The organism is Methylobacillus sp. DLP286, from assembly GCF_056636515.1.
This window is the reverse complement of record NZ_CM153145.1, coordinates 685970-797781: the sequence shown is the minus strand read 5'-3', so window position 1 is coordinate 797781 and position 111812 is coordinate 685970. Positions and strand designations below refer to the sequence as shown.

The following is a 111812-nucleotide window of genomic DNA, read 5'->3' as shown; positions in this document are numbered from 1 at the left end:
GCGGCCAGCAGATGGACCTGCTTGGTTATTCTGGCGACCTTGAGAAGTCAGGGAAGCTGATGGCGACGCTGGACAACATCAATAATCGGTATGGCAGCGGTACGTTGCGGCTGGCTTCCGAGGGCGTCAGCCGGTCGTGGGAGATGCGCCGGGCGATGAAGAGCCCAAACTACCTCAACGACTGGAATGATTTGATTGTGGTGAATTCAAAACGAGCCATGGCACCTTAAAAGTGTGCGTTTATCAACATTGGTGCTTTTAATCAAACAGTGCAGTAAAGGATGACCTGTCCGGCTAACCAAGCAATCGTCAGCAAAATGACAAACCATTCAAATATACCTAGCGTTCTCCGCATGATTTCATCATCCCAAACATAGTTTTATCTGTTTGCCCAGATTTATCAGCAGTTTGTAGGCAATATTCATACCTATGCCCAATAGATAATAGGGAGTAACTCCTGAGGCGCTTATGAAGAGCTTCAGTTGCTAGGCCATGCGTAATATTTACGCAACAAAAGTGCTCATGTTGCACATCAGTGACTTATGGGCGCTTTTAGCACGACTCCCATAGGGTTATCCACAGAAAATGTGCATTGCTCAGAATAAGCCGCTGGCTGCCAAGGGATCGAAGTTACAGATCACGAGCTCCTGGCTGGTTTGTGGGGTGTTATGCGTATTGGCTACGCTGTACTTGATGCCGAGCTGCTCTCCATCCAGGATAGTCAGCCCGTCATAGGCCTCTCTGATCGCCGGATGATCGTTGAGGCTGACCATGACCTTGCCCTTGCACCGCTTCATGAAGGCGGCCATGTCGGTGTATTCCTGATAAGGAAAATCGACGCCGTAGCCTTCGGTTTCCCAATAGGGGGGGTCGCAATAGAAGAAGGTATGCTGTCGGTCGTAGCGCTCCATGCAGGCAAGCCAGTGCAGGTGCTCGACGTTGGTGCCGCCGGCAAGGCGAAGATGGGCAGCGCTGAGGCTTTCTTCGATGCGCAGCAGGTTGACCATCGGCGCCGTGGTAGCCGTACCGTAGTTCTGGCCGTCGACCTTGCCGGCGAAAGCGTGGTGCTGGAGATAGTAGAACCTTGCAGCGCGCTGGATATCGGTCAGTGTTTCAGGCCGCGTCATCTTGCTCCACTCGAACACCTGGCGCGAGCTGATCGCCCATTTGAATTGCCGCACGAATTCTTCCAGGTGATGGGCGAGCACACGATAGAGGCTCACCAGGTCGCCATTGATGTCGTTCAGCACTTCGACAGGGGAGGGGTGCTTCAGGAAGTAAAGCGCGGCGCCTCCGCAAAAGACCTCGACGTAACATTCGTGTTGGGGGAACAGGGGCAAGAGCTTATCGGCCAGGCGGCGTTTACCGCCCAGCCAAGGGATTACTGGAAGTGCCTGCATGATGGCTGCGATCTCCAATGTCAGACGCTCCAGGGCGTTCATGTTTGGCGCTCGCGGCACTCAGGATATTCAGGTACCCACACCGTGGGCATTTGATTTCAAGCTGGGTGAATAAGCCCATTCCTAGCTTCTTGTTGCACACACAACGGATTTCTCGCATATGACCTCTGTGTTACACTCGCCCCCGCTCGACGTCGGGCAAGGGAGCCTTGGCAGATATGCACAGGTCACTTCTGTGTGTTGATGTGGCCCTGACCATGTTCCTGCATGGCCAGGGTCGCTCTCTCTCTTGGTTACTTGTACTTCCTAAAGCCTACCAGCCTATTGGCATACAACGCCCGAGGGAAGCCTTTGTGGGTCTTCCAGCCGATATTGATGGATAGGTGGCGTTGCCCGTAAAGCGGGACTTGTGCTTCCAGCTGAAAACTATTGCTGCGCGTGGTCAGTAACCACCATAAGCCATGATCCTTCATGCCATGCTCGCGCTTGGCTTCCTCGCTTAACAGATCCCGGCCCAGCAGGTTATAGAGGAACCCATAGCCGCAATTGCGCCAGAGCCACATGACGCGGCAATACCAGCGGAACCAGGCCTTGCTGTCATAATCGGCCTGTGTGGCGACGCGCGCGAATTCGAACCAGTGATCTTCGTTGTAAGCACCGTACCACCACTCATCTACCGCGTTATCGTGGGTTTGAAACCACATCAGCGGCCGTACGAGGTAGTCCCGCGGCATGAGCAGGGTGGCATTGCCCTGGCGCTTGACTCGGTCGGTCCTGTCTTCAGTGCGTATAAACAGGGCCACGACAGGTGCAAGGATGTAGCACATCAGCTCGATCAGCAGGCTTGGAAGCAAGAATACAAGCCAGATCACGCCTATTTTTAACGCTTTAAACATTGATTGCTCCTATTAAAATCGCGGCTTTTGCCAATGAAAATCCGCCGTCCCAAGACCCTGACTCTTTCCGAAGCCATCGACCGCTACCTCAAAGAGGTTTCCCCTCACAAGAAGGGCCTGGCTACAGAACACAGCCTTGCTCGCCGCTGGAAAAGCACGCGTTTGGCTGGCCGTCCCGTCAATCGCATTCGCAACACCGACCTGATCGCGCTGCGGGATGAGTGGCTGGAGACTCTGGCCCCGGCTACGGTGGTGCGACGGCTGGCGTTTATCAGCCATGTGTATACGGTACTGCGCAAGGATTGGGGATGGACCGAGCTGGCCAACCCGGTGGAGCTTGTGCGACGGCCGACCGTGGCCGATGCGCGAGACCGGCGCTTGTATACCAACATCCGCCTTCGCGGGGTATCGCAGACGGAGTGCCCGCGTAACGAGTTGGACTGGCTGATGCGCCACACGCAATCCGCCGAGCTGCCCATCATCATGACCCTGGCCGCCGAGACGGCCATGCGGAGATCGGAAATATGCCGCCTGCAGCGGCAATACGTGTGGCTGCGCAACAATTCCGTTTTCCTGCCGGACACCAAGAACGGCAGCTCCCGCGTGGTGCCGTTATCGCCCTGGGCATACGATACCTTGCGCAAGCACCTGGCTGGCAAGACTGCCACGCGCGGGCCGGTATTCAGTATGTCGCCCGATGCGGCGAGCCGGGCATTTGCCCGTGCCCGTAAGCGCGCCAGGCGTGCTTATGAAGCCGTATGCACCAAGCACGGCCGTCGGCCGCATCCTGACTATTTCCGCGACCTGCGGCTGCATGACCTGCGGCATGAGGCGACGTCGACGCTGGCGCCGATCTTCGGGGTGCATGAGCTGGCGGCCATCACGGGACATCGTGACACGCGGATGGTGATGCGCTACTACCACCCGACCGGGCGCGAGCTGGCGCTCAAGATTGCCAAGAGCACACACGGCCGGTCGCAGATCAGCCGCATCAGGGCAATGCAGCAGGTTCAACCGTCTCTCCCTCGATCTCTACCCCATCCGTCACCACAGGCTCTGTCGTCAGCCAGTCCGGGATAGGCCCACCTCCGTCATAAATTACCTGATCGCCGCCGACCTCGACCGTGGCGCCGATCTGATACTGCACGCCTGTACCGACCAGATACAGGGTATCGCTGCGGTGATCTTCAACGACCGTCCATACGCCATCAATACGGCGCACCACATAGCCTGCTGGGGCTTCTGGCGGCTCATCTTCGTACGCACCAAATGGGACGTTGTATTCACCTGGTTGCATGGCCAGCTCGTTTGCGGTAGCTGGGTAGAGTAAAAATCCGGCAATATCGGTCTGCCAGACAGGTATGGTGTTCATGCAAATCTCCTTTGGTTGGGGGAAGTAACACTGCAAATGTCAGAGCGCTCGGATCGCGGCAGATCGATGACATTAGAACCCACTCGCATGGGATTTTTAACCAATATACTTATGGTGCTGGCTCTTCTGCTGGCCCTCAGCATACTGGCTCGCGCTCCGGGGTGCTCTCCACGCCGACGGATACCACAGGAGGCGCTGAAACGCGGCCGCGCAATACAGCGTTTTACCCACGCATCCATGCCTAGCCTGGCTCTACACATGCAGGCGAGGGTACATGCCGACATTCCGGGCGCGCGTCTCGACGGACGTACGAGCAACCCGGCTGGCGTCAAAATTGAGCGAGGTTGTATTCGCCGAGACGGTGGTTTGAGGGCGTGCTCTGTTGACAGTGTCTTCGAGGCCAAAGACGCCATCCGTAGGCCCAGTATCAAATCGCAGCATGTCACTAGTAGCACGGCCAGTGAGGTTCTGCAGGGCGTCGAGCTGCCGCCCGCCCAGCGTCCTGACATTTGCAGTGTCAAGGTCAGGTGCACCAGCCGCCAAGCGGATGAATTGATTGCGAAGATCGGGCAAACGGAAGTTGCTGCCGTCGACATCGACGAACCAGTGAGCTCCTAGATTGGCAGCCCATACCGCCTGACTGACTACAAGGCCATTTTCCTGCGCGTAAGCCCACAGGCGCGCGTAGGCAGCCTTGTTTACCACGCCGCCTACTGCGTCGACTTCGTAGGGCATCGGGGTCAGCGTATGGCCTGCTATTGGTGCACCGCACAGTGGCGAGCGGTAGCCTTCGTAAAAGGCCGTCTCCACCCATGTCCAGACCTCGCTTGCCTCGATGACGATGATAGGGCCGAGGTCCTGCGTTGGCAGGTTGTTGATGGACCGGCCTGTCACTCCCGGCACGATGGCGGCATTGATCAACGCCTGTATCTGCGGCTCCAGTAGGTATTGCGGATGAGGATTGTCAGCTTCTTCATGGGTGTCCAGCCGCACACCCAGCGCTTCAGCCAAGTTCTTAAGGAACAGGGTGCGAGAGGCGAGCTGTTTGGCCTGGCGGTTGGCGATTGCTTCCTCGCCGTCGCCGCCCAAGGCGTCGTCGGTTTGTTCGATTTGGTAGATTCCCTCAATCCAGAGGTCTTGTTCGGGTAGGTTTGCCATGTGATTCCTCTAAATGTTGATGACGCCGTAGGTGTAGCTGCCGTCGAATTGCACGGTGCCGTCGTAGCGCCAGGCCGCTTGCTGGTAATCCAGCTTGGTCAGGTGGCAGCAGTTGCGCTTGACGGTGTTGATGGCCAGGAGCAAGGCCTGGGCATTGGCATTGCTGATCGGGCGCTGCAGGATGACTTTGAAGGTTGCCCATTGGGTAGGGCCACCGTAGCTGCGGTGGCCGTTGTATTTATTTTTGCCGTCATAGCGGAAATAGCTGGAGCGTTCGACCAATATGGCGTCAGGCTGGCCGTGGATGGACAGGATGCGCTTGATGGAAGAGGGCGTGCCCTTGTGCTCGTGGATATGGATAGACTCGTTGATGGCCTGGCGCTTGCGTTCTTCTGACCAGATTGAGTCCCAATCGTCGACCGACACAGCCCAGGCCAGCCATGGCAACATGACTTCCGGACAGGTGCTGCCATTCCAGAGATCGGGAATGACAGGCGAGTGCATGAAGCGCAGGGTGGTTTTCTCCAGGTTGCGCTCCAGCGGGGTAGTATTGTTGGGCAGCAGGCTCAATCTGCCACCTGGATAGTCGTGATGTTGATGCCGGTGCAATAGGCGGCCTGCAGTTTGCTGACAACCACCTGGTTATCGATCAGCTCAGGGCCGACGACGGTGATATTGGCGTGCTGAACGCCGGGCTGGTGCGCGGCTTTATCCAGGGCTGACATGCTGATGTTTTCATCCAGGATATGTGCCGCCTGGGTATATGCCTGCAAGGCAGCCTCGGCATTGGATTCAACCAATGAGTTGTCAGGGCCGGCGTATATGAACAGCTCGACATCCAGGCTGTAGGGGATGATTTCCGCTGCATGCACCACAACCTCTTCGGACAGCGGGCGGATTTCATCGGTGTTGAGTGCGTTGAAGACGGTATCCAGCAGCTCCTGGCTGGGTACGCCCGAGTCCAGGCGGGAGAGGATAGTCACAACCGTGGTGCCCGGTTGCGGAGTGGTAGCCGTGGCTGATTTCACCTGGCCGGAGGCGGTGCGCGCATGGAATATGTATGCCTCGGTCGGGCCTGCGGTGGAATAGCTCTCTGGCTTGAGCGCTACGCGGTTGCGGAAGTCGGTGTCTGATTCCAGCTGTTCCTCGATCGGCGGGATGGCATCCGGGTCGGCCTCAACGATGACAAGCCGGGTTTCGCCGCGGTAGTAGGTGAAGGCGATGTGGTCGAGGTTGCTGCCTGCGGCTTTTGCCAGCAGCAAGGCGCGCGCTTCGTCGTTGTAGCGCGAGCGCAGCAGCAGCTCACGGTATGAAAGCAGCTCGATGAACTTGACCAGCGGCTCCGACTCGAGCGTCAGTGTCTGGGCGATATCGGCTTGGCTGATTGAGGGGTAAAGGCCGACCAGGAAATCCTTGTTGGCTTGAATGATGTCTTCAAGGTCCAGCGTTTCGATAATATCTGGGTCCGGCAGTTCGGCGAGGTTGATGGCGGTTGTCAACGCAGACCTCCGATTGGGATGTTGAGGGTGAGGGTGTTGCCCGCTTGTGGGCCGTCCTTGCGGATAGACTCCATCGCAATTTCGAAGCGGCCCTTGTTTTCCGTGTCGATATAGGTGGCTACGTTCCTGATTTCGATGCGTGGCTCCCATTGGGCCAGCGCCATGACGGTGGCCGCCTTGAGGCGCAGCATGTTGGCCTCATGGCCCGGATGGTCGATAAGCTCGGGCAACAGCGAGCCATAGTTCCTGCGCGCAATGCGGGTGCCAATCCGGGTGTTCAGGATGTCCCGGCAGGATTGCCAGATGTGGTCGATGCCGGTGAGGGTTTTCCCGGTGGCCGAATTCATGCCGGTGTAGCTCATTGGTTGGGCGCTCCAGTATTGCCACCGCCTGGCTCGACGCCGCCATGCGTATGTCCCTTGAGGCTGACGCCATCGGCAATGACATCGCCGGTAATCACTGCCGTGCCTTCATCGCCACCCTCGCCGCGCATGCCGTTGGTGTAGGTCAACAGATCGTTGACGGTGAGCTTGCCGTTGACGATGACTTGCGGGCAATCGATGGTAATGGTGCCGGAGGCCTGCACATGCACAGTTGCCACAGCGGTGATGTCGAGATGGCTGGTGGCATGGTCGTACATGACCCTTGCACCATCGGGGAAGGTGACGACATGCTGGTTTGCGTCTTGGCTGGGGGCAGGGCTCACATCGGCATACAAACCGACCAGGACAATGCCCGCGGCGAGTTCGCCGCTCGGAGAGAATACGATGCATTGCTCGCCGATATCAGGGGCCGACCAGGAGCGGGTGTTGCCAGCCCGGTTCGTGATCCACGGCAACCAGCTTGTTTTCAGGTTGCCGGTCTGCACGCGGCAACGCGCATTCTGGAGGTCCAGATCGCTAACGGTGCCGGTGCGGATGATGTTGGCGAGTTGACGGGATAGCTCTGCATAATTCATGCAGCCACTATAACGAGGCAGTTTGCAGCGCTGGTGTGCGGCTTGTTCTGAAACTCGCGCTTAGAACATGATTATTTCGACAGGTGGGTGATAACGGTGTCCTGGACCATTTCGATGTCATCGGCAGTAAAGCCCATCAGTCGGCGGCTAGGATACTTGGCAAAAACCTGCCGGCGCGCATTCACACGGTCGCGAAGGCCGAGCTGGTGAACCCTGGCAATTTGCTCTGTACGCCCGGTGAATAACACCGTTGCAGTGCTGTCGGTCGCCATGGTCTTGAGGTGTTTGGTGGTGCGCATCTTGCTGAACATGGTACGCCGGATCCTGCTGCGCTTTTTTCTGGCTTGGGGCTTGCGGGGCTCGAACGGCGAGCCGTCCGGGTTGCGCTGGGAGGCGATGCGTTTGGCCTGGCTCTGCCGGAGTTTGCTGGCAAGCTCCCGCGCCAGCCGGCGCCTTCTGGTAGGCGCGAGGCTTTCAATCAAGCCCTGGAACGGTGCGTTGATTCGGTCTAACGGATCGCTCATGGGGGGCACGTGCCGGAAGATACTTCGATTGGTCCGGTGAATGCAGCCCAATCGATGGGGCCGGGGACATCATCAATAGATGGCTCGCCGCAATGATATGTCTTAATTGCTTCATCCTGCAGGCGAGTGACGACGTTTTCGGTAAGCTCGATCGATACCTGGATATCGGCGGTTTGATTGGTAAGTATTTCTGCTTCAAATGCAATTTTTCCGTTGGGCTCGCCGGTCAGGATGTCGGGCTGGTTTGCGCGCAGCCAGATAATGAGCGGGACCATCAGTTGATCGGCATGGCCGTTGAAATCCAGCAGTACCAGGATGAGCCTGTAGTGATAGACAAACGAGGGGTTGCCGCCTTTGGTGCTGACCAGCTGGCCGGACTCAATGAAGGTCAGGAAGTCGTCCGGACGGTTGCGCAGAGTGGGGACTTTATCCTGCAGGAAGTGACGTAGCGATTGAGGCTTGTTCATTGTGTCTTAAGGCGTTGTTGGCAGTTGTAGACCATATCGACCTGGCTTGCGCATTCATGCCAGGCCTTTTCGGCGTTATCTAGGGCTTTGCGCAGCTCGCCGTTGCTCCTGGCCTTGTTCGCTGGCAGGGTGCAGCGGGTCACGTCCGGACAGCCATTGTTCATAATCTTCGGCGCCGGTAAATGCCGGGTGCTGTTGCAGGCCGACAACGTCGTCAGGAAGAGGAGTATTGCTCCATAGCTTGAGGGCTTCATTTTCATCCTCCAGGCGGGCGATGGTTTGGTCCCGGTCCGCCATGCTGGCATTGACCTGGGTGATTCTCTGGCGAAGCTGGGTTTGAGCGCGCTGATTGTTCTGGTTGAGCTCGTTCAAGGCGTTGAGGCCTTGTTGCATGGCGTTGATGGTTTGCAGTGCTTCGTCGCGCTCGTAGGTGAGGGTTGCCTGTTCTGCCTTGAGCGCTTTTATGTAGAGGCCGGAGCCTGCCAGCGCAGCAACCATGACCGCCCCGATGATGAGCTGGTTCATGCGGCGGCCTTTTCGCCCAGGCTGGCATAGCGCTCATAGGCACGGGCTAGCTTGACGTCGTAGAGGTTGGCCTTGTAGTTGGGGCCATTGTAGATACGGGCGAATTCTGCCCATTTCTTGCCCTTCAGCGCCTTGTGCAAGGCCGGATCGGTTTCGATGAAGCGGCAGAAGGCGAAGAATTGTTCATCCTCGCTGGCTTTCATTTTGGCGACGAAATCATGAATGCTGCTGTAGCCCAGGCGCTGCCAATGGAAGCCCATGATCTGGAAGGCGCCCCAGCTGCAGGACTCGAGTGCGGCTTCAATGTCCACGTGCTGGGCGGATGCAAGGCGCATGTATTCGGCGCTCCCTCCCTTGTAACCGCCTGGACGGGCATTAACCATGGGGTTCTTGGCGGCGATGGCGTCCGCATCCTTGCCTTTCGCCTCGAGCTGGCGGTACATGATGTGGCGTTCGTACAGGATGACGGGGCGGCCATCTTCCAGGAAGCCGGCGCCGCGGCTCTCGACCTCGTTGACGGCCAGGATGGATTCGACGGCTACATTGAGACTTTTTGCCGCGGCCTGGATTTCAGACATGGTCAGGTAGCGCGGGTCCTTCTCGCGCTTGATCAGTGTCTGCAAGGTCTTGGGACCGGCAATGCCGTCGACCACAAGGCGCATGCGCGCCTGGTAATGCTTGACTGCGGTTTCCGTGTCTTCGTCGAACAGGGCATCTTGCTTGAGCTTGTATCCCTCGATCGAGAGTAGGTGTTCTAGCTGGCTGACAAGATCGCCGGTGGAGCCTATGCGCAAGTTCATTTCGGGTCGACTTTCGAGAAGAATTTCCAGGTGGCCCATCTTTCCATGAGGAAAATGGCGCGGCTGCCGAGGTGGCCGCTGATGCCGACCAGGGCCGCGGTGATGAGCGGGTTGATGTTTGCCGCTTCTGCCAGCCAGAAGGTCAGGATGCCGGCAAAGCCAGAGGTGACGATCTCGCCGATGAATTCCGCAATGTTGCAAGCGCGTGCCTCACCCTGGCGGACCTTGTTGATGAAATTGACGATGCCGCCCCATGCAGCCAGCGCGACTATCCAGGCGTAGGTGATCATGGTGTAGGTTGATGGGTCTTTATCAGGCATGGCTTTGCTTCTCTCGAAGTTCATAGTCATCTCGGCAGTTGGTGTCGCAGAAACGGGCAGGGGAAGGCACCCCTTCTTCACAGTTGTGGCATTGGCCCGTGTACTCCAGCTCTGGCTTGCGGAACTTGAGGGAAAGCTCACGGGCCTTGGCTTCCAGCTCGCTCGCGGTGTCGTAGATATCCATGCTCAATCCCACAGTTGAATCGTTTGTTTCGGTTGTTCGGAGGCTGCGTCTGGTAGCTCCACCATGGTGCCCAGGGGTAATTCCAGGGGCTGGAAGGCCAGGCCCTGGTTTGCCAATAAGACTTGCTCGACCATGCCCTCGGTACGGCCGTAATATCTCCAGCAGAGGCTGTCGATGGTATCGCCCTGCAGGGCCATGACTTTCATACGAGCTCTACCACAGTGCGTGGCTTGCCCTGGATTTCGCTGATGGCCCAATAGGCATCGCGGCGCAATTCGTCTATGGTGGGTTCGCTGTCGTCTGCGCGCTGGTTGCCGGCATTGGTGGCGTCATACCCTTTGTAGCGCTCGTGGAGCGTGGCGGCGGCCAGGCAATAGACCGCCCGGATATAGCGGTGGTAATACTTGCTGTTGCCGTCCACCTTTTCAGCGGGGATATCTTCCAGGAGGAGGTGTCCTGCGGCGCGTTGCGTCGCTTTCCAGGCGGCTAGTTGCTCGTTGACGCTGATGACGGCTTCGATGAGTTCATTGCGTAGCCGCTCTGGGGTAATGGTGCCATCCAGGCGCATGGCAATGCGGCAGGCAGATGGACTGATCGCCGGGAAGAATCCATCTCCGGCGATCTCGATTCCATCCTGCTGTGTGCTGCCTGTGGCGCTGAATGACATGGTGGTATAGGGGCTCCTGGTTTGATGGTGGGGAAGGTGAAGCGGGTGAGAAAGGGAGACAAACTACCCGGTTCACCTTCCGCCATCAGCTGCGGGACACGCTCGTTTAGGCCGATGCTTGGGCCAAGTTCTTGACAGTGCTCTGAAGCCTTTCAATATCTTTAATTACGCCGACTTTCGGGTTTAATTGATAAGCACGTTGGAAATTCTCAAGTGCTTTATTAAAACCCTCTTTTTTATCGTTGATTTCGATAGAATTTTTGCTGGTGAGATCAAACAAGCCAAGGCCAATGGCTTTGAAGAGTTTTGCGCGAACCTGGTCGGGCATATCCGACTTTTCAGTGAGTTCGGCGATTTTGTTGAGGCTGTCGATATCGATGCCTGACTCGCGCTGCTTCAGCGATAGATCGGCTGACTCTTCCACCAATACAACAGGGAGTTGGCGCTGATATTGATCAGGGAGGCTGAGGTTGTGCTTAATCGCATATTCCGCCAGCGGCAAGGCTGCCTTGATGTCACCGGTATCGATCAGCCAGACCAGAATGGTGGTCAGTACGATGTCCTGAGCGCCGCTATCGCCCTCGATCACGCCAGCGATCCAGTCGGCATATTGGCCTACCATTTCCGCCTTGCGTTTGGCCTTGAGCTCCTGGGACTGGATGGTCTTGAGGGTACGGCGATCCTCAGCCAGCCGCGACAGTAGGAGCTCGTACTCAGAGGCATTCTCGCGGGGGCGTTCTGCCTCTTGTGCTGGGTTGCTACCACGCGCAGCGATTGTGCGCAGGTAATGGCGGCGGGCTGGGCTTGTCATAGAGTCTATTTCCTTATGCGGCTAAGGTGATGTTTTCGGCCAATGCACTCAGGCCGTAATCTTCCACCACGTACGCATCGTTGCTCGACTCGTAGTTTTCAATACGGTCACGCTTGGCGTTATCGACGATGGTGCGGCGGCGTGCGCCTTCCTGGTAGTAGATGCTCAGGTTGTCGAATCGGGTCACCAGAATGGCATCTTCAGGGAAGAAGGGCACGGTAACCGCTTGCAGGCCACCGACACGCTTCTGGCTCATGACGACTTGGGCGGCCAGCTGCTCGGTTGGAGGCTGGGTGTTATTGACCAGCGGGAAGTACTTGTCAGCCATCAAACCACGGCCAAGGATGCAGACCAGATCGGAATCGTTGCGGTACCAAGGATCGATCAGGTTGTTGACCATGTCGAACACCAGGGCGTCGAGGTTCTTGAATTCCTCGTTTGCACCAATCTCGATGACGCCAGAGGCTGCCACTACTTCGGTCATGACGCGCTCAGGGGCGTTATCACGTAACTTTTGCAGCCAGCCCTTGTTTACATCCTGCAGCAACGGGTTATTCGCCTTGTTGCTGGTTGCTGCGCGGCTGGTACCGTTGAAGCCGATCATGATGCGATCGAGCGCCTGGCGCTTGAGAATGACATCGCGGATGCGCGTCTGGAAATCGGCAAATTTGGCCCAGGCATCCAGCAGAGCATAGCGGATGTGGGTGTCGAAATTGGTTTGGGTGCAGATGTAACCCTGTGCGTCCATGACGGTGACGTCAGTTGTCAGGCGGTCTTGTAGTTCTGTGTTGGTCGTGCCTGCGATAGGGCTACCGACACCAAGGCCGAGTTTTTCGCCTTGCTGTTCCGTGACGCCAATGATGTTGACCCGACCCAGGAATTCAGCGGTGTCCTGCATCTTGGTTTCCAGCTTTTGCTGGACCGATGGGTCGACAGCGAATTTCTTTTCGGCTGTGGGCACGCCGCTCAATGCCGCGATCTGTGTCAGATACGCGTTGAAGAGTTCTCGTGTTTCGTTACGCATGTTTTTTCCTCAGTTTATGGCGGGTTGGCGTGGGTCTCAGCAGTCGGTCTTGGCGATGTCGCCGCCGCCCGTAGCGGTTGGTCGGGTTGGTTGTGCAGGCGGCTTGGGTTCTTGGCTCAGTTTGCTGGCCAGGGCGTTGAAATCCTCTGTGACCTTTTTTAGATCAGCTTCCAGCTTGGTGACCTTGTCGCCCATTCCGACAAGCGATGCGAATTTTTCCAGCAGAGTCTTCTGGCTATCGGCAACCGTGGTGATGGCCTCGCTGAATTGCTTGAGATCTTGCTGGTTCCCAGCCTGGGTGACGCCTAACAGCTCCTTGACGCGATTGAGCAGCTTCAAGCCCAGGCCGTCATCGGTTTTGGTGGTTTCTGCCTCGATTTCGATGGGAGTTTCAATCGCTTCGGAGAATAGGTTTTCGGGCTGCAACTTGCGACTGCTGAACAGCTTGAGAGCTTCGGTGCCGAGCGAGGCTGGGCTATCTGTTACGCCAAGGCCGGCCAAGTAAGCCTCGCCAGAGCCTGCAAAATTGGGCTGGATTTCGATGGAGCTATAGATTTTCTGGCGAGCCTTGTTGATGCCGACCATTTCTTCGGTGACGTCCAGCTTGGCGAACAGGGCTAGCTTCTTCTTGCCGTCAATCTCGATTTCGGCTGAGTGTGTTTCCAGTACGTCACCGTAGGCGCGGAATTGGCTGTCAGGCAGGATGCCGCGGATATGCTCAAGCCAGATACGGGCGCCATACTTGGTGCGGTCATAGTTCCGCCCCATTTGCTCGATTTCCTCGCGCTTGATGGTGCGCCCATCGATGGTTTGACCTTCAACGGCAACTCGAACTGGTTTGGTAACTGGCATTGTTGACCTCGTGGCTTGTTGATGAGCACTGGCTGTGCTGTAAATGAGGACATGATCAATACATGGGATAGCGAATTCAACGCTGGCTTGTTCTAAGCGCGAGTTTCAGAACATAAGGACAGGGCTTGGGCATAAACGCTCTTGCACAATGCCCTGCATGTCACAAGTGATCGATATCAATCCGCGTATCCAGGCCAGGCTCATGTACTGGCAGGGATACCGTATTTCGCATATTTCTCGGGTGCTGGGCGAGAAGGTGCCTACGCTGCACAGTTGGAAGCAGCGGGATAAGTGGGATGAAACCTCACCTCTGGAGCGTGTGGAGGCGTCGATCGAGTCCAGGTTGATCCAGCTCACCTTGAAGGACCAGAAAGAGGGTAAGGACTTCAAGGAAATAGACTTGCTGATGCGTCAGATGGAACGTGCCAGCCGCGTGCGCAAGCACGAGAAGACGGGTAATGAGGCGGACCTGAACCCAAACGTGGCCAACCGCAACAAGGGGCCTCGCAAGGCTCCCAGCAAGAATGCGATTACGGAAGAGCAGGAAAGTCGGCTGATTACGAGTTTCAAGGATGGGCTATTTGATTATCAGCGCACCTGGTACCGCGCCGGCTTCAAGGAACGGATCCGTAATATCCTCAAAAGTCGCCAGATCGGCGCCACTTGGTATTTCGCCCGCGAAGCATTCATCGATGCCCTGACGACTGGCCGCAACCAGATTTTTCTCTCAGCCAGTAAGGCCCAGGCGCATGTGTTCAAGCAGTACATCATCCAGTTTGCGCGGGATACGGCAGATGTCGAGCTGAAGGGCGACCCGATCGTACTGCCCAATGGGGCCACGTTGTATTTCCTCGGCACCAACTCCAAGACAGCGCAGAGCTACCACGGCAATCTCTATGTGGATGAGTACTTCTGGATAAACAATTTCCAGGAGCTGCGCAAGACCGCTTCTGGCATGGCGGCGCACAAGCATTGGCGCCAGACTTATTTCAGCACACCGTCTACGCTGAGTCATCAGGCCTATCCATTCTGGGATGGTTCGCTGTTCAACAAGGGCAGGCCAGAGGCTGAACAGGCCAAGTTCGATGTTACGCACGATGCGCTGGCGAAGGGCCTGCATTGCGGCGACGGCCAATACCGTCAAATCGTCACGCTGCTAGATGCGATGGAGGGCGGCTGCAACCTGTTCGACCTCGACCAAATACAGAGGGAATATAGCCCGGATGAATTTCGCAATCTTTTCATGGCGATGTTCATTGACGACAGCGAGAGCGTGTTTTCCCTGGCTGCGATGCAGAGTTGCATGGTGGACAGCTGGGCGGAGTGGGATGACTTCAAGCCGTTTGCGATCCGGCCTCTGGCTTATAAGGAGGTGTGGGTCGGCTATGACCCAGCCTTGACCGGGGATAACGCCGGGGTTGTGGTGGTGGCGCCGCCGGAAGTCCCTGGCGGCAAATTCCGGGTGCTTGAGCGACATCAGTGGAAGGGCAAGGATTTCGAGGCGCAGGCCCAGGCCATCAAGAAAATATGCGAATCGTACAACGTCACCTATATCGGGATTGATATCACCGGCATCGGGTATGGCGTGTATGAGCTGGTCACCAAGTTCCACCCCAATGTGCGGTCGTTCTCCTATAACCCGGAAGTCAAATCGCACTTGGTAATGAAGGCTCAGAACGTGATCAACAAGGGACGGCTGGAGTTTGATGCCGACTGGAAGGATCTCGCCCAGGCTTTCATGGCCATCAAGAAAACCATTACCCCAGGCGGCAGGCAGGTCACTTTCACTGCCGGGCGATCCAAGGCTGTCAGCCATGCTGATATCGCCTGGGCTCTCATGCACGCGCTCGCCAATGAGCCATTGGACGGTGCAAGTTCAACCAGTAGCAGCATTATGGAGATGTCAGAATGAGTAAAGCCAGAGTCAAGACCAGGGACAACAAGCCAGCACAGGCCGAGGTGTTCACCTTTGGCGATCCGATTCCCGTGTTGGATAAACGCGAGATTATTGAATATCTGGAGTGTGTGCCATTCGCCAAATGGTACGAGCCGCCGATATCCCTGGATGGGCTGGCACGCTCGTTCCGATCCAGTGTGCATCATGCCAGTCCGCTGCTGCTGAAGCGCAACCTTTTGGTTCGGGCGTATATTCCCAACAAGTACCTGAGCAAGGCGGACTTCAGCCGCTATGCGCTGGAATATATGATCTTCGGCAATGCCTATGCCCAGGCCATCGAAAACAGGCTGGGCGATCTGTTGCGGCTCGAGATACCGCTCGCCAAGTACATGCGACGTGGTAAGCAGCTCGACCAATTTTTCTTTGTCACTGGATACAAAAATGAGGTCGAGCTCGAGCGCGGATCGGTGTTCCATTTGATGGAGCCTGATATCAACCAGGAGGTGTACGGCTTGCCAGAATACATCCCAGCCCTGAATTCAGCCTGGCTCAACGAGGATGCGACCTTGTTCCGCCGCAAATACTATCGGAATGGCAGCCATGCTGGCTTCATTCTCTACATGACCGACGCGGCGCAAAAGGAAGAAGACATCAACGCTTTACGGGAGGCGATGAAGAACTCCAAGGGGCCAGGCAATTTCCGTAACTTGTTCATGTATGCTCCAAACGGGAAAAAGGATGGCATCCAACTCATCCCGGTCAGTGAGGTGGCCGCCAAGGATGAGTTTTTCAACATCAAGAACGTGACGCGTGACGACCAACTGGCGATGCACCGCACGCCGCCACAATTGGTTGGCGTGGTACCGTCCAACAGTGGAGGCTTCGGGGACATCGAGAAGGCATTCACGGTCTTTGCAGTGGCTGAGATCGAACCTTTAATGGAGCGCCTGCAAGAGATAAACGACTGGCTTGGGCTTCCTGTTATCCAGTTCAACAAGCCATCGATAGGGTTGAATCCAGAGCCTGCCATGCCCTTGTGATAATCACTATCATTTGCATCAATCACGATCCACCGACCAGGTGGATTTTTTTTGCCTGTCGCGACCCCGCGCGCGCCGTCGTGACCCCGCCGCGCCTGCGCGCTTGATGCCTTAAAAAATATGCACGTGCATGACCCTGATGAAAAGCCGGGCGAGTAGTGGGCTTGCGGAGATGGTCGGGAGAGTTCTTTTATGCAGACTTATGCGCGCTACTTATGCAATTCATACGAAAGACTTTTTCGGAGGGAATCTCATTAAAAAAAGAGTTGGCCTCGGGAAACATGTAACATCTGTAACCTGGAGATTTTTTATTATGTAACATGCTGAATAAATTGAATAATTTAGGTTACAAAAAAACGTAATTTTATGTAACCTCAAATGTAATATTTTTCTATGTTATTGATTGTTAATAATTTAATTTTTATAAAATATTACTTTTCTAAGTGTAATCTGGTTACGTTGAGATTACATAAAAGTTACGTTTTCCTGATTTGGCTTAGAGCCAGTACTGACGCGGCTTTTCGAAGTTTTTTCCTTAACAGGTTACAGATGTTACATGTTTCCCGAGGCCAACTTTTTTTTGTGAATGACAACCAGACAAAGTACTTCCGGAGGGGATGTTGCGTATATGCCGAAATAAATTTTGAGGTGGGTAAGGGGTGGGGTAATCAATAATTCGAACTCATAATTATCTATTTAGATCATATAGATAAGTAGCCAATGTGAATGTCACCGCTTCCGCCAGTTTCCTTTATATGTTTTCAGGCTCTACCCCATTATCGGGGGATACGCACTCACTAGACTCGGTTAATCACACCGTTCCAACCGCACTGAGCCAAGACCCGCATGCGGTAATTTTCAAAGTTCCTGCCTGTATTGAGTTCAGAGGGGAATGCCGGTGCTACGGCGATGAAGGCGAACGGCTGGATGTATCAGAGAGTGCTTGCCGGTCTGGTATCGAGCACCGTTGGGCTGGTCGCGGCATGCCTGTGCAGCCGCCGACGACGAGGAACGAGGAGGAGAAGGTGTAACAGGCTTGCCCGGTAACCGCATTTGTAAAACAATCCGGGCATGATGATCCTCGTAACAGGCTTAGTTGTTATCGCCGTTTGCTTCCTGCTGTGGCGTTTATTGTTAAATCCGGGTGCTGATCAGCGCCCGTCTTCGTTTCTAGACTTTCAAATGCAGCGTCTTGTCACTGCTTGTCGTGGTGACAAGGAAAAAGCCCGTAGACTGGTCGAATATGAGCGCAAGCTCAATCCAAACCTTCGCACAGGTGTTGCCATTCAGAATGCTATTGATCGTTTGGAGAAAGACCGCGGTTGATTGCGGGGGTATGGGGGCCGCTTTAGGCTCCCATGTAGACTGACGGCATTTCCAGCGCTCTGAGGCGTTTTCCCGCGTGAATTGATATCCCAGTACCAAGCTGGCCGTTATAACGCGCCCTGTAGACAATAAAAAAGCCCCGTTTGGGGCTTTTGTGTTTTTGCGGCCGCAAGATCTCGCTGCCGGATCCTACAGAAACTTTACGTGCCAGTTACACGTAAAGTATCGCTCATTTTTGAGCAAACGGCGTTTGGCCCTCCTGATCCATCTACGCATTACTTCGTATAATGTGGCGTAAAGTCAATAACGGCGGGGGTTTCAAGAGTGTTTCCAGCTGCGTACGCGGTGCCGTAGGAACCTGTGAAGCCCGGCAACACTAGCACCAAACTTATCCACAACACCGCCATCGAAAAAAAACGCTTAAAATACAAAGCCTTATTTTCATTTTTAGCGTTTTTTGCTTCAACTTGAGCAATGATGCTTGATGGACTTTCCCCTAGAATTTCGGCGATCCTAAAGCAAACATACACGTCGGGGTGTTCCCTTCCTTTTCTGTAGCTTGTTAGTCTTGCTTGCCTGATATCCAATTCTTTAGCTAAGGCGTAATCGCTTGATACACCTAGCTTTTCCTTGCATTTATCTAGCATTTCTACAGTTTCCATCATTAGCTCCTGTTTCATCCTCACATAATACTTCGAATTTCCGTATTGACAACGTTCGATTTTTAGAATTATGCTTCTCCTACTTCGAATTTCCGAAGCACCTACAGAGGAAACCAAAATGCGAGTACATGCGATAGGCGTATCAAGATCATCAGGCAAGGCCCGCGACACTGGCAATAACTACGACATTGCTGAGTTGTATTACCTGCGCCCGATTGACCAAGTCCAGAACAACAACCGGACAGTGGTAGGGGCAGGGCAGCAACAAGGCACCCTGAATGTATCCCCGGATGCTTTTTCCAAGTTCTTATCCATCACTTTTCCCCGGTCAGGTCTTTTCCTTGACCTGACGATTGAGAACATCCCAGGCCGCTTTGGTCGTGGCATGGATTCTCAAGTCGTCGATTTCAAGATTGTCGAGTCCTCAAAGGCTGCCTAAATGTCTGGCGCGTTCTGCGACTGGCTGAGTTGCTATCAAAACCACGGCGGGGGCGGGCTTCCCGTCCTCAACGATGGTTGCGTAGCTCAGTTTGAGGCTGATGCAGTCAAGCAATTCATAGACCCGGAAACCGGCGAATTGCGGACGATCTTCGATACGTCCGCGATCGAGTGGACAACCGACCGTCACTTCAATTACGAGGGAAGCTACGGGACAAAAGTGAGGATTAAATGCGATGGGCATCGAGTCAGTTTTGACGGGAATATTGGCCGTTGGGGCCGCCCCGATAACGTGTTTGGTTTTAGCGTCCTGGCTTGTATTGACCGGGCTAATGCAATTCTCGACATCATGGGCCTCCCTCCGTTCACACATGAACGGAACATTCCAACGAGAGGCGATGCTTACATTGCAAACGGCTGCGTCATTACGCGGGTCGATCTCACCAAAAACTATGCAGCAGGTTCCCCAAAGAACGCTGCGCGACTCATCCATTATTTCGCCGGACAAGACTCTGGACGCCGTGCCAATGCCAAGCAGTACGGCGAAAACGGTGTGACCTGGGGCGAAGGCTCCAAGTATTGGTACGGCAAGATGTACGTCAAGGCCGACTCGCTCGGCGATGACGTATCAGATGAGGTTAAAGAATGGGTGCGCGAACAAGGGATAGTGCGCCATGAAATCAGTTTGAAATCCCGCTATCTGACACAAAACGGCCTTAGACACATTAACGACTGGAAGCACAACCATTGGGTTGTGTGGGACGAAGAGCTAAACGAGGTGCCGACCATGGAAAATGTCGTATACAACAGATTTTCAGACGTACTCAAGCGCGGGCAGGCAGTCCGCACCCCTCTGGAAGAAATCCCCGGCAATATCGGCAGGATTGCGCGTGATTGGCGCTCTGGTGTTGATGTGTGGGGTGATACCAATTATGCCGAAAGAACCCGCCGTAACTGGCGTAAACAGCTATTGCAATACGGCATAGACATCAAGCAGCCCAGCGCCGCAACCCGCCTCAATATCCGCTTTGAAGTGATTGAGCTTCAACAAGCCCAGGCCCCGGAATGGTACTGGCAGCAACAGTTCAAAAAGCCTGAGTTAAGAGCGGCTTGATGTATTACCACCCGAATTTCTGCCCTCCGTGGCCCAAACCGATCAACCCAAAAGGGGAGAGCGCTGCCAGTCGCACACTGGTAACTATTGGAGATTCAAAAATGAAACCTTTCAATGCTGCTAAAAAGTATGGCCGTCAGGCTTCCGTGGCTGTTGGCGCTGTTGTTGCCACTGCTTCCATGTCCGCAATGGCAGAAGTGCCAACCGCTGTGACAACCGCCATCAGTACCGCCGTTGAAGATGTGGGCACGATTGGCGGTCTGATCTTGGCCGTGATTGTCGGTATCGCTGCCTTCGCCTGGATGCGTAAGCCCTTGCACTAAAATGGCCTATCTCCACAACAATCTGTGTTTTGGAGAAGTGGAGCAGCTATATCAACATATGGCTGCTTCATGTCCCGTTAGCACTACCGATGGCAAAGCCATTACCTGCACACCAACGCAAACCGGTTATTCCATCATCACAAGCGATGGCGCGTTTAGTCGCCAGATCGACGTCACCCCGCCCCTGATTGAATGCACTCCCCAATATGCCGATGCCATGCAACTAGCGTGGCTCTGCATTGGTGTCATCATTGCCGCTTGGTGTATGTCCATTCTCAAAAGGCCAATCAGATAATGCCCATTGACCTCTACGCCCAAGCCATTGTTGCTACCCTCATTATCGCCGCCTTGGTACTGACAAAATGAAACTCCTAGCCCTGATTCCCTTGCTCCTGATCGGGGCAACTGCTCAGGCTGCCACCATTGAAATCGGCACGCCGCAATATATCCGCCCGGTCGGGGACCAGCTCTACTATTTCCCAGCCGATGAACGCGCACCGCCTCGGCCCGCTTGGCCCGGTATGGAAAACAACGCCCGCGACATCAATGCACCGACCACAAAAGGCCGTGTTCCTATCACGGTTAATCAGAAAACCCCGGTCAGCTTGAATAAGCTGGCAGGTCCTGCACTCAACCTGGCTAAACGTGTTGGGCCGTTGGGGCTAGGTCTCACTGCTGCGGGTCTACTATGTGAGTATTCCGATATCTGCTCTGGTCCGTCTGATCCTGACGATCCAGCTTCCGCACCCACTTGGACATTGACCGATCCTGCCAGCAAGCCCATGCCCTACATCCGGTTTGCTACCAACACCCAAAACGGCCGCTATCCCTACCGGGAGTTCTCGACCTACACGGAGGCCTGTGATTTTATGGCGCCGCTGACTGCGACAAGCAATGGGTTCGTCATGGTATCTATCCAAAGCTGCACATTGTCGAATAATCAAGTATTAATGACGATTCTAGACACTAAGGGCAATACTCAAGGCATATTTGGCCCTGCCACTCGTATTTGGAACTGCCCGGCTACTCACACCCTGAACGGCGCGACCTGCCAGCCAAACAACCCTGATAGGCGTTTGCCAATCCCGCCCAATGAATGGCCTGGCCCTGATGACGTGCCTGAACTCAATACGCCGGACATCATCCCTGATCTGATTGATGGTGGTGAGCCTATCCCGGTGGAAACGCCTGAAATCGACCCTAAGACCGTGCCTAGCCCTGCCGGCTCTACCACTGAAACGATACGGAATGGGGCAGGGGAGCCAATCGGCACTAAGACTACAGATACAACGGTTACGGTCACGCCTGCCGGCCCTACCACGGTCAATATCACTGAAACCACCACCATCACGGAAACCAACATCACCAACAATACGACCACCACTACCGTGCAGGATACGACCCTGCCAAACGATGAAGATCAAAGCGAGAAGCCTAAAGAAGACCAGGACATAGAAATCGATAATGTCCAAGACAAGGATTTAGATCGTTTCGAAGTGCCTGATACCTTCGATTATGAATCTTGGGGCGGTGGCTCTTGTCCCGGTGATCCTGCTGTTTCCGTCCTGGGTAAATCTGTGACGATACCCGTTCATACCGTTTGCGATGGCCTCACCATGTTGCGGCCAGTCGTTCTCATCATCGCTTTCCTAGCTGCTGCTTACATCATTTCGGGAGCGCTGCGCACATGAAATTCCTGCTTGGAACGTTCTTCACAGAATCTGCCGGGGCCATTGCCAAGCGAATGCTGGCCGGCGCCGGTGTCGGTGTCATATCCTATATCGGCATTGCAACGGCCATGGAACGGGCGATCTCCTTTGCCCAGTCGTCCTATGCTGGTTTAACTGGCTATATTGCGGCTTTCGCTGGCCTTGGTGGAGTAGGGGAGGCCTTTGGTATTGTTGCGGGCGCTCTGGCCTTCCGCGTGACTGTCTTGAGCATGTCCAAGATCGGTGTCATTCCTAAATGATTACCCTGATCACCGGCCAGCCGGGCAACGGCAAGACCTCGCATGTGGTGTGGCATTACATTAGGCCAGAGGTGGAAAAACGCGTGGTGTACTACTGCGGTATCCCCAAACTGACATTGCCAGCCATCCAGATCACCAGAAAAGAGCTAGAGCGCTGGCATGAGCTCGAACCCAAGAAAAACCCCGATGATGAAGATGAAATCCAGCTCTTGAAGCATTTTGAAGAGGGCGCATTGATTGTGGTCGACGAGGTGCAAAAGTCGTGGAAGCCAGCAGGCACGACGATGGAACCCTACATAGAATATCTATGTGAACATCGACATCATGGTTTGGATTTCGTCATCATGACGCAATACCCGCATTTGATTCATAAGACCGTCCGGGCGCTGGTCACTAAGCACATCCATATCCGTAGCACGTGGAAAGGCCGCACGCTCAACGAGTGGCCCGAATGGCAGGAAAATCCCTCCACCAAGTCCGCCATTTCAACAGCGACTATCAGCAAATACACCATTCCTGCCGGGTCGTTTGAGTTGTACGAGTCTGCCAGCCTGCATACCAAGGTCAAACACAGAACGCCGTGGATGTTTAAGGTGTTTGTGGCCATGCTCATCATTATTCCGATCTTGGGCTATAGCGCCGTTAGTCGGGTCATGGGCAAGATGGGTATATTTAAGCAGGAAGAAGCAGTCGAAGTCGTTCAGGAACAGCAGGCACCAGTCATTACCCAAACCGTGACCGCGATGACAGCGGAACAGGTCGAGGCGGAAAAAGCCAAGCTGCAAGAGCAGGGACAAGAGGGCGTGCAGCCCGATCAGGAAACGGTAATAGTGACCAAATCTCTGCGCCTAGTCGACTCCACGGTTGCTTGGCCTGTTGTGGCCGCCTGTGTCGAATTCCGGGGTGAATGCCGTTGCTATGGCGATGAGGGCGAAAGGCTGGATGTGTCAGAGAGTGCTTGCCGGTCTGGTATTGAACACCGTTGGGCTGGGCGTGGTATGCCTGCGGAGGCGACAACGAGGAGGCACGACGAGGCGGAGACATAGCAGGCTTGCCCGGAAACCGTATTTATAGAACAATCCGGGCATGATGATCCTCGTAACAGGCTTAGTCGTTATCGCCGTTTGCTTCATACTGTGGCATTTATTGTTAAATCCGGGTGCTGATCAGCGCCCGTCTTCGTTTCTAGACTTCCAAATGCAGCGCCTTGTCACTGCTTGCCGTGGTGACAAGGAAAAAGCCCGCCGACTGATCGAATACGAGCGCAAGCTCAATCCGAACCTTCGCACAGGTGTTGCCATTCAAAATGCTATTGATCGTTTGGAAAAAGACCGCAGTTGATTGCGGGGGTATGGGGGCCGCCTGAGGCCACCATGTAGACTGACGGCATTTACAGCGCTTAGAGGCATTTTTCCGCGTGAATTGATATCTCAGTACCAAGTCGACCGTTTTAACGCGCCCTGTAGACAAGAAAAAAGCCCCTATTGGGGCTTTTGATTTTAAATTTTGAAATTAAAGATCTAGTCCAGGAATTGGAAAAATTTCTTCATGTACATTCCCTTTGTCATCGAACCATTGAGCAAGCACTGCATTATCTTCCTCATAAATGTCTTTGACTGTCATCTTAGGGCCGCCGCTTTTTAATACAACAACCGCCCCGATTGCAATATCTGCCATAAGTACGTTCCTTGTTTTTTTACGGAAGCTCAACAATAGACTTATTACATATCAACTGCAAGATTTTAACTTTACGTGCCAGTTACACGTAAAGTATCGGCAAAAAATTGCCATTTTCATCCTTGAGAGGAGACGCCGCATACGCATCCTTAATTTCGTATAATGTGTGTTATGTAAAATCAATGGGCAAGTCATTATCATCGACCTGGCTGAAATCAAACCTCATTTGAGGGCTTGGATTAGACATGACCTCTTCCAAACGCCTGCCGCTAACGATGCTCAGTTCGCAATAGTACCGGCACACTGCATTCACTAGTTCCTGTTCATATCCCATTTCTACCAGCCTCAGCTTTTCCTTGAATACATATCTGTAGTATCGACGGCGTTTTACTTTCGAGTGCCGCTCAACACGAATCACCCAATATAAGTGCCTTAATTTGGTAGCCCAATCCGGGACATCAACATAATGTGACTGTTTTGGCTGATAACTCATTTCTACGAGCGATTTTTTTCTTGTTGTTGATACCTTACCCTTAAGACGTCTTTTTAAATGCGTCTGAAAAGGCCTATATATGGCTTGTTTTAAGGAATGGTTATAAACAGCCTAAATGTAGGCTATATGTAACCATTTCCGATTGACCAGGGAATTTTTCCCGGTCAGAATTGCATTTGAACGTCCGCGATGTGTGAAAATACATCTCCGATTTGTCTGATGCTGGATGTTCCCTCAATCTCCTAAGCGCAGACGTTTAGGAGATTTTTTTATTTATAAAGCTTCAAGCTGGCATTGGTGAAAAAGATAACTTCAAATTTCTCGCCCCCGATAGCCATAGCAACGTTCGATCCCTGGATTGCATGATTTGAGCCGGGAAGTCTTCGAGGCCGTGCAACATGGCGATGTCGAAGGCGTCCTTGATCATTTCCGTGATGTTTTGGGAGCCTAGCCAGTGCTGGGTTATCTCGGGCTTTGGAGCGCCCTTACTTGACCAGTAGCGCTTGCTGGAGTGTTCGTGCATATCGAAGCATTTATCCAGGTACTTTGTGAGGTAGCACGCGAGCTTAGCGCTTTTCCAAGTGCCTTTGGGTTGTCCAAAGCGTTTTCTGGGGCCGACGACATCAACTTGCCCCATGACATCCTTGCCAGTAGCCCCTAGGCAGCCTAGGACTTTATACCAGCAGGTGCGCATGTATTTGATGTCCTGACGGCCTTGGACGGCTAGATGCAAGTGCCAGGCACCGCGATCCTGACGTTCCCTAGCTGCAACATATTTCCAGTCTGGATACCTGGCGAGCATTAAGCGCCTGAATTGGTCGAAATCGCGTTTCAATTGCTCGGTGTCTTGCATGTTGTCACGGTAGGTCAATGTCACCAGGTGATCGGCCTTGAGGCGATGCACTAGCCACCTGATGCTTTGCTTGGCTCTACGAATGGCGCGGGTTTTGTTTTCTTCATCCTTACGCGCCCTTTCTTCCTCTGGCAGTTCTGGCTTGAGTGATTCGGGCAATGGAGCTTTTCTCAGGCCATGGGAGCGGCTACGAGCCAGTTCCAGCATATGATTTACGGGTTTTACTGTTACTTCAATGACTTCCGGGAATTTACGGACAGTCATTTTAAAGCTTGCATCTATTCCATGTGCTACACTATTCAGCATGTCGAGTCAGTTCCTTCAAGATGGTGATTCGGCAGGGCTAGACGGTTGCACCCGGACTAGCCCATTTTTTTTTGTCTACTACTTCCCTACCCTTTACTTCTTGTGCCCTATTCCTCGGGCGTTTCCCTCTTCTTTTCCGTTATGTGTCCGTAAGATGAATCTAGGCGCGCTGCCGCGCGCTACCGCGTGCGGTCAGCGCACCTTGACTCTCAGCAAGCGGACTGCATGTCCTCGTGCCGGACGACGGCACGACCCTAAAGGGCAAGGGACAGCATGCAGCCGGGGTAACGCCTGGGTTCCGCTTCGCTACAGCCCTCTCGGGCCTCAAATCGCCCAGGTGACGAAATTGATAGGCCATGGTCTGCATTACAACCGTTGAACCTGCATGACTAGCAGGATGTCGCTTTTCTCATCCGAATCAGTGTTGGCGTTGAACAGGCGAGGCAGGAAGCCCAAGCCCTGACGCTGTTTGCTTACCCTGGATTCATTCAGGCCGCCGAGCAGGATCAATTCCCCGTCCCTGGTGTTCACTACCGTCTTGATTTCACGTTTTAGCAGGGTTGGCGACTGATTCACGCCTGTTGTTGTGGGTTGGAAGCTGGATATTTGTTGCGTGATGTCCAGCTCAATCGTTTCAGCGAGGATTTTAGGCGTGATTTCAAGAATGACGCCTGACGGCCTATAGATGATGGACTGGACCGGGTTACCGTTGTTAGTTTGCGTGGTCGAGCTAATCGTCGGCGTTTCCGTGCCCACGCTAAACCGGGAGTTCTTGCCATTCTTGACCCGCAGCGATGGTGCACTCACTTGCTTGAAGCGGTTATCCGAATCAAACGCGGAAATCAGGACTTCGATATTAGGAAGGGACAATTTGAGCTGGTTGGATTGAGTAGCGCCATTGTCGACCGTGATGCCTAGCCTGGAATTAAGCAGGCTAACCGCTGCCGAGATAGCGTTCACATCGCGCACGGTGTTGGTGACTTCATAGATATAGGCTTTGACGACGACTTCATTGGACGGGCGATCCAGTTCAGCCAGGATGGTTTGCAGCATGTCCTGCTTGTTTTCATCGGCACGATAGAAGACGACATCATCGGTAATGGCCTGGACTTCGGCACCGGCAAACTTGAGCAGCTCCCCTATTTCCCTCTGGTCCCGGTATTGAGGCCGGTAGGAGTAAACGGGCAGGTCAGAGGGCAGCGCGGCTTGTGGCTGTTCCTGGATAGGCTGTTCATGGTCGATTGACGCGGGCTGAATGTCGCCTGGCAGCGCTTGAGGCGTGGCAGCGTATGCCTGATTTCGAGTCAGATATAGATACTCCGAGCGCTCCTGCAAGGTGATACCGTTTTGTTCCAGGACGTCAGCCACCAGGGATTGGAGCTTGTCTTCTTTCGCGGCCTTGATCGATACGGTAATGGTGCGGCCATCGGTCAGCACATCGGGCGACAGGATGTAGTTTTTCTTGATGATGCCCTTTAGGACGGTTTGGGCAAATTCCGGGATGGTGACGGCCGCGAATTCGAGATTGACTTCGGCTTGGGCCAAGAACGGGAATGTGAGAATTAGGATTCCGAGGGCTTTTTGTACCATGATTGACCGACCTTATAATAAGTGCCGGTAGCGTCTTTCCTGGACTCCCAGGACTCGAGCACTAATCCGGCTTTTGTGGTGATGATGAAATGGTCGCCCAGGTCCATCAAGCCCTTAATTTCCTCGATAGAGGCAGCAGGCACAGTGGCGATGGTTTGAGGCTTGACGTTGTTTGCGTGGCTGATCCAAGAGAACAAGGCAAACACGGCGATGGACACACCGGCAAAGGCATTGATGGCATATGACCAGCGTTGATAAAAGGACATATAGCGCCCTTTGAGATGCCAGGGGCTTAAAACGGTAAAAGCGCCTGTGACTTGCGCTTGATATTCCTTGACCTGGCGCTTGCCTGACTGATCGATGATGTAGCCTTGCAGCGTGAGGTCCCGTTCAGCCTCATCCGTAAATACCTGGTCAGTGTTATAGGCATCATAAAGCTTGTTGCCGCGATACCACCAAGTATCAACCTTTGGGGAGTAGTCTTGCTTGCCGTACCTGACAATGCCCATATGAATTTGAGGCAATCTACCTTTCAGGCCGAGCAAGCGAAGGAAAGGGCCAAGAAATGGGATGCTGAGTCTATCAGTGCGCTTGCAGACAACTTTATGCTCAATGAGCGCCCTTCTCGCCTGGGCGTCTATGGACTCGATGTCCTGAGTGATGAAGAGCGTATGCCAATGGTTTTTGCGGACATGGCGCAGGTATTTGATTACCTGATCCCTGGCTTTGCCTTGCCACTCTCGGGAGTTAAGAAAAACGGCGAGCTCATCGAGTGCGACGAGGCCAAACGTGCTTTCATCGCGGCTTGCTGATGCCATACCAAGAGCCCAAAGATCATCGCTACTAGGAAAATCCGGAAGTCTGACATGCGTTGCCCTTGAATTTGGAGGAAGGAAGTTTTCCGGGTAAATGTCCATGTTGGTTGCTACTGGCAGACCAGCCGCGAGGAAGTCCATGATCTTTCCCGTAGAAATAATGGACTTCCCTGCACCCAAATCCCCTGTCAATGTCCAATTCGCCATGGCTAGAAGTGCATTGTGGCCTGGGTGAAATCACGGCTTAAATGCTTGTGCCAGTCATAGACTCGCTTCGTTATCAGCACAGTGACGTAGAAGGAAATGAAAGCAGGCGTTGAGGGCGGCAGGAACGCCAAACCAAAGGCAACGCCGGTTGGCGTGATTGGACGCAATAGAGTAATGCCGGTATAAGCCATTGCCAGGAATGCCGTGAAAAGGCCCAAGACAAAGGAAACATAGCCGAGGAAATAGGCGCTTTTGCGAAGGCCGCGAACAATAAACCAAGTTACGACCTTTTCAACAATGGAAGCAAGACCAACAAAGAGCCAGTGCATCACGCGCCCCCCTCTGGACGTTCAACGAGAAGATTAAAGACACCTATTGCTGTCATGACGAACAAGGCAAAGGCTATTGCAGGATGCAAAAATGGTTGAGCATCGCAGATGCTAATTTCATAGTTATGGTCGAACAGTTCAAAACTTAAATTGCAATTGGCTGATTCACCTTCAGTTGCCAATGTCCATGGCGATGCCGGGAGGATTTTTTCTGTATAAAGCTGCAATAAGCCGGAATCGTTAACCATGCCGCGCATAATGTCGCCCAGGTCATCGAATAAGCCATCCTGGGTTGCGTTAAATGATTCGGCGAGACCCTGCCCTGCTAATTGTGGATCGGCATTTTCACCATTTATTGCATCACTGATGTCTTTGGTAATGTCGCGAAGATTGGAGAGCGTGACTTCGGTTGCGCAGTGGGCGCAATCGCCAGTACCGGAACCAGTACCACCCGAAATAGGGGTTGTGCCGGTTTGGTCACCTGTTCCAGGATAGGTCGCTGTTGATTGGCCGGTGACAGAAGCACCAGAACCAGAGCCAGAACCAGCAGAAATTGTAGTAACTTGTTGTCCCGTAGTGCTGTTTGAATAATTTGGGACTGTATGTGTAACAGTGGCAGCGCCAGTGCTGCTATTGAGTTCAATGGTGACTTTTTCACCTGTTGCAGCGTCGGTGTAACTAATTCTATTTGGCGCTTCTTGGACTAAAGCCGGGTTATTGTCAGCAGGATTTTGCATAGGATCACGCTGGAAGGTATTGCCGACGCGCTGAATTTCATCTTTTGCTTTTTCTGGCTTTTTAACGTCGCCAGGTGACTGAAGATTACAAGTTTGAGTGCCCGTATAACCAGAAGGACAAGCAGGAATTTTATCTACAGTGCCACCAGGAAAAGAACCGGGCTCAACACCATATTGATTCGGGACAAAATCGACTTCGGAAACCGTCAGAGTAACGGCGCATCGACCGGCGCCATTGTCCGCATAGCTCGTGGTTAAAGTGTATTTGCAAACGCCATAGTTTTGACATTCAGCGCGGGTTGTTGTTGGAGCAGGACAGACAAGCTCAAGAGGAGCGGTTGAAGGAGGCGTTTTATCGTCAGTCCAACCAGGAGGTACAGTTAATGGCTTATCCGGATCAATCTGTACTGTAATTGGCTTAGATGCCAAAGGAGAAGTCGGGTTGTTTTCCGTCGCAGCAAAGGTGATTAAACCGATTATTGCCGCATGACCAGCCGCGCTCAGTGCAAAGGGAACAGTTCCGCCAGCAGCTTCAACAAGTAGAGCAATTCCAGCTAATGGCAAAAAAGCCTTTGCCGCCACCGGGACAACGAGAGCAGCGATCGTGGTTGCAACAATGATGGATTTTTTGAAGGTTTTCATAGGAAAAAGCCGGGTTTCCCCGGCTCCTCGTGATTACTTCACGCCAGCCTTGCCGAGGCCCTTCTTTGCAGCGCTCAGAATGAACCAGCCAATGGAAACGCCAGCCACAACGGGAATGAACTTGACCGCAATATCGGTCACAGTATCGATAGCGTCAGTACCGATACCGTCGAGAGCGTCAGCAGGCAGCAGGCTCGCAGCGCTGGCGATTTCCGGCATGGTAAAAGAGACAATAGCAACAGAGGCCATCAGGGTTTTAAACAAAGCAGATGCTTTCATGATTAACTCCTTGTGAAATTTTGAAAGAAAGAAATAGCGCTCCCCAGCATGAAACCAAGGATGTAGCTCGCGCCGAAGCTGACGAAGAACCACTTCATAAATATTGCGATCGTCACTTCGCAATTCCTTTACCCGCGCCAACTCCATAGCTGAATCCAAACAAGGCAGCAAAGAGAACGGCGCAGAGAATAATGATGTCATCACCACCGAGGCTTGATAGCTTGGTAGTGGGCGTGACGGTTTCGAGAGGCGGTTGAACTATGCCTGTACCGTCACCAGTGATAACGGCATTGGCAGGGGTTGGTGTGTAATCGGTGTCGCAAGAATGAAGTTTTAAATGCCTTACCCCCGGGGCAATAGAAAGAGCCGAAGAAGTACCAGAGTATGAAATATTAAAACTGACGTAACCCGTAGATGGATTAAAAGTAATATTCGCAGGCCAATAAAACCAGGAGTTTGTAGAATCATTGAAATAACCATTTAACCCGGTAAATGCGTTTATCACCTGCTGAGAAGTGGTATAGCAATTTCCGAGTACAGACCAACCGGCAGCCATGTCTATACAGCCTTCAGCTTGTAAGTGTACTCAACATCGCGCTTGAGCCAATAAGGGAGGCCCTCAAAGGTGCGAGATGAGTAGGACTTGGAGTAGCCAGCTTCGCTTAACAGGCGTTTACGGGCGGCTTGGGTGAGATTGTTCCAAATAGCTGACATTGACTTCCCCCTGGAGAATGGGGAGCAGCGCTCCCCTACCCTTTTACTTGCCTGGAGCAACAGGAACCAGCTTAGTGATGCCACCGCCGAGTTCCATGGTCTGGTTATTAACACGTGGCTCGAATTGCGCCATGTAGCGACCTGGGGCTGGACGCTCAGAACCACTTGGAAGAACTGTACGGAAAATTTGACGGTCTTCTCCGATTTCTAGAACACCCTGGATTCGCACCATTTTGTATGGATTGCCGGAAGCTTTAGCAACGCCTTCAATGAGTTCAGAGGCTGTAACGTGGACTGGAATTTGAGACATTGTGATTCCCTTTCTGGAATAGTCATTTAATTAATGTATGAAATTTCATACATGAGCAAGAGTATATGAAAATTCTTATATTGTAAAGAAATTTCATATATATGATCATTCATACACCTGACAGGGAAATACAAAATGAAAACAGTGCTTTTAATCGCAACAGGGATATTGCTAGGCGGGCTGATGTTGGACTCAGCATTGATATTGAAACGGTATGGAAAAACCGATTTCATCGGGAATATGTTTGCTGGACGGGATTATTTAAAAGGAATGGGAAGCCTAGGAGAGCTTCCAGCTAAACAAGTAAATGGAAAGGTGCAGTTTGTGATGGTCAAAGGCCAGGACACGGCAATCTGCAAGAGGAAATACAAAACAGACGTGATTACTAATGAGGTAGCACGTTGCACAGTAGATCACTGGGAACCTAAAAAATGAACACTTACGCTTTGGTAGAACTTGGAAAAAAGAAACAGATGATTGCTAGCGATAGAGCTTTTGCAATCAAGATTGGCGTTACCAGTCAAAACATTTCAGATTGGAAAGCGGGACGAGCCACCCCCAACGCAACAAAATTCTTAAAACTTGCAGTTGCAGCAGGAATGAATATTGAAGAGGCTTTGGAATACGCAGAATCAATGGAAAAAAGTAAATTTGTGAAAGAAGCAGGATTTACTTCAATAGGAATGCTTGGAGCACTAGGGACAATTTCAGGCCTGACATTACTGGCAACGTCATCTATCCCCTCTCAAGCCTTATTTGGCGCGGCTTTTATAGGTCAAGTGTGTGTGTTATGTTAAATTGGATGGCAAAATTACTCCTATCCCTGTAGCGGAATTCAAAGCTCATTTGAACATTAGGCCTATCCATTACAGCTGACGACGCTTGGCACCTTTAGGACGCTCAACTCGTAACATCCAATACCAAAGGTGAAGTTTGTCGCTAACCCAGTCTGGCCGATGATGGACACCTTGATTGTGGAATCCATGCACTCTTGTTGCTTTTCTTGAAATCGACTGAAATACCAGTTTATAGGACGCGGTTTAATCGCTTGGTGAATATCTAAGGCGGGATTCTCGCGTAATTTTCGCAGAACATTGATGATATCTAGTCTACATGGGGGCTTAAAGCAGCCCCCATACCCCTGCATCATTATCTTAATATTGATTCACTTAAAATGATTCTGCGGATACTGCGTTTGTCATCAAAGGGTGAATCGGCCAGTCTTTTATAGACAGTTTGTTGCCTCAGAAAAGTATTGCCGTTCGTAGTTTACTGGGGAAAGGTTCGCGGCGTGACTATGCCGACGAATCGGGTTGTAGAACATTTCGATGTAGTCAAAGATATCCTGGCGTGCCAGCTCCCTGGTGGGATAAATTCTGCGCCTGTAATGCTAGTTGTGTTATCGGCCAGCTTCCCTGCTTCCGATGTCTGATTGGCTTTCTTTATAAAAGCGGCACGTAGGCTTAGCACACTTCGGTAAACAATGGCAATGCAGTGTAGAGGTGCCTTCTAGCAAGATCGAAGGTTGGAGATTTCATCGAGCTTGCTTTTCCTACATTCATATCAGCGTTTTCTTCTTCAACGATATTGGAACGCATCCCTATCATGAGACTGGAATTTTTATTTCATAGAATCATAGAAGGGGAAACATTATGAATGCTAGTTTTTTCGATAAGATCGTGATCAATCAGGAAGTGCATTTTAAAGCGTTGGAAGATGGTAATACATACCATTTCATTTTATCCAAGCCAGCGTTGGAAACCTGTGCAGCCTTGCTCAAAATCGATATTAAGGAAGATCTGAAGAAGCTCGAAGTATTTGAGGAGTTTGAACATGAGATTCACGCCAAGGTAAGCGAAATCCTGGCAAGCCAGGATTCGCACAAGAAGACTAGCGAAAGCAATCCCATCAGTATCAAGCAGCTTTAGTCATTAACCGCTTCCACGCCCTATTTTTCTTTCTCATTTAAGCTGCTGCGGCCTCTAGGCTGCGGATATGCATGTTGGTCGTTGGCAATGCAAAATCAACGCCCAGTTTCTTGAATTCGTTGATCATGTATAGATTGATTGCCTGCTGCGTATCCATATATAAGTTGAAGTCGCTGGAATCCACGAAGTAGACCACTTCGAAATCCAAGGAGCTTGTTCCAAATCCTTTGAGGTGGGCCCGGTCAAACCTAGTGCGATCAGATGTTTCTATTGCGGATTTCACTATGTCAGGTATCTTGGCAAGAGTGGTTGCAGGCGTGTCGTATGTAACGCCGAACTTGAATTCCACCCGGCGTTGCGACATGCGTTTGTAATTGTGGATAATGTTTTTCAGGAGTTCGGTGTTGCTGCATACGATCTGCTCGCCGCTGATGCTCCTGATGTGCGTAGTTTTCAGCCCTATCCTTTCAATGCTGCCGGCTACTTCGCCGAATACGACGAAGTCCCCTATCACGAAAGGTTTGTCCAGGCCGATGGCCAGCGATGCGAATAAGTCGCTCAGAATATTCTGCACGGCCAATGCCACTGCAACGCCGCCTACGCCCAAGCTGGCGATGAATGCAGTGATGTTGACGCCCACATTGGAGAGGATGGCCAATATCACGATCGACCAGATGGCGACTTTCAATATCCAGCTGAGCATGGAGGTGATCACCGGATTAGGGACCTGGCCATCTTTTTCCAATAATTGCACACTTGACCAGATGGTGATGCTCTTGCTTATCCATAATGCGATCTGGATACCGATCACAAAGAAGGTCAAATGACTCAGTCGAGTCTCCCATCTTTCCGGAAGTTCCAAGAACTGCAGCGCAATCAGCAATGCAAATAATGCCAAGGTGATTTTTTGGGTGCTGCCAAGCACTTCGGCAATCGTGTTGTTGAATTTATGTTCGGTGCCGGCGGAAACTTTCGACAATTTATTGATGGCGATGCGCCATAAGGTGTGCAGTATGAAATAAGCTGAGATTGCAATGATGATCAATGTAATCCATTGATATAAAGACAGTCCAATAAAGGTAGTAACTTCCAAAAATTCCTGCATCCAATTTCCTCCATAGCTTTATTTTTACGGAGGAAAATTCAATGCTGATTCCCTACCCTGCCCTTGAATTTTCACTCCAACCGACAAGCCTAAGGGATTTACTTAATGACTCAATCAGAGAATTCTAATTTTTCTGTCGGACATCATTAACAATTAGGAGAGGAAGGACCGGAATTTAGCAGTATTGGCTGCATTTAACATTTTCACTTGGATTGGGTATTCATTACATTAAATTACAGTTGTTATTTTTTGGAAATATTTTTTGAAACTTAATGGCTAGAATTGATACCAACAGGGGAAAACTTCCTTAGATGATCGAACAGCTGAATGTCTTTCATCTCCATATAAATTCGCTAAAAGGAACTATCGAGTGGATAGCTACAGAGATTTTTTCCTTTATCCGGGATGGTTGCTGGTCGGCTTTTTAACAGTCTCCTGTAGTCAAGATAGTACGCAATCGAATCCTGCTTCGTCGCCTCCTGAGGTAGCGCAGGCAAATTACCCCCATAACAATTCAACCTCACCCGCTTGGCTGGAAGCTAATGAAGACGGTCAATGGGCCATGCCGGCAAAAAACTACGCCAGCACCCGCTACAGCGGCCTGGAGCAGATCAACCGCGATAATGTGAAGAACTTGAAGCTGGCCTGGACATTCTCGACCGGCCTCACGCCGGGACATGAAGCGGCACCGGTATTCGTGAACGATACCTTGTATGTGGTCACGCCTTACCCGAATACGGTGTATGCGCTATCGCTCGACGGCAGCAAGAAATGGGAGTACAAGCCCGACACGCACCAGGAATCGCAAGGCATGGCATGCTGCGACGTGGTGAACCGCGGCCTGGTCCATGCGGACGGCAAGCTGTTCTTCAATACGCTGGACAACCATGCCATCGCCCTTGAAGCGGCCACGGGCAAGGAGCTATGGAAAACCAAGGTCGGCGACCTCAAGCGCGGAGAGACCATGACGATGGCGCCGTTGGTGGTCAAGGGGAAAATGCTGGTCGGCAACAGCGGCGGCGAGATGGGAGTGCGCGGCTGGCTGAAGGCACTGGACACTGAAACGGGCGAGCTGCTCTGGACAGCCTACAGCACCGGCCCGGACAAGGAAGTATTGATTGGCGAGGATTTCAGGCCGTTTTACCCGCAGGACCAAGGCAAGGACCTTGGGGCCAACAGCTGGCCGCCGGAAATGTGGAAAATCGGCGGCGGAACGGTATGGGGCTGGCTCTCGTACGACCCGGAGCTGGACCTGGTCTATTACGGCACCGGCAATCCCGGCCCCTGGAACCCGGATTTCCGGCCTGGCGACAACAAGTGGACATTGACGGTGTTCGCGCGCCGCCCGGACGACGGCAGCGCAATCTGGGCCTACCAGGTAGAACCTCATGACCTGTATGACTACGACGGCGTCAACGAAAGCCTGCTGCTCGACCTGCCCGTCAACGGCGAACAGCGCAAGGTACTGGTCAGGCCGGAGCGCAACGGCCATGTATACGTGATGGACCGCGCCAGCGGCGAGGTGCTGTCCGCCAACACCTATGTGCCGGTCAACGTGACCGAGGGGGTAGACCTCAAGACCGGGCAAATGCGCAAGGTGAAGGACAAACAGCCCGGCACCAACCGGACGGTACACAACATCTGTCCTGCGGCCCCAGGTGGCAAGGATTGGCAGCCTTCAGCCTATTCGCCCAGGACCGGGCTTATCTACATGCCGCATAACAACCTTTGCATGGATATGCATGGTACGCAGGCCAACTATATTGCCGGAACGCCCTATGTCGGCTCCGACGTGAAGATGTTCGCCGGGCCGGGCGGGCACCGCGGCGTCTATACCGCTTGGGACCCAGTTGCCGGCCACAAGGTATGGAGCATCAAGGAGGACTTCCCAGTCTGGAGCGGCACGGTGGCGACCGCCGGGGATATCGTGTTCTACGGCACCATGGACCGCTGGTTCAAGGCCCTGGATGCCAAAACCGGCAAGCTGCTGTGGAAATACCGCGTCGGCTCCGGCATCGTCGGACAGCCGGTCACCTTTCAGGACAAGGACGGCAAGCAGTACGTCGCCATCTTCTCGGGCGTGGGCGGCTGGTCCGGCGCTATTGTCTCCGGCGGCCTTGATGCACGCGACGGCACGGCGGCCCTGGGGTTTGCTAATGCCATGAAAGACCTGCCGAAACATACCGACAAGGGAGGGCAATTGTATGTTTTCTCCCTTTAGCAAATCTGCCGCAGCGCTTTCTTTGCCTGTAGCAGCGCTCTCCCTGCTGTTACTGAGCGGCTGCGAGGACCAGGCCGCCCTGCGCAATGCGGAAAACCCGCCCTCGCCTCCTGTCAACAGAGTAGCGGAATTCGGCCCCGGCACCGAGGATGCGGTCCTCAAGCCGCACCCCTACATGGACAACCGCCATGCGATCAACGAGGGCAAGCGGCTCTATGGTTGGTTCAACTGCGCCGGCTGCCATGCCAACGGCGGTGGCGGCATGGGTCCGCCCCTTATCGACAAGCACTGGATATACGGCAGCGAGCCTGCGCAGATATTCGCTTCCATCATGGAGGGCCGCCCGAACGGCATGCCGGCGTTTCACGGCAAAATCCCCGAGCAGGAGGCATGGAAGATCGTCGCCTATGTGCGCTCGCTAGGCGGCCTGGACAAGGACCTGCCGGCCGGCGCCAGCAGCAGGCCGTTGCAGGACGAGGCGGAATCAGACCTGCGCGAGGGCGAGACTCCATGAGCCCGCCTCAGGAGAAATGCTTACCGCGAAAATCCCTGCCGCCTGGCATTGCTGCGGCAGGCATCTGGCTCATATGCGCCTGTTCCTCGACATATGCGAGCCAATCCGCCCTGCAGCCCGGAGGCCCGCTGGCCAAGGCCATCGCCGACTTGTTCTGGGGCATGGTGGCGATCGGCGGCATCATCCTGCTCATCGTGTTGGCCATGCTGGCCGTGGCGTTGCTGAGGGCAAGGAATAAAGCCGAGCCTAAGCCCTTGACCTTCACGCAAAGCCGCAACCTGGTCTTCGTCTCGGGCGTGGTGATCCCGGCCCTGATATTGACCGTCTTCGTGATTTCCAGCGCCGCGGTCAACCGCGAGATCGTCGCCCCCATGCCCGAGCACGCCTTGACCATCCAGGTCACGGGGCACCAATGGTGGTGGGAGGTGGATTACCTCGACACGGAAGGCAACCATGTCGCCAAGACGGCCAACGAGATTCGCATTCCCGTCGGCAAGCCCGTGCGCATCGCGCTCGAGGCCAGCGACGTCATCCATAGCTTCTGGATTCCGCAATTGAACGGCAAGACGGACATGGTGCCGGGCAAGCGCAACCTGACCTGGGTCAAGGCCGACCGGCCAGGCAGCTATCGCGGCCAGTGCACCGAGTTCTGCGGCAAGCAGCATGCCAAGATGGCCTTCACCGTGGATGCCGTGCCTGAAGAGGAGTTCGATGCATGGCTGCAGCGGCAGGCGCAGCCTGCGCGCGAGCCTGCCACCGAGAACGAATCCCAGGGCAGGCAGGTGTTCCTGCGCTCAAGCTGCGCCATGTGCCACGCGATCCGCGGCACCAGCGCCCTCGCCAGCGTCGCGCCGGACCTGACGCATATCGGCTCGCGCAAGACCCTGGCGGCGGGCACGCTGGAGAACATGCCTGGGACATTGTCTTCGTGGATACTCTCGCCGCAGAGCTTCAAGCCCGGCAGCCATATGCCGGCGACCGTGCTTGCGGGAGAGGACCTAGGCAACCTTGTCGAATACTTGCTCAGCCTGGAGTAGCGGAATGACCGATTCAGCATCCATCCAACACGACGAGGAAGCGCGGCAGCTGGAACGCACCTGGGCCTCCCCGCCCGGGTTCTTCGCCTGGTTCACTCATGTCAACCAGACCAATATCGGCATGCGCTTCATCGTCACCGGGTTCGTCTTCTTCATCCTGGGCGTGATATTGGCGCTGCTGATGCGCTTGCAGCTTGCGGTGCCCGAGAACGACTTCATGGACCCGGAAACCTATAACCAGGTGTTCTCCATGCACGGCATCACCATGATGTTCCTGTTCGCGATCCCGGTCATGGAAGGCTTCGCGGTCTACATCATCCCGCTCATGCTCGGCACGCGCGACATGACGTTCCCTAGGCTCAACGCCTTCGGCTACTACATCTACCTCATCGCCGGCGTCATGATGTATGTCGCGCTGTTGCTGAAGATCGCGCCCGACGCGGGCTGGTTCAGCTATCCCCCGCTTGCCGGCGCCGGCTTTTCTCCCGGCCTGGGACTGGATTTCTACACCACGGTGATCACCTTCATGGAAATCTCTGCGCTGGTGGCCGCAATCGAGCTCATCGCCACCATCTTCAAGTGCAAGGTGCCCGGCATGTCGCTCAACCGCATGCCGATCTTCGTCTGGGCCATGCTGGTGATGTCCTTCATGATCGTGTTCGCCCTGCCGCCGCTGGTGATCGCGAGCCTGATGCTCGCGCTGGACCGCATGGCCGGCATGCATTTCTTCACCGCGGCCTCGGGCGATCCTATCCTATGGCAGCACCTGTTCTGGTTCTTCGGCCACCCTGAGGTTTACATCATCTTCATCCCGGCGCTGGGCATGGTCTCCAGCATCATCATCACCTTCACGCAACGGCCCATCTTCGGCTACATCCCCATCGTGCTCTCGATCGTCGCCATCGGCTTCATCGGCTTCGGGCTCTGGGTGCACCACATGTTCACGGCGGGGCTGCCCCAACTCGGCTCCAATTTCTTCACGGCTTCCAGCGCCATGATCGCCATCCCGAGCGGCGTGCAGATCTTCTGCTGGATCGCTACGCTATGGGGCAGCAAGCCCAAGCTCGCGACGCCCTTGCTGCACGTGCTGGGCTTTTTCCTCATCTTCATCATCGGCGGGCTCAGCGGCGTGATGGTGGCCTCGGTACCATTCGACATGCAGGCGCACGACACCTATTTCGTCGTCGCCCACTTCCACTACGTGCTGATCGGCGGCGCGGTGTTTCCATTGCTGGGCGGGCTGTATTACTGGTATCCCAAGTTCACCGGCCGCATGATGAGCGAGCGCCTCGGCAAGATCGCGTTCTGGGTGACCTTCGCCGGCTTCAACCTGACCTTCTTCCCGATGCACAAGCTCGGGCTGGACGGCATGCCCCGGCGCGTCTACACCTATCTCGACGGCCTAGGCTGGAACGAGGCCAACTTCTTTATCAGCATCAGCTCCACGGTGCTTGCGCTGGGTTTCCTGTTGACCCTGGTCAATGCGCTAGCCAGCCTCAAGCGCGGCAAGGTGGCCGGGGACAACCCCTGGAACGCGGATACGCTGGAATGGGCCACCAGCTCCCCTCCCCCCTCGTACAATTTCCGCCACATTAGGACGGTGGACAGCCGCTACCCGTTATGGTCCGGCACCGGCGGCCTGGAGCAGAACCCGGTGGTCACCGGCATCCGCAGCGACCGGCGCGAAATCCTGCTCACCTCCATCCTCGAATCGCACCCGGAAGCGCGGCAGCCGCTGCCTGGCCCATCGCCCTGGCCTTTCTGGCTCGCAGTCGCCACCGCCCTCACCTTTGCCGGCCTGATGGTACATATGGCCATCCCCCTGTTGGGCTTTCTGCTTTGCTTCATTGCCATTACCGGCTGGATATGGCCTAAACAACTGGGAGCGGCAAAATGAGCCTGCATGCCGATATCGACGCCAGCAAACTGCCGGATTACAGCTATGAATTCAGGTCGCCCCTGTGGTGGGGCATCGTCGGACTCATGACGGTGGAAGGCACGGTAGTCGCCACCCTGATCGCGAGCTTCTTCTATCTGCAGGGCAACCATGCCGCCTGGCCGCCCGCAGGCACCAGCCCGCCGGAACTGCTGTTGCCTACCTTGTCCACCGTGGTCCTGCTCGCCAGCATGGTGCCGGTCTACCTTACCGACAAGGCCTTCAAGTGCGGCGACGCCAAGCCGCTGGCATGGATGCCGCTGGCGAGCATCGCCCTGGCGCTGGTGTTCCTCGGCATCAAGGCCTATGAATATGCCAGCCATGTCGATTTCCGCTGGGACACCCATGCCTACGGCTCGATAGTCTGGCTCATGATCGGATTTCATAGCGCCCACGTAATTGCAGTGATTTTCAAGACGTTGGTAATCGTCTACTTGGCGCGCAGGCGTTACTTCACGCCGGAAAAAAGGATTGCCGTCACCGTGAACGGGCTCTATTGGTATTTCGTCGCGGCGGCATGGATACCGCTTTACCTGACCATTTACCTGGGCTCCCGTATCTGGAGCTGAGGCGTTGACCGACCAAAGGAATCATCAGCATGCGCGACCCGATCAAAATCGCGGAACACAATCCCAGCTTTGCACTCGCACTGCTCTGGATATGCATTCTGGCGGGCCCTATCAGCTGGAGCCTGCAGTTGAGCGTGGCTTATCCCATTCTCGACTGGTCCTGCCGGGAAGAGCAATTGATCCCCGTGCATGCCGCGACCATTGCGGCCTTCCTGTTCAGCGCCGCCAGCGCCTACCTGAGCTGGCACAGCTTGCAGCTGCACAAGACCCTGGCCCGCATCAACGAGAATCCGCAATCGCACAAGCGCGGCAGCGAGAGTGAAAGCGAGATGCCGCCGCGGCAGTTCATGGCATTGGCAGGCTTCATGCTCAGCCTGTTCTTCCTGCTGGTGATCGTGATCCAGTGGCTGCCCGTCCTGGTGCTGGACCCGTGCATATGAAGCGGCTTGCCGCCTTCATTGCCTGCCTGCATGCCGCACAGGCCTGGGCCCACCCGATTGGCGGCCGCCACCACGCCAACCCCTGGCTGGAACTGCTGCAAGATTATTGGGTGGCGCTCCCGGTCGGACTGGCGCTTGTACTCTATCTCGCCGGGCTCTACCGCTTGACGCGCAAGGCAGGCAGGCCGACCAGTTATACGCCCATGCGCGTCAAGGCGTTCCTGCTTGCCTGGGCCTCGCTCGTGGCCGCCTTGTTTTCCCCCGTGGATACCTTGGGCAATGCCTATTTCTCCATGCACATGGTGCAGCATGAGTTGTTGATGATTATCGCCGCGCCGCTTTTCGTCATCGCCCGCCCCCTTTCGATGTGGGCATGGGCTTTCCCCCGCGCAGCGGCAAAAGTCGGCAAGGTGACCTCCGGCGCCAGTTTTTCGCGCTTCTGGCGAACACTGACCAATCCGCTCACCGCCTGGACGGTACATGCAGGCGTGCTGTGGGGGTGGCACGTGCCGGAACTGTTCGAGACCGCGCTGCATTACCCGCTGGTACATGACCTGCAGCACCTCAGCTTCTTTTTCTCCGCCTTGCTGTTCTGGTGGTCGCTCATGCGCCTGAGCAACACGCGCAGCCCTGCCGTATCGGGCCTGGTGTCGCTGTTCACCACCGCATTGCACACCGCCTTGCTCGGCGCGCTGCTGACCTTCTCGAGCCGGGTCTGGTACCACAGCTACATCATTCCCGCAGGCAGCCTGGAACTGGCCTTGCAGGACCAGCAGCTGGGCGGGCTCATCATGTGGGTTCCGGGCGGCCTTGCCTATCTGGCGGTGGCGCTGGCGATCTGCTATCGCCTGCTCAGCACGGAAAGCAGGAGCCGGCCTGCAACAAAACAGGCCGGCGGATGACTGACAGTTAGTTTTGAATCAGGGAAATTAAGCAGCACGCTCCACTCTTTACCAACCACAAAGGAGAACCATCATGCACGTCACAATAGAACAAGCCAGGAACATTATCGAGCAGGCCACGCGCAAGGCCGAGGCTATCGGTGTGAAAAGCTGTATCGCCGTGCTGGACTCGGGCGCCAACCTCAAGGCGTTCTCGCGCATGGACGACGCCTGGGTAGGCAGCATAGACGTCGCGGTCAAGAAGGCCAAGACCGCCTGCTTTTTCGCCATGCCTTCCGGTGAAATCGGCAAGTTGTCGCAGCCGGGCCAGCCCCTATACGGCATAGAGCACTCCAACGAAGGCCTCATCACCTTTCCGGGCGGTTTGCCCATCGTGGATGACGAAGGCGTGTTGGTGGGCGCAATAGGCGTCAGCGGCGATACGGTGGAAAACGACCACATCGTAGCCAAGGCCGGCGCCGAGGCGGCAGGCAGCTGCGACCTGCCCAAGCATCCCTGGCGCACATAAACGAATGCCCGCAGGCTCAGTCAGAGAGCCTGCGGGCATTTACTCATGCTTCGATTCAATCCGCTGGACGGGCTAACGGCCCTCCTGTCTGTTTCGCGGCTGCTCTGTCGAAGTATGGTTACGCTGGTCATGGCGGGAGGGTTTTACATTGGGGTCCGCCTGTTGATCGGTCGCGTTTTCAATGGCCTTCTGCTTACCATCTCTCGATGCTTTTTCATCCTGGTTGCGAGGCGTATTGGCATCGTCCAGCGCGCGGGGATTGATTTCTTCCGCCGCATAGGCGCTGGACAGGCCAAGACCGAGGCTCAGGGCGGCAATGCATAATATGGATTTCACTGGTCTGCTCCTTTCGTATGAATGAAGTTCCAGCATAGACGGGCAAGACGGAAGGCAATGTAGTCCGGGTGCTGAAACAGCGCTGGAAAACCTCATGGGCGCCTGTATGAAAAACCAACGCCGGGATGGATGCATGAGTTTATACAGAGCAGGCAGGGGCAGCCCCACCTGTCAGGGTTTGACGAGCATGGACCTGGCCTTTTCCGTGATGCGGTGATGCTGCTCCATGTCCGGCAAGATCAGTTCGGCCTTGATCAGGAAATCGCGCAGGCCATCGGCAATTTCTGCCGCCCTGCCTTCTTGTTCGGCTTCCCACACTTTATTCAATGCTTTCCACTGCAATGATGTCAGCTCATGGGCTTGCATATTTTTTCTCCAAATGGCTAGGGGTAAGGACAGGCTGGATAATGAACCCGCTTTCCGGTAATGCCGGAATCCTGCCAAGGTCCAGCCTCAGGTCTTGATCAGGGACGGTGTATTCCAGTTCGTGAACCAGCATCTGAACAATAGTCTTCATGAGCGCGATCGTGATCCATTCCCCAGGGCAACGGTGGTGGTATTCATAGGTTGCGCCGCCATTGGCGATCAAGCCGAAACTGTTGCCGTCCCAATCCTTGAAGCGCTCAGGCATGAATTGCTCCGGGTCTTGCCACAATGCCGGGTCGCGGTGCGTGCCGTAGATGTCCAGCAGCACGCGATGCCCGCGCCTGAATTCCAGGCCTTGCCAATGAAAGTCTTGGCGCACGATGGCGGCAAGGAAAGGAAAGAAGGGATAGAAGCGCCTGACCTCAAGTACGAACCAGTCCAGGTAACGTTCGCCGCCCTGCAGCAGCTTTTGCCTGCAAGCCGGGAATGAATGCAACGCCAGCGCGCTGAATACGGCAAGCTGCGCCACTGCCACGGTAGGACGCAATATATTGATCAGTTCGACGGCCGCCACATGCAGCGGCAACAGTTGTCCCTGTTCGTCACGATGCCAGGCGACCGCCTGCAATACGCTGCCCGGCTGTTCCGGCTTGCCGTAGTGGCGGATATCCTCGACCAGTTGCCCGATCCAGCGCTCGCATGATTTGCGCGCCATCCTGCCGCGCCAGTGATGCAGGCCCAGCCGGGCGCCGCTGTCTATCATATTGCCGAATTCCTGCGCGCGCCGGCCTAGTTCCTGGCTGGCCAGCGGTACGCCGGCCCAGGCGCATACGCTCTTACACAGCAGTCTTTGCGTCTCGCGCAACAACACGATTTCACTGCCGGGTTTCCATTGACGGATGGCTTCGCGCCAATGGTCGTGATGCAGGCGCACGAGCTGCTCGATATGCGCATGCGTCATGAGTTCGCGGATGAACATCTGCTTGCGGTGGCGATGCGCATGGTCGTCCATTCCCTGCACCCCGCCTACACCGACAAGCGTTTTCTGCGCGCGCGCAGGCATGGCCCCGGAGCGTACGAATTTTTCGTTGTCGTAAAACAGCCTGGCCGCCGCTTCGCCCTGCATGCAGATGGTGGGATGCATCATCAGGCGGGTTTTGAAAGCTTTGACTCCCAGCGCGCGACAAGTGCTGTCAATGAAGACATATCCTTTTTTCCATAGCGCATAAGTGCTTTCGAGCGGAGGGGCGGTCATGGAACTCCTCTTGGATGAAGGAATATAAAAGCGGCCAGATGCCGCTAGGCATGAATGATGCAATGCAGGGCTAGACCTTGGCAGGCGCGATTATCGGATTCTCATGTCGGAAAATATTACTGATCCTGTCTTACGCTAGCGGCGATATCGGCAAAGGAATGGAATTCTTACAGCGCTTTCAGCAAAGCGCGGATGAACCGGCGGCCCATGCTTGGCTAGCATCACCTCAGGTTGCTGTCGGGCTCAGTGCCCGGGCCAACTGAATATTCACGGCAGGCAGCTGCGCTACCGTTTTCACTTTCCACCTACAGAAGGAGTACCTCATGCGCGCGTTGACATACCACGGTAGTAAAGATGTCCGTATCGAAACGGTTCCAGACCCCATCCTGCAGGCCTCCGATGATGTCATTATCCGCGTCACCTCCACTGCCATCTGCGGGTCGGACCTGCATCTTTACCGCGGCAAGATCCCCGATCTGCATGACGGCGATATCCTTGGGCATGAGTTCATGGGCATCGTTGAAGACGCGGGCCAGGGCGTTACCCAGGTGAAAAAAGGCGACCGCGTAATCATCCCGTTCGTGATCGCCTGCGGCCACTGCTATTTTTGCGACCAGCAGCAATTCGCCGCTTGCGAAACCACCAATCCCGGCCGTGGCCCCAGCCTCAACAAGAAAACCGCCACGCCGCCCGCCGCCTTGTTCGGCTACAGCCATCTATATGGAGGCATTCCCGGCGGCCAGGCGGAACTGGTACGCGTGCCTCAGGGCAATGTGGGTCCGTTCAAGGTCAACGGCAGCCTGGCGGATGAGCAGGTACTGTTCCTGACTGATATCCTGCCCACCGGCTACCAGGCCGTACTCAATGCCGAAGTGGGTGAAGGCGACAGCCTGGCTATTTTCGGCGCAGGCCCGGTCGGCCTGATGGCAGCGGCCTGTGCCCGCATGCTGGGCGTGGAGACGATTTTCATGATCGACGACCTGCAATACCGGCTGGATTTCGCCCAGGCGCAATACAACACAATCAGCATCAACCTGGACGAGGTCGAAGACCCTGCTGAGTACATCCTGGAGCATACAGCGCATCGCGGCGTGGATGCCTCGATCGATGCCGTCGGCTTCGAGGCCAAGGGCAGCATGGTGGAAACCGCCCTGACGACATTGAAGCTGGAAACCAGCAGCGGCAAAGTGATTCGCCAATGCATTGCCGCCACCAGGCGCGGCGGCACGGTTAGCATCCCTGGCGTATATGCAGGGTTTATCCACGGCTTCCTGCTCGGGGATGCATTCGACAAGGGGTTGACGTTCAAGATGGGCCAGACCCATGTGCACCGCTTTCTGCCCGAGCTGTTGGAGTTCATTGAAAACGGCGACCTGCACCCGGCCGACATCATTACCCATCGCATGTCGCTGGAAGACGCGCCGCTGGGCTACCGCATCTTCAACGATGCTGAGGAAAACTGCCGCAAGGTCGTATTGACCCCGGGCCTGCATTAGCAAGGCCCGCGTCAACAATGGCATGGCTTGCGACTTTATCAGATGACAGAAAGAAAAATCATGGCAAGAGTAGATGAGTTCAAGGTGTCTTCCCCGTTGCATCTCGCAGAAAACATGCCTGAAGGCCATGGTTTCGTGATCAAGCCCGTCGACGATTCGTTCGACGCCCTGGAAGGTTTCCAGAAAATCGTCATGGCGGTCTTTGGAAGCATAGGAAGCGATTATGGTATCGAAACCAACCGCCGGCCCAACGGGATGATCGACAAAATCGTGTGCCGGCAGATTACTTATTGAGCTGGCTTGCCGGGCACCCGTTTCTGTAACCGGTGCCTGGCCAGCTTCTGCCGGGCAAGGCCGAAAGCGAATGCTGCATATACCGCAAGCAGCGAGAGGCGCGAGAGGCGCATTTCATAGCCTGGCCTCAGGCGGCGCGGCGTCAAATGATAGTCGACGTAGCATGCCAGGGCCGCAATGACGGCTGCATCCGCGTAAAGTTGCAAGGCATTGCCTTCCTGCCTCGCCCTGGTCGCATGCTCGTAGATAAGGGCCCAGAAGGTGGCGGAGGCATGATGGATCGTATAGCCCAGCACGGTGTGCGTCACATCCACTCCGTCGTGACGGGCCGCGTCATCTCCCCACACCCAATGACTGATTGCATTGATAGGAGCCGCATATGCCCCGTTTTCCAGCTTTCCACATATGGCCAGCGCCAATGCCGAACTCACGCTGGCATATGTTCCCGTGCTCAACCCGCGCCTGCATAGACCTTTTGGCATGATGCGCCTCCGTATTTGGTTGAAAAAAGTCGCGGCCAGCGTTTCCGGCTCCCTTCATAGAGCCATGTCGCAGCACGCAAGTTCAACCGCAGCGCCGCCTTTGCCCGATGACGCGGCAAAGCCCAGGGTCGTGTTGGTACTGGGAGCAAACGGCTTTCTCGGCAGGCATTTCATAGCGGCGCTTTACCAACAAGGGCATAGCGTCATTGCCGGGGTGCGCAAGCTGCCTGCAGCCAGCCACCCCGATATCGCGTATATCGAAACGGATTTCGCACAGGGTCTCGATACCCAAGACTGGCTGCCGGTGCTCGACGGCGTGGATGTCGTCATCAACGCCGTCGGCCTGTTGCGCGAACATGGCGGACAGACATTCAGCGCCCTGCATGAGCAAGCGCCTGCCGCCTTGTTCAGGGCCTGCCAGCAGTCCAAGGTGGGGCTGGTCATTCAGATATCCGCGCTGGGGGCCGACGAAGAGGCAGCCAGCGCCTATCACCTGAGCAAGAAGTCCGCCGACGATGCGCTCAGGGCATTGGACATCCCGGCCTTCATCCTGCAACCCTCGCTGGTATTCGGCCAGGACGGCGAGAGCGCGCGCCTGTTCGCCATGTTGGCCAGCCTGCCGGTGCTGCCACTGCCCGGAGGGGGATGCCAGCTTCTACAGCCCGTGCATATCCATGACCTGACGGAATTGGTGCAAGCCCTGGTGCCGCTCAATCCGGCAGGAACCATCACCATTGCCGCGGCGGGCCCGCAAGCGCTGACCTTGCGCGAATATTGCGGTGCCTTGCGACAGCAGATGGGCCTTGGCAGGCTGAGGGCATTCAATCTGCACCGCATGGTCGCGAAGCTGGCGGCGTGGGCCGGGAAATGGCTTCCCTCCAGCCTGCTGACGCCCGAGACGCTGGCGATGCTGGAACGCGGCAATATCGCGGACACTGAGGATATGCGCTTCTTCCTGGGCCGCGACGCCATGCCGGTCGAGTCATTCATCAAGCCGGCGGAGGCCGACGGATGGCGCTCGCTCGCGCTGCTCGGCTGGCTGCTGCCCTTGCTCAGGTTCAGCATCGCCGTGGTATGGATAGTCACTGGGCTACTGTCGCTCGGTATCTACCCGGTTCAGGAAAGCTACGCATTGCTTGCCGAGGTCGGCCTGGAAGGCTCAACGGCGAGCGTGGCCTTGTACGGGGCGGCCTTGCTTGACATCAGCTTCGGCATTGCCACTTTGTTGCTGCGCAAGCGGCGGTTGCTCTGGCAGCTGCAGATTGCCGTCATCCTGAGCTACACCCTGATACTCAGCTGGTTTATCCCCGCATTCTGGCTGCATCCCTTCGGGCCGTTGCTCAAGAACCTGCCCATGGCGGCACTGATCTATATGTTGATGACACTGGAGCGCCAGGATGGATTACCTCGTCGTTAAGTGGCTGCATATCGTCTCGTCCACCATATTGTTCGGCACCGGCATCGGTTCCGCCTTCTATATGCTGGTCACCAGCCTGAAAGGCGATGCAAGGAATACTGCCGGCGTGGCGCGCCTGGTCGTGCTTGCCGATTGGATATTCACCACGCCTGCCATCATCGTCCAGCCTGTCACCGGCTTCTACCTGATGCATCGTGCCGGTTATCCGGTCATGCAGGGCTGGATCATATGGTCCATCGCGCTTTACCTGCTGGCCGGCGCCTGTTGGCTGCCGGTAGTGTGGCTGCAGATACGCATGCATAAGATGGCCGTGCTCGCCGCCCATGCGCGCGAACCCTTGCCCCCGCAGTACCAACGGTACCTGCGCTACTGGGTGCTGCTCGGCATCCCGGCATTCCTCGCCTTGTTGTGCGTCTTTTACCTGATGACGGCAAAGCCGCTTTAGGCAGCAATCCATGCGCTTGGAATGTCCGAGCTCTCGCGACAAGCGGCGTCTGCCTCCTATCTTGCCCATGCTTGCCTGACCAGGGCGTTGGTTTTTCTGACATGGCTTTAGGAAAACTGAGTAGTGCCAACGGCACAGGTTCACCTCTACATTCATTGTGGTTATTTCCTTTTTCTCTACAGGAGTTCGAATGCTTGCCAATTCGTTTGCGATCATCCTGCTCAGCCTCGTGGTGGGGGTTCCCCCGTTGGTATTCCTGTTTTTCGCCATCTCCCATGGGCAGTTCGACAATATCGGGGCCACTGCGGATTCGATTTTCGAGGTGGAAGAATTGCGCTACTCCCGTCCCTGGGAAACGCGCGAGCAGGCTGAAGAGCGCATGCAGCGGCACGGCGGCCTGCTCCGCAATCCGCAACGCGAATGGGAGCGCTGGCTATGACCGAAGCAGTCGCCTCACCCCGTACCCAGCAAGACAGCACGCTGGATCACAGCAAGCTCAGGATAAGCGCCGAAGAGGTCTCCGCTTATGACCACTCCGGCAGGCAGCCGGTCCTGCTCGGTTTTTTTATCGCTATCATCTGGCTGCTCGCAGGCACGGTCATGGGCGACATCAGCAGCTTCAAGTTCGACCGTCCCGACTTCCTTACCGAGCAGGCCTACCTGACGTTCGGCCGCATCCGCCCGGCGCACCTCAACGTCATGGTCTATGGCTGGGCTTCCACCGCCATGTTCTCGGTTTCCCTGTGGCTGATGCCCAGGCTGTGCCGCACGCAGCTGCGCTGGGCCAAGGCCGCCGTCGCCGGCATCCTGATCTGGACCGTGGGGCTGGGCGTGGGTGTAGGTCTGCTGCTGGCGGGCTATAGCGACGGCCTGGAATGGCTGGAGCTGGACCGCATCTGGGCCGACCCGTTATTAGTACTGGGCGCCGCCCTGGTAGGCGCGTCGATCTGGAAGACGCTTTCAGTGCGCAACGTGCATCACCTGTATGTGTCGGTATGGTATGTCGCGGCATCCTACCCATGGTTCCTCATCATCTTCATCGCGGGCAACCTGCCCATCTTTCAAGGCGTGGAGTCGGCTGCAGTCAACTGGTTCTACGCCCATAACGCCCTCGGCTTATGGCTCACCACCGTCAACCTCGGGCTGATCTACTACCTGCTGCCCAAGATCATCGGCCGCCCGATCTATTCGTACTGGCTTTCCCTGATCGGGTTCTGGGGGCTGGCATTGTTCTACGCCCTCAACGGCATGCATCACCTGATCGGCGGGCCGCTGCCTTCATGGATGATCGCCACCTCGATTACCGCCAGCATCATGATGGTGGTGCCGGTCGTCGCGGTCGGCATCAACCAGCATATGACCGTGGTCGGCCGCTTCGGCGCCATGCGCTATTCGCCGGCGCTGACCTTGGCGGTCATCGCGGCGATGTCCTACACCGCAGTCTCCCTGCAGGGCATTCTCACCGCCCTGGTCAGCGTCAACCGCATCACCCATTTCACGCACTGGACCATCGCCCACTCGCACCTGGGGCTTTATATGTTCGTGACCTTGTCCTTGTTCGGCGGCATGTATTACATCCTGCCGCGCGTGCTCAAGAAGGAGTGGCCGAGCACGCGGCTGATCCGTGCGCATATCCTGCTTGTCGGCGGCGGCATGGTGCTCTACGTGGTGGCGCTGGGCATAGGCGGCGTATTGCAGGGCCTGAGCCTGCTGGCTCCGGGCCAGGGCTTCGAGGCCTCCGTGGAAAGCACACGCCCGTGGCTGCTCATGCGCAGCGTGGCGGCCGTGATCATTTCTGCCGGGCATATCGTATTTGCCTATCATGCCTACCTGCTGGCCTTTACGCGCCATGGCAGCATCAGGCGGCACCCTCCCTTCTTTGAGATCAAGCCCGTGCTGGTCAGAAAGAAGGCGCCATGACCAGATTGCTCGTATTGATCATGGGGGCGATGGCAACCGTGATATTCGCCCTAGTCATCCTGGTGATACTGCCCAAGAGCATGCTCTCGTCGATGCAGGCGCCGCCCGAACTCAAGGAGCCGACTGCGCAACAACTGGCCGGGCGCCAGCTCTATATCAGCAACGGCTGCATCTATTGCCACACCCAGCAGGTGCGCGACCCCAGCTTTACCGCCGATATCAGCAAGGGCCTGGGGACGCGGCCTTCCGTGCCCGAGGATTACGTTCACGACAACCCCCACCTGCTCGGCACCATGCGAACCGGGCCGGACCTGTTCAATGTGGGCTCGCGCCTGCCCGACCGTAACTGGCAACTGCTGCACCTTTACCAGCCGCGCGCGTTGGTGCCATGGTCCATCATGCCCGCCTTTCCGTTCCTGTTCCGGCATAAAGCCGAAGCCGAGCCCGGCGACAAGGTGCTGGACGTGCCCAAACCTCATGCGCCGACGAACGGCGTGGTCGTGGTGACTGAAGAGGCGGAAGCCCTGGTGGCTTACCTGCTCAGCTTGAAGCACGATTATCCTGCTCCCAATGACCCATTAAAGCCTGCCAATGACAATCCAGAGAATGACAACCCAGAAGAGGCGCAGCCATGATTGATGAAAACCGTCACCATGACCACCCTATCCAGTCGGAGAAAAACGAAGTATCCACCCTGGCTTTGCACGACGACGCCATGCATGAAACCGCCGAGCCTTTCGAGGATACGATCAAGGGCCCCGTCTGGTTTTACCTATTCGTCGTATTATCCATGGTTGTGGGCGCATTCTACCTGGGGCGGCATATGGGCAGGCTGGACACCGCGGCGCATATCGGCTTCCTGCATGAAAGCGGCAAACCGGACCAGGCGCAGGAAAGCGCTCCGGCTGCCACGGTGTCCGGCGCCTCTATCTTCGGCAGCCGTTGCGCCACCTGCCACCAAGCCAACGGTCAAGGCGTGCCGGGCGCCTTCCCGCCGCTGGTAGGGGCAAAATACGTGCTTGAAAGCCCGGAAGTGCTGGTTAACATCATCCTGCACGGGCTGCAAGGCGAGATCGAGGTGGCAGGGCAAACCTATAACGGCATCATGCCGCCATGGGCCTCGCAACTGGGAGACGAGGAAGTGGCCGCGGTTGCCAGCTATATCCGCTCCGAGCTCGGGGACAACAAGGCAGACAAGGTGGATGCAGCCCTTGTGAAGAAGGTGCGCGAGCAGACCAAGGACCGCCAGACCCCATGGACGGCGGACGAACTGGAGGCCTTGTAAATATGAAGCCGCATGCCGCACTCAAAGAATCTTTCACCATATCCGGGTTCTTCAAGCAACAAGGCCAGGTGGACAACGTACTGGCGGAATGCCTGCGGCTGGGCATCCCGCGCGACCTCATCGATGTCGCGCTCTCGGAAAAGGCGGCGGCGAAGTTTTCCTCCCTGCGCGCCAAGAAGAACACCGACAGCTGGTTCGCCTGGACCGGCAAAGGGGCGCTGGTTGGCCTGCTGATCAGCTCTGCGCTCACCATGGCGATCATCCTGCTGGCAGGGTATGAGGTCACGGAGAAGATGGCGTTCGTGCAACTGTTAGGGCCCGATATCGGCATTATCGTCGGCGCGGCATTGGGGGCGCTATACGGCTGGCTGCGCGACAGCGATACCAATGTCGTCATGCAGCGCGCATTGGAGCGGGACGACGCCATGCTGTTGCTGGTATATCTGCAGCCGCCTGGAGAGGCGGCGCGTATCGAGCAGATATTCGGCCGTCACGGCGGAGAGGAAGTAAGCTTGCAACCCACTGAGCTCAATCCGGCGGAAGCTGCGTCAGCAACGAAGTGAACAGCACCAGCACGAGTGCAAAGAAGAATTCGAGAGTCAGCCCGTTATCGTAAGCTGCCATGTTAAATCCGGGCTGCCGCAGCAAGCGCCTCAATTGCCAGGCGCAAGCCGCAATTGCCGCCACCGCGGCCAGCTTGAGCCCCAGCATGGCGGCATAGGTCCAGCCCAGACTGCCCTCCTCCGCATATTGCAGCCATGCCCTTGCCGCCCCGCTGGCTAGCGCCAGCAAAAACACCGGCAACGCCACGCGGGAAAAAAAGCTGAACTCACGCAGCGACATCCATGAATTGCCAGCAAGCCTGAGCACCAGCATGAGGCTCATCCCTCCCAGCCAAAGCAGGGCGCATCCCATATGCGCCAAGTCTATCCAGTATGTCCAATTCCACATGCCGAGTTCGCCGGCATGCGACGCCAGTGCCAACGCGCCCAGCATTGCCAGGCAGGCGGTGCGGGCCACCCAGCTTTTCCGGCAGCTAACGGCAGCCAGCAAACAAAGCCAGTACGCCAGCCATGCCTGGCCGAAGGCGCTGAACCGCAGCAGCTCGAGCATTTCGCCGGGACTGGCGACAGACATCGCTGCCGCGTTGAAAGCATCCTCACCGCTCAAGGCCGCACTGTTCAGCGCCAGCAACAAGGCCGCGCTGCCAAGCGCGAATGCGGTCCAGTTGAAATATTGCCGCCAGGCCAACAGGCGCTGGAGGCGCCACTCCCATAATTGCATGCCGGAGAGCATGGCCAGCGCCATATAGGCACAGGCCCGTGCAAGCGCTCCATCAAGCAGGTGGGCATGGTCGAAGAGCCTGTTCATCTTTTTATAGGGCCCGTTGCCCCGGCGGTGTGGTCGATGCAAGGCGCAAACCGCAGCCGTGCTGATTGCCCGGCGAGGATTTGCAACGCGGCAACGGCTGCGCTGCCGGGGCAACCCGGAGGGCATGGCCCCAACACGCGCCCGCTCTGTGTTGCAGTCCTGGCAAGGCACTGAGCATGACCTGCGGACTGCGCCTTGATCGGATACGTCCTGGAGCCATGCGTGCCCTATGAAAAGATGATGAACAGACTCTAAGGGATGGCATGCTTATTTGACGAGAAAGCGCAGTATTCCTTGCTGACGATGGCCGTCATGGGACATTACGCTCCAGCGGATGCGGTACTCGGCCAAGGGCTTGGCGTTGCCCAGCTTGATGACCAGCTTTTCTGGAGCGGCCTCGGAAGGCAGTGCGATCCATTGCTTCCCTTGCCACAACTCGGCCCGGTTGAAGCGGGACTCTATAGGTTTGTTGAAGCGCAGGGTGACTATAGTCGGAGGCTCTGACAGGACGGAGCCCTCTTCCGGGTCGGAGGAAAGCAGCTTGCTATGACCCAGCGCCGAGAATGGAAGCAGCAGCAACCAGCAGAGTATGAGGTATCGGCTAGCCAAATCGATGATCTCCGTATGACGTTATCCTTGATGCACGTGCGGCCTAGGCTTGCTCTCGTCATGCGCGAAGCCGCCCACCTGTTCCGACACGCCTATCCCATGACGGAATGTCATTTCGCCTCCCAGCCACCCCGAGACGCCGAGCAATGCCCCGGTTACCACCGATAGCCCCAGGCCGAGCGGCAGGACATCCAGCATATCATTCATGCGCAGGAAAAAGTTGACGGACGCCAATCCGAGCACGATAAGGTTAATGATGCCATGCAGCCAAGCCATGGGAAGCCGTCGCGCACGCTTCACGCCCAGCAGTTCGATCAGGCCGGACAAGCCTGCAAGCACCCCGCCAGCCAAACCCGCCGCCAACAGCCAAAACGACGTTTCGGCCCAGAACGTATTTTCTAATAACGCAAATGCAATATCGCTCAGCAATGCCCCCATCAGGAACGCGATGGGGAGGGAAACCAGCATCGGGTGTATGGGATGTCGCCTTACGGCTGCTTTCGTGCCGCTACCTGCAGGATAAACGGGATCCATCGCTAATCTCCTTTGTAAGTGAGGCATTGCCGGTTTGAAACAATGTCGACTCTATCCTGTGTCGATGAACTCCATGAGCGGACAATCCTGAATCTCTTGACGGAAAGCGCTGACAACCTCATCCATGAATCTTCCAAGCATTGCTTGCTGAGCCTGCTCCTGATGCATAGCCTGGGTGTTCGGCTGTTTCAGATTCTCACAGCTTAATAGGACGCATGACGATGACCGCCCTTGCCGCACTTCTCTAGCATGAACCCACCTTTCATTGACAATTCGTCTTGGAAGGAACGTCACCATGTTTCAAGGAGAAATATCATGACTCAACAAAATAGTTCCAACCGCGGTTTTGCTTCCATGGATAAACAAAAACAGCGGGAAATTGCGAGCCAGGGCGGCAAGGCCGCCCATGCCAAAGGCACGGCGCACGAATTCGATTCCAAATCCGCACGCGAAGCAGGCCGCAAGGGCGGCCAAGCTTCGCATAGCGGAGGCCGTTAAGTAGACGTTCCGGGGAAGCGGCCGCTTCCCTCTTCATCTTTTATATTCCCCGACGGAGGACAAAATGACGCTAGATTACAACCCAGACAAGGATCATCGCGATATTGACCAACCTGCCCAGCACCAAGACCGGCAGCCGGGCGTGGAAGCAGATATGGAGCCGCGCCCACAATATGTCGACCCAGCTTATCGCGGCAGCGGCAAGCTTGAAGGCAAGACGGCCCTCATTACCGGAGGCGACAGCGGCATCGGCAGGGCCGTCGCGATCCATTTCGCCATCGAGGGCGCCGATGTTGCCATTAATTATTTGAGCGACGACGAAACCGAGGATGCGGAAAAAACCTTGTCGTTGATCCGCGAGCAAGGCCGGAAGGCCATTGCCGTCAAGGGAGATGTGGGTAATCCGCAGTTCTGCGAGGAACTGGTGGCCAAGACCGTGGAAGAGCTGGGCCAGCTCGACATCCTGGTGAACAACGCGGGGCAGCAATACCCTCAGCCCAGTATCGAGCAGATTTCTGCCGAGCAGCTGGAGCACACTTTCCGGACCAACATCTTTTCCATGTTCTACCTGACCAAGGCCGTCTTGCCGCTGCTGGGCAAAGGCGGCAGGATCATCAATACCGCTTCCGTCACTGCATACAAGGGCCATCCTATCCTGGTCGATTATGCTTCCACCAAGGGGGCGATCGTCGCGTTCACGCGCTCGCTCGCGATAGAGCTGGGTGAACGGGGCATTACGGTCAATGCCGTGGCGCCAGGCCCGATCTGGACGCCGCTGATCCCGGCAAGCTTCAGTGCGGAACAGGTGGAAAAATTCGGGCATGACACCGTGCTGCAACGGCCCGGTCAGCCCAGCGAGGTCGCGCCGGCGTATGTGCTGTTCGCCTCCAACGACGGGTCATACCTGACCGGGCAGATCATCCATCCTAATGGCGGCTCTATCGTCAACGGTTAAAAAGACGATTTGCCGATAACGTCACAGCCACCTCGCCTGCCCGGCTTGCCGCCGGGTACATGGCTTGGTAGCTGCAACCCGCCGCTCTCCGCGTTTTTGCCAGGTTTCCAGCGGCATTATCCCGGCCGTTGCACCATGAGGGTGACAGCTGCCAGCCGGTCGGTATTGGAATAAACCGGGCTGTCCAGCTCTTCCCCAAAGATATCGGGGTCCATTTCCTGGTATTCGTAATGCCAGCCGCTATCCTTCAGCCTGGCGTCCACTTCCTTTTTGAACAAGTCCTGGCCATCCATTACCGCCACTCCGGTATAAAGCAGCAGGGTGCCGTACGGTGCCAGCCTGTCGAGCGCCGTATCGACGATCTTCAGCGACAAACCGGCTCCCAGCGGCCCGCCGCCATGGCGGTAAGCGCGTTCGGCGGCGTCCACCAGGAACGGAGGGTTGGACACGATGAGGTCAAACTCGCCATCCAGCGCCTGCAGCAGGTCGCTATGCCGCCAATGCAGGTTGGACAAGCCCGCGGCAATGCCGTTGACAGCGGCCAGGGCCAGGGCCTTGTCGTTGATGTCCACCCCATGCACTTCTGCTTGCGGCAGGCGCTGGGCGAGCAGGATGGCCCCTGCCCCGCTGCCGCTGCCGATATCCACCGCCCGCCGCACCCGGGGCCGAAGTAACGCCAGATGCCGCTCGATGGCCTGGGCGAAACGGTAGGTATCGGGCCCGAAAAAAATCGCGTCGCCTTCGACCGTAGGGAACGACGAATGCAGGAATAATTGCCCGGCCAGGCTGGAGACGCGGAACCGGCTGCGCCAAAGGCTGCCGACCTGCTCCAGGGCGTGGGCCTGCTCCAGCAAGGCGAACAGCGGTTCGCCAACCACATCAGGAGCGAATGGCCTGCTCCAGCCGAGGACGCCATGGATATCCTTGGCGGTTTCGTTTCCCGGACGGCCGTTGACCAGCGCGTGGCTGGCGGGAGAAACGGTAATGAACGCATATGATTGCTGCCGCAACCATGCAAGCATGGCAACTAGGGCTGCATTTTCTTCACTCAAGCCGTTGTGCAGCATGAGTTTTTCGCTCGATTGGAAGTCGGTGGTCATGGGTGGGGTCCTTGTGCGCGGCAGGGCCTATTTGTCTAGCCGACAGCTTAACAAAATAAGCCAGGCTTGCCTGTCGTCTCAGTCTGACAGGAGATTAATCCTCTGACCGATAACCGGCCGCGGCCGAGGGAAAGAGAATGATGCTATTCAAGCTTCCGGATGAACCCATTCCTATGTTGAGCACAGCCCCCTCCCCCTCGCTGCATGACGCCGAGAAACCAGGAACATTGCCGCGTGAATTGTATTTCGGCTTGTTAAGCCATGGCGGAACGCATAGTCCTGCGCCGGAGAGCTGCCATGCTGACGCACTTGAATTCCTGCGACAGCAGCTTGAGGCCTGCGCTGCCGACCCTGCCCCTTTTCCGTCCGATGTCGAGCAGTTGGAAAACTGGATAGTGCAAAGTAGCCTGCAGACGGGACAGCGTTACCAGCAATACCTGCAGGACCGCCAGGACGGCGCTCCCCGGCGTTATTTCGGCAGCAAGGCGCATGCGCTGAATTTCATCAAGTCGGTCGCCCCCACCAAGATGGTGGATGGATCATGGCTTTACGGCCTGGTTCGGCGCTGGAAAGACCCGGGCTTCAGCGCCTTGATTGACATCTATCTAGAGGAACTTGGCGACGGCCAGGAGGAGGACAACCATGTCGCTATCTACCGCAAGCTGATTCACGCATACGGATGCGAACAATGGAGGACGCTGGACGACGAATACTTTATACAGGGCGCCACCCAATTGGCCTTGTCCGTCCATGCAGACCAGTTCCTGCCGGAGGTCATCGGCTTCAACCTAGCTTATGAACAATTGCCGCTGCACCTGCTGATCACTGCCGCGGAATTGAACGAGCTCAATATCGACCCTTATTACTTCACCTTGCATATCACCATAGACAATGCATTGTCCGGACATGCGGTCAAGTCGGTCGATGCATTGCGCGAGCTGCTTCCGCATTTCGCGCATCAGCAGGACTTCATGCAGCGGGTGGTCCATGGTGCCAAGCTCAATAATGCCGGGCTTGGCTCGGTCGGCATCATCGAATCCTTCAGGCTGGAGGACGAGCTAATCGAGATATTCCGGCAGAAGGCCACCATCGGCCAGTTCATGCATCACCACCATTGCCGGATTGCCGGACGCAACCTCAGGGAATGGCTGTCCGACGGCAGCCAGATGCCTTCCCTCCTGCAGGCGCTTCAGGAGCATGGCTGGATCAACCGGCACCAGGATCCCAAAAATTCCAGGTTCTGGAAGCTGATCGACGGCGGCCAGGGCCAGATGTTCGGCGTGTTCAGCCCCTACGAGAAACAGGTGCTTTACGACTGGATTGCAGGCGACGCCCTCGAGCGCCTCCCCAAGCGCGAACGCCTGGGCGAGCCCTGGCGCATCCAGAAGCGGCAGACCAAACGGCAGCAGGCTGCCGGTGCCGGCGGCCCATCCTCCAATATCATCCGCTTGGCACAACCAGCGCCTGTGCCAGAGATTGACGAACAGCACTTATTCAATCAGCAACTGGCATCGCTCAAGGACAAGGAAGCGTTGATGCAGTTCCTGGGGTCGTGGATGTCTCCTGCCTTGCATCACCACCCAGTGGGCCTTGCCGCGACGCGCATGTTCAAGGCGCAATGGCTTGGCTAAATAATTATGTCAGCGAGCCAACCCCGCCTTAACGTGCTTGCGCGTCGCGCGAAGGCTCGCCCTTCTCTTGGCTGGGAGGCGCGTTCTTGCATACGCCTCGGATATTCATGACGGCCAGTCCAAACTGAAGAATGATCAAGGCATATGCATGGGCATGCCAGCCCCAGGCAATCCACAGCAGGTTGCTCAGGATGAACGCCCAGAAGCCCCAGTTGCGCCGGTACTTGGACGTGGACCCCACCAGCCAGGCTGCCGCAATCGTGACTAGCATTGCGGGCCACTGCAGCCAATCCAGATAATCCATACAAACTCCTTGTTCGTGTCATAAGGCGGGACGGCTTTTCTTGGCCCACCCCTATATTTTTCTAGACGCCCTTCAATACTCAAGCTCCACGACCAATGGCAAGTGGTCGGACAATTTCCTGATCCCCTTTCCCGGCAGCCGGTGTGCGGTGACCTTGATGCCGGGCGCGTCGTGCCAGGCGCGATCCAGGCGGAAGATGGGGCATAGTGAAGGAAATGTGGGCCTGCAGGACAACGGAGTGAGGTGCCGGTTGAGGTAGCGCAGCAGCGAGGACGGCACCTGCCATTCGTTGATGTCGCCCATGAGCAGGATGGGACTGCGCTCCTGCTCTTCCACGGCCTGCATCAGCCGCAGCAGGTTCTTCGCCTCGGACCTGCGCTCGAAGATGGAAAGCGACAGGTGGGTGCCGATCACCCGCAGCCTTCCCCATGGAAGCTGCACCAGGGCATCTGCCGCATGGCGCGGCTCCAGGCTGGGGTGGGTCTCCAGGTTATGCAGCAACCCGCGGATGATCGGATAGCGGCTGACGATCAGGTTGCCGTACCAGCCAGCCCCTTCTTGCATGCTGGGGCAGATCAAATGGTGCGGACGTTCCGGTCCGGCCAGCGTCTGCACGTCGCCGGACAACCCTCCGCGCGAGGGGCGGGTTTCCATTTCCTGGAAAACGCCGATGTCGATATCCAGCCGTTGCATCAGGCCGTGCACCCGGGCTAGGTCGCGCTTGCCATCCAGGCTGCGTCCGCCATGGATGTTGAAACAGAGCAGTCTTATTCTTTGCATGCATGATCGCTTCGAAACAAGAAAAGTGTATTAAGAGGGGCTAACGCGTTGTTGCCTTGCCGTACTACTTGTACTGTCTGCGGCAAAGGGCCTAGCCAAGACCGCTTCGCCGAGTTTGTCAGCCGCCCTAATTCGCATGCAGCCTACGCTGCCAATGCCGGGAAAGAAAATGCGTGCTGACGATCACCAACACCCACAACAACAGGCCGGCGCCTACCAGCACGGCATTATGCGGATCGGGATTCTTGAATAATGCCAATGCGGATTGACCGATGAACACCGAGACCAGTGTGCCCGGCAACAAGCCCAGCACCGTCGCGATCAGCAGCGTGACGAAAGGCACCTTCATCATGCCCAGGGCCAGGTTGACCACGGTGAACGGCGCGATCGGCAGCAGCCGCAACAGGGTCAGGCCCATGACGCCGCCGTCGCGGGCATATTGCGAAATCTTCTCCGCATGCCTGCCCAGCATGGCCTGCAGCGACTTCTTTCCCAAACCCAGCCCCGCCAGCCAGCCGACGCTCACGCTGATGAGCGAGCCCAGCATGGCGATCAGGAATGCCTCCAGAGGGGCGAATACGACCACGACCGTCCCGGTCATGACCATGTGGGGCAGGAAGACCAGCGTGCCCAGCACATAGGCAGCCAGCCCGGCAGGAAAGGCCCATGCAGTGTTCTGCACCTGCTCGAGCAGCGGGACTATCTTTTCCGGCGTGGCATATTCCGCGAGCGGAGTGACCTTCCAGGACAACGCAACCGCCGCTACCAGCAGAATGCCGGCGATCAGGCGGAAAGGAATGCGCCGCTTGCTCCTCCCAAACGCCCGGCGCGAAGTGAACAGGTCCGGCAAGATGGGGCGTGAAGGGTCGGCAAAACGCCGTGCCAGCCGGGTGAAGCGTTCGTGACGGTAGCGGTCGTCGTTTATCCTGCGCAGATGCTGGCGGCTGTGCTCCAGCTCGGCAAGAAACGCCTCCACAGGCGCATCAACCCGGTTTGCAATGCGCTCGATCTCTTCCAGCTCAAGCCCAGTATGCTCGCGGATGAGGTCGTTGCGTATGGCTGCGACCTGCTTGCGGTGCGCCTCGTCCCTTGCCTCGATGACGAGGTCGCACTCGCTGTCCAGCGTCATGGAACGATTGTTGATATTGCTCGAGCCTATGCGGAGGTAGCGGTCATCCACGACCATGACCTTGGAATGGATGCGTACCGGCGTTTCCTCGCCGTGCTCGCAGCTGAGAGGATAAGCCAGGGCAACACGGTCGGCCACGCCGTGCGATTCGACGATCTTGCGGAATATCACTCTGGCATGGAACATGGATTTACGCTCCATCACCCCCTGGGCGTTGTAACAGCTTACGAGCAGCACCTTCAGCCTGGGGTTTTCCCGCAGCCTTTGGTTTAATGCCTTCGCGACGGCACGGCGGGTAAAAAACTGGTTTTCCATATAGATAAAGCGCTCCGCCTTGGCGATCATGTCAATGTACAGGCGCTCGATCTGCTGGACTTGGGGTTGCCGGTGGAAACGCGGCATGGTCAACGAGACTCCCACCCCTACCCGCTCCATGACAGGCTTGATGCTGGCCGGCCAACTGGGCGGCAAAGCGTTGTGATGCGCCTGGCGCACCTTTGCGGCCCTCTTGCCGCCCCCGAAATGCCAGCGGTAGCGCACCAGGCGGGCCAGCACGGCAGCGACCGGCCCAGCTACCAGCACCTGGACATCGTGGTAAGGGTCGAAGCGTTTTTCGAGCCCCATTTTCATGCTGCCGTCCGGATCCAATCGGTCTGGATTGCGGGGATGGTGATGGCGGTTATCCCAGCGCGCGATCGCCACGTCCATGCCGCCGCAGAACGCCAGCTCGTCGTCGATCACGACCACTTTCTGGTGGTGGCTGGCCCCCAGCGGCAATTGCCCGTCAAAGATGAAATGCAGGTTGTCCGCCCCGCTCAGCTTCCATTTCGCCTCGGAAAAGCTTTCCCTCTCCGCTGAAAGGAAAACGGAGTAATTCCAGCGGTTGAGGTAAATCTGGATTGCGGGCGTCTGCCGTGCCTTCCACTGCAGGAGTTCGAACAATGCAGTCGGGCAAGCCTGCGCTTCCGCCTCGGCCCCACGGATGAGGTCGATGCGGCTGTCTATGTCCCAGCCGAGGATGAAAATGGAATGCTGCGCCCGGCAGATGGCCTCATGCAGGGCGCGATAGTAATTGGCGCAGTCGACCACAGGCGCCAGGTAGCTGGCATGCGAATACTTCCAGCAATTGTGCCCCAGGCGGAACAATGCGTTGCCTGGCGAGGAGTCCATCGCTGGGTTAATTTGCATCGGTCGCCCTCGGATAAATAGTTATTGGTATTGATGGCATTGCTATTGCCTGTTCCTAATATTTTTCTCGTCAATGTCCGGATTGCGGGTGCGCGGGTCGTTGGGCAGCCCCTCCGCAGGAACTTCGGGCGGGACGATCACGCTTTCACGCTCGCCCGGGACCGGAGGCGGAACCTTGAGGCTGTCGGAATCCATTTTGCAATCCGGCTTGCTGGTCGCGTCACTGTGGTCGCAAGGCGGCACCGTATTGTCTACAGGCGCGGGGTCTGCCTGTACGCCGACGACCATGACGCTCGTCAGCAGGAAGGCAGCAAGGCATATCGGACCATGTTTCATTTCCTATCCTCCAGTACTGTCGTTACTGTCAATGTGGAGACCATGCTAGCCGCTGTATGAATTGGCTAAGCTTTTGCCTATGAAACCGCTTATTTCGATTGCTTGCAACACAGCAAGAGATGCACATAAATCATGCAACATAATGATTATTAAGTAAAAAATATTTATTCGGAAAAGAATTCCTACAAACAAATCAGTAGCGCACTGATCGGTAGCAGCTCGTTCCCATTCTTATGATGAATCGACTGCCCTGGCGTTTTTCACGCCGGAGGCAATGTCCTGTACCACCCTCCTTTAACCGATCCATGCGGGAAATCATTGACTATGGCGAGAGCAGCCCGGCGTTCCGATGCACAAACACAGCTTCCTGCCGAACAGGGCGCTGGCAGCCTGAATTTTGAGTATTTGGCCTTGCTGGATGCCCCCAGGGTTGTCGTGGAACAGGTCAGCCCCTCCATCGACGAAGGGAGGTTTGCCGTCAAGAGATGCGTAGGCGAACCTGTGGAAGTGGAAGCCGATATTTTCATGGATACGCATGACAAGCTGGGGGCGCAATTGCTATGGCGGAAAAGCGATATCGATACCTGGCACGCAGTGCCAATGAAGCTGGTGGACAACCACCGTTGGAGCGCAAGCTTCACGCCTCCTGTTCCGGGCTTTTACCAGTTCGCGGTGGAAGCATGGCAAGACGAATTCGCCACCTACCGGGACGGCTTGTTGAAAAAAGTCCGGGCTGGAACAGATGTCGCGCTTGAAATACAGGAGGGCCAGCTCTTGCTGGCGCGGCTCCAGGCCTATCCAGGCCATGAGCCGCAACAGGGCTTCCTGGCGAAGGCCGTCAAGGCGCTGGAAGCGCCAGGGAACGCAAAGCGCCTGGCATCCGAGTTGGAACCATTGGAGCCCTCCGACCTTGACCTTTTTCTGCCAGCTTATGCAGAAAGCCAGCAGGACTTCCTGCGCATACTGCTTTCCGCCGAGTTGAGCGGGCACGTCCATACCCGGGACTTCGTGGTGCGCAGCCGTGAATTCCCGTTACGCATCGACCGAAAGACGGCGGCATTTTCCAGCTGGTACGAAATGTTCCCCCGCTCCCAAAGCGGAGACGCCTCCCGCCACGGCACTTTCGACGACGTGATCGAGCGCCTGCCAGCCATTCGCGCCATGGGGTTCGACACCTTATACTTTCCCCCTATCCATCCTATCGGCCGCCTCAACCGCAAGGGCCGCAACAACAGTTTGCAGGCCCAGCCCGGGGATCCCGGCAGCCCGTATGCAATCGGCTCGGAGGAAGGTGGCCATGACGCGATACACCCTGAACTGGGTTCCTGGGAGGATTTTCGCCGCCTGAGGGAGCAGGCCGCAGCGATGGGGATGGACCTGGCCCTGGACTTTGCGATCCAGTGCGCGCCCGACCATCCCTGGCTCACCCAGCACCCGGAATGGTTCGACTGGCGTCCGGACGGCAGTATCCGCTATGCCGAGAACCCGCCGAAGAAATACGAAGACATCGTCAATGTCGACTTCTATGCGTCCCAGGCCGTGCCGGATTTATGGCTGGCCTTGCGCGATGTCTTGATGCTGTGGGCAAGCGAAGGCGTGCATACCTTCAGGGTGGACAACCCCCATACCAAGCCGTTGCCGCTCTGGGAATGGGTCATCCGCGAAGTTCAGGATGAATACCCTGACGTGATCTTCCTGTCCGAGGCGTTTACCCATCCCAAGATGATGAACCGCCTGGCGAAGATAGGCTTCACGCAGTCCTATACCTATTTCACCTGGCGCAACACCAAGCAGGAGCTGACCGACTACCTGCTGACATTGAACGATCCGGCCCAGGTAGAGTTCTTCCGGCCGAATTTTTTCGTCAATACCCCCGATATCAACCCCCGCTACCTGCAGCATTCCGGCCGGCCGGGGTTTCTCGTCAGGGCAGCGCTGGCGGCGACATTGTCCGGACTCTGGGGAATATCCAGCGGCTTCGAGCTGTGCGAGGCGGAAGCCCTGCCGAACAGCGAGGAATTCCTCAACTCCGAAAAATACGAAATCCGCGCCTGGGATTGGCAGCGTCCCGGCAACATCATCGAGGACATCACCACGCTCAATAGGCTACGCAGCCAATACCCGGCCTTGCAGACCCACCTAGGTGTGGCTTTCCATACTTTCCACAACGACCAGGTCATCTTCTACTCCAAGCATGAGCCGGGTTCCGCCCTGCCCCATGAGCGCCTGATCGTCGTTGCCGTCAACCTCGACCCGCACCACGTGCAGGAAGGCACCATGGAATTGCCGCTGCACCTGCTCGGCCTGCAGGACCACGACTCGGTTGCAGTGGAAGACCTGACGCGCGGCTACCGCTTCGACTGGCATGGCAAATGGCAGCAGCTGCGCATGGACCCGCACGACATGCCCTACGCCATCTGGCAGCTGCAGAGGAAGGGGCCGTTACCATGAACAAGCGGCAATTGCAGAGAAAACTCAAGGCGGAAAAAGACTTGCGCTTCAACGACGACCCTTTGTGGTACAAGGATGCCGTCATCTACCAGGTGCACATCAAGTCGTTCTTCGATGCGAACAACGACGGTATCGGCGACTTCGCGGGCCTGATCCTCAAGCTCGACTACATTGTCGAGCTCGGCGTCAACACCATCTGGCTGCTGCCGTTCTACCCGTCGCCACGCCGCGACGACGGCTACGATATTGCCGAGTACAAGGGCGTCCATCCAGACTACGGCACGCTGTTCGACGTCAAGCGCTTCATCGTCGAGGCCCACAAGCGCAACCTGCGGGTCATCACCGAGCTCATCATCAACCATACTTCCGACCAGCATCCCTGGTTCCAGCGTGCGCGGCAGGCCAAGCCCGGCTCCGCGGCACGCAATTTCTATGTCTGGTCGGATACGGATACCGCCTACAGCCAGACGCGCATCATCTTCACAGATACGGAGAAATCGAACTGGACCTGGGACCCGGTGGCGGGCGCCTATTACTGGCACCGCTTCTTCTCGCACCAGCCCGACCTCAACTTCGACAACCCGCGCGTGCTCAAAGCCGTCATCAACATCATGCGCTTCTGGCTGGACCTCGGCGTGGACGGCCTCAGGCTCGATGCCGTGCCCTACCTGATCGAGCGCGAAGGCACCTCCAACGAGAACCTGCCGGAAACCCATGAAATCCTCAAGTTCATCCGCAGCGAAATAGACCAGAACTACCCGGACCGCATGCTGCTGGCCGAAGCCAACATGTGGCCGGAGGACGTGCAGGAATATTTCGGCGACGGCAGCAACGAATGCCATATGGCGTTCCATTTTCCGCTGATGCCGCGCATGTACTTGGCGCTGGCGCAGGAGGACCGCTTCCCCATCAGCGACATCCTGCGGCAGACGCCGGAAATCCCGCCCGCCTGCCAATGGGCGATCTTCCTGCGCAACCACGATGAATTGACGCTGGAAATGGTCACCGAGAAGGAGCGGGCTTACATGCTCAACTTCTACGCCACGGAAAGCCGCGCCCGCCTCAACGTGGGCATCCGCCGCCGGCTTGCGCCGCTGCTGCAGCGCGACAGGCGCCGCCTGGAACTGCTCAATAGCCTGCTGTTGTCGATGCCGGGCACCCCGGTCATTTACTACGGCGACGAAATCGGCATGGGCGACAACATCCACCTGGGCGACCGCGACGGCGTGCGCACTCCGATGCAATGGAGCCCGGACCGCAACGGTGGCTTTTCCCATGCCGACCCGGCCCGGCTGGTCCTTCCCCCGATCATGGATACGCAATACGGCTACCATGCCATCAACGTGGAGGCCCAAAGCAGCGATCCTCACTCCCTGCTCAACTGGATGCGGCGCCTGCTGGCGATACGCAAGCAGTACCACGCGTTCGGGCGCGGCAGCATGCGTTTGCTTTACCCCAACAACCGCAAGATATTGAGCTATCTGCGCACCCATATCCCGGGCGGCGAGAGCGCCGATGAAGAGCAGATCATCCTCTGCGTGGCGAATATCTCGAGCACTGCGCAGGCGGTGGAGCTCGATCTTGCCGAGTTCTCCGGCTACGACCCGATGGAAATGATGGGAGGCTCGGTGTTCCCGCGCATCGGGCAGCAGCCTTACGTATTGACCCTGGGCGCCTACGATTTTTATTGGTTCCGCCTGACCAGGAACAAGCAACCGCTCAACGGTGCAGGCGAGCAGGACGGCAGCCTGCCGGAATACCTCACCCTGGTGCTGAACCAGCAACTGACCAGCCTGTTTGCGCCGCAATTGCGCAGAACCATGGAACAGGACATTCTTCCGGCTTATCTCTCTTATCAGCGCTGGTACGCAGGCAAGCAGAAGGATACCCTTTCCGCGATCAAGCTTATGCTGCTGGGTGTGCTGGATGCGCTCGAGCCCGGGGAGCCTCCTTTCCTGCTGGGACAGGTCGAGGCTTCCACCGCCACAGGGAGTGAGCGCTACTTCCTTCCCATGGGCGTAGTGTCCGACGAACAGGAAACACCTGCGCTGGTGCGCAAGATGGCATTGGCCCATGTGCGCCGAGGGCCGCGTGTGGGCACCCTCACCGACGCTTTCGCGCTCGATGCCTTCGTGAGGGCCGTGCTTCACCACCTGAAAAACGACAGCACGCTGGACAGCGAGCAAGGCAGCATCCATTTCAACAGCACGGCATCGCTGCATCAGGTCGACTTTAAAACCGAGCTTGAAATCAGGCGTACGGACCAGGAACAATCCAACAGCTCGCTGATTATCAACGACCTGGCAGTGATGAAGCTCCTGCGCCGCGTGCAGCCCGGCATCAATCCCGAGCTTGAAGTGGCCCGCCACTTGGCCAAGGTCGGCTATGCCAATACGCCGCCGCTGCTGGGCGATGTCACTTTCACCGATGCCGATGGCATGCCGCATACCCAGGTGATCATGCAGGCGTTCGTGCATAACCAGGGCAATGCATGGCAGTGGACGCTGGACAGGCTGAACCGCGTGTTGCACGACAACCTCTCCGCCGACCTCATGAAACAAGCGCTGGCCGTGGACGATGCCAGCCCGCTCAAGGAATTGACCAACTTCGCCGCCATGCTGGGGCAGCGCCTGGCTGAGCTGCACATTGCGCTTACAAAGGATACGGACAACCCTAGCTTTAGCCCTGAGATATTTTCCGCCGCGCAGGTCGAGGCTTGGCGCGATAAGCTGCATGAGCAGGCGGACGATGTGCTGGCATTGCTTGACCGCGGACCATGGTCCGGCGATGCGGATGCCCAGCATGCATCGGCGATATGTTCGCGCCGCGAGCAGTTGCTCCAGACAATCGATGAGTTGGTGCAGCATGTGGTTGGTCAACCCCGCATCCGCATTCACAGTGATTTCCACCTGGGCCAGGTGCTGATGATTTCCGGCGACGTGATGATCATCGACTTCGAGGGCGAGCCGGCCCGCAGCCTGGAGCAGCGGCGTCAGAAAGACCATCCGTTCCGCGACGTGGCAGGCCTGTTGCGCTCTTTCTCCTATGCGGCCGCCCATGTGGAGAAGAGCGACATGGACAAGCCTGCCAGCGAGGATGCGGAGCGGCGCCAGGGGCTGTTGCGCGATTATGAGGGATGCTCGAAGCGCGCCTTCATGCAGGCTTACTTTGCACATTCCCATCTGCCCACGCCATCTCAAGCGCGTGATTCCGCTCCAGGCTTGACTGAAGAATTGCCTGCCGGGGATCAGGCCATCCTGAACCTGTGCCTGCTGGAAAAAGTGATCTATGAAATCGCATACGAGGCTGCAAACCGGCCTGCCTGGATCGGCATTCCCATGCGCGGCCTGCTCGGCCTCCTGGATGACATGCAGGCCGACGGCAATCCGGAACGACCTTGAGCCACTACCCCTCTCACTTCACCCTTAAGGATACGAGACAATGACTTTACAACTGCACATTGATGACAAGCAGGACGCCAAGCCGCATGCCCCTCAGGGAGGAAACACGCATTGCCGCTCGCTGCCTGCCGGTGCGCATATCGTGCAGCCTGGAAAGGTCATGTTCAGGATATGGGCGCCGAATGCGGAAAAAGTTTGGGTCGTTCTATCTGGGCCGCAGGCGGACGACGAGCCGCGCGCGCAGCAAGAGCATGAAATGGCGGCCGACTCCAAGGCAGGCTGGTTCAGCAATGAAATTGCCGCGGATGCAGGCAACCGCTACCGCTACCGCATCCTCAACAAGCAAGGCCATGAGCTCGCCGTGCCCGACCCCTGGTCGCGCGCGCAGGCCGAGAGCGTGCACGGCGACAGCCTGGTGGTGGACCCGCAATCCTACGTTTGGCGCCATGATGACTGGGCAGGCAGGTTATGGCACGAGTCGATCGTGTATGAAGCCCACGTCGGCTGCATGGGGGGATTCGAGGGCTTGCGCTCGGAATTGCCCCGGTTGGCCGCCATGGGGTTCACCGCGATCGAGCTGATGCCGATTGCCAGCTTCCCCGGCGGCCGTAATTGGGGATACGACGGCGTATTGCAGTTCGCTCCGCAGTTCAGCTATGGTTCGCCTGACCAGTTGAAGGCCTTGGTGGATGATGCCCACGGCCTGGGCCTGAGTGTTTACCTCGACGTGGTATACAACCATTTCGGCCCGGAGGGGAACTACCTGTTCCATTACGCTCCCCAGTTCTTTTGCCACGAGCACCAGACGCCATGGGGGGACGCCATCGATTTCGCCCAGCAGGAGGTCATCGAGTTCTATGGCGAGAACGCGCTCTACTGGCTGGAGGAGTTCCAGTTCGACGGCTTGCGCTTCGATGCCTGCCATGCCATCTGGGACCCGGCGTTCCTAGTGAATATTGCCGGACGCATACGCACCGAGTTCCATGGCAAGCGCCCCATCCACTTGATCGTCGAAAACGACCACAACTCGGTCACGCTGCTGCAGAACGGCTATGACGCCCAATGGAACGACGACGGCCACCATGCCCTGCATGTATTGCTGACCGGCGAAACCGGCGGCTATTACTCCGACTATGCGGACAACACCATCGAGCAACTGGCGCGCTGCCTGGGGGAAGGCTTCATCTACCAAGGAGAAATCTCGGCGCATCGCCACAACACGCCGCGGGGCGAACCCAGCAGCGGGATGCTGCCATCCAGCTTCGTCATGTTCCTGCAGAACCACGACCAGATCGGCAACCGCGCCTTCGGCGAGCGGCTGGTCACGCTGGTCCCGGAACCGGCGCTCAAGGCGGCTACCGCCCTGTTGCTGCTGAGTCCCCAGGTGCCGCTGCTGTTCATGGGGGAGGAATTCGGCGCGACGGAACCCTTCCTCTACTTTACCAGCCACGGCGACCCCGACCTGGTCAACGCGGTACGGGAAGGCCGCAGAGCCGAGTTTGCCGCCTTCCCCCAGTTCCAGGACACCTCGCTTGCAGACCGCATTCCCGATCCCAATGCGGAATCCAGCTTCGAGCAATCCATTCCCCGGGATGGCCAGACCGAGGCGCAAACCGCATGGCGCGAATGGATCACGCATTTGTTGCAACTACGCCACCAGTACCTGTTGCCGCACTTGCGCTTGTGTCGCGCGCTGCGATATGCCGCTTTCGGGCCTTATGCCGTCAATGCCCAATGGCAGCTGGAAAATGGCGACATGCTGACCGTCGCCGCCAACCTGGGCGCGGACCCTGCCGCCCAGCACCTCGACCAGCTGGTATCAGGCCCGGCGCAGGTATTGCTGGACCACGGCAATGCGCACGCCGCCCTGAAGGCTGGGGAAATGCCTGCCTACAGCATCTTCGCCTGCCTGGAGCATCCAGGCCATGCCTAGAACAGACATCACCGCCACCATCCGCCTGCAGTTCCACCAAGGCTTCACGTTCGAGGACGCATTGGCGCGCATCCCCTACTTTACCAAGCTGGGCGTCAGCCATATTTACGCGTCCCCTCTCTTGACGGCCCGCAGCAGCTCCACCCATGGTTACGATATTGTCGACCCGACCCAGATCGATGCCAAGCTGGGAGGCGAACCAGGATTCAGGCGCTTGGTCGAGGGTTTGCGCAGTACTGGCATGGGCCTGATCATGGATATCGTGCCCAACCACATGGGGGTGGGAGGAGCGGAAAACCCATGGTGGCAGCATGTGTTCGAATGGGGCCAGGCCAGCCCTTACGCTTCGTGGTTCGACATCGACTGGCATTCCAACGACCCGGCGCTGCATAACAAGGTGCTGGCCCCCTTTCTTGGAGACCCTTATGGCGATGTGCTCAATAAGGGTGAGCTGCGGCTGGCCCATGTTCCGGACACAGGACAAATCGTGGTGGCCTATTTCGACAACCAGTTTCCGGTTTCTCTGTTCGACTATACGGCCATCCTGCGACAGGCCGACAGTAAACTGTTGCGGCCATTGATAAGCCACTTGGAGGCGCTAGACCGGCAGCAGCCTTACCATGCACTGGAGAAAAAGGTGGCACAAGCCAGGCAAATGCTGCAGGCGTTGGCCGCCACGCCGCCGGGCAACGCCGCGCTCGATTCGGCCTTGGCCTACTATAACCAAGCCGACAGCGAGCACCGCCTGCAGCTCCATGCATTGCTGGAGCGGCAGCACTACCGCCTCACGTGGTGGGTCAATGCAGCGGACGAGATCAATTGGCGCAGGTTCTTTGAAATCAGCGAGCTGGCCGGCGTCCGGGTCGAGCTGGACGAGGTGTTCGAGGCCACGCACTCGCTCCTGTTCAGCCTGTATCGCGAAGGGCTGGTGGATGGCGTGCGGCTTGACCACATAGACGGCCTGGCCCACCCCCAGGAGTATTGCAACAAGTTACGGCAGCGCCTGCAGCGCTTGACCAAGCATAGGCCTAAGCACTTGCAGCAACCGCCCTACATCATCGCCGAAAAAATCCTCGCGCCAGGGGAATGGCTGCGCAGCGACTGGCGCCTTGACGGCACGACCGGCTACGAATTCATGGACCAGGTAAGCGCCGTCCTGCATGACCCGCGCGGAGCGAGGCCGCTGACTGACTGCTGGCAGAAATATACCGGTGATCAATACGACTTTGCCCGCCATGTGCGCAGCGCCCGCTATCAACTGTTATCGGAAAACCTGGTCGGTGAATTCAATGGCACAGCCGCTGCCATACACCGTATTGCGCGTGCCGAGATCCGCACGAGGGATTACTCCCTCGCAGCCATCAAGCGGGTGCTCACGGAAATCCTGGCGCACTTCCCCGTCTACCGCAGCTACGTGGGCAACAACGGCCCGGACCAGATAGACCGAGAGCTGTTCGAGCAAACGGCCCAACAGGCGCGCCGCACTCTTGGCCAGGTGGATAAGGCCTTGGTGGACATCGTGCTGGGCTGGCTAAGCGCGGAACTGGTCATTGCCGATCCTGGCAGTCCGCTTTCAGACCTCTCGCAACGCGCCATTACCCGTTTTCAGCAGCTCATGCCTGCGTTATGTGCGAAATCCATGGAGGATACCGCGTTCTACCGATTCGGGCGCTTATTGTCCCGTAATGAGGTCGGCAGCAATCCGGACATGTTCTCGCTTTCCACCGAAGATTTCCACCAAGCCTGCATCCAGCGCCACAAGCGCTTCCCGGTCACCATGCTGGCTACGGCCACGCATGACCACAAACGTGGCGAGGATACGCGCATGCGCATTGCCGCCGTGAGCCAGGTGCCGCAGCGGTGGGAATCGCTGCTACAGGAATGGCTTGTCCTGAACGCGCGCTTCCACCAGAATATCTTTCCTGAGGAAAACCTCGCTGTCAGTTACAGTGCGCCTCGTCCCCAGCATGAAATCATGCTGTACCAGATTCTCGCCGGGGCCTGGCCATACTATCTGCAGATCGATGACCGCGAAGGGCTGAAAGCATATGCCGAGCGCCTCAACCAATGGCTGATCAAGAGCATACGCGAAGCCAAACGCCTTTCGGGCTGGATGCAGGCGAACGAGGAATATGAGAATGCATGCAGCAACTTGCTGTTCAATATCCTCGACCCCGAACAAAGCCTGCCCTTCCTCCAGTCCGTGTATTCTTTCGTACAGGAAATCTCCGCGGCTGGCGCCGCCAACAGCTTGTCCCAAACAGTATTGCGCCTGACCACACCAGGCATCCCAGACCTTTACCAGGGGACGGACCTCTGGGACTTCAGCTTACTGGATCCGGACAACCGCTCTGCGGTGGAATATGAGCCTAGGGAACAGCTCTTGGCACAAACGGATTTGGACGAGAAAATCGCCAATTGGCGGAATGGCAGCATCAAACAGCACATCATTCAACAGTTGTTGCAATTCCGCAAGCAGCATGCCGCGCTGTTCAACTGCAGCGATTACCGGCCATTGGAGGTGAGCGGCTCGCGTGCCGCCCATATCCTGGCCTTCATGCGGACTGATGACCACAAGTCGCTGATCGTGGTGGTACCGAGGCTGACGGCCCCCCTCATGAAAGAGCGGCAACAATTGGCCATTCCCGCAGAAGTTTGGCAAGACACCGTTGTCCATCTTCCTGCAAAACTCAACACAGAGGCCTACAACATCGTTTCCGGGCTTTCGTACCACATCTATGCCGGGCAAATTGTCGTTAGTGACTTGTTTTCCAGGCTGTCCTGGGCGGCGCTCGCTGTCGACCTGATGCCTGAATAATCCAGTTGTATCAGTTTCTTACAACAGTATGCGTGCTTGGCTGATGTTGCGCAGGACGCCGCCCGGCCTATAGTGAATCCATCACAATCATGAAATAGGGGCGATCTGATGAAAAGCCGTTTCCATCACCAAACTCTGATGAATGCCGTAGAGGATGCGCACCATCATGCTGGTAACAAGCTGCAAAACTCCGAGGACAAAGGCAATGAGGAAGAAGCGATCAAGTCGTTGAAAGAGGCTTCCAACCCGCATGACAACGGCAAGCCCATCAAGCCCGACCCTGAGAGGCCTTATACTCCGGTGGAGCCTGACGAACCTGATGTCCAGCCTGAAATCATCGACGAAGATGAAGATGGACAGGGCGAGAAGATCGCGCCGCCCCCCGAGGGGTTCTTCCTGAAAGAAAACAACTAAACTGACAAGCGGGCGCCCCCGTGTCAACAGTGGCCGCTTATTTTCGCGCGAATAGTGTCAGATACCGCCGACAGCGGTTTAGGCGGCAGCCGGATAATGCCCTCAACCGTACCGCTGTTACATTCATGACACTCTGCTGGCATCCAGCCCGGCAGAACGCGGTCGCAGACCGTCCTCAATAATGTATTAAATCAACCGGAGGAGAATATATGCCTGTTTCTACCATTTTGTTGGTTATTTTGGTTCTTCTGCTTATCGGGGCACTGCCCAGTTGGGGTTACAGCAAGGGATGGGGCTATGGCCCTAGCGGCGGTTTGGGGCTGATTGTCCTGATCTTGATTATTTTGCTGCTGACAGGCCGTATCTGACGGTTCGTTTGATATCATGAAAAAAGCCCCTAACGGGGCTTTTTTCATTTCCAGTCCGGATCAAGGATTGACTTGATCGGAATTAAGCAACTGGCTGTTCACCGTGACCTTGCTCTTTTGTTTCAAGGAGCTGATATAGGCATGCCTATACTCCGCAGCTAGTGCCGCCTGCAACTGCGCCTTCGCAGCACGCTGCTCTTCATCGCTATCCACTGCAAACTTGACAGAGGTAACCTTGGTTAGGAGGTAGCCGTTGCGGTCTGCCACGCCGTTATAGGCTGGCAGCTTGACAGTATCCGCCTTGAACGCGGTGGATACCGATAAATCGGTCAGGCTTTGCGGATTGCGGCGATCCACGGTCACCGGCTCTGTCCAGTTGAGGGCAGCGGCCTTGCCTGCACGCAAATCGGCAAGCGCAGCTTCACCTTTTTCACGAGCCAGCTTGGCCGCTTTCTCTTGCTTCAGGAAGTCTTCGATACCAGCCTTCACTTCCTCAAAAGAACGGGCGGCGGCAGGCTTATGCTCTGCGACCCTGGCTGAAATCAGGTTATTGGGCGAAATCTCGACCGCTTCGGTATTGCGCTTGTCCTTCAACACTTCGTCACTGAACACGAAGTTCATCAACTTGTCGTTCTTGAAGAACTTTGCGCCGTCATCGCGGCTCAGCCAGCCGCTGGTCTGGACCTGCAAGCCGAACTCCTTGGCAACAGGCTCCAGGCTGTCCGCCTGCTCGTATACCATATTGCTGAAGTTCTCGGCTTGTTCGGAGAACTTAGCCAGGGCTTTCTGGTACATCAGTTCCGCACGGATCTGGCCTTGTGCGTTTTCAAACGACTGGCCGCTGCCGTGGATTTCGGTCAGCTTGATGATATGGTAGCCAAAATCGGTTTCGACCAGGTCGCTGATGGTGCCCGGCTTCATCGAGAACACCGCATCCTCGAAAGGCTTGACCATGGCGCCAGGGCCGAACAGGCCGAGGTCGCCGCCCTTGTCCTTGGAGCCCGGGTCTTGCGAATATTGGTGGGCCAGCTGCTCGAACTGTTCGGGGTCTTTTTTCACCAGGGCTAGCACTTCCTGTGCCTTTTCTTTGGCCTTCTGCTTTGCCTCCGGAGTGGGGCTAACGCCAAAACCGATGAGGATATGGCTGGCGCGACGCTGTTCGTCGCCCTGGAACTGTGCCGCATTCTGGGCGTAATATTCCCGGGCCTCCTCTTCTGTCACCTGTTGGCTAGGAATCAATGCATTCGCGGACAACAGAACGAACTCAAGCTTGACCTGTTCCGGCACCTTGAACTTGTCCTGGTGCTCCTTGTAATAGGCATTGATTTCTTCCTCAGTGACCTTGACCTGGGAAATGTAGTCCGCGGTCTTGAATTCGGCGATGCTGACTTCCCGCGACTGGTGCTCGATCTTGATCGCATTGTTGGCAACGCCGTTGGGCACGAAGGCCAAGGCGGACAGGCCTTCCCGCGCCTGCATCGTCAGCAGGTCGCCGCGGACCTCGTTTTCAAACTGCGAAGGCGTACGGCGGCGTTCCGCCAGGAACTGGTCGTATAGCTCTTGCGAGAATTTGCCATCCTGGTGGAATGACTCTTCCTGGGTAATGTAGTTGGAAAGCTGCTCGTCGCTGACGACGAACTTTGCCCGCTTGATCTCATTGGCCAGCAATTTGCCTTCGACAAGATGGTCGATCACGGCTTGCTTCAGTTCAGGGCCATCGATCACGGCTTGGTCGACCTTGCCCTCGCTTTGCAGGCGGTTACGCAGGTTTTGCAAGGCGTTGCTGTATTCTTGCGCGGTAATGGATTCCCCCCCGACCTTGGCAACAGCGACACCTGAGCCTGCATCGCGCAGATAACTATCAACGCCGACCAATGCAAACGGGATGGTAATGGCAGCTAGGATGACTTTGGCCAGCCATCCTTTGGAACGATCACGAATTGCTTCCAACATAACAATATGCCTTCTTTATTTTCAATCTTTGAAATAATCAGCCCGAACCAAGACCGACTTGTAAACCTAACTCTTGAATATACCACACATGCTGAACGCAAGACATGCCTAGTCCAGGTAATGAGGAAGCGGGAGGAAAATTTGACTATCGAGGAAACGGCATGCTGAAAACAAAAAAGCGAACCGGACGGTTCGCTTTTTCTTGGCGGAGCGGACGGGGCTCGAACCCGCGACCCCCGGCGTGACAGGCCGGTATTCTAACCAACTGAACTACCGCTCCTTGACTTCGCGTTGCTTTCTCCAAAACCAACGACTTTTACGATGATTGATGGTGGGTGCTGACGGGGTCGAACCGCCGACATTCGCCTTGTAAGGGCGACGCTCTACCAACTGAGCTAAGCACCCGTCTCAACCAACGAAGACCGCTAGTTTACAGCATCTTTGAGCGCTTTGCCAGCCCTAAATTTGGGAGAATTGGCAGCCTTGATCTTAATTGTGGCGCCAGTGCGGGGATTGCGGCCGTTGCGTGCGGCACGTTTACCAACATAAAAGGTACCGAAGCCGATCAGGGTAACGAGCTCACCCTTTTTCAAAGACTTGGTAATTGCAGCAGTTGTAGCATCTAAAGCACGACCAGCAGCAGCTTTGGATAGACCAGCAGATTTAGCAATTTGCTCAATCAGTTCAGACTTGTTTGCCATGTAAATCCCCTTTCGACATTGTTTAAGAACAGGTGCGAAAAGACCCTGTGCCCTGCTTTATATCAAGCGGAAAAAGGCTATGTCAAGCCTTTCCCGCGCTAAGAGCCTGTTTATAATATTTTTATGAGGTACGTTGTCGCGGCAGAGTAGTAGAAGCAAGACGCAAACCGCACGCATGCGGATTGTCACCGGGTTCGTCCGGCGAGGATTACAACGCAGCAGTTGCCGCGCTGCCGGGGCAACTAAAGACAACATAGCTCCAACAGCACCCGTTCGGCGTTGCAGCCCTTGGCAGGCAATGAGCATTACCTGTGGACTGCGCCTTTCGGCCGCGTGTCGGAGCTATGCGTACCCTATCATAGAGATTGCAAACAGGCTCTAAAAATACCCAGCCTCAATGTTTCGTCACAGGGGATGGTTTGCTGGTTTTGCCTTTGGGTTTGACTTCTGCCACAGGCACCTCGGCATCGGCTGATTCCGGCATGTGCTCAAGCGCCAGCTGCAACACCTCGTCAATCCACTTCACCGGGTGAATATCAAGGTGGTTCTTGATGTTGGCAGGAATATCGCCCAAATCCTTGACGTTCTGCTCCGGGATCAGCACGGTCTTGATTCCGCCACGGTGCGCGGCCAGGAGCTTCTCCTTCAAGCCGCCAATCGGCAGCACCTCGCCGCGCAATGTGATTTCCCCGGTCATCGCTACATCTGAGCGCACCGGTATATTGCTCAATACCGATACCAGCGCTGTCGAGATGGCAATACCGGCACTCGGGCCATCTTTGGGCGTGGCGCCCTCAGGCAAGTGGATGTGAATGTCATTCTTTTCGTAGAAGTCTTCGGAGAAGCCCAAACGCTTGGCCCGGCTACGCACGACACTCATCGCGGCCTGGATGGACTCTTGCATCACTTCGCCCAGTTTGCCGGTAGTAATGACCTTGCCCTTGCCTGGAAGCAGGACGGACTCGATCGTCAACAGCTCCCCTCCTACCTCGGTCCACGCCAGGCCTGTCACCTGGCCGACCTGGTTTTCCTTCGCAGCCACGCCATAGTCGAATCGTTGCACGCCCAGGTATTTTTCCAGGTTCTTCGGGGTGACGGTTACCTTGCGGGCGGCTGTGCCAGTCTTGGGCTTGGAAGTCAGGATTTCCTTGACCACCTTACGGCAGATCTTGGAGATTTCTCGGTCGAGGCTACGCACTCCGGCCTCGCGGGTGTAGAACCTGACAACATCGCGGATCGTCGCTTCGGAAATGCTGATCTCGCTTTCCTTCAGGCCATGGGTCTGCAATTGCTTGGGCAATAGATAGCGCATCGCAATATTGACCTTCTCATCCTCGGTATAACCGGCCACGCGGATGACTTCCATACGATCAAGCAACGGACCAGGGATGTTCAGGGAATTCGCCGTCGCGACGAACATGACGTCCGACAGGTCGTATTCCACCTCGACATAATGGTCGACGAAAGTATGGTTTTGCTCAGGGTCCAGTACCTCCAGCAGCGCAGAGGATGGGTCGCCGCGGAAATCCTGGCCCATCTTGTCGACTTCATCGAGCAGGAACAACGGATTCTTGACCCCTACCTTGGTCATGCTTTGCAAAATCTTGCCGGGCATGGAGCCGATATAAGTACGGCGATGGCCGCGGATCTCGGATTCATCGCGCACGCCGCCCAACGCAACCCGCACGAACTTGCGGTTCACGGCCTTGGCGATGCTTTGCCCCAAAGAGGTCTTGCCCACGCCGGGAGGTCCGACCAGGCACAAGATGGGCGCCTTCAGCTTGTCTACGCGCTGTTGCACGGCGAGATACTCCACAATGCGCTCCTTGACCTTTTCCAGGCCGTAATGGTCGGCGTCCAGGATATCCTCGGCAATGCCGAGGTCGCGGCTGATCTTGGTCTTTTTCTTCCATGGCAGGCCGACCAGGGTTTCAATGTAGTTGCGCACCACGGTAGCTTCAGCCGACATCGGCGACATCATCTTGAGCTTCTTGAGCTCGGAATTGGCCTTGGTCAGCGCGTCTTTGGGCATGCGCGCATCGGCGATGCGCTTTTCCAGCTCTTCGATGTCGGCATTTTCGTCCTGCTCGCCCAGCTCCTTCTGGATGGCCTTCACCTGCTCATTCAGGTAGTACTCGCGCTGGCTTTTCTCCATCTGGCGCTTCACGCGGCCGCGGATGCGCTTTTCTACCTGCAGGATGTCGATTTCGGATTCAAGCAGGCTCAGCAAATGCTCGAGGCGCTCGGACACGCTGAACATCTCCAGTATCTTCTGCTTTTCCTCGAGCTTCAATGTCAGGTGGGCGGTAATGGTGTCGGCAAGACGGCCCGCATCGTCGATGGTGGCAAGCGAAGTCAGGATTTCAGGCGGGATTTTCTTGTTCAGCTTGACGTATTGGTCAAACTGCGTGAATACGGTGCGCATCAAGGCCTGCGTCTGGCTGTCGTCGCCTGCCGGGCTTTCGATTTTCTCCGTGCGGGCGGCAAAGCATTCCTGGGTTTCGACGAATTCCAGCACCTTTACCCTGTGCAGGCCCTCGACCAGCACTTTCACTGTGCCATCAGGCAACTTGAGCATCTGCAACACTGTCGCTACTGTGCCGACCTCGTAAAGATCCTCGGCATCAGGCTCGTCCTTGTTAGGGGACTTCTGTGCCACCAACAGAATTTGCTTGTCTTGCTCCGAGGCAAGCTCCAATGCCTTTACCGATTTTTCGCGGCCAACAAACAATGGGATGACAAGATGCGGGTATACCACCACATCGCGCAGCGGCAACAATGGTAGCAAGCCAGATTCTGGGGAGAAAACCGGTAATGTTTGTTCTGTCATGAGGAAACTTTCAATGTTGTCAGCAGCAAGGCAACATGCCGACCGCTTTATACATCAATGGGGACAAGCACCGTCACTTCAAGTGCCCGTGCTTGGATTTTCACATAAAAAAGGCTGCAGAGCAGCCTTTTGATCCGAGTTTAACTTGCAGTCTCGAGCCTGGGCTCGTCTGCATAAATCAGGATAGGCGGGGAATCACCCTTGATCACGCCTTCGTCCACGACTACCTTGCGCAGGTTGGGAATGGAGGGCAGATCGTACATGATTTCCAGCAAGGCATGCTCCATGATAGAACGTAGACCACGAGCACCCGTCTTGCGTTCCAGCGCTTTCTTCGCGATCAGGTGGAGCGCTGCTTCCCGGAACTCGAGATCGACGCCTTCCATCTTGAAGAGCTTGGTGTATTGCTTGGTCAACGCGTTCTTGGGTTCGACCAGGATCGTGACCAAGGCGGCCTCGTCCAGGGACTCCAGCGTGGCGACGGCAGGCAGACGGCCCACGAATTCCGGAATCAGGCCAAACTTGATCAGGTCCTCGGGCTCGACATCCCTCAATACCTCGCCGATCGCGCGCGCATCCTCCTTGCTCTTCACTTCCGCACCGAAGCCGATGCCGCCCTTCTCGGAACGGCGGCGGATGACCTTGTCCAGGCCGTCGAATGCCCCGCCGCAGATAAACAGGATGTTGGTGGTGTCGAGCTGGACGAACTCCTGGTTGGGATGCTTGCGGCCACCCTGCGGCGGCACAGAGGCCACCGTACCCTCGATCAGCTTGAGCAAGGCTTGCTGCACGCCCTCGCCCGATACGTCGCGGGTAATGGACGGATTGTCGGACTTGCGCGAGATCTTGTCGATTTCATCAATGTATACGATGCCGCGCTGTGCTTTCTCTACGTCGTAATCGCACTTCTGCAGCAGCTTCTGCATGATGTTCTCGACATCTTCGCCGACATAGCCGGCCTCAGTCAGCGTAGTGGCATCGGCCATGACGAAAGGCACATCCAGCAACCGCGCCAAGGTTTGCGCCAGCAAGGTCTTGCCCGAACCCGTGGGCCCGATCACCAGGATATTGCTCTTGGCGATCTCGACGTCATCCTTCTGGCCGCCCTGCTCCAGGCGCTTGTAGTGATTGTAGACTGCCACCGACAGGTTTTTCTTGGCCTGCGTCTGCCCAATCACGTACTGGTCGAGAATGGCGCAAATTTCCTTAGGAGTCGGCAATTTGCCGCTCTTCGGCTTGAGGCCGTCTTCATCCTGAATTTCTTCACGAATGATATCGTTACACAAGTCAACGCACTCATCGCAGATAAAAACGGACGGGCCGGCGATCAGCTTGCGCACTTCGTGCTGGCTTTTGCCGCAAAACGAGCAATAAAGTAACTTTTCGCCCTCGGCTTTTGTCGTCATCAAACTATCCTAAAAATAAACTAAAGTTTGCCTACTATGTTATGCAGCATCTGCCCGGCTGGCAATCAACTTATCCACCAAGCCGTACGCCACCGATTGCTCGGCGCTCATGAAATTGTCGCGGTCGGTATCCTGGGCGATTTTCTCGACAGGCTGGCCCGTGTGGCTGGCCAGGATATAGTTGAGCTTCTCGCGCAGGAACAGGATTTCCTTGGCATGGATCTCGATATCGGACGCCTGGCCCTGGAAGCCGCCCAGCGGCTGGTGAATCATGACGCGCGAATTGGGCAGGCAGAAGCGCTTGCCCTGCGCGCCTGCCGCCAACAACAAGGCGCCCATGCTGGCCGCCTGGCCTACGCACAAGGTGCTGACATCCGGCTTGATGAACTGCATGGTGTCATAAATGCCCATGCCTGCCGTTACCGAGCCGCCTGGGGAATTGATATAGAAGTAGATATCCTTGTCCGGGTTTTCCGCTTCCAGGAACAAAAGCTGGGCGACCACCAGATTGGCGGTGGCATCATTGACCGGGCCAACCAGGAAAATGATGCGCTCCTTGAGCAGGCGGGAATAAATGTCATAGGAGCGCTCGCCGCGGCCGCTCTGCTCGATGACCATGGGGATATACCCCAGGCCTTGTGCCTCAAACTGGCTCTGCGCAGTTGCAGGATAATGAATCATTAGCTATTTCCCATCAGGTCGTCGAACTTGACTTTCTTGTCTGTGACTTTGGCGGACTTCAACACCCATTCCACCACATTGTCTTCAGTGGCCAGCGCTGCGGGTTCGTCCAGGCGCTTGGTATCGGCGTAGTACCAGGTCACTACGTCGTCAGGACGCTCGAAGCTTTGCGCGAAGACATTGACCATGTTGCGGACCTGGTCGGCATTCGCCTGCAGGTTCTCCCTGTTGACCAGCTCGGAAAGGATGAGGCGCAGGCTTGCATTCCGCTTGGCTTGCTCTTCAAACAATGCAGGCTCGAGGTTGACGTTGGCCAGGTCGACGCCGCGCTGCTTGAGGTTGTTTTGCGTGCTCTGGATCAGGCGGCCGATTTCCGCATTGACGAATGCCTTGGGCACTTCCAGCGCAGTGCTCTCCAGCAGGGCCTGAAATGCTTGTTCCTTGAGCTTGGCGCGCACGCGCTTTTCCACTTCCTGCTTCAGGCTGGCGGTGATTTCCTCGCGCATCTTTTCCACGTCGCCATCTTCCACGCCCAGACTGCGGGCGAAGTCGGCATCGAATTCAGGCAATTTCGCCTGTTCGACCGAATTGAAGGTGACATCGTAACTGACGGTTTTGCCTGCGAGTTGCTCGGGCCTATGGTCTTCCGGATAGGCAATTTCAAATACCTTGTTACTGCCTGCCTTGTTGCCGGACAGTTCGCTCTCGAATGCCGGGAATCGTCCGCCTTCGCCGATGATCAGGTCGAGGCCGTTCTCATCGGTACGCTCTACTTCCTGGCCGTCAATGGAGGCGATCAGGCTGATGTTGATCTTGTCGCCTTTTTTGGAGGCGCGCTTGACTGGCTCGAATGTGGCGCGCTGGCGCAGCAATACGTCTATGGTTTTCTTGACTTCGGCTTCGCCCACTTCGAGCGCAGGACGCTCGATCTTCACCTTGGAGAGGTCGCCTATCTTCACTTCGGGGAAAACTTCAAAAGTCGCGATGTACTCGATCTGTTGATCTGCCTCGGCATAAGGCTTGTGCTCGATGTTGGGGTATCCGGCCACGCGTAGCTTGTTTTGCTCGACAGCATCGTTGAAGCTGCGCTCTACCGCATCGGAAAGCACTTCGTTGCGCACTTGCGCACCGTATTGTTGACGCACAATATTCAATGGCACCTTGCCCGGGCGGAAGCCCGGCAGCTTGGCAGTACGAGCCAAGCGGTTGATACGCTCATTTACTTCTGATTCCAGCGGCTGTACTGGTACGGAAACCGTCATCCTGCGCTCAAGATTGCTGATGGTCTCAACGGTTGCTTGCATTGCTGTGTTCCTTAAATCGAGTTGTTTGGCCTGGCGCACCATGCCGACAATACAGCGGTCGCGCGAGCCAACTTATTGAAAATTAAAAAATTGCAAAACCATAACTCCAGTTTTACGCCAGCATTCGCTGCAATCTTACCCATTGCTGGGTAAGAATTGGACATGAATATTAGCTAGAGATTCTAGCATAGGTGACTATAAAACATAATGTCAGGAAAAAAGCGGGACAATCGGGCGTGGCAAGACTGCTTAGACATGTCACGGGATGGGATGGAGCTTGAGAATATAGCGATTAAAACAAAGGGCCGATCTGGACCGGCCCTTATTTAGATGTCTGGATATCAGGCCTTTTGGATATTGGAAGCCTGCTTACCTTTCGCTGTCTGAGTCACTTCGAATTGCACCCTGTCATTTTCCTTCAGGCTCTTATATCCGTTCGCCTGAATTTCGGAAAAATGCGCGAACAAATCGTCGCCGCCTTCGTCCGGGGAAATAAACCCGAAACCTTTTGCATCGTTAAACCACTTAACCGTACCAAGTGCCATATCATTCTCCCAAAAATAACTAACTGACTGCCATTGCATGCTAAAACAACAATGCAGCCCAGCGGATAAGTAATGGCTGATTATGATGTAGGCAGTTTCCTACAGCTGGAAACGCCCAGGGCCGCAAAAGCGGCCCTGAGAAGCTGCAACAAGCAAGCGTGCGTTATTTACGCTTGGATTGCATTTCCTCGATCAGGCGCGCGGCCCTGTCCTTCCCTCCCAGGCCGAACGCGATGGCAAGCGCAAGGAAGATAGCGCCGAACACGATCACAAACAATGCAGTCAATAACTGTGTACCGATATCAAGTTGTTCCAGGGCAACGAACAAGGCGAATATCTGGATGCCATACTCGACGGTGGTGCTGATCTTGAGCGCGCCGTCATATTTCATGCCATGCAACCATGCGAATACCAGGCGGTTGACGAACCGTGCCAGCAAGGTACCGAAAATCAATACCAGGATGGCGACAATGATCTTGGGCAGGTAGTTTGCCAAGTTGTTCAGCATGTGGGCGACTTCGGTGAGTCCGAGCGTATTGGCTCCAGTGATGACGAACAACAGGATCACAAGCCAATAGATCACTTGGCTGATGACGCCGCTCAGGGTCAGGTCGAAATCGCCATGCTTGAGAAACGCTTCCAGGCCGGAGCGATCGGCAAACTTGTCGAATTGGGCCAGCTCGAGGATGCGCTTGACGCCCAGGCATGCCACCTTGGCACAAACCCAGCCGAAAGCCAGGATGACGATCACCGCCAGCAGCTTGGGAAAGAAATAGGCTACCTGACTCCAGAATTCATTGAGTGATGTGAGAAAAATATCAATCTGCTGTTGCATAAGCACACTCCTTGTTTATTTATTAATGACCCTAGAACCTGTTCAAGGCCTTTTTATGAGATACGTTGACCTGTCAAGGGAGCCAAGCAAGGCGCAAACCACGCGTATGCGGATTGTCAACGTGCTCATTGCACGGCGAGGATTTGCAACGCCACAGCGGCTGCGCTACCGAGACAACCCGAAGGGCATGGCTCCAACACGCGTCCGCTCTGTGTTGCAGTCCTTGGCAAGGCAATGAGCATACCTGCGGACTACGCCTTGACCGGACGCGTCCTAGAGCCATGCGTACTTATAAAAAGGCCTTGAACAGGTTTTCTATGAGCAAGGCCTTTTGAACCAGAGCGGTAATGCCCGGCCGTCCAGGATAGGTCGGGTATTTTCTCGTAAATGCGGATTGGCCGCAAACAAATAACCCTTTTCACTTAACATTGAACGATAGGATAATTATCTAGTTGATTGATTATTAATTAATTTAAATTTATTCCTCAGCCTATAAGCTATCCGAATTGATAACAAGCCCAGCAAAATCAACGCATACGTCACGGGTTGGGAAATATCCTGCTTGACCAGCCAGAGGTAATGCAATACCGCCAGGACGGCAACCGGGTAACTGAGGGCATGCAATGTTTTCCAGCGTTTTCCCAGCTTGCGCATCATGGCGTCGTTGGATGTCGCGGCAAGCGGAACACTCAATATCAAGGCAAGGAAACCAACCAGCACATAGGGATGCTTGAGAATGTCCTTGGCTATCTCTGGCCAGTCGAACCAATGGTCCAGCCACAGATAAGCCATGAAATGCAGGCAGCCGTAGAAGAACATGAACAACCCGAGCATGCGGCGCAAGGAGAGCAGCCATCCCCAGCCCGACAGCAGGCGCAACGGAGTGACCGCAAGGCTGAGCAATAGGCCGACCAAGGCCCATGTTCCCGTGGAGTGTTCAATGAACTCAACCGGGTTTGCGCCCAGCCGGTCCGTGAATCCCAGCCATAACAACCTCGCCAGAGGCAGCAATGCCAAGATGAATATGCTGCGCTTGATCCAAGCGACGGCGGTTTTGCCAGGAGTCATGCTTAAACAGGAATCATGCCTAGAAATGCTTGCGCAGATCCATACCGCTGTACAGATGGGCAACCTGTTCGGCATAGCCGTTGAACATCAGCGTCGGTATCCGTTTCGCGAACAGGCTGCTGCCGATACGGCGCTCATTGGCCTGCGACCAACGCGGATGGTCGACACTGGGATTCACGTTGGCATAGAAGCCGTATTCCCTTGGCGCTGCGCGCATCCAGGTGGTTTGCGGCATCTTTTCCACGAACCTGATGCGCACGATGGACTTGCCTCCCTTGAAGCCGTATTTCCACGGGACAACCAGGCGGACCGGGGCCCCGTTTTGAGCGGGAAGCACTTCTCCGTACAACCCGACGGCGAGAATGGCAAGCTCATGCATGGCTTCGTCCAGGCGCAGGGCTTCAAGGTAAGGCCAATCAAGGATCGGGGCGCGAACGCCGGGCATGACGGCCTCATCGGCCAGAGAAATGAATTCGATGAATTTCGCATTAGCGGTAGGCTGAGCCAGGCTGACCAAGCGCGCAAGCGGTATGCCCACCCAAGGGATTACCATCGACCAGCCCTCCACGCAACGCATGCGGTAGATACGCTCTTCCAGGGGAGCAAGCTTCATGAGTTCCTCTACTCCCAATTTGCGCGGCTTGAGGATTTCTCCCTCGATTGAAATAGTCCAGGGCGAAGTCTTGAGCTGGCCGGCGTTTTCTGCCGGCTGCTCCTTGCTGGTGCCGAATTCGTAAAAATTATTGTATGTGGTGATGTCCCGGTAGGAAGTCAGCTTTTCTTCCTGTCCGTAGGCGGTTTTCTTGTAGCTCTTGATGGCAGGTCGGCGTCCTTGACCCTTTTCCTGTGCTGCAAAACCGAGACTGCTCCAGCCGCCCAACGCCATCATGGCGCCCAGGCCCGCGGCCTTGATGAGTTCGCGCCTCTGTCTGAACAGGCGGGCGGGAGTAATCTCGGAAGCTACGATATCGGATGGCTTGCCTATCAACATGGGCGACCTTTCAAGCGGATGCGCCATTGCATGGGCCTGGGACAGGCGGAGCTGGCATTAACGCTGTGATAAGTTTTGCAATTGCAAGTTCACTTCCGCCGTCAACTTTTCTGCGCCTATGGCCTCGCCGATTTCGAGCGCCTGCTCCAACGCCTCCTTCGCCTTGCCGGCCTGCCCGGCAGCGATGAAATTCAGTCCCAGGTAATAATAGCCCTTGGCTGCCCAGTAGCCGTCGCCGGCTTCTTTTGCCTTGCCTATGATCCTGTTGAGGTTTTTCTCGGCATTGTTGAAATCCTTGGCATTGATGTAAAGCGAGCCGAGCTCCAGCCCGGCATTCGCATAGGCATCGAAACTACCGTCGCTCGCCTGCATGACCAGGGCCTTGACCTGGTATGCGATGGCATCGTCATAAAGCCCCTGCTTGGCTTTGAGCTGGGCAAGATGCTCGTTGGCATCGGCACGCTCGTTGTTATTGGCAGCAAGCTGGAGGGCTGCTTCATAATGTTGTTGCGCTTGCGGCAACGATGCCCGCTGCACCAGGGCCTCGCCTGCCAGCAAGTGTGAGATGGCCTGGAACTTCTGGTTTTTTTCCTGTGTGGCGAGCGCCAGCGCCGCTTCATAACTGGATTGCGCTTGTGCGTACTGCTCCAATGCATTGTAGGCGTTGCCCTTGAGTAAATAGGTCACCACGCGCTCATGCGCCGTGGTTGCCTGCGCCTCGGCGGCAGTGAAGCTCTTGACAGCATCTTCGCCGCGTCCCAGGGCCAATTCCGCCCTGCCTTTGCACAGCAAGAGGTCGCGCTGCCCCTGTTGTTTTGCCAGGCCCTGCCCTGCCTGAGTCAAGGCTGCATCGGCATCGTCTTCATCCAATGCACGGAGGCAACCCTCGGCCGGGTTCGTGCCGGCATGCGCAAGACTGCTTGCGAGCATACATATCATCAGGATTCTAAAAAACGGCATCATTACTCCAGGTATTGGTTCCAATCGTGCGCTGTCGCGCCACGGGCAAAAAATTCCGGGTTGAGGATAGTGTCCTTGCGGTTGTATTGCAGGGTAAGGCCATGGCGGTCGACCAATTGGCCGCCCGCGCATTCGAGCACGCACTGCGCGGCCGCAGTGTCCCATTCCGACGTCAGGCCCAAGCGCGGGTAGACATCGGCCTTTCCCTCTGCCACCAGGCATATCTTGAGCGAGCTGCCCATATGGACAATATGCGGCTCGCTATGTTGGATAGTAATATTCCGCAACATGGCCTGTATTTTCTTGCCGGGATGGGAGCGGCTGGCAGCGACGGTAATATGGCCAAGGTCCAGTGGACGGGCATGGATGCGCTGCGCCGCCTGGCCGTCCAGCTGCTTGTAGGCAGCCTGGCCGTCGGCATAATAGCTGAGTCCAAGGGCCGGTGCGTGGACGACGCCGAGCACGGGCCGGCCGCAATCGATCAAGGCGATATTCACGCTGAATTCGTCATTGCGCTTGACGAATTCACGGGTGCCGTCCAGGGGGTCGACCAGCCAGTATTGCTGCCATTGCTGGCGCTCTGCGAATGGGGCAAGCTCATACTCCTCGGAGATCAGCGGCAGCCCTGGGGTCAACCATTGCAGGCCGTCCTTGATGACGCGATGGGCGGCCAGGTCTGCTTCCGTCAAGGGAGAATGATCCTCCTTGTGATGTACTGCAAAATCCCCGCGGTACACCTGCATGATGGCCTCCCCGGCCTCATGCGCCAGCTTCATCAATGCAGGGAGGAGGCTATCCTTCATTCCGCGAGCATATCCAGCAATCCGGCCTCGTCCAGTATCGCCAGCCCCAGCTCCTGCGCCTTGGCTAGCTTGCTGCCAGCCTCGCTGCCTGCGACCACATAGCTGGTCTTCTTGGAAACACTGCCGCTGACCTTGCCACCGGCTGCCTCTATGCGCTCCTTGGCCTCCTCCCGCGACATCGTGGGCAGCGTGCCGGTCAATACGAAAGTCTTGCCTTCCAGCGCGCCGGAGCTGGCCGGCTGCCCTTCGCTCTCCTCCCAATGGATGCCGGCGTCCGTCAGTTTCCTGATCACTTCACGGTTATGTTCCTCGGCAAAGAATTCGGCGATCGAGCGCGCCACCACCGGCCCGACGTCCGGCACTTGCTGCAAGGCTTCGGCATCCGCTGCCTGCAGTACGTCCAGCTTGCCGAAATAGCGCGCCAGGTCCTTGGCCGTGGCTTCTCCCACATTGCGGATGCCCAACGCGTAGATAAACCTGTTCAACGTCGCATGCTTGCTTTTCTGCAAGGCGTCCAGCAGGTTGCGGGCAGATTTCTCGGCCATGCGGTCCAAGCTGGAAAGTATGTCCAGATTGATTTTCTCCGGGTCATACAGGTCGGCCAGGGTTTCGACCTTGCTCTGGTCGATCAGTTGGTCGACCAGCTTTTCGCCCAGGCCTTCGATATCCATGGCGCGGCGGGAAGCGAAATGCAGGATGGCCTGCTTGCGTTGCGCCGGGCAGAACAGGCCGCCCGTACAGCGCACGGCAGCCTCGTCCGGCAACCTCGCGGCATGGGAGCCGCATATCGGGCACAAGTGGCCTATCGCCTCGAGCAAAACATAGGGCTGAGAGCCTGCTGGGCGCCTCTCCTTGATGACGGAGACCACTTCCGGGATGACATCGCCGGCGCGGCGCACCACCACGGTATCTCCAATGCGCACGTCCTTGCGGTCGATTTCATCCTGGTTGTGCAATGTGGCATTGGTGACGGTCACACCGCCCACGAATACCGGCTTCAGGCGCGCGACGGGTGTGATGGCGCCAGTGCGCCCTACCTGCACGTCAATGTGCTCCAGCACGGTCATTTCTTCCTGCGCCGGGAATTTATGCGCCACCGCCCAGTTCGGCTCGCGGGAGCGGAAACCCAGCTCGCGCTGCAGGTCCAGCCGATTGACCTTGTAGACCACGCCGTCGATGTCGTATGACAATTGGTCGCGCTTGGCGGCGATGGACTGGTGAAAAGCCGCCAATACCTCCGCGCCCATGCCTACGGCGCGCTCGCTGCATACAGGGAAGCCGAGCGCCTTGAGCGCATCCAGCACCTGGGCATGGGTGGGCGGCACCTTCCAGCCCTTGGTCTCGCCGAGGCCATAGGCGAAGAACGACAACGGCCGCTGTGCGGCAAGGCGCGGATCGAGCTGGCGGATGCTGCCTGCAGCGCCGTTGCGCGGGTTCACCAGGGTGGGCTTGCCGTGCTCGCGCTGGCGCGCGTTATAGCGTTCAAAATCCGGGCGGCTCATGTACACCTCGCCCCGGACCTCAAGCACTTCAGGCGCTTCACCGTGCAATTGCAGCGGGATCTGGCGTATGGTGCGGATGTTGTGCGTCACATCTTCGCCGACCTCGCCGTCGCCGCGCGTAGCGGCCTGCACCAGCAAACCATGCTCGTAGCGCAAGCTCAAGGCCAGGCCGTCGAACTTCAGTTCCGCTGCATATTCAATCGGCGCATCGTCGGGCAATAGCCCCAGCTTCTTGCGCACGCGCGCGTCGAAATTGCAGGCGCCCTGGGGCGTGATGTCGGTTTCCGTCTCGATCGACAGCATGGGGATGCGATGCCGCACCGGCACGAGTTCCGTCATGGCTGCCCCGCCGACCCGCTGCGTAGGCGAGTCTGGCGTGACCAGCTCGGGGTGAGCTTCTTCCAATGCCTTGAGCTCGCGGAACACGCGGTCGTATTCGCTATCCGGCACGCTGGGCGCATCCAGCACGTAATATTCGTGATCGTAGCGCCGTATCGTGGCGCGCAAGGCTTCCGCCTTTCCAGCCAAGCCGGACAGCGTTGCTGGAGGATGTGCCGAAAACAGGCCTGCTTGCATGTCCGCCATATCAGGAGAACAAGCGCAAGGCGTAAGCCTGGCCAGGCACAATGCCGTGCGCGATCATCTTGTCGTGGATCAGTTTGATCTGCTGGCGAATCTTGTCGATCTGCGCATCCCCCAACTCGCGCTGCTTGTCATCCACCAGGCGGGCGCCCAGGCCGTGCTCCATCTGCCTGGCCAGCAGCACCATATGGTTGTACGCCTCGGTGTAGTTCTGCACCCTCGGGATATCCAGCTGGAAGGTAAGCCCACGGATCACCGAGGTGCGCAGCATCTCGACGGTAAATGGCAATTTGTCATGGTTGACCACGGAGAACAACATCTGCTGGTTACCGCTGCCATCCTCGACAATGTAGTGATAAGCGCCATCCTCGCCCAGCGTCAGGCCGCCCGCTTCCGCGAGCCCGCGGAACTTGGTGCCGGTGAATGGGCCGCTTGCCCCCTGCGTGAGGTGGAAACCGACCATCTGGTCCACTTCGATGCAGAACTGGTCAAGCTCTGTAGCCTGCTGCAACGGGTTTTCCGTGTTCAGCCACTCAATCGACGCACCCAGGGAGCGGGCCAGCTCCTCGACTGCCAGGTGGAAGCGCGACAAGGTGCCGGTCGAGACCGCTCCTGCGCGGTCGGCTAGCTGCAAGGTACAGATGGCGGCGCTGAAATGGGCCGACTCCTGCTCCCGCGTCAGCAGATGCCAGCGCTGGTCGCCGCCCAACCCGTAGGCATACACCGGCTTGTCGATATCCGTGATCGAAAGCAGGAACTCACGCAGCGCCTGGCCGCTGGCTGGCGCTGCCAGCGAAAGCACGCCGACAAAATCGATCTCGGGATTCACTTCAGGGGGAATCGTCAGGACGGGCCGGGTAGCCGGCTCCGGGGCATATTCCGGCTCTGGCGGCTGCTCGGGAACAGCCGCTTGCAGCGCCTCGACTTTCTTTACGCTTTCTTCTTCGATGGCATCCTCCCATGGCGGCACCTCTGCCTCTTCCGGGATATTGGCAACTATCGTTTCCTCTAGAGCATCTTGCTTTATAGTATCTTCCTTGGCTTCATACGTTTCAGCGAAGGACACGCGCTCCCCAGCAGGCTCGTAGTCTGGCTCGTACTGGAGTTCATCATCCAGGCTATTCGCCTGTTGAACGGATGTATCAGCTCGCTCAACGTATTCAGCGTCGGAAGCATCCTCGTCATCCTGTACGGCATGGGGATCGATATGAAACTCTTCATTGCGGATGGCGCGCGCCTCTTCCATCAATGCATCGTACTTGGGCTCGTCGAAACGCTTGAAGGCCTCCTGCTTGAACTTGCGTTCCTGCCACCAGTTGAAGGCCAGCACAGCGCCGATGATAAGGGCGCCCAGTCCCAGTAAGGCCCAATGTAGATCAGTCATTATTTTAATACTCCACGCTTCTTGATCTGAAAAATGATCCTGGTTTATTCAAGGGTGTTGCCGATGCGCCATGAGTGCTGACAAGCGCCAAGAGCGGAATCCTGTTCATGCTGCCTCGTGCATCTGCAATGCCGCCGCGATATCCACCTCCACAATACGGGAGACGCCGGATTCCTGCATGGTGACTCCGATGAGCTGCTGAGCCATTTCCATGGTTATTTTATTATGGCTGACAAATAAAAATTGTGTGCGCTCCGACATTTTTTTCACCAGGGCGCAAAAACGCTCGGTATTGCTATCGTCCAACGGCGCATCCACTTCGTCCATGAGGCAGAAAGGGGCCGGATTGAGCCGGAACAAGGCGAACACCAATGCCAGCGCCGTCAGCGCCTTCTCGCCGCCTGACAATAAATGGATGGTACTGTTCTTCTTGCCCGGGGGCTGGGCGAACACCTGCATGCCGGTATCGAGGATTTCATCGCCCAGCATTTCCAGCTTGGCCTGCCCGCCCCCGAACAACTCCGCGAACAATTCGGCAAAATTGCGGTTGGCCTCGTCATAGGTGTGCTGCAGGCGGCTGCGCGTCTCGCGGTCTATGCGCCGTATCGCGTCCTCGAGCGTGGCGACGGCCTGCTCCAGATCTGCCGACTGGCTGTCTAGGTATTGCTTGCGCTCGCGCTCGCTTTCCAATTCCTGCAGCGCGGCGAGGTTCACCGGCCCAAGCCCCTCGATTTCCCCGCCCAATGCCGCGATCCGGCGTTCCAGATCGCCGGTTTTCGTGTTGACTGTCAGCCCTTGCACCAGCGCCCCTTCCTCCAGCCCGCATTCCTGCAGGTTCTGCTGGCATTGCTCAAAGTGCAGTCGCGCCTGCTGCTCATTGAGGCGCGCCTGCTCCAGCTTGTCGCGCAAAGGGTGCAAGGCCTGCTCGTATTGCATGCGGCTGCGCTCCTGCTGCTGCAATGCATTGTCGGCCTCCGCCAACGCGTCGCGTGCGGCTGCCAGCGCAGCCTCGTGTTGTTGCTTGCGGACGATCGCGGCTTCGAGGTTGGCCTTGAGGTTTTCCATTGCCGCAGCCTCGAGCAGCGCTTGCGCTTCCTGGCGACGGATGGCGAGGCTCTGCCGTTCTTCCTGGATGGCGTTCAGCCTGCTCTGGCTGTCCGCGATGCTGGTCGCCAGCAATTTGTGGTTGAAGGTTTTTTCCTGTGCGGCCCGCTCGGCTTTTTGCCAGGCGACCCGCACGGCATTCAGCTCGTTTTCAGCGGCATGACGCTTGGCCTGGGTTTCCTGCCGTTCGGACTGCAATTGACCAAGGGATGCCTGCAACTGGCCGAGTTTTTGCTGTTGCTGCTGGCGGTCCTGCTGTAATTGATCGTGTTGCCTGGTAAGTGCGGAGATGTCGTTTTCCAGGCCCTGGCGGCGCTGCGCGATATGCTGCCTTTCCTGGGCGAGCTGCTGGATCTGCAAGCTGCGCTGGTGTTGCGCCTGGGTCGTGCCGCGTAACTGCTGCTGCAATTGCTGTTGTTGCTGGCGCAACTCCTGCTGCTTGAGTTCTGCCTGCTGCAAAGCATGCTTGGCCTCATGGAGCACCTGCTGCATTTGCGGCAGGCCCGTCTCCAGCATGTCCAGCTCGCGCTGGCGTTCCAGCACGCCGTGCAACTCCGAGTTCTGCGCATGCAGGCTGATGCTGTGGCGGTCGTAGATATCGCCTGCGGCAGTGACCACGCTCTGTCCATTTTCCAGCGACAGGCGCAGCTTCCCGGCTTCGTCCGCCGTTTGCGCGACCAAGACATTGCCCAGCCAGTTTGCCAGCAGGCCCTGCAGCCCCGGCTCATGTACCTCGACCATGGCGCTCAACTGCTGTGCATCAGCAGCGGCCGAGGCTTGATCGCCAGGAAGGGCAAGCACCACCGCTGCGGGAGGACGCTCCGCCACGACGCGTGCCATGTCCTGCTCCGGCACACCTAGGATCGTATTGAGGCGGGCGCCAAGCACCGCCTCGACCGCGGTTTCCCAGCCAGACGTAATCCTGATCTTTTGCCAGAGCCGCTCGCCGTCATGCAAGCCGCGCGCGCGCAGCCACCCCTCCAATTGTCCCTGTTTGCCCAGGCCTGCCTGTATCTTCCGCAGGGAGGCAGCTTCGGCTTCCGCCTGTGCCAGCCGGCGTTCATGTTGCAGCAGTTGCTCCCGTAATGCCTTGACCTGCTCGGCCTGTTGCTGTTCATGCTCCCGCAATCGCAGCAGGCCTTGTTCAAGCTCGGCCTGCTGGCTGGCCGCTTCCTTGAATTCGGCTTCAAGCCCATGCAGTTTTGCCTCGTCCGGCATCTTGAGGTTGCCCGCCTCCTGCTGCATGCGTTGCAGGCGCTGCCTGGCATCCTCCAAATTGCGCTCGGCATGCTTGAGGCTGGCATCCTCCAGGCGTATGGTCTGCTCCGCCTCATGCAATGCCCGTTGCGCGGCGGAGTGGATATGCAGCGTAGACTGGAAGGCGCGCTCCATTTCCGGCAGTTTCTGCTTCAATGCCTGCAGTTGCTCGCCAGCCTCGGCTTCCTCAGCGCTGACTACCCGTTGCTGCCCTTGCAGGGTTTGCAGTTTTTCACTGAACTCCTGATGCTGCTGGTCGAGCTTATGCGATTGCGACTCTATCTGTTGCAATTGCGCCTGCAGGCGCGAGCGCGCCTCCTGCGTGTGGCGCAATTGCTGCTCCTGGTTGGAGACTTCCGCGTTGGCTTCGTAATAAGCCGCCTGCGCTGCCTGTAACTGAGCCGAAGCTGCCTGGTGCTGCTGGCGCAAGGCCTCTAGGCCGCCCTCCGCCTGCCGCAGCGCCGCCATCTGCGCCTCGAGCTCGATGCCGAGCCGGTTCATGGCGGCCTGCGACTTCTCCCACTGGTTGCCGGCATCTCGCTTCTTCAACAGCCAGAGCTGCCCTTGCGCCAGTTGCAGGCTGTTTTGCAGGCCCTGATATTGCAGGGTAACCGCAGCCTGCGCTTCCAAGCGCATGATCTGCTTGTCCATTTCCTGGCGGATATCCTCCACCCTCACCAGGTTGTCGCGCGTGTCCCGCAGGCGGTTCTCGGTCTCGCGGCGGCGCTCCTTGTACTTGGAAATGCCGGCGGCCTCTTCGAGGAATACGCGCATTTCCTCGGGCCTGGCCTCGACAATCCTGGAAATCGTGTTTTGGCCGATGATGGCGTAGGCGCGGCCGCCCAATCCTGTGCCCAGGAACAAGTCGGCCACGTCGCGGCGGCGCACGGCCGCATTGTTGATGAAGTAGCTGGAGCCTTTTTCGCGCTCGATCACGCGCTTGACGGAGATTTCGGCGTACTGCGACCATTCCCCTGCCGCGCCGCCCAGGCTGTTGTCGAAAATGAGCTCCACGCTGGCGCGGGAAGCCAGCTTGCGGTTGCCGGAGCCGTTGAAGATGACATCCGCCATGGATTCGCTGCGCATTTCCTTCGCGCTGGACTCGCCCAGCACCCAGCGTATCGATTCCATGACGTTGGACTTGCCGCAGCCGTTGGGGCCCACCACGCCTACGCGCTGGCCATGGATATGCAATGTAGTGGGGTCGACGAAGGATTTAAAACCAGCGAGCTTTAGATGAGTCAGGCGCAATTGATGGAGGTCTTGGCTATAATGACACTTTTTTGATAATCCGATTTATACGGTAGCCCTTATGTCTAGTCAACCCAGCAAAGCTTTGGAAACCTTCGACAACCCCAATCCCGGCCGCGATTTCCACATCCATATGGAGATCCCCGAATTCACCTGCCTCTGCCCAAAAACCGGCCAGCCGGATTTCGCCGTGCTCTATCTGGATTACATTCCTGACCAGAAGTGCGTCGAGTTGAAGAGCCTCAAGCTTTATATCTGGTCTTTCCGCGACGAAGGCTGCTTCCATGAAGCCGTGACCAACCGCATTCTGGATGACCTGGTGGCGGCGACCGATCCCAAGTTCATGCGCCTCACTGCCAAGTTCTACGTGCGCGGCGGCATCTTTACCAACGTGGTTGCCGAACACCGCAAGCCAGGCTGGCAGCCTCAGCCTCGCGTCGAACTGGCCGAATTCGCGCCACAATCCAATATCCGCGGTTAAACATTCCATCAATTAACGAAAGTCGTCATCACATGGTCGGTTTGCTGGAACGTAGCCGCAGCTCACTCTGGACACTGGCAGGCAGGTTCGGCCCCTACGCGCCCCTGCTCGTCATGACATTGGTCAGCTTCCTCATCTTCAGCCTCTCCCGGGCAGGCCTGGTCGCTTGGCAGTACGACCGGGTAACGGCCGTCTCCAGCTGGCAGGAAGTCATGCTGAACGGTTTGCGCGTGGACAGCATTCAGATCGGCTTGATGTGGCTGCCCGCGCTGTTGCTGGCACCTTTGCTCGCTATCGGCAGGTTTTGGCGCCTGTGGCGCGGCTTCACCTATTCCTGGGTGGTGCTCTGCGTCAGCCTGGTGATATTGCTGGAACTCGCAACGCCCGGCTTCCTTGGGGAATACGATGCGCGCCCCAACCGGCTTTTCGTGGAATATCTCAAATACCCGAACGAAGTGTGGGCCATGCTGTGGAATGGCTTCAGGGTGCATCTGTTCGCCGGCGTTCTCGGCACATTCGTGGCAGCCCTGGCCATGGGCTGGCTCATGCATCCATGGCTCAGGCAGCAACAACGCTGGAAGAACTGGACCGTATGGCTGAGCTGGCCCCTCGTTTTCATCGTTGCGGCATTGGTGGTGCGCGGTACGATCAGCCACCGCCCGGCCAATCCCGCCATGTTTTCGCGCACGACGGACTCCATGGTCAACAGTGTGATCCTGAACTCCTCCTGGTCGCTCATCCACGCGGTATACAGCCTCAAGCATGAAAACAAGTCGAGCGAAATGTACGGCATTCTCCCTGATGAAGAAATCTACCGTATCGTGAGGGAGACCCGCGCCAGGTTCGATGGGAGCTTTGCGCCCGTAGACCATCCCGGCTTGCCCACCTTGTCGCAGCTGACGCCGTCACGCACGCGTGAGCGTCCGCTCAATCTGGTCATCATCCTTGAGGAAAGCCTGGGTGCGACCTTCGTCGAATCGCTGGGCGGGACGCCCGTGACCCCCAACCTCGAAAAGCTCAAGGAGCAAGGCTGGTGGTTCGAGCAGATGTATGCGACGGGCACGCGTTCCGTACGCGGCATTGAGGCGGTCGTCACGGGTTTCCAGCCGACGCCGGCGCAAAGCGTCGTCAAGCTATCCCTGTCGCAGCGCAACTTTTTCACACTGGCTTCCCTACTGGAACAGCAAGGCTACAGCACTGAGTTCATCTACGGCGGCGAGTCACACTTCGACAATATGGTGGGATTCTTCATGGGCAACGGGTTCCAGCGCGAGCAGGATTTCGATAGCTATGAAAAGCCCGTGTTCGTCGGCAGCTGGGGCGTCTCGGACGAAGACCTGTTCAACAAGGCGCATGACGAGATCATGGCCAGCCACGCCAGCGGCAAGCCCTTTTTCACGCTGATCTTCACCTCGTCCAACCATGCGCCGTTCGAGTTTCCCGACGGCCGCATAGAACTTTACGATCCGGTCAAGGCGACCGACAACAACGCGGTGAAATATGCCGACTACGCGCTCGGGCAATTCTTTGCCAAGGCGCAGAAGAGCGATTACTGGAAAGACACCTTGTTCATCGTGGTCGCCGACCACGACATCCGCGTCCATGGGCATGACATGGTGCCCATCAACCACTTTCATATCCCGGCGCTGATCCTGGGCGCGGATATCGAACCGCGCCGCATACAGACCGTGGCAAGCCAGATCGACCTGCCGGTGACCGCGCTTTCCCTCATGGGCATCAAGGCGCAACACCCGATGACGGGGCGGGACTTGAGTCATGGCGACGGCGACCAGCCCGGCCGCGCCATGATGCAGTTCGAGAACAACTTCGCTTGGATGGAAGGAAACCAGGTGGTGGTGCTGCGCCCCGGCAAGGAGCCTGCGCACGGCACCTGGGACGTCAAGACAAAGAAGTTCAACCAGGCGCAGCCTGCCGCGGACCGGACGGAGTTCGAAGCGCGGGCGTTGGCGAACTCCCTGCTGCCGTCGCTGCTGTACCGCGAACGCCTTTATCACATGCTGCCTCAAGAAAGTAAGCCCCAATAAAGCGTATGGACACGATAGAGAAAACGCCCATCCAGGGATACATCCAGCCCACCGGGCCCAAGACGCAATTGCCTCAGCCATCCATGCTGACCTGGGAGATTATACGCAAAGGGCTCGCGTATATCCTCAAGGGCAAGATGATGGTGCCGGACAGCCACCTCCCCCCTGCCGCCCATGACGTGCCGGTAGATTTCGCCGGGGTCGGGGTCGCCACCTCGGGCAATCCCGAGGTGGATGATTACGTGATTGCCCGCCTTGAGGAATTAGGCCTGCGCCAGGTCAGGCTGGACTTCGGCTATGGTGACCTTGAGCATGATGCAGCACGCTTGCTCGAGACATTGCTCGACAAGGGGTTCAGCGTCATGCTGCACCTGGTGCAGCCATTCGAGGCCGCCATCGCCATGGAGCAAGCGACAGCCCAGCAGGCCTGGCAGGCATTCCTGCAACAAGTGCTGAATCGCTACGGCAGCCGCGTATCCATGGTCGAGATCGGCTCGACAGTCAACCGCAAGCGCTGGGCCGGCTATACGCCGCAAGGGTTCCTCAAGGCCTGGGAAATTGCCTACCGCGAAGTCAAGCAACGCAACATCACGCTTGCCGGGCCGAATATCAGCGATTTTGAACCGCTGTACAATATCGGCCTGCTGGAAATCTTTCAGCAGCGCGGCCAACTGCCGGATGTCCATACGAACAACCTGTTCAGCGAACGCTCGACCGAGCCGGAGCGCTTCGACCACCGCATTCTGAAATACCGGCAAGCCACCGCGCTCAAGTTCAACCTGGTGAAAAAGGCGCGCCTGCTGCACAAGATCACGGCCGATTACGGCGTGCGCGAAGTCATGTCGCCCTCCGCTTTCTGGACCTTGCCACGCATCCTGCGTCTGTTGCCGGATGGCGAGCAGAAACAGGCGGACTATCTTGCCCGCTACATGATTTTGTGCGCGGCATCCGGGGCATTACGCCAAGCGTTTTGGGGGCCGTTGATCTGCCACCGCGAAGGTTTGATCGACGACGGCAGCGACAGCTACCCGGCACTGGAGCGCATAACCCACTATGCCAGCGTCACGGGCGATATCCAGCAGTTCCGGCCTCGCCCGAGCTTCTACACCATGCAGGCCTTCGTGCGCTTGATACCCGGGCGGCATTACCTGGGAGCGCTGCGCAGCAGCCACGGCGTGGAAATTCATGCCTTCAAGGACAGCCAGACCCTGGTGCATGCGGTCTGGACCACCAATGGCAAGGGCGCCGTGCTGGCCGACCATTACCAACTGGATGACTTGCAGCATGCCAGCTACACCAGCCGCGAGGGAGTAAGGCTGGCGACAAGCCCCGGCCTCGCCAGCGAGTCGCCGATCTATATCACATGGCCAGCAGGAAGGAACATCATCTTGAAAACGGAAAAAGGCCTGTTTGCGAACCTGTCGATCCAGCGGCACGGGGAGCAGGGCGAAGACAAACACCACCACGCCTACCAGGATGATGAATGGCGCGGCATCCTGGTCGCCGGCAGCGCCGAGGAGGCAGCCCTGCTCAGTCAGGCGCTTCACCCATCCCGGCTGGGCAAGCCGCCCAAGGAAGCCATCCTGCGCAAGGCGCGCAACGCGATCTGGACCATAGCGGACCCGCGCGACCCTGCCCGCAAGCTCGTGGTGAAGCAGCCGGTCAAGATGCATGTGCACAAGAAAGTGCTCGACCAGTTCAAGCTCTCGAAAGCCAAGCGCAGCTGGAACGGCACCAACGAACTGCTGCGCCGCGGCGTTGAGGCGGCAGCGCCGATCGCCTATTTCGAGAAACACGGCGACCGCTCCCTGCTGCAGAATTACTATATTTGCGAATTCGTCCGCACCGACTTTTCCATCCGCGACATCTTTATTGCCTTCCACAATGGCGAAACCTCATACGACGGCATTACTGCCGAGCAAATCTATCCGCAACTGACACGCTACCTGCTCAACATGCACGATAGGGGCGTATTTTTCCGCGACCTTTCCGGCGGCAACATCCTGGTCACCAAGCTTGAAGATGGCCAGCTCGCATTCTCGCTCATCGATACCAACCGCGCCCATTTCTTCAATCATGGCATCCCGTTGTCCAAGCGGCTTTCAGACCTCACGCGCGTATGCGTCAAGCTGCCCTGGCATAGCCGCGAGCAACTGGTCGGCATGTACCTCAAAGCCATGAAGCAGGAGTTCGGCTGGCGCCAGCGCCTGCCCTTTCACCTGTACGATTTCAAGGTCGGCATGAAAAAACGCATCGGCCGCAAAGCCATCAAACGCCTGTTCAAGAAGAAATAGCGCTTTATTTGAATTAATTGGGCTAGAAGCGTTGACAGGCATGGCCTGGATCATTAATATAGCGGCTCTTTTTCGGGGGTATAGCTCAGCTGGGAGAGCGCTTGCATGGCATGCAAGAGGTCAGCGGTTCGATCCCGCTTATCTCCACCAAAAATAGATGCCCGGATGATGCCGGGCGTCTGACGATGAAGTCCCCATCGTCTAGAGGCCTAGGACATCGCCCTTTCACGGCGGTAACCGGGGTTCGAATCCCCGTGGGGACGCCAGCATAAAAAACCCAGCATCCGCTGGGTTTTTTATTGCCTTACACCCTACCGCGTCACGGAAATCCCCAACCTGATCTGGGTGTCCCTGTCCTTGTCGTAATCAAGCAGGGTCTCGCCGTATCCGGAGAAAATCTGCAGGTGGGCAAAGGTGCCAGTGCGCGACAGGATGCGGTCGCTCAAGGGATAGGTTATGTCCAGCTGCCCCGTCGCATAACCTTTCGTGCCCTGCCGGTAAAGCCCGGTGACCATCAGCCCGTCCTCGCGGCCGTAGCGCAATTGCCAGTCCGCATAACCGCGATAATGCTGGATATCGGGATTCTCGTCCTTGTCGATGTAGGCATAGATTTTGGGGGAGAACGTCAAGCGGCGGCCATTGGCAAAATCGAGGTGCCAGCTCGGGCGCACATAGGCGGTATTAAGCGAGCGCGAATCCACCCCGCCCTGCCCGTTCGACTCGTGCTCTATGCCAATGCGCCAACTGTCGGGGAACAGCCCCTTAGAGCTGCCCGCCCAACGGTAGAACAGCCCGGGCCGGTAGCTGGTATCGCGGAACGGGCTGGAATCCCCGCCGATATCCCACAAGGTGGTCTGCGTATAGCTGAAGTAGAGGTTGCTCAGGAAGGGCGCATATTGCGCCACGGAGCCCTTAGGCTCGAACGGTCGGTATTTGAAGCTGATCTGGAAGCGCGCATCCGCGCCATGGTCATCCCCATTGCCGAAGAGGAAGTAGAGCGGCTCCTCGGGGCTCAATGCCGGTTCGTCGTCAGGTGCGGCGATGACGACCTGCGGCGCCGCATTGCTGCTTGCCGCGGGCTCCGCCGCCACCTGCGGCTCAACCGCTGCCGCCACATTTTCATTGCTGGCGACCAGCAGCACGGTATTGGAGGATTGCTCGATCAAGGCCGCGCGCACCACGCCGACGAAATCCTGCCGCGGGGTACCGCTATACACCTTGCTGACTTGGTTGCTATTGCCGTCCTGCGCCGTCAGCTCGATTTCATCGCTGACGCCGGCGCCTGAAAGCTTCAAGCGCATGCTGGCAGGCCATGCGGGGATGTTCTGTGGCTTGACCACCTGGAATGACACAGGTTGGCCAATGCTGATTGTTTCCCCCTGTGCGACAACCAACCACTGCTCTTCAGCCCATGCCTGGGATGACAGCAACAACATGACGGGCGCCATGATGATGTCGCGATGATATTGAAAAAAAGGCATGATCCTCCTGACCGTGGATTAATACAGATAACCATATATTAAACATGGATGGCTCAAGTTGGACAGTTCAGGCGTGAATTGGTGCCGCGTCATGCTCGGCTACATGGTGCTCGATATAGCCCAACGCAGGCTGGAAGAAGGCAATTTCCTCAGGGCGCCAGTTGCACCCTCCTTCCCGCAGCATGGTAGTGACGGCGACGATATGACCGTCAGCGTTCCTGATAGGTGCAGCAAGGTAATTGCGTCTATGGATATCGCATCCTTGCTTCAATGCTTCATGCACGGAAACGGAATAGGAAAGCGCCGCATATTGCAAAGACTCTTCCAGCGATATGCCCAAGCGCGCGCGGAGGAATACATAGCCCTTATCGATGACATGCGTAAAAATAGCCGAAGCCGAAAATATATGCTGGATGCTGTGAAGAAGCCGGTAGCTTTTTAAATGCGGGCGGCGTATTAATTAATTGTAATCGCTCAATTAATAAAACAAACCCATGCGCCCCTATATATGGGTTACATATAGGTTCATCAAGAGTATGATAATCAATTGACACTGTCCGCCTTGCTGCTGGCTCGGCACGACAGCGCAGTTGCTTGGGCTATCACGAAAATGAAGATGCTTTCAATTCAATTTTGACAACGATTTTATAGTAAAAATAAATTATCAATTGTCAACAATTAAATCAATATTTATTTATGAAAACCCCTACTCCCCCTAAAGTCGAGAACGAATCACTGTATTTTTCATGTAAAGAGCTGGCTGAGCTGCGCTTGCCCGGCAAGCCAGGAACCCGCCAAGGTTGGGATGTCATCGTCAATGCGGAAAAATGGCCCTATATCGAAGTGGCGAGCAGAGGCAGGAAAGGCCGCACGAAGAAATACCATCCCCCGGCGGAACTGCTGCAATTAATCAATAAGCAATATCCCAACGGCCGCCCGGCACCCCACCGCTACAGTACCGGCTCCGGCGCCAAGGCGCATGTGGCGAATGATTACGTCGTCTCCTCCAGCAGAGTGGCGAGATATGACAAACCCAACTACCGTTACGAATCGCTTGAAGAGTACTTGGTGGAAAGCATCGATTTCAATCCGGCCAGCAGCCAGCTGGACACGCCCTACCAGCACCTGAAGATATTCACGGTGAGGGGCACCAGCCTGGAGCCTTCCATGCATGACGGGGACGAGGTGCTGGTGGATATACGCTGCCGCTCTTTCGACGACAATGCCGTGTTCGTGATCGGCCAGAACGATTTCATCCGCATCAAGCGGGTACAGCTGCGCCTGGATGGCACGGTGGTGGTCAGGAACGATAACGACGGCGACCTGCCGCCAGAGGTCTATACCGCGGAAGAAGCCAAGCGCTTCAAGGTCATCGGCAAGGTGATCCCGTTCAAGTTCGGTCGATTCAAACTGTAGCGCCGCAAACTATAGTGCGAGTGCCACCAGGCGCTGTAATACTGCAGGGTTGGGTGGCAGCTGCAACAACCCCTCCTCGTAAGCCGCTATCCTCAGCAGCGGCTTGAATGTGTCGGCCAGCTCGTTGCTTCTCAGGAGAAAATCAGGATTGCTCGGCCGGCCGTATTGCTCATGTCCCTGCATGAAGGTTTCGTAGATCAACACCCCTTGAAGCGCCAGGCTGCCCGCCAATACAGGCAGCAACGGCCGGTGCAGGTAGCGGCATACCACGATGGCATCGAAGTATTCGCCAACATAAGGCCAAGCGCCTTGCTCGAGGTCGCGTACCTGCACCTCAATGTCGGGAGCCTGGCTTTTCAATGTAGCCAAGCCCGCCGCATCACGATCCACTGCCGTTACCCTGAAGCCCTGCCGTGCAAGCCAGACGGCGTTGCGTCCGGCGCCGGAGGCCACGTCCAACACCCGCCCTCCGGGCTTGATGTAATGGCTGTGTTCTACCAGCCATGCCGAAGGACATGACGCTTGCATTGTTAAGGAGTTCACGCAGCTAGGCCTCGAGAATGTGGATTTGCTCAGTGCGCACTGCCAGCCGGACCGGTTGCTGGATAGCCAGCGGAATGGTGGCCGGACATTGCAATTCCAGTATATAGCTTGTCCCGGGCAAACTGACGCTGACCAGCCAATGCTCGCCCAGGCGGACCAGGTGGCTGATATTGCCTGCAAGACTGGCTGGCTCGCCTGTCGATGCCGCCAGGCGTATTGCCTCTTGCGGCAGGCACCAATGCAAGGTTGTACCAGCTGGAAGAATGCGTTGCAACTCTAGCTCCTGGTCGCCCACCGCCAGCACGCTGCGCGCCCCGGAAGTGCGTACTATCGTGCCGGAGAAGATGTTGCGCACCCCGATCAATCCGGCCACGGCACGGTTCAAGGGCTGCTTCACTACATCGCCTGGAGTTCCCTCTTGCAGGATGCAGCCCTGCCCCATCACGGCAATCTTGTCCGCGAGCAGCTGGGCCTCGTTGAGGTTGTGCGTGACCAGAATCATGGGAATGTTGAGTTGCGGCTTGAGCATCGCCAGGACGCGGTACAGGCCATCCCGGGTGATGCTGTCCAGAGCCGAGAAAGGCTCGTCCAGCAACAGGATGCTGGGCTGGGCTGTCAAGGCGCGCGCCAGCGCAACGCGCTGCTGCTGGCCGCCGGAAAGCTCGGCTGGCTTACGCTGTGCGAATGCGCCCAGCTGCACTTTCTCCAGCCATTCCCTGGCGCGTGCCGACTGCTCCTGCTTGGGCAAGCCATGCAAGGCTGCCGCGACATTCTGCAGCGCCGTCATGTGGGGGAACAGGCCATAGTGCTGCGGGACATACCCGATGCGGCGTTGCTGGGGTTTCAGCTTGACGCTATCGCTGAACCAGGTGTCGCCGTTGAGGCTGATGAGGCCGGATTCGGCATGCTGCAAGCCCGCGATCATGCGCAACAAGGTCGATTTGCCGCAGCCTGACGTCCCTAGCAAGGCCAGCAGCTCGCCGGCCCGGCAATGCAGTGCTGCATTGAGGGCAAATGGCCTTTGTTGCCGGATGTCCAGCCGCAGTTCAGATTTCATGGTAGTTTCCGCGACGGCCAAAGCGCTTGGAAAGGCTGTTGGCCAGCGCGAGCACGATGATGGAGAACAGCAGCAGCATCAAGGACATGCTGCCCGCCGCATCGAAATCCAGCGCCTGCACCCGGTCGTAGATGCTGATCGCGATGGTCTTGGTTTCGCCAGGCAAGCTGCCGCCCACCATGAGGACGACGCCGAATTCGCCCAGCGTGTGCGCAAACGTCAGCACCATGGCAGTCACAATGCCGGGCCAGGCCAAGGGCAGCTCCACGGTCAGCAAGGTACGCAACGGGGACATGCCGCAGCACGCCGCGGCATCGCGCACTTCCTGCGGAATGGATTCAAACCCGCGCTGGATCGGCTGCACGGCAAACGGGATATTGACGATGATGGAGGCGATCAACAAGCCGGAAAAATGGAACACCAACAGATGGCCGGTCCACTGCATAAGCCATTGCCCGAGCCATGACTGGCTGCCCAGGCCGACCAGCAAGTAATAGCCCACCACGGTGGGCGGTAAAACCAAGGGCACGGCCAGCAAGGCTTCCATGACCGGCTTCCCAATGAACTGGCGATAGGCCAGCCAGCGCGCGGCCAGCAACGCCAGCGGCACCAGCACGATAATGGTCATGAGACCCAGCTTGAGTGACAGCCCGAGGGCGATCCAATCCATCAGCGTCTACTCGCCGGGCAGGACGAAACCATAACGGCGAAACACTTGTCGAGCCGCAGGTTGCTGCAGGAAGTCGTAGAATGTCTTGGCATTGCTGCCGGAGCTCTTGAGCAATACCATGCGTTGGCGTTGCGGACTGTGCCAGCTTTCAGGGATTTCTGCATATTTCACGGTATTGACCAATTGAGGTGATTTCACGAGCGATAGCGCCACAATGCCGCCGTCCGTAGAGCCGCTGGTGGCAAACTGGGCTGCCTGGGCGACGTTCTCCCCCAGCACCAGCTTGGGCTGGATCTGCTCCCAGATGCCCGCATGCTTCAGCACCTCGACCGCGCGGCGGCCGTAAGGCGCATGCTCGGGGTTGGCAATGGCAAAGCGTTGCAGTTTGCCAGTCTTCAAGGCAGCCTGTAAACCCTTGAGTTCGGGATCGACTTCCAATGCTGCTTGCTTGGGAGCCACAATGACCAGGTGGCCGGTAGCGTACAATACGCCTTCGTCCCGGGTGAAGCCGCCGCTATTGAGCTTGGCCACATACGCCTCATCCGCGGAAAGAAAAAGCTCGAAGGGCGCGCCATTGCTGATTTGCGTCGTGATGGCGCCAGAGGAGCCGTAGGTGACGGCGAGCTTTTCCCCGCCTTGTTTCTCGAATGCCTGGGTGAGTTCCTCGAGGACGAACTTGAGGTCGGCTGCCGCCGCGACCCGCGCAGGTTCCGCATGTGCGGCCAGGCTGAATAGCAGGCTCAGAGATAAAGCCAGGCGCAAGGCAGTTGATTTCATGATGATATGCTTTCTTTGGAAAATGGCGGTTTGACAAGCGACTGCATTATTTTCTTTAAAATATAACGAAATATTATAATCAAGCCGGTCAAAAAAGAACATGTCTACACAACCTCCCCATCAGGCATTGCTGGAATGGCACGAAGGCCAGCCCTATTCTGCGCATTTCGGCGACGTGTATTTCTCGCGGGAAAGCGGACTGGAGGAGACGCGCCATGTGTTTCTTCGCCACAACCAGCTCGCGGAACGTTGGCAGGCATTGCAGCAGGACGCATTCACGATTGTCGAGACCGGCTTCGGCACCGGGCTCAATTTCCTCTGCGCCTGGGAATTGTGGGAGCGGATAGCCCCTTCCCATGCAAGGCTGCATTTCGTCAGCATCGAGAAATTCCCGCTCAGCCGCGCCGACCTCGCCCGCGCATTGGACTTATGGCCTGAGTTAAGACATTACAGCGCGGCCCTCCTCTCCGAATACCATCAGATCGTTCCCGGCTGGCAAAGGCTGGTGTTTTGCCAGGGACGGGTGCAGCTGACACTATTGATTGGCGATGTGCTCGCATTGCTGCCGCAATTGAACAGCCGCGCCGACGCCTGGTTCCTGGACGGCTTCGCGCCTTCGCGCAACCCGGAGATGTGGCAGGAGGAGCTGTTCGCCAGCATGGCCGCCTTCTCGCACAAGCAGACCACCTTTGCCACGTTCACCAGCGCAGGCACCGTCAAGCGCGGCCTGCAGGCCGCCGGCTTCGAGGTGCGCAAGGTCGCCGGGCACGGGCGCAAGCGCGAAATGCTGTGCGGCCGCTTCACGTGGGGCGAACGTCCCGCCAGGCAAGCCGGACGCGCCGTCGTTATCGGCGGCGGTATTGCCGGCACGGCCAGCAGCCACGCGCTCGCCACGCGGGGCTGGCAGGTCAACCTAGTCGAGCAGGAACCGGCGCTGGCGCAACATGCCTCAGGAAACCCAGTGGGCGTGCTCTATCCCAAGCTCGCGCGCAAGGACGTGCCGCTGGGCCGCCTTTCGCTTGCAGGGTATCTGCATAGCCTGCGCCTGCTCCGGCAGCTTGGGCTGGATGCAGCCTTCCATGCGCGCTGCGGCATGCTGCAACTGGCTTTCGACCAACGCGAGCTGGAGCGCTGCCGGACCATCGCCGAGCAGGGGCTTTCACCCGAACTGCTGCACTGGGTCGACCGGGAACAGGCCGGCAGGATTGCGGGCATTGCCTTGCAATATGGCGCCCTGCATTTCCCCGAGGCCGGCTGGGTCAGGCCGCGGGCTTATTGCGAAGCGCTGGCCGCGCACGCCAACATCATGCTGACATTTGTCGCGCGCGCCACCGAGTTAAGGCAGCACGGCAACGGCTGGCAGGTATGGACGGGTGAACAGCTATTGGACGAGGCAGACATCGTCGTCGTCGCCAATGCCGCGCAAGCTGCCGGCTTTGCCCAGACCCGCCATTTGCCGCTGGAGCAGGTACGCGGGCAGATCAGCCAGCTCAAACATGTCGCTGGAGCACCGGTGCTGCATACCCTGCTGTGCACGGACGGCTACATCAGCCCGTTGATCGATGACGGCTATTGCCTGGGAGCGACTTTTGTCCCGGGAGACACCGCGATCTCGGTGCGCGATGAAGAGCACGAGCAGAACCTGGACATGCTCAAGCGCATGGCGCCGTCGCTATACGCCGCCCTGACGCCGCAATCGCCTCAAGGCCGCGCCGCCATCCGCTGTACCAGCCCGGACTACCTGCCATTGGTAGGCCCTGTACTGGATGCCGCCCTGCTGGAGGCCAAGCCGCCGCGTTACACTGCCGATCCGGCCTCCAGCCTGCCTTGGCTGCCAGGGCTGTACGTCAATACCGGCCATGGCTCCAGGGGGCTCACCACCGCCCCGATCGCGGCGGAAATGCTGGCCTGCGCCATCCATCACGAACCCGCCCCGGTCGATAGCGAGCTGCTTGCCGCCCTGGACCCCAATCGCTTCGCGTTGCGCAAACTGGGATTGAAGCGCCTGGTGCGCGGCCTGGCATGCCACCCGCTGCGTTGATTGTCTTTAATATGGTTTAATGCAGGGCATGAATCCAGACCAGCTATTCCATGCGGCCCTTGATGCGCACCGCCAGGGGCAACTGAAACAGGCGGAACAATTCTACCGGCAGTTGCTGGCCGCCGCTCCCCGGCATGCCCACGGTTTGCATTATTACGGCGTGCTCTGCCACCAGTCCGGCAGGCACCAGCAGGCTATCGAATTGATAGCTAACGCCATCCGCATCAACCCAGGCGATGCCGACCAGCACAACAACCTCGGGCTGGCATTGCGCGCCGACGGCCAGCTTGATGCCGCCATCCACCAATTCCGCCAGGGCCTGGCATTGGCGCCTGGCGACGGCGACCTCTGGCAGAACCTCGGAGCGGCGCAATATGCGGCAGGCGACCTTGCCGCTGCAAGGGCTGCGTACATTGAAGCAAGGCAGCGCTCGCCGCAGGATGCAGACATCCATGCCGGGCTGGGCAATGTGTTGCAGGCCCTGGGCAACCAGGCGCAGCAGGCGGGCCATTTCGCCGAGGCCGAACGGCATTTCCGCGACCTCGTTGCGCTGCAGCCGGGTAACGCCGCGTGGCACTACAACCTCGGCAACGCCTTGCGCGAGCAGGGACAGGCAGCCCTGGCAGCGGAAAGCTACCGCAGCGCGCTGGCAATCTCCCCGGAGGATGCGGATGCGCACAACAACCTGGGCAACGTATTGCGCGAGCTGCAGCAACTGCCTGAAGCCGTCGCCTGCTACCAGCGGGCGCTGGCGATCAATCCCAGGCTCTACCATGCCCGCGTGCATTTGGTGCACCAGCGGCAGCACCTCTGCGATTGGCAACACCTCGATGCCGATATTGCCGAGATCAGGCGCTGGGTCAACGACATTCCCGAGGCCCAGGTGTCGCCGTTCGCCTTTCTCTCCATGTCTGGCACCACGCCTGCGGAGCAGCTCAAATGCGCGCAGAACTGGACGAACAACCGTCACGGACAGCTTTTATCTGCAACGCCATTAACACAAGCAAGTTTACTGCAAGCAAAGTCCCGAACCGGCGGAAAGCTGCATATCGGCTACCTGTCCTGCGATTTCCGGCTGCATCCGCTCGCCTCGCTCGTCACCGAGATGCTGGAACTGCACGACAGGGAACATTTCAAGGTCAGCGCTTATTCCTATGGAGTGGATGACCGCACCCCTGCAAGATTGCGCCTGCAACAAGCCGTGGACCACTTCGTCGATATCCGCCCGCTGTCGTTGCAAGCCGCCGCACAGAGGATACATGCCGACGAGGTGGACATCCTGATCGACCTCACCGGCTATACCCAGTCCAGCCGCAGCGGCATACTGGCGCTTCGCCCTGCGCCGGTACAAGCCTCCTGGCTAGGGTTTCCCGGTACCATGGGGGCGCCCTTCGTCGACTACCTGATCAGCGACGCGGTCATTACGCCTGAAACCGAGCAAGATCATTATTCGGAGCGGCTGGCATTGCTGCCTCATGTTTACCAGCCCAACGATCGCAAACGCCCGGTGGCCCCGGCGCCCAGCCGGGAGTCCTGCGCCCTTCCTGAAAATGCGTTTGTGTATTGCTGCTTCAACCAAGGCTTCAAGATTACGCCCGGAATGTTTTCCTGCTGGATGCGGCTGCTGCAAGCGACTCCTGGCAGCGTGCTCTGGCTATTGCAAGGCCACCCCGAGGCCAGCCGGAATCTGCGGCAGGCGGCGGAAAGCCATGGCATTGCGGCTTCGCGCCTAGTCTTCGCCCCGAGGGTGCCGATGGATCAGCATCTTGCCCGGCATGCCCATGCAGACCTGTTTCTCGATACTATCCCCTACAATGCCCATACCACGGCAAGCGACGCCTTGTGGATGGGCGTCCCGCTGATCACATGCCACGGCGGCACCTTCGCCAGCCGCGTGGCTGCCAGCCTGCTGCAGACTGTTGGCCTGGGCGAGCTCGTGACAACGGACCTGGCAGCCTATGAAGCGCTGGCGCTGAAACTTGCCCATGAGCCGGCGCTGTTAAAGCAGTACCGGGACCAGTTGCTGAGCACGCGCGAGCATTCGGCGCTTTTCGATACCGGGCGCTTTACCCGCGACATTGAAGCGCTTTACCTCAGGCTATCGCAGTTGAAGCAAGGCTAGCTCCCTCAGGCTCGGCAGGCAGGCTGCTCAGCATTGCCATGGCGGCGATATTGATGTCGGCCACCAGGATGCTGCTCAAGCCGCCATCCGCATCGAATAAGGGCAAGGATACCGTGAGGCAGAAATCCTCGGTCGCGGTGGATAGGTAGATGCTCGAGATATAGGGGTTGAGCAAATCGCGCACCGCGGTGTAATAAGCCTGCAGGCTGCGGTCGGCCCCTGCCCCGCCCGCCTTGATCTTGCCGTACATATTGGGATTGATCCAGTTTGCGAAACGCTGGCTGCCGTCCGGGTTGAGCTCGAACACCACTTCGAAGAACGGATAGTCGGAGAAGCAGCTATCCAGGCAATGCGCATCCGCATTGCGCGGTACGGTCTGCAGCAGCTTGAGCGCATTGAGCGCGCGCGATTGCCAGTTAATGTATTCATCGCTGCGGGGAATGACCAGGCGTGGCGGGTCCGACTCCACGACAATGATGCTGCCGATATTGGATTTGCCGATTTTCTTGAGCGAGGCGGCGCGCTCGGCTGCTGCCACGCTATTGGAAATGCGCCCCTGGTTGCCGTTGACCACCGCGATGGAGACGCTCGCGACCGGATGGTCCTTGCCGTCCTCGGTAGTAAAGAAGCCGCGCTCCAGGTCGCTGCTGTCGTACAGGTGCACCGCCAGTGCCTGGAAGTGGCTCACCACCTTCAATAGCAAGTTGACCAGCCCCGGGTCCTCATGATCCAGGATCAAGACGAAATCATCCCCGCCGATATGGCCGACCAGCACGCCTGCACGGTTGTTGAACTCCTGGCGCACGATCTCGGACAACAGGCGGATCATGGCATCGCCGCGGATGAAGCCGTAACGGTCGTTGTAGGCCTTGAAATGGTCGAGATCGATATAGACCAGCTGCGTAGTGGGATTGTTGCGCAAGCTCACATCCAGGGACTGGCGCAATGTCGGCCCTGTGGTGAGGTGACTCAAGGGGTGCAGGTTGCCCGAACTGGTCTTGCGGCTGATGATCTGCGACATGATTTCCAGCGGATGCACAATGCCGATATAGACGCCATCGTCGCTGACCATGATCCAGGGCTCGATCTCGCCGCGTTCCAGGTACAGGCCGCGCGCCAGCGTGGCCGAAGGCATGCGCGAGGTAATCATGCGCGGCAATGGGTCGCAGTAATTGCCCAAGGCATCGTTGCGGTAGGTGAATACCTTGCCGCGCTTCAGCAAGCCGATAGGCCGCAAATTGTCCAGCACCACGGCGCAGGCCACGTCCGGGTTTTCAATGAACATCTTCCGGGCTTGGTCTATGGGAGTGTTGACCTCGATGGTGATACCGCGGCTGACGAATTCGTTGATGCGGAATTCATCCGGGATCGAGGAGCGATGAGACTCATCCCGCGCCGGCAGCGCCGTCACCATTTGGGCCGGCACTGCTTCGGGCTTGGCAAAATAGAATCCTTGCGCATACACCAGGCCGAGATCCTGGCAATAGGTAATATCCTCCACGCGCTCCAGCCCCTCGGCCACGATCGTGCATCCCAGGCGCTGCGCCATGGAGATGATCGCCTCCAGCAGCACGGTGCGCACGCGGCTGCCTTGCGCCTCGTGCACGATGGCCCTGTCGATCTTGATGAAATCCGCCTTGACGACCGCCAGGGTACTCAGGCCGTTGAAACCCGAGCCCATATCGTCAAGCGCGATGCGCAACCCCTGGGTGCGGATCACGTCGCAGTGCTTGGCTAGCACCTCGGGCGACACTTCCTCGCTTTCCACGATTTCGATCACCACGTCGCGGTGCTCCATGCCGTGGCGGTCAAGCGCATCCAGCATCACCGATAGCCAGTCCCCGCGCATGATGGTTTGCGGCAAGACGTTGATGAACAAAGGCGTGCCATTAGGAATGGCCTTGGCCTTGCCCGCCAGGGCTAGGTCCTGACACACCATGTCGAGCTCGACGGCGCGGTTCACCTGCCTGGCCAGGCGGAACGCATCCTCGCCGCTCAACATCCTGCCATCGGGGTCGCGCAAGCGACACAAGGCCTCGTAACCGAAAATCTTGCCGTTCTGGGTGAAATCCACGATGGGCTGAAAGTGCATTTCCACGTGCCGGCTCAAGTCTTCCAGCAGCCACGGGTGCCGCATGCGGGCATAAAAGGTATTGAACGGCATGACGCCGGTCATCAGCTCTTCGATACCCTGGCTGCCGTCCGGCCCATACCAGATGTAAGCCTCCTCGAGCACTTGCTCCGTATATTCGAGCGAGACCTTGTCGAGGATAT

112 protein-coding genes, 4 tRNA genes and 2 pseudogenes (2 of these 118 running past the window's edge) are annotated in these 111812 nt (G+C 57.0%); 49 read left to right on the top strand and 69 right to left on the bottom strand.

Features of this window, described 5'->3' with window-relative positions:
- Nucleotides 1–230, top strand: partial view of a translesion error-prone DNA polymerase V subunit UmuC gene (umuC, locus tag ACWXTG_RS03765; RefSeq protein WP_480220748.1) — the final stretch only. 1084 nt of this gene lie to the left of the window's left edge; only the last 230 of its 1314 coding nucleotides appear in the window; its start codon lies off the left edge, out of view; the stop codon is at nucleotides 228–230.
- Between the two features lie 366 nt (nucleotides 231–596).
- Here umuC and ACWXTG_RS03760 read toward each other — a convergent pair whose 3' ends face one another.
- From ACWXTG_RS03760 to ACWXTG_RS03750, 3 genes are all read right to left on the bottom strand, one after another.
- Nucleotides 597–1442, bottom strand: a complete 846-nt coding sequence (locus tag ACWXTG_RS03760) for a DNA adenine methylase (protein WP_480220747.1) — start codon at nucleotides 1440–1442, stop codon at nucleotides 597–599.
- Nucleotides 1363–1560, bottom strand: coding sequence for a Com family DNA-binding transcriptional regulator (locus ACWXTG_RS03755; protein ID WP_480220746.1), 198 nt, complete (start codon nucleotides 1558–1560; stop codon nucleotides 1363–1365). The genes ACWXTG_RS03760 and ACWXTG_RS03755 overlap by 80 nt, the downstream gene beginning before the upstream one ends.
- A gap of 133 nt (nucleotides 1561–1693) precedes the next feature.
- Entirely contained in the window at nucleotides 1694–2296 is a 603-nt protein-coding gene (locus ACWXTG_RS03750; RefSeq protein WP_480220745.1) for a DUF7338 family protein, read from the bottom strand.
- 33 nt (nucleotides 2297–2329) lie between these two features.
- Between ACWXTG_RS03750 and ACWXTG_RS03745 the strand changes: the two genes are divergently transcribed.
- Nucleotides 2330–3376, top strand: coding sequence for a tyrosine-type recombinase/integrase (locus ACWXTG_RS03745; protein WP_480220744.1), 1047 nt, complete (start codon nucleotides 2330–2332; stop codon nucleotides 3374–3376).
- Here ACWXTG_RS03745 and ACWXTG_RS03740 read toward each other — a convergent pair.
- The 18 genes and pseudogenes from ACWXTG_RS03740 to ACWXTG_RS03655 all read right to left on the bottom strand — a co-directional run bounded on the left by ACWXTG_RS03740 (nucleotide 3288) and on the right by ACWXTG_RS03655 (nucleotide 13457).
- Nucleotides 3288–3668: a hypothetical protein gene (locus tag ACWXTG_RS03740; protein ID WP_480220743.1), complete on the bottom strand. Its 381-nt coding sequence runs from the start codon at nucleotides 3666–3668 to the stop codon at nucleotides 3288–3290. The two genes, ACWXTG_RS03745 and ACWXTG_RS03740, sit on opposite strands and share 89 nt — an antisense overlap.
- A gap of 252 nt (nucleotides 3669–3920) precedes the next feature.
- A complete protein-coding gene (locus tag ACWXTG_RS03735) occupies nucleotides 3921–4826 on the bottom strand; it encodes a hypothetical protein (protein ID WP_480220742.1) in 906 nt (301 codons plus the stop codon).
- A 9-nt stretch (nucleotides 4827–4835) separates the two neighbouring features.
- Nucleotides 4836–5396 (bottom strand): phage tail protein I, encoded by a 561-nt coding sequence (locus tag ACWXTG_RS03730; protein WP_480220741.1) that lies wholly within the window; start codon nucleotides 5394–5396, stop codon nucleotides 4836–4838.
- Nucleotides 5393–6325, bottom strand: a complete 933-nt coding sequence (locus ACWXTG_RS03725; RefSeq protein WP_480220740.1) for a baseplate assembly protein — start codon at nucleotides 6323–6325, stop codon at nucleotides 5393–5395. Before ACWXTG_RS03725 ends, ACWXTG_RS03730 begins: the two co-directional genes overlap by 4 nt.
- Entirely contained in the window at nucleotides 6322–6687 is a 366-nt protein-coding gene (locus tag ACWXTG_RS03720; protein ID WP_480220739.1) for a GPW/gp25 family protein, read from the bottom strand. Before ACWXTG_RS03720 ends, ACWXTG_RS03725 begins: the two co-directional genes overlap by 4 nt.
- Entirely contained in the window at nucleotides 6684–7283 is a 600-nt protein-coding gene (locus ACWXTG_RS03715; protein ID WP_480220738.1) for a phage baseplate assembly protein V, read from the bottom strand. Before ACWXTG_RS03715 ends, ACWXTG_RS03720 begins: the two co-directional genes overlap by 4 nt.
- Nucleotides 7284–7354: 71 nt before the next feature.
- Nucleotides 7355–7807, bottom strand: a complete 453-nt coding sequence (locus tag ACWXTG_RS03710; protein WP_480220737.1) for a phage virion morphogenesis protein — start codon at nucleotides 7805–7807, stop codon at nucleotides 7355–7357.
- Nucleotides 7804–8274, bottom strand: coding sequence for a phage tail protein (locus ACWXTG_RS03705; protein ID WP_480220736.1), 471 nt, complete (start codon nucleotides 8272–8274; stop codon nucleotides 7804–7806). The genes ACWXTG_RS03710 and ACWXTG_RS03705 overlap by 4 nt, the downstream gene beginning before the upstream one ends.
- On the bottom strand, nucleotides 8271–8528 hold the full coding sequence (gene lysC, locus ACWXTG_RS03700) for an Rz1-like lysis system protein LysC (RefSeq protein WP_480220735.1): 258 nt from the start codon (nucleotides 8526–8528) through the stop codon (nucleotides 8271–8273). The genes ACWXTG_RS03705 and lysC overlap by 4 nt, the downstream gene beginning before the upstream one ends.
- Nucleotides 8410–8772: pseudogene (gene lysB / locus ACWXTG_RS03695) on the bottom strand (Rz-like lysis system protein LysB); the annotation flags it as partial. The gene lysC and the pseudogene lysB, both read right to left, overlap by 119 nt.
- Nucleotides 8773–8795: 23 nt before the next feature.
- Nucleotides 8796–9599 (bottom strand): N-acetylmuramidase domain-containing protein, encoded by an 804-nt coding sequence (locus ACWXTG_RS03690; protein WP_480220734.1) that lies wholly within the window; start codon nucleotides 9597–9599, stop codon nucleotides 8796–8798.
- On the bottom strand, nucleotides 9596–9919 hold the full coding sequence (locus tag ACWXTG_RS03685) for a phage holin family protein (RefSeq protein WP_480220733.1): 324 nt from the start codon (nucleotides 9917–9919) through the stop codon (nucleotides 9596–9598). The genes ACWXTG_RS03690 and ACWXTG_RS03685 overlap by 4 nt, the downstream gene beginning before the upstream one ends.
- Nucleotides 9912–10103 (bottom strand): hypothetical protein, encoded by a 192-nt coding sequence (locus tag ACWXTG_RS03680; RefSeq protein ID WP_480220732.1) that lies wholly within the window; start codon nucleotides 10101–10103, stop codon nucleotides 9912–9914. The genes ACWXTG_RS03685 and ACWXTG_RS03680 overlap by 8 nt, the downstream gene beginning before the upstream one ends.
- Before the next feature lie 2 nt (nucleotides 10104–10105).
- Nucleotides 10106–10309 (bottom strand): tail protein X, encoded by a 204-nt coding sequence (locus ACWXTG_RS03675; RefSeq protein WP_480220731.1) that lies wholly within the window; start codon nucleotides 10307–10309, stop codon nucleotides 10106–10108.
- A complete protein-coding gene (locus tag ACWXTG_RS03670; RefSeq protein ID WP_480220730.1) occupies nucleotides 10306–10770 on the bottom strand; it encodes a head completion/stabilization protein in 465 nt (154 codons plus the stop codon). The genes ACWXTG_RS03675 and ACWXTG_RS03670 overlap by 4 nt, the downstream gene beginning before the upstream one ends.
- 106 nt (nucleotides 10771–10876) lie before the next feature.
- Entirely contained in the window at nucleotides 10877–11581 is a 705-nt protein-coding gene (gpM, locus tag ACWXTG_RS03665; RefSeq protein ID WP_480220729.1) for a phage terminase small subunit, read from the bottom strand.
- Nucleotides 11582–11594: 13 nt separating this feature from the next.
- Nucleotides 11595–12605: a phage major capsid protein, P2 family gene (locus ACWXTG_RS03660; protein WP_480220728.1), complete on the bottom strand. Its 1011-nt coding sequence runs from the start codon at nucleotides 12603–12605 to the stop codon at nucleotides 11595–11597.
- A 36-nt stretch (nucleotides 12606–12641) separates the two neighbouring features.
- On the bottom strand, nucleotides 12642–13457 hold the full coding sequence (locus tag ACWXTG_RS03655; protein ID WP_480220727.1) for a GPO family capsid scaffolding protein: 816 nt from the start codon (nucleotides 13455–13457) through the stop codon (nucleotides 12642–12644).
- A gap of 157 nt (nucleotides 13458–13614) precedes the next feature.
- Between ACWXTG_RS03655 and ACWXTG_RS03650 the strand changes: the two genes are divergently transcribed.
- The 3 genes from ACWXTG_RS03650 (at nucleotide 13615) to ACWXTG_RS03640 (ending at nucleotide 17720) form a co-directional block, all read left to right on the top strand.
- Complete coding sequence (locus ACWXTG_RS03650; RefSeq protein WP_480220726.1) at nucleotides 13615–15369, top strand: terminase ATPase subunit family protein; 1755 nt, start codon at nucleotides 13615–13617, stop codon at nucleotides 15367–15369.
- Entirely contained in the window at nucleotides 15366–16394 is a 1029-nt protein-coding gene (locus tag ACWXTG_RS03645; protein ID WP_480220725.1) for a phage portal protein, read from the top strand. Before ACWXTG_RS03650 ends, ACWXTG_RS03645 begins: the two co-directional genes overlap by 4 nt.
- 1071 nt (nucleotides 16395–17465) lie before the next feature.
- Entirely contained in the window at nucleotides 17466–17720 is a 255-nt protein-coding gene (locus ACWXTG_RS03640; RefSeq protein ID WP_480220724.1) for a hypothetical protein, read from the top strand.
- A 275-nt stretch (nucleotides 17721–17995) separates the two neighbouring features.
- Here ACWXTG_RS03640 and ACWXTG_RS03635 read toward each other — a convergent pair whose 3' ends face one another.
- Nucleotides 17996–18385, bottom strand: coding sequence for a helix-turn-helix domain-containing protein (locus ACWXTG_RS03635; protein WP_480220723.1), 390 nt, complete (start codon nucleotides 18383–18385; stop codon nucleotides 17996–17998).
- Between the two features lie 115 nt (nucleotides 18386–18500).
- Between ACWXTG_RS03635 and ACWXTG_RS03630 the strand changes: the two genes are divergently transcribed.
- The 7 genes from ACWXTG_RS03630 (at nucleotide 18501) to ACWXTG_RS03600 (ending at nucleotide 23567) form a co-directional block, all read left to right on the top strand.
- Nucleotides 18501–18821, top strand: a complete 321-nt coding sequence (locus ACWXTG_RS03630; RefSeq protein ID WP_480220722.1) for a hypothetical protein — start codon at nucleotides 18501–18503, stop codon at nucleotides 18819–18821.
- The gene (locus ACWXTG_RS03625) at nucleotides 18822–19934 is read left to right on the top strand and encodes a phage/plasmid replication domain-containing protein (protein ID WP_480220721.1); all 1113 of its coding nucleotides are present in this window, start codon (nucleotides 18822–18824) and stop codon (nucleotides 19932–19934) included.
- Nucleotides 19935–20035: 101 nt separating this feature from the next.
- Nucleotides 20036–20257 (top strand): major capsid protein, encoded by a 222-nt coding sequence (locus ACWXTG_RS03620; RefSeq protein WP_480220720.1) that lies wholly within the window; start codon nucleotides 20036–20038, stop codon nucleotides 20255–20257.
- A 362-nt stretch (nucleotides 20258–20619) separates the two neighbouring features.
- A complete protein-coding gene (locus ACWXTG_RS03615; RefSeq protein WP_480220719.1) occupies nucleotides 20620–21948 on the top strand; it encodes a virulence factor TspB C-terminal domain-related protein in 1329 nt (442 codons plus the stop codon).
- Nucleotides 21945–22226 carry a DUF2523 family protein gene (locus tag ACWXTG_RS03610; RefSeq protein WP_309565288.1) on the top strand — a complete coding sequence of 94 codons (282 nt, stop codon included), beginning with the start codon at nucleotides 21945–21947 and terminating at the stop codon, nucleotides 22224–22226. The genes ACWXTG_RS03615 and ACWXTG_RS03610 overlap by 4 nt, the downstream gene beginning before the upstream one ends.
- Entirely contained in the window at nucleotides 22223–23272 is a 1050-nt protein-coding gene (locus tag ACWXTG_RS03605) for a zonular occludens toxin domain-containing protein (protein WP_480220718.1), read from the top strand. Before ACWXTG_RS03610 ends, ACWXTG_RS03605 begins: the two co-directional genes overlap by 4 nt.
- A gap of 40 nt (nucleotides 23273–23312) precedes the next feature.
- Entirely contained in the window at nucleotides 23313–23567 is a 255-nt protein-coding gene (locus ACWXTG_RS03600; RefSeq protein WP_480220717.1) for a hypothetical protein, read from the top strand.
- Nucleotides 23568–23738: 171 nt separating this feature from the next.
- On the opposite strand, the gene ACWXTG_RS03595 is transcribed toward ACWXTG_RS03600, so the two are convergent.
- The 9 genes from ACWXTG_RS03595 to ACWXTG_RS03555 all read right to left on the bottom strand — a co-directional run bounded on the left by ACWXTG_RS03595 (nucleotide 23739) and on the right by ACWXTG_RS03555 (nucleotide 31178).
- Nucleotides 23739–23903 (bottom strand): DUF2158 domain-containing protein, encoded by a 165-nt coding sequence (locus ACWXTG_RS03595; protein ID WP_480220716.1) that lies wholly within the window; start codon nucleotides 23901–23903, stop codon nucleotides 23739–23741.
- 776 nt (nucleotides 23904–24679) lie between these two features.
- The gene (locus ACWXTG_RS03590) at nucleotides 24680–25555 is read right to left on the bottom strand and encodes a rolling circle replication-associated protein (protein WP_480220715.1); all 876 of its coding nucleotides are present in this window, start codon (nucleotides 25553–25555) and stop codon (nucleotides 24680–24682) included.
- A 366-nt stretch (nucleotides 25556–25921) separates the two neighbouring features.
- Nucleotides 25922–27145, bottom strand: a complete 1224-nt coding sequence (locus tag ACWXTG_RS03585) for a type II secretion system protein GspD (RefSeq protein ID WP_480220714.1) — start codon at nucleotides 27143–27145, stop codon at nucleotides 25922–25924.
- Nucleotides 27118–28167: a zonular occludens toxin domain-containing protein gene (locus ACWXTG_RS03580; RefSeq protein ID WP_480220713.1), complete on the bottom strand. Its 1050-nt coding sequence runs from the start codon at nucleotides 28165–28167 to the stop codon at nucleotides 27118–27120. Before ACWXTG_RS03580 ends, ACWXTG_RS03585 begins: the two co-directional genes overlap by 28 nt.
- Before the next feature lie 2 nt (nucleotides 28168–28169).
- Nucleotides 28170–28499 carry a hypothetical protein gene (locus ACWXTG_RS03575; RefSeq protein WP_480220712.1) on the bottom strand — a complete coding sequence of 110 codons (330 nt, stop codon included), beginning with the start codon at nucleotides 28497–28499 and terminating at the stop codon, nucleotides 28170–28172.
- Complete coding sequence (locus tag ACWXTG_RS03570; protein ID WP_480220711.1) at nucleotides 28496–29875, bottom strand: hypothetical protein; 1380 nt, start codon at nucleotides 29873–29875, stop codon at nucleotides 28496–28498. The genes ACWXTG_RS03575 and ACWXTG_RS03570 overlap by 4 nt, the downstream gene beginning before the upstream one ends.
- A 33-nt stretch (nucleotides 29876–29908) precedes the next feature.
- Entirely contained in the window at nucleotides 29909–30154 is a 246-nt protein-coding gene (locus ACWXTG_RS03565; protein ID WP_480220710.1) for a hypothetical protein, read from the bottom strand.
- Between the two features lie 112 nt (nucleotides 30155–30266).
- Nucleotides 30267–30710, bottom strand: a complete 444-nt coding sequence (locus ACWXTG_RS03560; protein WP_480220709.1) for a hypothetical protein — start codon at nucleotides 30708–30710, stop codon at nucleotides 30267–30269.
- Nucleotides 30711–30911: 201 nt separating this feature from the next.
- Nucleotides 30912–31178: a hypothetical protein gene (locus tag ACWXTG_RS03555; protein WP_480220708.1), complete on the bottom strand. Its 267-nt coding sequence runs from the start codon at nucleotides 31176–31178 to the stop codon at nucleotides 30912–30914.
- A 135-nt stretch (nucleotides 31179–31313) separates the two neighbouring features.
- Between ACWXTG_RS03555 and ACWXTG_RS03550 the strand changes: the two genes are divergently transcribed.
- Nucleotides 31314–31613: a hypothetical protein gene (locus tag ACWXTG_RS03550; protein WP_480220707.1), complete on the top strand. Its 300-nt coding sequence runs from the start codon at nucleotides 31314–31316 to the stop codon at nucleotides 31611–31613.
- Nucleotides 31610–31975, top strand: coding sequence for a helix-turn-helix domain-containing protein (locus ACWXTG_RS03545; RefSeq protein ID WP_480220706.1), 366 nt, complete (start codon nucleotides 31610–31612; stop codon nucleotides 31973–31975). Before ACWXTG_RS03550 ends, ACWXTG_RS03545 begins: the two co-directional genes overlap by 4 nt.
- A gap of 428 nt (nucleotides 31976–32403) precedes the next feature.
- On the opposite strand, the pseudogene ACWXTG_RS03540 reads toward ACWXTG_RS03545, so the two are convergent.
- Nucleotides 32404–32562: pseudogene (locus ACWXTG_RS03540) on the bottom strand (IS3 family transposase); the annotation flags it as partial.
- Nucleotides 32563–32830: 268 nt separating this feature from the next.
- Here ACWXTG_RS03540 and ACWXTG_RS03535 point away from each other — a divergent pair.
- Nucleotides 32831–33106 carry a hypothetical protein gene (locus ACWXTG_RS03535; protein ID WP_407996622.1) on the top strand — a complete coding sequence of 92 codons (276 nt, stop codon included), beginning with the start codon at nucleotides 32831–32833 and terminating at the stop codon, nucleotides 33104–33106.
- 37 nt (nucleotides 33107–33143) lie between these two features.
- On the opposite strand, the gene ACWXTG_RS03530 is transcribed toward ACWXTG_RS03535, so the two are convergent.
- The gene (locus tag ACWXTG_RS03530; RefSeq protein WP_480220705.1) at nucleotides 33144–34199 is read right to left on the bottom strand and encodes a mechanosensitive ion channel family protein; all 1056 of its coding nucleotides are present in this window, start codon (nucleotides 34197–34199) and stop codon (nucleotides 33144–33146) included.
- A 382-nt stretch (nucleotides 34200–34581) separates the two neighbouring features.
- On the opposite strand from ACWXTG_RS03530, the gene ACWXTG_RS03525 reads away from it, so the two are divergent.
- From ACWXTG_RS03525 to ACWXTG_RS03490, 8 genes are all read left to right on the top strand, one after another.
- On the top strand, nucleotides 34582–36432 hold the full coding sequence (locus ACWXTG_RS03525; protein ID WP_407996620.1) for a methanol/ethanol family PQQ-dependent dehydrogenase: 1851 nt from the start codon (nucleotides 34582–34584) through the stop codon (nucleotides 36430–36432).
- Nucleotides 36416–36946 carry a c-type cytochrome gene (locus tag ACWXTG_RS03520; protein ID WP_309565281.1) on the top strand — a complete coding sequence of 177 codons (531 nt, stop codon included), beginning with the start codon at nucleotides 36416–36418 and terminating at the stop codon, nucleotides 36944–36946. Before ACWXTG_RS03525 ends, ACWXTG_RS03520 begins: the two co-directional genes overlap by 17 nt.
- Nucleotides 36943–37983, top strand: a complete 1041-nt coding sequence (coxB, locus tag ACWXTG_RS03515; protein WP_480220704.1) for a cytochrome c oxidase subunit II — start codon at nucleotides 36943–36945, stop codon at nucleotides 37981–37983. Before ACWXTG_RS03520 ends, coxB begins: the two co-directional genes overlap by 4 nt.
- 4 nt (nucleotides 37984–37987) lie before the next feature.
- Entirely contained in the window at nucleotides 37988–39880 is a 1893-nt protein-coding gene (ctaD, locus tag ACWXTG_RS03510; RefSeq protein ID WP_480220703.1) for a cytochrome c oxidase subunit I, read from the top strand.
- Nucleotides 39877–40488, top strand: coding sequence for a cytochrome c oxidase subunit 3 (locus ACWXTG_RS03505; protein WP_480220702.1), 612 nt, complete (start codon nucleotides 39877–39879; stop codon nucleotides 40486–40488). Before ctaD ends, ACWXTG_RS03505 begins: the two co-directional genes overlap by 4 nt.
- Nucleotides 40489–40517: 29 nt before the next feature.
- The gene (locus tag ACWXTG_RS03500) at nucleotides 40518–40928 is read left to right on the top strand and encodes a hypothetical protein (RefSeq protein WP_480220701.1); all 411 of its coding nucleotides are present in this window, start codon (nucleotides 40518–40520) and stop codon (nucleotides 40926–40928) included.
- A complete protein-coding gene (locus ACWXTG_RS03495) occupies nucleotides 40925–41830 on the top strand; it encodes a cytochrome c oxidase assembly protein (RefSeq protein ID WP_480220700.1) in 906 nt (301 codons plus the stop codon). The genes ACWXTG_RS03500 and ACWXTG_RS03495 overlap by 4 nt, the downstream gene beginning before the upstream one ends.
- Nucleotides 41831–41903: 73 nt before the next feature.
- Entirely contained in the window at nucleotides 41904–42338 is a 435-nt protein-coding gene (locus tag ACWXTG_RS03490) for a GlcG/HbpS family heme-binding protein (RefSeq protein ID WP_309565275.1), read from the top strand.
- A 72-nt stretch (nucleotides 42339–42410) separates the two neighbouring features.
- Here ACWXTG_RS03490 and ACWXTG_RS03485 read toward each other — a convergent pair whose 3' ends face one another.
- The 3 genes from ACWXTG_RS03485 to ACWXTG_RS03475 all read right to left on the bottom strand — a co-directional run bounded on the left by ACWXTG_RS03485 (nucleotide 42411) and on the right by ACWXTG_RS03475 (nucleotide 44295).
- Nucleotides 42411–42674 (bottom strand): hypothetical protein, encoded by a 264-nt coding sequence (locus ACWXTG_RS03485; protein ID WP_407996615.1) that lies wholly within the window; start codon nucleotides 42672–42674, stop codon nucleotides 42411–42413.
- 171 nt (nucleotides 42675–42845) lie between these two features.
- Entirely contained in the window at nucleotides 42846–43040 is a 195-nt protein-coding gene (locus ACWXTG_RS03480; RefSeq protein WP_309565273.1) for a hypothetical protein, read from the bottom strand.
- The gene (locus tag ACWXTG_RS03475) at nucleotides 43027–44295 is read right to left on the bottom strand and encodes a cytochrome P450 (protein ID WP_480220699.1); all 1269 of its coding nucleotides are present in this window, start codon (nucleotides 44293–44295) and stop codon (nucleotides 43027–43029) included. The genes ACWXTG_RS03480 and ACWXTG_RS03475 overlap by 14 nt, the downstream gene beginning before the upstream one ends.
- Before the next feature lie 323 nt (nucleotides 44296–44618).
- On the opposite strand from ACWXTG_RS03475, the gene ACWXTG_RS03470 reads away from it, so the two are divergent.
- On the top strand, nucleotides 44619–45791 hold the full coding sequence (locus ACWXTG_RS03470) for a zinc-dependent alcohol dehydrogenase (protein ID WP_309565271.1): 1173 nt from the start codon (nucleotides 44619–44621) through the stop codon (nucleotides 45789–45791).
- Nucleotides 45792–45851: 60 nt separating this feature from the next.
- Nucleotides 45852–46085, top strand: a complete 234-nt coding sequence (locus ACWXTG_RS03465; RefSeq protein ID WP_309565270.1) for a hypothetical protein — start codon at nucleotides 45852–45854, stop codon at nucleotides 46083–46085.
- On the opposite strand, the gene ACWXTG_RS03460 is transcribed toward ACWXTG_RS03465, so the two are convergent.
- The gene (locus ACWXTG_RS03460; protein WP_480220698.1) at nucleotides 46079–46567 is read right to left on the bottom strand and encodes a hypothetical protein; all 489 of its coding nucleotides are present in this window, start codon (nucleotides 46565–46567) and stop codon (nucleotides 46079–46081) included. The two genes, ACWXTG_RS03465 and ACWXTG_RS03460, sit on opposite strands and share 7 nt — an antisense overlap.
- A gap of 64 nt (nucleotides 46568–46631) precedes the next feature.
- On the opposite strand from ACWXTG_RS03460, the gene ACWXTG_RS03455 reads away from it, so the two are divergent.
- The 7 genes from ACWXTG_RS03455 (at nucleotide 46632) to ACWXTG_RS03425 (ending at nucleotide 52197) form a co-directional block, all read left to right on the top strand.
- Entirely contained in the window at nucleotides 46632–47984 is a 1353-nt protein-coding gene (locus ACWXTG_RS03455; RefSeq protein WP_480220697.1) for an SDR family oxidoreductase, read from the top strand.
- On the top strand, nucleotides 47965–48429 hold the full coding sequence (locus ACWXTG_RS03450; RefSeq protein ID WP_480220696.1) for a DUF2269 family protein: 465 nt from the start codon (nucleotides 47965–47967) through the stop codon (nucleotides 48427–48429). Before ACWXTG_RS03455 ends, ACWXTG_RS03450 begins: the two co-directional genes overlap by 20 nt.
- A gap of 190 nt (nucleotides 48430–48619) precedes the next feature.
- Nucleotides 48620–48868, top strand: a complete 249-nt coding sequence (locus tag ACWXTG_RS03445; RefSeq protein WP_480220695.1) for a hypothetical protein — start codon at nucleotides 48620–48622, stop codon at nucleotides 48866–48868.
- Nucleotides 48865–50349 (top strand): cbb3-type cytochrome c oxidase subunit I, encoded by a 1485-nt coding sequence (locus ACWXTG_RS03440; protein WP_480220694.1) that lies wholly within the window; start codon nucleotides 48865–48867, stop codon nucleotides 50347–50349. The genes ACWXTG_RS03445 and ACWXTG_RS03440 overlap by 4 nt, the downstream gene beginning before the upstream one ends.
- Nucleotides 50346–50984 carry a cbb3-type cytochrome c oxidase subunit II gene (locus ACWXTG_RS03435; RefSeq protein ID WP_480220693.1) on the top strand — a complete coding sequence of 213 codons (639 nt, stop codon included), beginning with the start codon at nucleotides 50346–50348 and terminating at the stop codon, nucleotides 50982–50984. Before ACWXTG_RS03440 ends, ACWXTG_RS03435 begins: the two co-directional genes overlap by 4 nt.
- Nucleotides 50981–51634, top strand: coding sequence for a c-type cytochrome (locus tag ACWXTG_RS03430; RefSeq protein ID WP_480220692.1), 654 nt, complete (start codon nucleotides 50981–50983; stop codon nucleotides 51632–51634). Before ACWXTG_RS03435 ends, ACWXTG_RS03430 begins: the two co-directional genes overlap by 4 nt.
- Nucleotides 51635–51636: 2 nt before the next feature.
- The gene (locus ACWXTG_RS03425) at nucleotides 51637–52197 is read left to right on the top strand and encodes a hypothetical protein (RefSeq protein WP_480220691.1); all 561 of its coding nucleotides are present in this window, start codon (nucleotides 51637–51639) and stop codon (nucleotides 52195–52197) included.
- On the opposite strand, the gene ACWXTG_RS03420 is transcribed toward ACWXTG_RS03425, so the two are convergent.
- From ACWXTG_RS03420 to ACWXTG_RS03410, 3 genes are all read right to left on the bottom strand, one after another.
- Nucleotides 52163–53005 carry a CopD family protein gene (locus ACWXTG_RS03420; RefSeq protein WP_480220690.1) on the bottom strand — a complete coding sequence of 281 codons (843 nt, stop codon included), beginning with the start codon at nucleotides 53003–53005 and terminating at the stop codon, nucleotides 52163–52165. The genes ACWXTG_RS03425 and ACWXTG_RS03420 overlap by 35 nt on opposite strands.
- 267 nt (nucleotides 53006–53272) lie before the next feature.
- Nucleotides 53273–53614: a copper resistance CopC family protein gene (locus ACWXTG_RS03415; RefSeq protein ID WP_309565260.1), complete on the bottom strand. Its 342-nt coding sequence runs from the start codon at nucleotides 53612–53614 to the stop codon at nucleotides 53273–53275.
- Nucleotides 53615–53635: 21 nt separating this feature from the next.
- Nucleotides 53636–54148 (bottom strand): DUF2231 domain-containing protein, encoded by a 513-nt coding sequence (locus ACWXTG_RS03410; protein WP_480220689.1) that lies wholly within the window; start codon nucleotides 54146–54148, stop codon nucleotides 53636–53638.
- 315 nt (nucleotides 54149–54463) lie between these two features.
- Here ACWXTG_RS03410 and ACWXTG_RS03405 point away from each other — a divergent pair, with 315 nt between their 5' ends.
- Together ACWXTG_RS03405 and ACWXTG_RS03400 are read left to right on the top strand one after the other, a co-directional pair.
- Nucleotides 54464–54646 (top strand): KGG domain-containing protein, encoded by a 183-nt coding sequence (locus ACWXTG_RS03405; protein ID WP_309565258.1) that lies wholly within the window; start codon nucleotides 54464–54466, stop codon nucleotides 54644–54646.
- A gap of 64 nt (nucleotides 54647–54710) precedes the next feature.
- The gene (locus ACWXTG_RS03400; protein ID WP_309565257.1) at nucleotides 54711–55601 is read left to right on the top strand and encodes an SDR family oxidoreductase; all 891 of its coding nucleotides are present in this window, start codon (nucleotides 54711–54713) and stop codon (nucleotides 55599–55601) included.
- 116 nt (nucleotides 55602–55717) lie between these two features.
- Here ACWXTG_RS03400 and ACWXTG_RS03395 read toward each other — a convergent pair whose 3' ends face one another.
- The gene (locus ACWXTG_RS03395; RefSeq protein WP_480220688.1) at nucleotides 55718–56701 is read right to left on the bottom strand and encodes a methyltransferase; all 984 of its coding nucleotides are present in this window, start codon (nucleotides 56699–56701) and stop codon (nucleotides 55718–55720) included.
- 173 nt (nucleotides 56702–56874) lie between these two features.
- On the opposite strand from ACWXTG_RS03395, the gene ACWXTG_RS03390 reads away from it, so the two are divergent.
- Nucleotides 56875–58332 carry an iron-containing redox enzyme family protein gene (locus tag ACWXTG_RS03390; protein ID WP_480220687.1) on the top strand — a complete coding sequence of 486 codons (1458 nt, stop codon included), beginning with the start codon at nucleotides 56875–56877 and terminating at the stop codon, nucleotides 58330–58332.
- Nucleotides 58333–58360: 28 nt separating this feature from the next.
- Here the strand turns inward: ACWXTG_RS03390 and ACWXTG_RS03385 are convergent, their stop codons facing one another.
- From ACWXTG_RS03385 to ACWXTG_RS03370, 4 genes are all read right to left on the bottom strand, one after another.
- Nucleotides 58361–58636, bottom strand: coding sequence for a hypothetical protein (locus tag ACWXTG_RS03385; protein WP_480220686.1), 276 nt, complete (start codon nucleotides 58634–58636; stop codon nucleotides 58361–58363).
- Between the two features lie 72 nt (nucleotides 58637–58708).
- Nucleotides 58709–59416 (bottom strand): endonuclease/exonuclease/phosphatase family protein, encoded by a 708-nt coding sequence (locus tag ACWXTG_RS03380; protein ID WP_407994831.1) that lies wholly within the window; start codon nucleotides 59414–59416, stop codon nucleotides 58709–58711.
- A gap of 127 nt (nucleotides 59417–59543) precedes the next feature.
- On the bottom strand, nucleotides 59544–61733 hold the full coding sequence (locus ACWXTG_RS03375; protein WP_480220685.1) for a VTT domain-containing protein: 2190 nt from the start codon (nucleotides 61731–61733) through the stop codon (nucleotides 59544–59546).
- A 42-nt stretch (nucleotides 61734–61775) separates the two neighbouring features.
- Complete coding sequence (locus ACWXTG_RS03370) at nucleotides 61776–62069, bottom strand: hypothetical protein (RefSeq protein ID WP_309565251.1); 294 nt, start codon at nucleotides 62067–62069, stop codon at nucleotides 61776–61778.
- A 324-nt stretch (nucleotides 62070–62393) separates the two neighbouring features.
- Between ACWXTG_RS03370 and ACWXTG_RS03365 the strand changes: the two genes are divergently transcribed.
- The 6 genes from ACWXTG_RS03365 (at nucleotide 62394) to ACWXTG_RS03340 (ending at nucleotide 73454) form a co-directional block, all read left to right on the top strand.
- On the top strand, nucleotides 62394–64520 hold the full coding sequence (locus ACWXTG_RS03365) for an alpha-1,4-glucan--maltose-1-phosphate maltosyltransferase (protein ID WP_480220684.1): 2127 nt from the start codon (nucleotides 62394–62396) through the stop codon (nucleotides 64518–64520).
- Nucleotides 64517–67921, top strand: a complete 3405-nt coding sequence (gene treS / locus ACWXTG_RS03360) for a maltose alpha-D-glucosyltransferase (protein ID WP_480220683.1) — start codon at nucleotides 64517–64519, stop codon at nucleotides 67919–67921. The genes ACWXTG_RS03365 and treS overlap by 4 nt, the downstream gene beginning before the upstream one ends.
- A 40-nt stretch (nucleotides 67922–67961) precedes the next feature.
- Nucleotides 67962–69854, top strand: a complete 1893-nt coding sequence (gene treZ / locus ACWXTG_RS03355) for a malto-oligosyltrehalose trehalohydrolase (RefSeq protein ID WP_480220682.1) — start codon at nucleotides 67962–67964, stop codon at nucleotides 69852–69854.
- Entirely contained in the window at nucleotides 69847–72672 is a 2826-nt protein-coding gene (treY, locus tag ACWXTG_RS03350; protein WP_480220681.1) for a malto-oligosyltrehalose synthase, read from the top strand. The genes treZ and treY overlap by 8 nt, the downstream gene beginning before the upstream one ends.
- Before the next feature lie 138 nt (nucleotides 72673–72810).
- Entirely contained in the window at nucleotides 72811–73086 is a 276-nt protein-coding gene (locus ACWXTG_RS03345) for a hypothetical protein (protein WP_480220680.1), read from the top strand.
- A 209-nt stretch (nucleotides 73087–73295) separates the two neighbouring features.
- Nucleotides 73296–73454, top strand: a complete 159-nt coding sequence (locus ACWXTG_RS03340; protein WP_309565245.1) for a DUF3309 family protein — start codon at nucleotides 73296–73298, stop codon at nucleotides 73452–73454.
- Between the two features lie 60 nt (nucleotides 73455–73514).
- On the opposite strand, the gene ACWXTG_RS03335 is transcribed toward ACWXTG_RS03340, so the two are convergent.
- From ACWXTG_RS03335 to smc, 17 genes are all read right to left on the bottom strand, one after another.
- Nucleotides 73515–75407 carry a SurA N-terminal domain-containing protein gene (locus ACWXTG_RS03335; RefSeq protein WP_309565244.1) on the bottom strand — a complete coding sequence of 631 codons (1893 nt, stop codon included), beginning with the start codon at nucleotides 75405–75407 and terminating at the stop codon, nucleotides 73515–73517.
- Nucleotides 75408–75610: 203 nt separating this feature from the next.
- A tRNA-Asp gene (locus tag ACWXTG_RS03330) sits at nucleotides 75611–75687 on the bottom strand.
- 49 nt (nucleotides 75688–75736) lie between these two features.
- Nucleotides 75737–75812 (bottom strand) — tRNA-Val (locus tag ACWXTG_RS03325).
- A 20-nt stretch (nucleotides 75813–75832) separates the two neighbouring features.
- Nucleotides 75833–76108, bottom strand: coding sequence for an HU family DNA-binding protein (locus ACWXTG_RS03320; RefSeq protein ID WP_011479634.1), 276 nt, complete (start codon nucleotides 76106–76108; stop codon nucleotides 75833–75835).
- Between the two features lie 394 nt (nucleotides 76109–76502).
- Nucleotides 76503–78938: an endopeptidase La gene (lon, locus tag ACWXTG_RS03315; RefSeq protein WP_309565243.1), complete on the bottom strand. Its 2436-nt coding sequence runs from the start codon at nucleotides 78936–78938 to the stop codon at nucleotides 76503–76505.
- A 140-nt stretch (nucleotides 78939–79078) separates the two neighbouring features.
- Nucleotides 79079–80344, bottom strand: a complete 1266-nt coding sequence (gene clpX / locus ACWXTG_RS03310; protein ID WP_309565242.1) for an ATP-dependent Clp protease ATP-binding subunit ClpX — start codon at nucleotides 80342–80344, stop codon at nucleotides 79079–79081.
- A 39-nt stretch (nucleotides 80345–80383) separates the two neighbouring features.
- Nucleotides 80384–81025: an ATP-dependent Clp endopeptidase proteolytic subunit ClpP gene (clpP, locus tag ACWXTG_RS03305; RefSeq protein WP_309565241.1), complete on the bottom strand. Its 642-nt coding sequence runs from the start codon at nucleotides 81023–81025 to the stop codon at nucleotides 80384–80386.
- The gene (tig, locus tag ACWXTG_RS03300; protein ID WP_480220679.1) at nucleotides 81025–82329 is read right to left on the bottom strand and encodes a trigger factor; all 1305 of its coding nucleotides are present in this window, start codon (nucleotides 82327–82329) and stop codon (nucleotides 81025–81027) included. The genes clpP and tig overlap by 1 nt, the downstream gene beginning before the upstream one ends.
- Nucleotides 82330–82670: 341 nt before the next feature.
- Nucleotides 82671–82874, bottom strand: a complete 204-nt coding sequence (locus tag ACWXTG_RS03295) for a cold-shock protein (protein WP_309565239.1) — start codon at nucleotides 82872–82874, stop codon at nucleotides 82671–82673.
- 163 nt (nucleotides 82875–83037) lie between these two features.
- The gene (locus ACWXTG_RS03290; protein ID WP_309565238.1) at nucleotides 83038–83709 is read right to left on the bottom strand and encodes a mechanosensitive ion channel family protein; all 672 of its coding nucleotides are present in this window, start codon (nucleotides 83707–83709) and stop codon (nucleotides 83038–83040) included.
- 444 nt (nucleotides 83710–84153) lie between these two features.
- Nucleotides 84154–84777, bottom strand: a complete 624-nt coding sequence (locus ACWXTG_RS03285; protein ID WP_480220678.1) for a protein-methionine-sulfoxide reductase heme-binding subunit MsrQ — start codon at nucleotides 84775–84777, stop codon at nucleotides 84154–84156.
- Between the two features lie 19 nt (nucleotides 84778–84796).
- Complete coding sequence (gene msrP / locus ACWXTG_RS03280; RefSeq protein WP_480221202.1) at nucleotides 84797–85768, bottom strand: protein-methionine-sulfoxide reductase catalytic subunit MsrP; 972 nt, start codon at nucleotides 85766–85768, stop codon at nucleotides 84797–84799.
- Between the two features lie 57 nt (nucleotides 85769–85825).
- Complete coding sequence (locus ACWXTG_RS03275; RefSeq protein WP_480220677.1) at nucleotides 85826–86698, bottom strand: hypothetical protein; 873 nt, start codon at nucleotides 86696–86698, stop codon at nucleotides 85826–85828.
- Between the two features lie 32 nt (nucleotides 86699–86730).
- On the bottom strand, nucleotides 86731–87531 hold the full coding sequence (cysQ, locus tag ACWXTG_RS03270; protein WP_480220676.1) for a 3'(2'),5'-bisphosphate nucleotidase CysQ: 801 nt from the start codon (nucleotides 87529–87531) through the stop codon (nucleotides 86731–86733).
- The gene (gene ligA, locus ACWXTG_RS03265; protein WP_480220675.1) at nucleotides 87528–89618 is read right to left on the bottom strand and encodes an NAD-dependent DNA ligase LigA; all 2091 of its coding nucleotides are present in this window, start codon (nucleotides 89616–89618) and stop codon (nucleotides 87528–87530) included. Before ligA ends, cysQ begins: the two co-directional genes overlap by 4 nt.
- 1 nt (nucleotide 89619) lies before the next feature.
- On the bottom strand, nucleotides 89620–90999 hold the full coding sequence (locus tag ACWXTG_RS03260; protein ID WP_480220674.1) for a cell division protein ZipA C-terminal FtsZ-binding domain-containing protein: 1380 nt from the start codon (nucleotides 90997–90999) through the stop codon (nucleotides 89620–89622).
- Nucleotides 91000–91104: 105 nt separating this feature from the next.
- Nucleotides 91105–94611, bottom strand: a complete 3507-nt coding sequence (gene smc / locus ACWXTG_RS03255) for a chromosome segregation protein SMC (RefSeq protein ID WP_480220673.1) — start codon at nucleotides 94609–94611, stop codon at nucleotides 91105–91107.
- Nucleotides 94612–94672: 61 nt separating this feature from the next.
- Between smc and queF the strand changes: the two genes are divergently transcribed.
- The 5 genes from queF to ACWXTG_RS03230 all read left to right on the top strand — a co-directional run bounded on the left by queF (nucleotide 94673) and on the right by ACWXTG_RS03230 (nucleotide 99697).
- Nucleotides 94673–95092: a preQ(1) synthase gene (gene queF, locus ACWXTG_RS03250; RefSeq protein WP_309565231.1), complete on the top strand. Its 420-nt coding sequence runs from the start codon at nucleotides 94673–94675 to the stop codon at nucleotides 95090–95092.
- A gap of 32 nt (nucleotides 95093–95124) precedes the next feature.
- The gene (locus ACWXTG_RS03245) at nucleotides 95125–97137 is read left to right on the top strand and encodes an LTA synthase family protein (protein ID WP_480220672.1); all 2013 of its coding nucleotides are present in this window, start codon (nucleotides 95125–95127) and stop codon (nucleotides 97135–97137) included.
- A gap of 5 nt (nucleotides 97138–97142) precedes the next feature.
- Complete coding sequence (locus ACWXTG_RS03240) at nucleotides 97143–99431, top strand: lipopolysaccharide kinase InaA family protein (protein ID WP_480220671.1); 2289 nt, start codon at nucleotides 97143–97145, stop codon at nucleotides 99429–99431.
- A gap of 74 nt (nucleotides 99432–99505) precedes the next feature.
- Nucleotides 99506–99581: transfer RNA gene (locus ACWXTG_RS03235), tRNA-Ala, on the top strand.
- Nucleotides 99582–99621: 40 nt separating this feature from the next.
- Nucleotides 99622–99697 (top strand) — tRNA-Glu (locus ACWXTG_RS03230).
- A gap of 45 nt (nucleotides 99698–99742) precedes the next feature.
- Here ACWXTG_RS03230 and ACWXTG_RS03225 read toward each other — a convergent pair.
- Both ACWXTG_RS03225 and ACWXTG_RS03220 read right to left on the bottom strand, forming a co-directional pair.
- Nucleotides 99743–100912: a phospholipase A gene (locus tag ACWXTG_RS03225; protein ID WP_480220670.1), complete on the bottom strand. Its 1170-nt coding sequence runs from the start codon at nucleotides 100910–100912 to the stop codon at nucleotides 99743–99745.
- Between the two features lie 67 nt (nucleotides 100913–100979).
- Nucleotides 100980–101252, bottom strand: a complete 273-nt coding sequence (locus ACWXTG_RS03220) for a hypothetical protein (RefSeq protein ID WP_480220669.1) — start codon at nucleotides 101250–101252, stop codon at nucleotides 100980–100982.
- Between the two features lie 356 nt (nucleotides 101253–101608).
- Between ACWXTG_RS03220 and ACWXTG_RS03215 the strand changes: the two genes are divergently transcribed.
- Nucleotides 101609–102328 carry a S24 family peptidase gene (locus ACWXTG_RS03215; RefSeq protein ID WP_480220668.1) on the top strand — a complete coding sequence of 240 codons (720 nt, stop codon included), beginning with the start codon at nucleotides 101609–101611 and terminating at the stop codon, nucleotides 102326–102328.
- 9 nt (nucleotides 102329–102337) lie between these two features.
- Here the strand turns inward: ACWXTG_RS03215 and ACWXTG_RS03210 are convergent, their stop codons facing one another.
- From ACWXTG_RS03210 to modA, 4 genes are read right to left on the bottom strand one after another with little or no spacing between them, the layout of a single operon-like run.
- Nucleotides 102338–102856 (bottom strand): class I SAM-dependent methyltransferase, encoded by a 519-nt coding sequence (locus ACWXTG_RS03210; protein ID WP_480220667.1) that lies wholly within the window; start codon nucleotides 102854–102856, stop codon nucleotides 102338–102340.
- A 19-nt stretch (nucleotides 102857–102875) separates the two neighbouring features.
- Nucleotides 102876–103928: an ABC transporter ATP-binding protein gene (locus ACWXTG_RS03205; RefSeq protein WP_480220666.1), complete on the bottom strand. Its 1053-nt coding sequence runs from the start codon at nucleotides 103926–103928 to the stop codon at nucleotides 102876–102878.
- Complete coding sequence (gene modB, locus ACWXTG_RS03200) at nucleotides 103918–104598, bottom strand: molybdate ABC transporter permease subunit (RefSeq protein ID WP_480220665.1); 681 nt, start codon at nucleotides 104596–104598, stop codon at nucleotides 103918–103920. Before modB ends, ACWXTG_RS03205 begins: the two co-directional genes overlap by 11 nt.
- Nucleotides 104599–104604: 6 nt before the next feature.
- The gene (gene modA, locus ACWXTG_RS03195) at nucleotides 104605–105375 is read right to left on the bottom strand and encodes a molybdate ABC transporter substrate-binding protein (RefSeq protein WP_480220664.1); all 771 of its coding nucleotides are present in this window, start codon (nucleotides 105373–105375) and stop codon (nucleotides 104605–104607) included.
- Nucleotides 105376–105475: 100 nt separating this feature from the next.
- Between modA and mnmC the strand changes: the two genes are divergently transcribed.
- Entirely contained in the window at nucleotides 105476–107416 is a 1941-nt protein-coding gene (mnmC, locus tag ACWXTG_RS03190; protein ID WP_480220663.1) for a bifunctional tRNA (5-methylaminomethyl-2-thiouridine)(34)-methyltransferase MnmC2/FAD-dependent 5-carboxymethylaminomethyl-2-thiouridine(34) oxidoreductase MnmC1, read from the top strand.
- Between the two features lie 28 nt (nucleotides 107417–107444).
- A complete protein-coding gene (locus tag ACWXTG_RS03185) occupies nucleotides 107445–109538 on the top strand; it encodes an O-linked N-acetylglucosamine transferase, SPINDLY family protein (protein ID WP_480220662.1) in 2094 nt (697 codons plus the stop codon).
- Here ACWXTG_RS03185 and ACWXTG_RS03180 read toward each other — a convergent pair.
- A protein-coding gene (locus tag ACWXTG_RS03180) for an EAL domain-containing protein (RefSeq protein ID WP_480221201.1) crosses the window boundary here: on the bottom strand, nucleotides 109510–111812 show its 3' portion. It continues 121 nt past the right edge of the window; the window shows 2303 of its 2424 coding nt (coding positions 122–2424); its start codon lies off the right edge, out of view; its stop codon occupies nucleotides 109510–109512. The genes ACWXTG_RS03185 and ACWXTG_RS03180 overlap by 29 nt on opposite strands.

Coding starts and splice junctions, on each gene's coding strand:
- ACWXTG_RS03760 (WP_480220747.1), bottom strand. CDS start 1,442: ATGAACGCCCTGGAGCGTCTGACATTGGAGATCGCAGCCATCATGCAG.
- ACWXTG_RS03755 (WP_480220746.1), bottom strand. CDS start 1,560: ATGCGAGAAATCCGTTGTGTGTGCAACAAGAAGCTAGGAATGGGCTTA.
- ACWXTG_RS03750 (WP_480220745.1), bottom strand. CDS start 2,296: ATGTTTAAAGCGTTAAAAATAGGCGTGATCTGGCTTGTATTCTTGCTT.
- ACWXTG_RS03745 (WP_480220744.1), top strand. CDS start 2,330: ATGAAAATCCGCCGTCCCAAGACCCTGACTCTTTCCGAAGCCATCGAC.
- ACWXTG_RS03740 (WP_480220743.1), bottom strand. CDS start 3,668: ATGAACACCATACCTGTCTGGCAGACCGATATTGCCGGATTTTTACTC.
- ACWXTG_RS03735 (WP_480220742.1), bottom strand. CDS start 4,826: ATGGCAAACCTACCCGAACAAGACCTCTGGATTGAGGGAATCTACCAA.
- ACWXTG_RS03720 (WP_480220739.1), bottom strand. CDS start 6,687: ATGAGCTACACCGGCATGAATTCGGCCACCGGGAAAACCCTCACCGGC.
- ACWXTG_RS03715 (WP_480220738.1), bottom strand. CDS start 7,283: ATGAATTATGCAGAGCTATCCCGTCAACTCGCCAACATCATCCGCACC.
- ACWXTG_RS03710 (WP_480220737.1), bottom strand. CDS start 7,807: ATGAGCGATCCGTTAGACCGAATCAACGCACCGTTCCAGGGCTTGATT.
- ACWXTG_RS03705 (WP_480220736.1), bottom strand. CDS start 8,274: ATGAACAAGCCTCAATCGCTACGTCACTTCCTGCAGGATAAAGTCCCC.
- lysC (WP_480220735.1), bottom strand. CDS start 8,528: ATGAAGCCCTCAAGCTATGGAGCAATACTCCTCTTCCTGACGACGTTG.
- ACWXTG_RS03690 (WP_480220734.1), bottom strand. CDS start 9,599: ATGAACTTGCGCATAGGCTCCACCGGCGATCTTGTCAGCCAGCTAGAA.
- ACWXTG_RS03685 (WP_480220733.1), bottom strand. CDS start 9,919: ATGCCTGATAAAGACCCATCAACCTACACCATGATCACCTACGCCTGG.
- ACWXTG_RS03680 (WP_480220732.1), bottom strand. CDS start 10,103: ATGGATATCTACGACACCGCGAGCGAGCTGGAAGCCAAGGCCCGTGAG.
- ACWXTG_RS03675 (WP_480220731.1), bottom strand. CDS start 10,309: ATGAAAGTCATGGCCCTGCAGGGCGATACCATCGACAGCCTCTGCTGG.
- ACWXTG_RS03670 (WP_480220730.1), bottom strand. CDS start 10,770: ATGTCATTCAGCGCCACAGGCAGCACACAGCAGGATGGAATCGAGATC.
- gpM (WP_480220729.1), bottom strand. CDS start 11,581: ATGACAAGCCCAGCCCGCCGCCATTACCTGCGCACAATCGCTGCGCGT.
- ACWXTG_RS03660 (WP_480220728.1), bottom strand. CDS start 12,605: ATGCGTAACGAAACACGAGAACTCTTCAACGCGTATCTGACACAGATC.
- ACWXTG_RS03655 (WP_480220727.1), bottom strand. CDS start 13,457: ATGCCAGTTACCAAACCAGTTCGAGTTGCCGTTGAAGGTCAAACCATC.
- ACWXTG_RS03650 (WP_480220726.1), top strand. CDS start 13,615: ATGTCACAAGTGATCGATATCAATCCGCGTATCCAGGCCAGGCTCATG.
- ACWXTG_RS03645 (WP_480220725.1), top strand. CDS start 15,366: ATGAGTAAAGCCAGAGTCAAGACCAGGGACAACAAGCCAGCACAGGCC.
- ACWXTG_RS03640 (WP_480220724.1), top strand. CDS start 17,466: ATGATGATCCTCGTAACAGGCTTAGTTGTTATCGCCGTTTGCTTCCTG.
- ACWXTG_RS03635 (WP_480220723.1), bottom strand. CDS start 18,385: ATGATGGAAACTGTAGAAATGCTAGATAAATGCAAGGAAAAGCTAGGT.
- ACWXTG_RS03630 (WP_480220722.1), top strand. CDS start 18,501: ATGCGAGTACATGCGATAGGCGTATCAAGATCATCAGGCAAGGCCCGC.
- ACWXTG_RS03625 (WP_480220721.1), top strand. CDS start 18,822: ATGTCTGGCGCGTTCTGCGACTGGCTGAGTTGCTATCAAAACCACGGC.
- ACWXTG_RS03620 (WP_480220720.1), top strand. CDS start 20,036: ATGAAACCTTTCAATGCTGCTAAAAAGTATGGCCGTCAGGCTTCCGTG.
- ACWXTG_RS03615 (WP_480220719.1), top strand. CDS start 20,620: ATGAAACTCCTAGCCCTGATTCCCTTGCTCCTGATCGGGGCAACTGCT.
- ACWXTG_RS03610 (WP_309565288.1), top strand. CDS start 21,945: ATGAAATTCCTGCTTGGAACGTTCTTCACAGAATCTGCCGGGGCCATT.
- ACWXTG_RS03605 (WP_480220718.1), top strand. CDS start 22,223: ATGATTACCCTGATCACCGGCCAGCCGGGCAACGGCAAGACCTCGCAT.
- ACWXTG_RS03600 (WP_480220717.1), top strand. CDS start 23,313: ATGATGATCCTCGTAACAGGCTTAGTCGTTATCGCCGTTTGCTTCATA.
- ACWXTG_RS03595 (WP_480220716.1), bottom strand. CDS start 23,903: ATGGCAGATATTGCAATCGGGGCGGTTGTTGTATTAAAAAGCGGCGGC.
- ACWXTG_RS03590 (WP_480220715.1), bottom strand. CDS start 25,555: ATGCTGAATAGTGTAGCACATGGAATAGATGCAAGCTTTAAAATGACT.
- ACWXTG_RS03585 (WP_480220714.1), bottom strand. CDS start 27,145: ATGGTACAAAAAGCCCTCGGAATCCTAATTCTCACATTCCCGTTCTTG.
- ACWXTG_RS03580 (WP_480220713.1), bottom strand. CDS start 28,167: ATGGCGAATTGGACATTGACAGGGGATTTGGGTGCAGGGAAGTCCATT.
- ACWXTG_RS03570 (WP_480220711.1), bottom strand. CDS start 29,875: ATGAAAACCTTCAAAAAATCCATCATTGTTGCAACCACGATCGCTGCT.
- ACWXTG_RS03565 (WP_480220710.1), bottom strand. CDS start 30,154: ATGAAAGCATCTGCTTTGTTTAAAACCCTGATGGCCTCTGTTGCTATT.
- ACWXTG_RS03560 (WP_480220709.1), bottom strand. CDS start 30,710: ATGGCTGCCGGTTGGTCTGTACTCGGAAATTGCTATACCACTTCTCAG.
- ACWXTG_RS03555 (WP_480220708.1), bottom strand. CDS start 31,178: ATGTCTCAAATTCCAGTCCACGTTACAGCCTCTGAACTCATTGAAGGC.
- ACWXTG_RS03550 (WP_480220707.1), top strand. CDS start 31,314: ATGAAAACAGTGCTTTTAATCGCAACAGGGATATTGCTAGGCGGGCTG.
- ACWXTG_RS03545 (WP_480220706.1), top strand. CDS start 31,610: ATGAACACTTACGCTTTGGTAGAACTTGGAAAAAAGAAACAGATGATT.
- ACWXTG_RS03535 (WP_407996622.1), top strand. CDS start 32,831: ATGAATGCTAGTTTTTTCGATAAGATCGTGATCAATCAGGAAGTGCAT.
- ACWXTG_RS03520 (WP_309565281.1), top strand. CDS start 36,416: ATGTTTTCTCCCTTTAGCAAATCTGCCGCAGCGCTTTCTTTGCCTGTA.
- coxB (WP_480220704.1), top strand. CDS start 36,943: ATGAGCCCGCCTCAGGAGAAATGCTTACCGCGAAAATCCCTGCCGCCT.
- ctaD (WP_480220703.1), top strand. CDS start 37,988: ATGACCGATTCAGCATCCATCCAACACGACGAGGAAGCGCGGCAGCTG.
- ACWXTG_RS03505 (WP_480220702.1), top strand. CDS start 39,877: ATGAGCCTGCATGCCGATATCGACGCCAGCAAACTGCCGGATTACAGC.
- ACWXTG_RS03500 (WP_480220701.1), top strand. CDS start 40,518: ATGCGCGACCCGATCAAAATCGCGGAACACAATCCCAGCTTTGCACTC.
- ACWXTG_RS03495 (WP_480220700.1), top strand. CDS start 40,925: ATGAAGCGGCTTGCCGCCTTCATTGCCTGCCTGCATGCCGCACAGGCC.
- ACWXTG_RS03490 (WP_309565275.1), top strand. CDS start 41,904: ATGCACGTCACAATAGAACAAGCCAGGAACATTATCGAGCAGGCCACG.
- ACWXTG_RS03480 (WP_309565273.1), bottom strand. CDS start 43,040: ATGCAAGCCCATGAGCTGACATCATTGCAGTGGAAAGCATTGAATAAA.
- ACWXTG_RS03475 (WP_480220699.1), bottom strand. CDS start 44,295: ATGACCGCCCCTCCGCTCGAAAGCACTTATGCGCTATGGAAAAAAGGA.
- ACWXTG_RS03470 (WP_309565271.1), top strand. CDS start 44,619: ATGCGCGCGTTGACATACCACGGTAGTAAAGATGTCCGTATCGAAACG.
- ACWXTG_RS03465 (WP_309565270.1), top strand. CDS start 45,852: ATGGCAAGAGTAGATGAGTTCAAGGTGTCTTCCCCGTTGCATCTCGCA.
- ACWXTG_RS03460 (WP_480220698.1), bottom strand. CDS start 46,567: ATGCCAAAAGGTCTATGCAGGCGCGGGTTGAGCACGGGAACATATGCC.
- ACWXTG_RS03455 (WP_480220697.1), top strand. CDS start 46,632: ATGTCGCAGCACGCAAGTTCAACCGCAGCGCCGCCTTTGCCCGATGAC.
- ACWXTG_RS03450 (WP_480220696.1), top strand. CDS start 47,965: ATGGATTACCTCGTCGTTAAGTGGCTGCATATCGTCTCGTCCACCATA.
- ACWXTG_RS03445 (WP_480220695.1), top strand. CDS start 48,620: ATGCTTGCCAATTCGTTTGCGATCATCCTGCTCAGCCTCGTGGTGGGG.
- ACWXTG_RS03440 (WP_480220694.1), top strand. CDS start 48,865: ATGACCGAAGCAGTCGCCTCACCCCGTACCCAGCAAGACAGCACGCTG.
- ACWXTG_RS03435 (WP_480220693.1), top strand. CDS start 50,346: ATGACCAGATTGCTCGTATTGATCATGGGGGCGATGGCAACCGTGATA.
- ACWXTG_RS03430 (WP_480220692.1), top strand. CDS start 50,981: ATGATTGATGAAAACCGTCACCATGACCACCCTATCCAGTCGGAGAAA.
- ACWXTG_RS03425 (WP_480220691.1), top strand. CDS start 51,637: ATGAAGCCGCATGCCGCACTCAAAGAATCTTTCACCATATCCGGGTTC.
- ACWXTG_RS03420 (WP_480220690.1), bottom strand. CDS start 53,005: ATGAACAGGCTCTTCGACCATGCCCACCTGCTTGATGGAGCGCTTGCA.
- ACWXTG_RS03410 (WP_480220689.1), bottom strand. CDS start 54,148: ATGGATCCCGTTTATCCTGCAGGTAGCGGCACGAAAGCAGCCGTAAGG.
- ACWXTG_RS03405 (WP_309565258.1), top strand. CDS start 54,464: ATGACTCAACAAAATAGTTCCAACCGCGGTTTTGCTTCCATGGATAAA.
- ACWXTG_RS03400 (WP_309565257.1), top strand. CDS start 54,711: ATGACGCTAGATTACAACCCAGACAAGGATCATCGCGATATTGACCAA.
- ACWXTG_RS03395 (WP_480220688.1), bottom strand. CDS start 56,701: ATGACCACCGACTTCCAATCGAGCGAAAAACTCATGCTGCACAACGGC.
- ACWXTG_RS03390 (WP_480220687.1), top strand. CDS start 56,875: ATGTTGAGCACAGCCCCCTCCCCCTCGCTGCATGACGCCGAGAAACCA.
- ACWXTG_RS03385 (WP_480220686.1), bottom strand. CDS start 58,636: ATGGATTATCTGGATTGGCTGCAGTGGCCCGCAATGCTAGTCACGATT.
- ACWXTG_RS03380 (WP_407994831.1), bottom strand. CDS start 59,416: ATGCAAAGAATAAGACTGCTCTGTTTCAACATCCATGGCGGACGCAGC.
- ACWXTG_RS03375 (WP_480220685.1), bottom strand. CDS start 61,733: ATGCAAATTAACCCAGCGATGGACTCCTCGCCAGGCAACGCATTGTTC.
- ACWXTG_RS03370 (WP_309565251.1), bottom strand. CDS start 62,069: ATGAAACATGGTCCGATATGCCTTGCTGCCTTCCTGCTGACGAGCGTC.
- ACWXTG_RS03365 (WP_480220684.1), top strand. CDS start 62,394: ATGGCGAGAGCAGCCCGGCGTTCCGATGCACAAACACAGCTTCCTGCC.
- treS (WP_480220683.1), top strand. CDS start 64,517: ATGAACAAGCGGCAATTGCAGAGAAAACTCAAGGCGGAAAAAGACTTG.
- treZ (WP_480220682.1), top strand. CDS start 67,962: ATGACTTTACAACTGCACATTGATGACAAGCAGGACGCCAAGCCGCAT.
- treY (WP_480220681.1), top strand. CDS start 69,847: ATGCCTAGAACAGACATCACCGCCACCATCCGCCTGCAGTTCCACCAA.
- ACWXTG_RS03345 (WP_480220680.1), top strand. CDS start 72,811: ATGAATGCCGTAGAGGATGCGCACCATCATGCTGGTAACAAGCTGCAA.
- ACWXTG_RS03340 (WP_309565245.1), top strand. CDS start 73,296: ATGCCTGTTTCTACCATTTTGTTGGTTATTTTGGTTCTTCTGCTTATC.
- ACWXTG_RS03335 (WP_309565244.1), bottom strand. CDS start 75,407: ATGTTGGAAGCAATTCGTGATCGTTCCAAAGGATGGCTGGCCAAAGTC.
- ACWXTG_RS03320 (WP_011479634.1), bottom strand. CDS start 76,108: ATGGCAAACAAGTCTGAACTGATTGAGCAAATTGCTAAATCTGCTGGT.
- lon (WP_309565243.1), bottom strand. CDS start 78,938: ATGACAGAACAAACATTACCGGTTTTCTCCCCAGAATCTGGCTTGCTA.
- clpX (WP_309565242.1), bottom strand. CDS start 80,344: ATGACGACAAAAGCCGAGGGCGAAAAGTTACTTTATTGCTCGTTTTGC.
- clpP (WP_309565241.1), bottom strand. CDS start 81,025: ATGATTCATTATCCTGCAACTGCGCAGAGCCAGTTTGAGGCACAAGGC.
- tig (WP_480220679.1), bottom strand. CDS start 82,329: ATGCAAGCAACCGTTGAGACCATCAGCAATCTTGAGCGCAGGATGACG.
- ACWXTG_RS03295 (WP_309565239.1), bottom strand. CDS start 82,874: ATGGCACTTGGTACGGTTAAGTGGTTTAACGATGCAAAAGGTTTCGGG.
- ACWXTG_RS03290 (WP_309565238.1), bottom strand. CDS start 83,709: ATGCAACAGCAGATTGATATTTTTCTCACATCACTCAATGAATTCTGG.
- ACWXTG_RS03285 (WP_480220678.1), bottom strand. CDS start 84,777: ATGACTCCTGGCAAAACCGCCGTCGCTTGGATCAAGCGCAGCATATTC.
- msrP (WP_480221202.1), bottom strand. CDS start 85,768: ATGTTGATAGGCAAGCCATCCGATATCGTAGCTTCCGAGATTACTCCC.
- ACWXTG_RS03275 (WP_480220677.1), bottom strand. CDS start 86,698: ATGCTCGCAAGCAGTCTTGCGCATGCCGGCACGAACCCGGCCGAGGGT.
- cysQ (WP_480220676.1), bottom strand. CDS start 87,531: ATGAAGGATAGCCTCCTCCCTGCATTGATGAAGCTGGCGCATGAGGCC.
- ligA (WP_480220675.1), bottom strand. CDS start 89,618: ATGGCGGACATGCAAGCAGGCCTGTTTTCGGCACATCCTCCAGCAACG.
- ACWXTG_RS03260 (WP_480220674.1), bottom strand. CDS start 90,999: ATGACTGATCTACATTGGGCCTTACTGGGACTGGGCGCCCTTATCATC.
- queF (WP_309565231.1), top strand. CDS start 94,673: ATGTCTAGTCAACCCAGCAAAGCTTTGGAAACCTTCGACAACCCCAAT.
- ACWXTG_RS03245 (WP_480220672.1), top strand. CDS start 95,125: ATGGTCGGTTTGCTGGAACGTAGCCGCAGCTCACTCTGGACACTGGCA.
- ACWXTG_RS03240 (WP_480220671.1), top strand. CDS start 97,143: ATGGACACGATAGAGAAAACGCCCATCCAGGGATACATCCAGCCCACC.
- ACWXTG_RS03225 (WP_480220670.1), bottom strand. CDS start 100,912: ATGCCTTTTTTTCAATATCATCGCGACATCATCATGGCGCCCGTCATG.
- ACWXTG_RS03215 (WP_480220668.1), top strand. CDS start 101,609: ATGAAAACCCCTACTCCCCCTAAAGTCGAGAACGAATCACTGTATTTT.
- ACWXTG_RS03210 (WP_480220667.1), bottom strand. CDS start 102,856: ATGCAAGCGTCATGTCCTTCGGCATGGCTGGTAGAACACAGCCATTAC.
- ACWXTG_RS03205 (WP_480220666.1), bottom strand. CDS start 103,928: ATGAAATCTGAACTGCGGCTGGACATCCGGCAACAAAGGCCATTTGCC.
- modB (WP_480220665.1), bottom strand. CDS start 104,598: ATGGATTGGATCGCCCTCGGGCTGTCACTCAAGCTGGGTCTCATGACC.
- modA (WP_480220664.1), bottom strand. CDS start 105,375: ATGAAATCAACTGCCTTGCGCCTGGCTTTATCTCTGAGCCTGCTATTC.
- mnmC (WP_480220663.1), top strand. CDS start 105,476: ATGTCTACACAACCTCCCCATCAGGCATTGCTGGAATGGCACGAAGGC.
- ACWXTG_RS03185 (WP_480220662.1), top strand. CDS start 107,445: ATGAATCCAGACCAGCTATTCCATGCGGCCCTTGATGCGCACCGCCAG.